Genomic DNA, 114,007 nt, shown 5'->3' on the forward strand with positions numbered 1-114,007 from the left:
TTTAAAACCAAAACACGCAATCCCATATACGATGGACTGTGACTGGTTTTCAGAGGTGTGCTCTCCCTTTCTGCCGCGCAGGGCCCCGCCGCCGCCCCATGTTCCCGTCGTGGCCGGGCCGCCGCCCGCCATGACCGTGGGCCCGACCCCTCTCGTAGGAGGGGGGTCGGGCCCACGCGTCGTTGCGCGCGGGTTCCGCGCCCGTGGCCGACGTGGCGGCAGATGGCCAACAGAATCGTTGACAATTTTGTTGACTCGGATTTAAGTTCGACATGCACTCACTCAGGGGCAACGATGCCGAATCGAGCTGGTCCGACCGGTGAGCAGGCCGGGCAGCGCCCGCAGGCGGTCGAGGTGGCTGTCCGCTCCCACCCGGCGGGCGTGATCGAGGCGGTGCGCGGGTGACGCACGGGACCTGATCGACGCACCGCGCGCACGGCGCGTCACGCCGGTGGCTCGAAGCCCTGTGTCCAGCAAGGAGGGTTCAGCCATGACAACCGACACGGCACGGATCGTGGAGCGGCCGGTATGAGCGGCGTCATCGTCACCGGCCCGCCGAAGGCGGACGCCCGGGACATCGAGGCACTCGCCGGATACGGCGTCGCCACCGTGAGCGAGGCGATGGGGCGCACCGGGCTGACCGGAACCGCTCTGCGCCCCATCCAGCAGGGCGTCCGGATCACGGGCAGCGCGGTCACCGTGCTCAGCTGGCCGGGCGACAACCTCATGATCCACGCGGCGGTGGAGCAGTGCGGCGAGGGCGACGTCCTGGTCGTCGCCACCACGTCGCCGTCCACCGACGGCATGTTCGGCGAACTGTTCGCCACCGCCCTCAGCAGTCGCGGAGTGCGCGGGCTCGTGATCGACGCGGGCATCCGTGACACCCAGGAGCTGCGGGACATGGGCTTCGCCGCGTGGGCGAAGGCCGTGTCCGCCCAGGGAACCGTGAAGGCGACCGGCGGCTCGGTCAACGTCCCTGTCGTCGTCGGAGGCCAGGTGATCCGCCCGGGCGACGTCATCGTCGCCGACGACGACGGTGTGGTGGTCGTGCCCCGCGAGCGGGCCCGTGCGACAGCCGAGGCGTCCGAGGCTCGGGAGGCCAAGGAAGCAGACGCACGGGCGGCCTTCCTGGACGGCCAACTCGGCCTGGACCGCTACGGACTGCGTGAGAAGCTCGACGCCCTGGGCGTGCGGTACACCTCGTACGAGGACCACGCCCGGGAGGCGGAGGCGTGACCGAGGAACCGGCTGAGGTGCGCTGCCTCCTGATGCGGGGCGGCACGTCCAAGGGGGCCTACTTCCTGGCGGACGACCTGCCGCGTGATCCGGCGGCGCGCGACGAACTGCTGCTGCGGATCATGGGCAGCCCCGATCCGCGCCAGATCGACGGCCTGGGCGGGGGGCACCCGCTCACCAGCAAGGTCGCGGTCGTCTCCGTACCGGACGGCCCGGACGCGGACGTCGACTACCTGTTCCTCCAGGTCGCCGTCGACACCGCGGAGGTGTCCGACCGTCAGAACTGCGGCAACCTGCTCGCCGGGATCGGCCCCTTCGCCGTGGAACGGGGCCTTGTCGCCGCGGCGGACGGGCAGACGTCCGTACGTATCCGGATGCTCAACACCGGCGGGGTGGCCACGGCCACCTTCCCCACTCCTGGCGGGCGCGTCGACTACACCGGGGCGGCGCGGATATCCGGGGTGCCCGGGACCGCCGCTCCGGTAGTGATCGAATTCGCGCGGGGCACCAGCCCCCTGCTGCCGACCGGCCGGGCCCGTCAGATCATCGCCGGCACGACGGTGACCTGCGTCGACAACGGGATGCCGACCGTACTCGTCCCGGCAGAGGCCCTGGACATCACGGGTCACGAAACCCCGCAGGAGCTGGAGGGGAACGCGGTCCTGCGTGACCGCGTCGAGCGGATCCGCCTCGAAGCCGGACCCCTCATGGGCCTCGGCGACGTCCACGGCACGACCGTGCCCAAGATGGCTCTGCTGGCCCCGCCCGCCCACGGCGGCGCGGTGACCACCCGGACCTTCATCCCACACCGCTGCCACACCTCCATCGGTGTCCTCGGCGCCGCCGGTGTCGCCGCCGGGCTGCGTGTCGCCGGAAGCGTCGCCGAGGGCATCGCCCTGCTGCCCCCGAGCGGTGACCGGCTGCGCATCGAGCACCCCACCGGGTTCCTCGACATCGAGACCGTGGTCGGCACCGGCACGGACGGAACCCCCGTCGCCGAACGCACCGCGGTGGTGCGAACCGCACGGAAGCTCTTCGACGGCACGGTATTTCCCCGGCCCGCGCAGCCGGTTCCGCCACTCGACGGGCCGTGACGGGCATCGGCCCTCATATCGAACGCGACGAACTATTCGATGGCGTCGTCATGAGACGGGGGCCTTGCCTCGTCCGCCCATTGCTCCTCCTGCTCAATCCGGCGCATATCGAGCAATTCTCGTGACGGAAGAGCTGCGAGGGGATATGCGAGGGCGGAGACAATGCGGGTCGAATGCGGGTCGAATTCAATAGGGGCCAGAAATAATCGCAGCTGGGGCCCGCACCCCGAGGGATGCGGGCCCCAGCTGCGAAGAGCGCGTCGGGGTCAGGACGGAACGATGTTCTCGGCCGTCGGACCCTTCTGGCCCGCCGCGATGTCGAAGGTGACCTTCTGACCTTCGAGCAGCTCGCGGAAGCCCTCGGCAGCGATGTTCGAGAAGTGGGCGAACACGTCGTCACCGCCGCCGTCCTGCTCGATGAAGCCGAAACCCTTGGCCGCGTTGAACCACTTCACAGTGCCGGATGCCATGTCAGATCTCCCTTGGGCAGTGCGCCGGCACCCGCGACGCGCGGACACCGGGTCGCCGCGGCGATGCCCCGCCCGGAGAGTGACCGGAAATACAGAACGCTTCCTGCGGATCGAATACCGGCGGAGGCGTTCACGTTTTGGGTAGCACGACTGCAACGAAAAACGACAGTAGCATGCGGCCGCTAGCGCTGTACTCCCGGGAATTTCGCTGCACCCGTAAAACCGGAAACACTCCCCGCACGGTGCGCCAAACCCTCAGTCGGCGGTCACAGATATTGCGCGGCCCGGAGTGCAGCGTTCCGACGGAAACGAGCGGTGCTCTTTTCAGGTGGCGGGTGGCGCGTTTTCCGGGGCGGTGGCTCGGCGGTATTCGGCGTTGATGCGCTGAGCTTCTTCGAGTTGGTCCTCGAGGATGATGATGCGGCAGGCGGCCTCGATGGGGGTGCCCTGGTCCACGAGCTCACGGGCGCGCGCGGCGATGCGCAGCTGGTAGCGGGAGTAGCGGCGGTGCCCACCCTGGGAGCGGAGCGGGGTGATCAGGCGGGCCTCACCGATGGCACGGAGGAAACCCTGGGTGGTACCGAGCATCTCGGCGGCCCGGCCCATGGTGTAGGCGGGGTAGTCGTCGTCATCGAGACGGCCGAACGAGTCGTCTGCTGTCATTGCACCTCTCTGCGAACTGCGTGGAGGGGCCCTGGTGCCAATTGGCACCAGGGCCCCGAAGGAACTGCTACACCATCTGCCGGCCTCGTTACTGCGCCGGCCCTCTGTTTCCGCCGACCCGACCGAGCTGCTGTCGGGGGTGCGGGGATCGCGGTTGCTTGACCGGAGACCACCTCACTATCGATGTCCTGCGGTACCCGGGCTCAAAGCTCCGCCCGGGCGATCCTGATGGCGCCTCGCCCCTCCGTTCTTCCCTCTGGACATGCACTTACCTGGCGGGTACTGCGTACTGCTGGTGATGAACCAACCGGTGGCCTGTCACAGCGCCACACTTCGACAGCCAGCCCCGTCGCCCGTCCTGCGTCTGCTCTGGCTTGGAACCCCACTGCCGAACTTCCCGATGCGCGCGTCCGCAGCCGACGCCTTCATCGAGGTGCTGCTCCTGTGTGAACTGCGGTACTGCTCACGGCGGCCCCTGATCACTGCGGGCCACCCGGTCCGGTCGTCAGTCCCGTCGCCGTCCTACGACGACCCTGGCTTCGAAACTCCACCACCGCACCGTCCTGCGCACTGCAACTGCGGTACCACTGACCGGCAGTTCATCTCTGCCGGGCCTTGCTCGATCTCGGCTACAAGAGAAACCTTAGCCACACGACGGAGCAATGTCTACCTCGATCAGCATAGATTTTTGGAAACCAGCCGAGGAGATAGTTGGTCCCGCTCGCTGAACATGTGCGCGATGCCCCCACATCCGTCCTGATGATCCGCGCGGGCCGGTGCCGGCCGTCACGCCGGCGACCCGGGACAGGCCGGCTTCGGCAGTAGGGGGGCGGACATGCAGAAAGGGCCTGATCCTCAGAGAGGATCAGGCCCTTGACCTGGTCTTACAGCTGTCGGGGTGGCGGGATTTGAACCCACGACCTCTTCGTCCCGAACGAAGCGCGCTGCCAAGCTGCGCTACACCCCGATGCCCACCGGTTGTCCCGGCGACATCGATTACTTTAGCTCACCGGCGCCCGGAGGCGAAATCCGGTTTCGCCCCGGCAGGAGCCTCAGTCGCGAGGAGTCAGTGTCAGCAGCGTCGCCTCGGGCGGGCAGGCGAAGCGGACCGGGGTGTAGCGGTTCGTGCCGCAGCCGGCCGACACGTGGAGGTAGGCGCGCCGGTCGCCCACCGTGTGGCCGGAGAGGCCCTTCACCCGGTCCGTGTCCAGGTCGCAGTTGGTGACGAGGGCGCCGTAGAAGGGGATGCAGAGCTGGCCGCCGTGGGTGTGGCCGGCCAGGATGAGGGGGTAGCCGTCGGCCGTGAAGGCGTCCAGGGTGCGCAGGTAAGGGGCGTGGACGACGCCGATCGAGAGGTCCGCGCCCGTCTCGGGGCCGCCGGCGACCTCTGCGTAACGGTCCCGCTTGATGTGGGGGTCGTCGAGGCCGGTGAAGGCGATGTCGAGGCCGTCGGCCTTGATCCGGCCCCGGGTGTTGGAGAGGTTCAGCCAGCCGGCCTCGTCGAACGCGTCCCGCATCGGCTCCCACGGGTTGTGGACGACGTTGACCGCCGGTGCGTTTCCGTTGAGCCCGTGCTTGCCCTGGGTCTTCTCCAGGAGGTAGCGGACCGGGTTGCGGAGCTTCGGGCCGTAGTAGTCGTTGGAACCGAAGACGTAGACGCCGGGGAACTCCATCAGCGGGCCGAGCGCGTCGAGGAGCTCGGGCACGGCCTCCGGGTCGGAGAGGTTGTCGCCGGTGTTGACGACGAAGTCGGGGCGCAGGCCCGCCAGCGACTGCAGCCAGGCGCGCTTCTTGCGCTGGCCGCTGACCATGTGGATGTCCGAGACCTGGAGTACGCGCAACGGGCGTGCTCCGTGCGGGAGTACGGGAATGTTGATCCGGCGGAGGCGGAACGAGCGTGCCTCGAATCCGGCCGCGTACACGAGGCCGGCGGCGCCGACCGCTGCGCCGACTGCCGTGACTTTCAGGGGTACTCCGTAGCGTGCGCGCATGGGTCCATCGTCGCAGAAATGGTGCGGTGGGACGAAAACGGGAGGGCGGCAGGTGCCCCGTACCTGTCACAATCGCCGCATGACCACGCTCAAGTCCAAGCTCAAGGAAGACCTCACCACGGCCATGAAGGCGCGTGACGAGCTCACCTCGTCCACCCTCCGGCTCACCCTGACCGCGATCACCAAGGAAGAGGTCAGCGGCAAGACGTCGCGAGAGCTCTCCGACGACGAGGTGCAGAAGGTGATCGCCAAGGAGGCGAAGAAGCGCCGCGAGGCGGCCGAGGCCTTCGCACAGGGCGGCCGGACGGAGCAGGCCGAGCGGGAGAAGGCCGAGGGAGAACTGCTCGACGCGTACCTGCCCAAGCAGCTCACCGACGACGAGCTGAACGCGATCGTCGCGCAGGCCGTCGGGGAGGCGAAGGCCTCAGGAGCCGAGGGGCCGCGTGCCATGGGCGCCGTCATGAAGATCGTCAACCCGAAGGTGGTAGGTCTCGCCGAGGGCGGCCGGGTCGCCGCCACGGTGAAGAAGCTGCTCGCGGGCTGAGAGACCGGTACGGAGAAGGAGGGGCGCCCCCGCCTGGGGCGCCCCTCCTTCTGCGTGTGTCACGACGATTCTCCGTGTGTCACGACGACGTCATGTGAGCCGGACGGTCAGGGGCCGTTGCCACCGCGCCCGCGGCCGTCGTTCCCGCCGATGATGCCGGGCGGCAGGGTGATCCCGCCGATCGGATCGGCGCCGGGGTTGCCGTTGTCGTTCCCGCCACCCGGGTTCCCGCCACCCGTGTTCTCGTCGCGGTCCTCGTCGCGGCCCCCGTCCTCCTTCTCCTTTTCCTTCTCCTTGGCGCGCGGCACCGGGACGGGGTTGAAGGACGGGGTCTCCGACGCGTCCAGCGCACCGGTCATCGCGGTCTTCCAGATGGGGCCGGGCAGACAGCCACCGCAGACCTTGTCGTAGTACTGGCCACCGATGGTGATGTCGTACATCTTGGTGGTCTTCTCGCCGATGTCGTCGCCCACCCAGACCGCGGTGGAGAGGTTCGGGGTGTAGCCGACGAACCAGGCGTCGAGACGGTCGTTCGTCGTACCGGTCTTGCCCGCGTTGTCACGGTCGGAGAGACCGGCCAGTTGGCCGGTGCCGTCCTCGACCACGCCCTTGAGCATCTGACTGATGGTGTCGGCCGTCTTCTCGCTCATCGCGCGGGAGCACTCGCTCTTCGGCACGCTGAGCTTCTTGCCGTTGGCGTCGGTGATGGACTCGATGGCGACGGGGGAGCAGTACGTGCCGCGGTTGGCGAACGTGGCGTAGACGGAGGCCATGGACAGCGGGGTGCTCACCTCACTGCCGAGGGTGATCGCGGGAGTCTCCACGATCTCCTTGCCGTCGCCCCGTTCGTAGCCGGTCTTCTTCGCCATCTCGATCGTCTCGCAGAGCCCGGTCTTCTGCTCCAGCTTGGCGAAGTAGGTGTTGATGGACATGCCGAGTGCCTTCGTCATGTCCCAGCTGCCCTTCTCGGACTCCAGCTCGTTCTGCAGGTCCCAGTTGCTGCTGCCGGTCGGGGCCCCCGCGCAGTTACGGAAGGAGTTCAGCGGCAGCGAGATCTTCCAGTCGGTGGCGTAGCTCTCCGCCGGACTGATGCCCTTCTCCAGGGCCGCTGCGGCGGTGATCGGCTTGAAGGTCGAGCCGACCTGGAAGCCGTAGGTGCTGCCGCCCATCTTGTTGCTGACGCCGAGGTTGAGGACCGTCTCGTTCTTGTTCTGGTCCAGTCCGTACGGCCGGGACTGGCCCATCGAGAGGATCTTGCCGCTGCCGGGCTCGACCTGCACCACCGAGGCGGCGACCTTGTCGTCCTTGTAGACCTTCGAGGTCGCGGCGTCGTCGGCGGCCTGCTGCGCACGCGGGGACAGCGTGGTCCTGACGGTCAGACCACCGAGGTTCCAGAGCTTGGCACGCTCCTCGTCGGTCTTTCCGAAGGCCGGGTCGGTCAGGATGGTCTTGCGCACGTAGTCGCAGAAGAAGCCGGCTCCGCTGACGGCGGTGATGCAACCGTTCTTCGGCCTGCTGACCTTCAGCTCCAGAGGGGCATCGATCGCCTTGGCGGCCTCGCTCTTCGAGATGCTCCCGACGGCGGCCATGCGTTGCAGCACGATGTTGCGGCGCTTGGTCGCCTCCTCCGAGTCGTTGACCGGGTCGTAGCGGGTCGGCGACTGGACGAGGCCGGCCAGCATCGCCGCCTCCCCCACCTCCAGGTCCTTGGCGTGCTTGGAGAAGTAGCGCTGGGAGGCCGCCTCGACGCCGTAGGCCTGCTGCCCGAAGAACGTGATGTTGAGGTAGTTCTCCAGGATCTTCTTCTTGCCGAGCTCTTCCTCGACCTGGATCGCGTACTTCAGCTCCCGGACCTTGCGGCCCAAGGTCTGCTGGGTGGCCTCGGCGACCTTGTCCGGGTCGTCGCCCGCCTCCTCGACGAAGACGTTCTTCACGTACTGCTGAGTGAGCGTGGAGGCGCCCTGCGCGGCGCCGCCCTCCTGCACGTTGCGGTTCATCGCGCGCAGGATGCCCTTGAGGTCCACCGCGCCGTGCTCGTAGAAACGCGAGTCCTCGATCGCGATGATCGCGTCCTGCATGTACGGCGAGATGTCCTTGAGCGGGACGACGGTGCGGTCACGCGAGTACACCGTGGCGATCGCGCCGCCCTCGCTGTCCAGGATCGTGGTCCGCTGGCTCAGCGGTGGAGTCTTGAGGTTGGAAGGGATCTCGTCGAATCCCTCGACCGTCCCCTTGGCCGCGAGCCCGAGTGCGCCGGCGGCCGGCAGGGCGATGCCTGCCAGTACGGCTCCGGAGAGCGCGGCGACACCGAGGAACTTGGCGGCCTGCTGGGTCGTCGTCAGACCCCCGCCTGAGCGCTTCTTTGGCATGGGGGCAGCCTACGTTCTCATTCGCCGGACACGCGTATAGGCATTGGCCTAAGCTGCTCTCAACTGTCACAGCAGTCCGATTTTGCATCAACCCCCCTGCACGGTGCTCAACGGAATTCGGCCATCTGTCGAAGCGCCCCCGAATTCGCCTCGTATGTCGCTGAATGTCCGTTGAGGTTGGGGTTTTCTGTCCCGATTCTTTCGGGAAGGTCGCGCATGTCCTCCCATCACTCCTCTGGGTGATCTGCCGCGTACGCATAGTCCGTTCGGGCCATCCAAGATTGGGCCCGAAGGGGGTGTTGTGCTGTCGCCACCTTCCGTAACGTCCTCAACTGGCAGCGGTGAATATGCCGCTGTCGCCGTGGGGGAGCCTCGATTCGGGAGAGGACGGCGCCGGGATGGGCTGGGTAACCGACTGGAGTGCGCAGGCAGCCTGCCGCACTACCGATCCGGATGAACTGTTCGTACAAGGGGCAGCGCAGAACAGGGCCAAGGCGGTGTGCACCGGATGCCCGGTGCGGACCGAGTGCCTGGCCGATGCGCTGGACAATCGCGTCGAGTTCGGCGTGTGGGGCGGGATGACGGAGCGGGAACGCCGCGCGCTCCTGCGCCGGCGGCCCACCGTCACGTCGTGGCGCCGCCTGTTGGAGACCGCACGCAGTGAGTACGAGCGGTCCACAGGCATGCTGCCTGCCGCGGTGGGTCTGGACGAAGAACTGCGCGACGGCCTGCACGAGGGTGAACTGCACGAGAGGTTCGCCGCTGTGGGGTAGGTCGCACGGGCGATGTTCCGTGGGGCCCGGCGGTGGCCCTACGCAGCTCCGGCCGGGGCAGAAGCGGAACCGGCCGCGAGGAGTTCCCCGATGGCCCTGAGACCTGAGAGGTCATGCACGTCACCGGGCAGCGCGGCCACTTCGGCCACCGGGACCTCGGGGTGGAGCGTGGTGAAGCGGTCGCGTGTGAGCTGTTCGCGCGCGACGACCTGCATCCGCTCGGCGTGCAGCCGCAACAGGCCTGCGGTCAACTGCTCGACGGACACCACGGTGGACGCCTCGGCAGAGGCCTGGGCCGGTCCGGCATCCGTAGCGGGTGTGTCGTGCCCGGCCGCTTCCGCGTGCGCGGGTGGTCCGGACGGGTCAGGCGACTTCCGGCCACGACTGAGTGACTTGTGCTCAGGTGTGTGTGATGTGCGGTCGTGCTCGGGCGGCTCCTGCTGTGGTGGTTCGTGCGGAGAGGGCTCGTTGCTGCGCTCGGGGGAGAGCGGTGGCTCCGGGGATTCGGGAGAGGTGGCGTCCATCGGGTCCGCCGGGTCACCAAGGCCAGCCTTCCCTCCCGCCTGATCCACAATGCCGACGCCGTCAAGATTTTCTGCGGCCGTGAGCGCCCGTTCCGCGGAGAGCCGTGCGGCCTCGCTGCCGTGCACCCGGTTGAGAACCAGACCGGCCAGCGGCATCTCCTCCGCGGCTAGGCGTTCCACGAAGTACGCGGCCTCGCGCAGCGCGTCCCGCTCCGGCGTCGCCACCACGAGGAACGCCGTGCCGGGCGCCTGAAGCAGTTTGTACGTCGCATCGGCCCGGGTACGGAATCCGCCGAACATGGAGTCCATCGCCGCGACGAAGGTCTGTACGTCGCGCAGGAACTGACCGCCCAGCAGCTTGCCGAGCGTCCCCGTCATCATCGACATCCCGACGTTGAGGAATTTCATCCCGGCCCGCCCGCCGATCTTGGCGGGGGCGATCAACAACCGGATGAACTTCCCGTCCAGGAAGGATCCGAGTCGTTTCGGCGCGTCCAGGAAGTCCAGCGCGGAACGGGACGGCGGGGTGTCGACGATGATCAGGTCCCACTCGTCGCGTGCCCTCAGCTGCCCGAGCTTCTCCATCGCCATGTATTCCTGCGTGCCCGCGAAGCCGGCCGACAGCGACTGGTAGAAGGGGTTGTCCAGGATCGCGCGGGCCCGCTCGGCATCCGTGTGCGCCTCGACCGTCTCGTCGAAGGTGCGCTTCATGTCGAGCATCATGGCGTGCAGTTCGCCCTCGCCCTCGATGTCCTCGACCCGGCGCGGGACGTTGTCCAGCTGGTCGATGCCCATGGACTGGGCGAGCCGGCGGGCCGGGTCGATGGTGAGGACGACGACCTTGCGCCCGCGCTCGGCCGCCCGGACACCGAGGGCCGCAGCGGTCGTGGTCTTGCCCACGCCGCCCGAGCCGCAGCACACGACGATACGGATCCCCGGGTCGTCCAGGAGCGCGTCGGTCTCCAGCCCCGGTGCGCTGTCCGTGTCCGGTGTCATGACCCCACCCCTCGTCCGGAGCCGCGCCGTCCGTCCCGGGGTGTCTGCCCCGCCGCGTCCGCGGTCTCGTCACCGATGCCCTGCTTACGGAACTCCTCCGCCAGCTCGTGCAGCGCGGAGAGGCTGACTCCCTCGCCCATCAGCGGGAGCTCGGCCGTCGGCAGGCCCAGCCCGGCCAGCACCGCGCGCTGCTCACGCTCCAGGCCGACGCGCTGGGCGTGCTCGGCCGCCTGCTCGACCAACGGCCGGACGAGTCCGGTGGAACCCGTCACCCCGGCCCGGGTGAGCGTCTTCGCGATCTCCTTGCGGCGGCCGCCCGACACCGTGCGCAGCGCGTCCTCGTCCAGCAGATGGGGGCGCACCATGTTCACCACGACCCTGCCCACGGGCAGTTCGGCGGCCCGGAGCTCGGCGATGCCGTCCGCGGTCTCCTGGACCGGCATCTCCTCCAGGAGCGTCACCAGATGGACCGCGGTCTCGGTGGACTTCAGGACCCGCATCACGGCCTGTGCCTGATTGTGTATCGGGCCGATCCGTGCCAGCCCCGCCACCTCGTCGTTCACATTGAGGAAGCGGGTGATGCGGCCGGTGGGGGGCGCGTCCATGATCACGTAGTCGTAGACGAACCTGCCCTGCTTGTCCTTGCGGCGCACGGCCTCGCAGGCCTTGCCGGTCAGCAGGACGTCCCGGACCCCCGGGGCGATGGTGGTGGCGAAGTCGATCGCGCCGAGCTTCTTCAGCGCCCGTCCGGCACTGCCCAGCTTGTAGAACATCTGGAGGTAGTCCAGGAGCGCGCGCTCGGCGTCGATGGCCAGTGCGTGCACCTCCCCGCCGCCCGGGGCCACGGCGATCCTGCGCTCCTCGTAGGGGAGGGCATCGGACTCGAAGAGCTGTGCGATGCCCTGCCTGCCCTCGACCTCGACGAGGAGGGTGCGCCTGCCCTCGGTCGCGAGGGCGAGCGCGAGTGCGGCGGCGACCGTGGTCTTACCGGTCCCGCCCTTGCCGCTGACGACCTGGAACCTGCTCACGTCTTCGAGCCTAACCAGTCGGCAGGCAGGCTACGCACGAGGCCGCGTGTGCCAGGCATTACAGTCGGCTCATGACCAAGTGGGAATACGCGACCGTGCCCCTTCTCGTGCACGCGACCAAGCAGATTCTGGACACCTGGGGCGAGGACGGCTGGGAGCTGGTCCAGGTCGTTCCCGGCCCGAACAACCCCGAGCAGCTCGTGGCCTACCTGAAGCGGGAGAAGCCGTAGTGGCGGGCGCCGTCGAGGCGAAGCTCGCCGAACTCGGCCTGACACTCCCGGACGTAGTACCGCCGCTGGCCTCCTACCAGCCGGCCGTGCGGTCCGGGGTGTACGTCTACACCTCCGGCCAGCTCCCCATGGTGGACGGCAAGCTCGCGGTGACCGGGAAGGTCGGCGCCGAGGTGACGCCGGACGAGGCAAAGGAGCTGGCGAAGACCTGTGCCCTGAACGCCCTGGCGGCGGTGAAGTCGGTCGCCGGTGACCTGGACCGGATCGCGCGGGTCGTCAAGGTCACGGGCTTCGTCGCCTCGGCCGCCGACTTCACCGGGCAGCCGGGAGTCGTCAACGGCGCGAGCGAGCTGCTGGGCGCGGTCCTCGGCGACAAGGGCGTGCACGCCCGCAGCGCCGTGGGCGTCGCGGTGCTGCCGCTGGACGCACCGGTGGAGGTCGAGGTCCAGGTCGAGCTCGTCGACGCCTGATCCGGAAACCCCTCGATCCCGTCCGGTCCCGCGACCGGGCGGGATCACGTGTATGGAGGCAGACGTACGAGGCCGGTGTAAGGGGCAGACATCGATGTCCGGTACCCCTCGAACATCGGCGCGGTTCCGGATAGCCTCCGGCCATGTCCAACGGTCAGTGGTACCCACCGGAATGGCCTGCCCGGATCAGGGCCCTCGCCAGCGGCGAGCTGACGGCCGTGGCTCCCAGGCGTGCGGCCACGGTGATGCTGCTCCGGGACGACACGTCGGTGCCGGGCGGCCCGTCGGTCCACATGCTGCGCCGCCGCACCTCCATGGCCTTCGCCGGCGGCGCGTACGCCTATCCGGGTGGCGGGGTCGATCCGCGCGACGACGACCACCTCGTGCGCTGGGCAGGACCGTCCCTGGACGCATGGGCCGACCGGCTGGGCGTCGACACGGCCGCGGAGGCGCAGGCAGTCGTCTGCGCCGCGGTCCGTGAGACGTACGAGGAAGCGGGCGTCCTGCTGGCCGGGCAGACCGCCGGCACCGTCGTCAGCGACACCACCGGCGCCGACTGGGAGGCCGATCGTGAGGCCCTGGTGGCCCGTGAACTGTCCTTCGCCGCGTTCCTGGACCGCCGGGGCCTGGTGCTGCGCTCCGACCTGCTGGCCGCGTGGGCGCGCTGGATCACCCCGGCCTTCGAACCGCGTCGCTACGACACGTGGTTCTTCGTGGCGGCGCTCCCGGAGGGCCAGCGCACCCGGAACGCCTCCACCGAGGCCGACCGGACGGTGTGGATCCGGCCGGGCGACGCCGCGGAAGGCTACGACAGGGGTGAACTCCTGATGATGCCGCCCACCGTGGCCACCCTGCGGGCGCTGAGGCCCTACAGGACGGCTGCGGAGGCCCTGGAGGCGGCGGACTCCCAGGACCTCGCTCCCGTGCTGGCAGAGGCCCGCATGAAGGGCGACGAGTTGGTGCTGAGCTGGCCGGGGCACGAGGAATTCACCAGGCACGTACCTGCGGCCGGTGGACCGGTGCCCTCCACGGACCACGGAACGACTCGGGAGACCACGACGGGCGAGCAGCGGACGGCCACGGACGGAGCGCCTCATGAGTGACGCGGCAGCGCTGCCCGGGCAGCCCCGCGGCGGGGTGCTGTCCGGGCCCGCCACCACCCGCACGGTCAACGTACTGGCCCCCAACGCCTCGGCGATGACCCTGGACGGCACGAACACCTGGATCGTCGCGGAACCGGACTCCGACCTCGCGGTCGTGATCGACCCGGGGCCGCTCGACGACGTACATCTGCGGGCCGTCGTCGACACCGTGGAGAGGGCGGGCAGGCGAGTGGGCCTCACCTTGCTCACCCACGGGCACCCCGACCACGCGGAGGGCGCCGCCAGGTTCGCCGGGCTCACGCGGACGAAGGTGCGGGCCCTGGACGTGGCGCTGCGGCTCGGCGACGAGGGGCTGACCGCGGGGGACGTGATCACCACCGGCGGGCTCGAACTCCGGGTCGTCCCCACCCCGGGACACACCTCGGACTCGCTCTCCTTCCACCTGCCCGCCGACCGGGCCGTACTGACGGGCGACACGATCCTGGGGCGTGGCACGACGCTGGTCGCGCATCCGGACGGGCGGCTCGGCGACTACCTGGACACCCTGCGGCGGCTGCGTTCGCTGACGGTCGACGACGGGGTGCACACGGTGCTTCCTGGGCACGGACCGGTGCTGGAGGACGCGCAGGGGGCCGTCGAGTTCTACCTCGCCCACCGCGCCCACCGCCTCGCCCAGGTCGAGACGGCGGTGGAGGCCGGGCACCGGACGGCAGCCGAGGTCGTCGCCGCGGTGTACGCGGACGTGGACCGTTCGCTGTGGCCCGCGGCGGAGCTTTCGGTCGGGGCCCAGCTGGAGTACCTGACCGAGCGCGGCCTGATCTGAGCCGGACGCGCCCGGGCAGGCACGCGAAGGGCCCCACCGCGCGGTGGGGCCCTTTCGGCGAGCGTGTCGGCGGTGTCGGCGGGCCTCAGCGGGAGCGCTTGGCCAGCCGCTCCACGTCCAGCAGGATCACGGCACGTGCTTCGAGCCGCAGCCAGCCGCGGCCCGCGAAGTCCGCGAGTGCCTTGTTGACCGTCTCGCGGGAGGCGCCGACCAGCTGTGCCAGCTCCTCCTGCGTCAGGTCGTGCACGACGTGGATGCCCTCCTCGGACTGCACACCGAAGCGGCGCGACAGGTCCAGGAGCGCACGGGCGACGCGTCCCGGTACGTCGGAGAAGACCAGGTCCGACATCTGGTCGTTGGTCTTGCGCAGGCGGCGGGCGACGGCGCGCAGCAGGGCCGTGGCGACCTCGGGCCGGGCGTTCAGCCAGGGCTGGAGGTCTCCGTGCCCGAGGCCGAGGAGCTTGACCTCGGTGAGCGCGGTCGCGGTCGCCGTGCGCGGGCCCGGGTCGAAGAGCGACAGCTCCCCGATCAGCTCGCCGGGGCCGAGGACGGCCAGCATGTTCTCCCGCCCGTCGGGGGAGGTGCGGTGGAGCTTCACCTTGCCCTCGGTGACCACGTACAGGCGGTCGCCCGGGTCGCCCTCGTGGAACAGCGCGTCGCCGCGTGCGAGGGTCACTTCACTCATCGAGGCGCGGAGCTCCGCGGCCTGCTCGTCATCGAGCGCCGCGAAAAGCGGGGCGCGCCGCAGAACGTCGTCCACGAGTTCTCTCCTTGTCGGCCTGTTCAGGGAAGCGTGGTTTCCATGATGCCGGACGGTAAAACAGTGCGATCGATCACAAACCAGTTTGACGTACGGGCGTGCCGGACCCTACGGCAGGGGGCCGATCGGGCGTGGATGCGCGGTGACCGGGGTGGATGTCAGCCCCTGGCTCTAGGCTGGCCGAGTGTCCGGAACGCCGGTGGGAGTGCAGGTCGAGAGGGCTGATGGGGTGTCGGGAGACAGGGATTCCGCTGTGGGCGAACAGCCCGTACGAAGTAAGAAAAAGGCCGCAAAGCCCCCCGTGGGAGGGGTTCCGGGCGGGGCCGCGAAGCCGGAGTCGCGTCTGGCGATGGTCCGCCGCGCCCGCCGGATCAACCGCGAGCTCGCCGAGGTCTATCCGTACGCCCATCCCGAGCTGGACTTCCGTAATCCCTTCGAGCTCCTGGTGGCCACGGTTCTCTCCGCCCAGACCACCGACCTGAGGGTCAACCAGACCACCCCGGCGCTCTTCGCCGCCTATCCGACGCCCGAGGACATGGCCGCCGCCGTTCCCGAGAAGCTGGAGGAGATCATCCGGCCGACCGGCTTCTTCCGGGCCAAGGCGCGGTCCCTCATGGGCCTGTCGGCCGCCCTGAGGGACGACTTCGGCGGGGAGGTCCCCGGCCGGCTGGCGGATCTGGTGAAGCTGCCCGGCGTCGGCCGCAAGACGGCCAACGTCGTCCTCGGCAACGCGTTCGGTGTTCCCGGAATCACGGTGGACACCCACTTCGGCCGCCTGGTCCGCCGCTGGAAATGGACCGAGCAGGAGGATCCGGAGAAGGTCGAGGCGGAGATCGCCGCGATCTTCCCGAAGAGCGAGTGGACGATGCTCTCGCACCGGGTGGTCTTCCACGGCCGCCGTATCTGCCATTCCCGCAAGCCGGCCTGCGGCGCGTGCCCGATCGCCGCGCTCTGCCCCTCCTACGGCGAGGGGGAGACGGATCCCGAGAAGGCGAAGAAGCTCCTCAAGTACGAGATGGGCGGCTACCCGGGCCAGCGCCTCAGCCCGCCTCCGGACTATCCGGGCAGCCCCGCCCCGCCGCTGGGAGCCGGGTGAGCGGCCGTCCTGCGGGCGGCGGGCCGGCGCTTCCGTGGGCTGCGGGCGGCCGGGCCCGTGCGGAACGAAATGGCCGACGACACGCGTTGGAACGACGGGGGTGCCGATGACGCACGCACAGAGCACAAGGGCCGCAGCCGAAGCGGCCACCACCGGGACGGGAGCGCCCCACGACAGCGCGACCACCGTCTCCACCACCGGGCTGCCCGACTGGCTCCAGCCCGTGGCCCGGGCGGCGCGGACCGTGCGAGCTCAGCAGCTGAGCCGGTTCCTGCCTCCGGAAAGTGGTGCCGGGCGCCAGTCCGCCGTGCTGGTTCTCTTCGGTGAGGGCGAGCGCGGTCCGGAGCTTCTCCTCATGGAGCGCTCCGGCACCCTGCGCTCCCACGCCGGCCAGCCCTCCTTCCCCGGAGGCTCGCTCGATCCCGAGGACGGTGACCACGCGACCACCGGGCCCCTCAGGGCCGCGTTGCGGGAGGCCGAGGAGGAGACGGGACTCGATCCGGGCGGCGTCCAGATCTTCGGTGTGCTGCCGCGGCTCTACATCCCGGTGAGCCACTTCGTCGTCACGCCCGTGCTCGGCTGGTGGAGGACACCCAGCCCGGTGGGCGTCGTCGATCCGGCCGAGACGGCCCGGGTGTTCACCGCCCCCGTGGCGGATCTCACGGATCCGGCCAACCGTGTGACCGCGGTTCATCCGAGCGGCCACACAGGCCCGGCATTCCTGGTGGAATCCGCACTGGTGTGGGGATTCACAGCCGGCGTGATCGACAGGATTGTGCACTACGCAGGGTGGGAACGCCCCTGGGACAGGACCAAGCAGGTGCCGCTCGACTGGCGCGCATGACAGGCTGACTCCCGTGCTGCGCTGTTCCGGGTCTGGCCCGGACCCCGTCGAACCGGACGGGCCAGGTGACGAATCTGCGAGGCTATAGACGGTGAACGTGCTGGACATCCTGCTGCTCGTCGGCGCCGTGTGGTTCGCCGTCATCGGCTACCGCCAGGGTTTCGTCGTCGGCATCCTGTCCGTGATCGGCTTCCTGGGCGGCGGCCTCATCGCCGTCTACCTCCTGCCGGTCATCTGGGACCAGGCGACCGACGGATCGGAAGTCTCCTCGACAGCCGCCATCGTCGCGGTCGTGATCGTGATCGTGTGCGCCTCCGTGGGCCAGGCGTTCACCACTCACCTCGGCAGCAGACTCCGCCGGTACATCACGTGGTCGCCGGCGCGCGCTCTGGACGCCACGGGCGGTTCCCTGGTCAACGTGGTGGCCATGCTCCTGGTGGCCTGGCTGATCGGCTCCGCGCTGGCAGGTACGTCCCTGCCGACCCTGGGCAAGGAGGTCCGTAGCTCCTCGGTCCTGCTGGGGGTCTCACGGGTGATGCCCGATCAGGCATCCAACTGGTTCGCGGACTTCTCCTCCGTCCTCGCGCAGAACGGCTTCCCGCAGGTCTTCAGCCCCTTCGCCAACGAGCCCATCACCGATGTCGAACCCCCGGATCCGGCACTGGCCGGAAGCCCCGTCGCCGCACGTGCCAAGAAGTCCATCGTCAAGGTCGTCGGCATGGCCCCGGGCTGCGGCAAGGTCCTCGAAGGAACCGGCTTCGTCTTCTCCGACGGCCGTGTGATGACCAACGCCCACGTGGTCGGCGGCGTCGACGAGCCGACCGTCCAGATCGGCGGCGAGGGCCGGCTGTACGACGCCAAGGTCGTCCTCTACGACTGGCGGCGGGACATCGCCGTCCTGGACGTACCCGACCTGGAGGCCGAGCCGCTGCGCTTCACCGACACGGCCAAGGACGCGGAGAGCGGTGACAGCGCCATCGTGGCCGGCTTCCCGGAGAACGGCGCCTACGACGTACGCTCCGCCCGCATCCGGGGCCGTATCGACGCCAACGGCCCGGACATCTACCACCGGGGCACCGTGCGGCGCGATGTGTACTCGCTCTTCGCGACCGTCCGGCAGGGTAACTCCGGCGGTCCGCTCCTCACTCCGGACGGCAAGGTGTACGGAGTGGTGTTCGCCAAGTCGCTCGACGACCCGGAGACGGGTTACGCGCTGACGGCCGACGAGATCCGCGAGGACATCGAGCTCGGCAGGTCCACGGACCAGCAGGTCGACAGCCAGGGCTGCGCGCTCTGAGGTCGTGGGCCCGGCTAGGGCCGGGCGGGTCCTGAGCCCGGCTAGGGCCGGGCGGTCGGTACGGCGTGCTGTGCGACGGCCCCCGCGTCATCCACGGGGGTGGCGCAGCCGCGCCGAGACCCAGCGGGCCCGGCGGTGGAGAATGCGCGGGATGCCCAGCCGGAGATCATGGAAATCGCTCACATCGTGCACCCGGCTCGGGGAGCCGCCCCCCTCATGAATGCTCGGACCGGCAGGAGCGGTCGAGCGGCGGTTGCGTGCTGCGTCGTTGGAGTCGCGCGTCCAGCCCATACCCCGACGTCTGCCCGTGACCCAAGGTCGGTAATCGTGCGCGAGTCAGCCAATTGGCTTATGCGCCAGGCAATTGGCTGTTCGTCGGACACCTGTGCGCGGCGGCTACCGGTCGGGCTCAGGGTCCTTGAGCCAGTTGATGAGTTCGGTCGAGAAGCCGATCGGATCCTCCTCGTGGGGGAAGTGCCCCAGACCGTCGAAAAGTCGCCACCGGTAGGGCGCCTCGACATACTCGCCGGAACCCGCTGAACTCCTCGTCCGGATGGCCGGGTCGAGTGAGCCGTGGAGGTGCAGGGTCGGTACACGTACCGGCCGTTTCATCCGCCGGTTGAACTGGACGCCGTCCGGACGGGCGAGGGAGCGCACCATCCAGCGGTACGGCTCGATCGAGCAGTGTGCCGTCGAGGGGATACACATCGCGCGCCGGTAGACGTCCATGGTCCGGTCGTCGGGGAAGTCGGAGGTGCGCGGCCCCGACCAGTCACGGATCATCCGGGCGACCAACGCCGCGTCGTCCGCCACGAGCTGACGCTCCGGGACCCACGGGCGCTGGAAGCCCCAGATGTGCGACCCGGCCCGGGACTGTGCGGGATCCGAGAGCATCGAGGAACGCCAACGACGCGGATGCGGCATCGAGGAGACCACGAGTCGCCGGACGAGCTTCGGCCGCATCACCGCTGCCGTCCAGGCGAGATAGCCGCCCATGTCGTGTCCCACGAGGGCCGCGTCCGGCTCACCGAGCGAGCGGATCACACCGGTGACGTCCAGTGCCAGGTTCGCGGGGTCGTAACCCCGGGGCGTACGGTCGCTCCCGCCGACCCCGCGGAGGTCCATCGCGACCGCGCGGTACCCGGCGTCGGCCAGGGCCGTCAGCTGATGGCGCCAGGTCCACCAGAACTGCGGGAAACCGTGCAGCAGCAGCACCAGCGGCCCGTCGCCGAGCTCGGCGATATGGAAGCGCGCGCCGTTGGCCGCCACATCACGGTGGGTCCATGGCCCGTCGAGGCGTACAGGGCTGCCGGAACCGGCAGCCGCTCCCATGGGTTCCACCGGGGCGGACGCAATGAAATCGGGGTCGGTCATGTGGACGAGCGTGTCACAGAGACCGCCTTGTCCTGGACCGGACGGTTCTCGATCGCCTTGTCCGCGAGTGTGCTGCCCTGCGCCTGCTCGATCGCACGCGCGCCGACGGCGGGGCGCGGGTGCGGCTTGACGCCCTGCAGGACCGCCGCGGTCTGCTTGGCCGAGGCGATGGACTTCTCCGGCGGCTTGACCTTCTTGAACTTCGCGAGTCCGAAGAGGGCGAGCAGGATCCCCAGCAGGATGAAGGCACCGCCGACGATCAGGAACGACCAGGCGAGTCCGAGCCCCAGATTGTGGATCCCGTAGGCGGCGGCGAAGCTCAGCACGGGGATCGCGAACAGGATCAGCACGCCTGTGACGATGAAGGCCACGCTGCCGATCACGCCGCGCTTGACGTCCTGACGCACCTCGGCCTTGGCCAGGGCGATTTCGTCGTGCACCAACGCGGACATCTCGGCGGTCGCCGAAGCGAACAGCTGTCCGAGACTACGGTCGGTGCTGCCCGCGTAGTTGCCGGGGTCGCTCATCCCTGACTCCCTTTCCTCTTCCGTACATCCGATGTCAGATCATGCCGGACTGTCCGGCTTGCTGCTCGTTGCCCCCGCCTGTTCGGCAAGGCGACGGTGCTCGGCAGCCTTCTTCTCGTGGAGCGCGGCCATCCGAAGATGGAACTCCGGGTCGCCCTCTTCGTAGACGTCCGGTATCCCGGATTCGTCGGCGTCGAGTTCCTCGGCTTCGTACAGCGCCCTGTATCTGCGTACCCGCAGTCTGAGCAGTACACCGGAGAGTACGGCCGCAATCAGGGAACCGACGAGGACCGCGGCCTTGACTTCGTTGATCATGGCCTCGTCGCCGGTGAAGGCGAGCTCCCCGATGAGCAGCGAAACGGTGAAACCGATGCCTGCCAGCGTGGCCACCGCGAAGACATCTGCCCAGGCGAGGTCCTTGTTCAGCTCGGCCTTGGTGAAGCGGGTGACGAGCCAGGTACCGCCGAAGATACCGACGGTCTTACCGAGGACGAGACCGAGCACCACGCCGAGCGTTTCGGGCCGGGTGAAGACGTCGGCCAGGGCATCGCCCTTGAGGGTGACGCCGGCCGAGAAGAGAGCGAACAGAGGAACCGCGACGCCGGCCGACAGCGGACGTACCAGGTGCTCGATGTGCTCGCCGGGGGAGTGCTCTTCGCCCTCACGCCTGGTGCAGCGGAGCATGAGGCCCATGGCGACACCGGCGATGGTGGCGTGGACGCCGCTGTTGTACATCAGCCCCCAGATGACAAGGGCGAGGGGAAGGTAGATGTACCAACCCCGTACTTCTGTGCGCAGCAGCACGTAGAACACGGCCAGCCCGGCGAAGGCGCCTCCGAGCGCCAGGAAGTCGATGTTCTCGGTGAAGAAGACCGCGATGATGAGGATGGCGAAGAGGTCGTCGACGACGGCGAGCGTCAGCAGGAAGGCGCGTAGCGCCGAGGGCAGCGACGTGCCGATGACCGCGAGGACGGCGAGTGCGAACGCGATGTCGGTGGCGGTGGGGACCGCCCAGCCGGCAGCGGACCCGCCGCCGAGCACGACGGTCAGCATGTAGACGATGGCGGGGACGGCCATGCCGCAGAGCGCCGCGGCGACGGGCAGGGCTGCGGCCCTTGGGTCACGGAGCTCCCCGGCGACGAGTTCACGCTTGAGTTCGACGCCTGCGACGAAGAAGAAGACAGCGAGCAGTCCGTCGGCTGCCCAGTGGGCCACCGAGAGATCCAGCCCCAGGGCGCCGGGGCCGAAGTGGAAGTGGCTCACGGCCGCATAACTCGAGCCGAAGGTGTTCGCCCATATCAGCGCGGCTACGGCCGCGACCAGCAGGATGATGCCACCGACCGTCTCGGTACGGAGGGCTTCGGCGACGTAATTCCGCTCGGGCAGGGACAGCCGGCCGAAGAGGGTGCTGCGTCGGTCGGACGGGGGTGCGGGCGTGGCCACGGGGGGAGACCTCCGGGTCGGTTCACGACAGTGGTGGCATGGCGGATTCACATGCCGACCAGACTTCCCGGCGCCCCTGTGGAGATGTCATATGTGGTTGTCGACGACGGCTGCTCGCGCCTGCGGCGACCTGCTGTCGTGCTGCTTCTCGCGTGCTGCTTCTCGTGTGTGCCGTTGACGTGACAGCCACTCTACCTGGGGGTATCGGAACGCTATCCGGATCCGGCCCGCGGCGCTCGTGGGCATGCCTGTGGCCTTCAGCGCCCGCACGGCAGGAGGAGTCTTCCTCTCCGGACGCCAGGAGAGGCACCCGGTGGTGTGCCGGATGCCCCTTCGAGGCTGTGTCGTGACGGTGGCCGGACCTGGTCCGTCCTCGTCAGCCCTGGTCCGTCCTAGTCCTCGGAGGACGCGGCGGGGAGCTGCGTCTGGATGAGGGCCATGACCGAGGAATCGGTCAGCGTCGTGACGTCGCCCAGCTCGCGGTTCTCGGCGACGTCACGGAGCAGACGGCGCATGATCTTCCCGGAGCGGGTCTTGGGCAGCTCTGCCACGGGGAGAACCCGCTTGGGCTTGGCGATCGGCCCGAGCGTGGTGCCGACGTGGTTGCGCAGCTCGGCGACCAGCTCCTCGGAGGCGGTGGCCGTGCCGCGGAGGATCACGAAGGCGACGATCGCCTGGCCGGTCGTCTCGTCGTTGGCGCCGACCACGGCGGCCTCGGCGACCGAGGGGTGCGACACGAGGGCCGACTCGACCTCGGTGGTCGAGATGTTGTGCCCGGACACGAGCATGACGTCGTCGACCCGGCCGAGCAGCCAGATGTCGCCGTCCTCGTCCTTCTTGGCACCGTCGCCTGCGAAGTACTTGCCTTCGAAACGCGACCAGTAGGTGTCGATGAAACGCTGGTCGTCTCCCCAGATGGTGCGGAGCATCGACGGCCACGGCTCGGTGAGGACGAGATAGCCACCCCCGCCGTTCGGCACCTCGTGGGCCTCGTCGTCGACGACGGTGGCGGAGATGCCGGGCAGCGCCCGTTGGGCCGAACCGGGCTTGGCCGCCGTGACCCCGGGAAGCGGCGAGATCATCATGGCGCCGGTCTCGGTCTGCCACCAGGTGTCGACGACCGGGCAGTTGTCGGCACCGATGTGCTTGCGGTACCACATCCAAGCCTCGGGGTTGATCGGCTCACCGACCGAACCGAGGACGCGCAGCGACGACAGATCGAACTTGGCGGGGATGTCGTCCCCCCACTTCATGAACGTACGGATCGCCGTCGGCGCGGTGTAGAGGATCGTGACCCCGTACTTCTGGACGATCTCCCAGAAGCGTCCCTGGTGGGGCGTGTCGGGCGTGCCTTCGTACATGACCTGGGTCGCGCCGTTGGCCAGCGGGCCGTAGACGATGTACGAGTGCCCGGTGACCCAGCCGATGTCGGCGGTGCACCAGTACACGTCCGTCTCGGGCTTGAGGTCGAAGACCGCGTGGTGGGTGTACGCCGTCTGGGTCAGGTATCCCCCGGACGTGTGCAGGATGCCCTTCGGCTTACCCGTGGTGCCCGAGGTGTAGAGAATGAAGAGCGGCTGCTCCGCGTCGAACGCCTCGGGCGTGTGCTCGGCCGACTGCCGACCGGTGATCTCGTGCCACCAGACGTCCCGGCCTTCGGACCACGCGGTGTCCTGACCGGTGCGGCGGACCACCAGGACGTGTTCGACGCTGTCGATGCGGGAGACGGCATCGTCCACGGCGGGCTTGAGTGCCGAGGGCTTGCCGCGACGGTAGCCGCCGTCGGCGGTGATGACGACCTTGGCGTCGGCGTCCTGGATGCGGGCGGCGATGGCATCCGCGGAGAAGCCGCCGAAGACCACCGAATGCGCTGCGCCGATGCGGGCGCAGGCCAGCATCGCCACGGCTGCCTCGGGGATCATCGGCAGGTAGACGGCGACCCGGTCGCCCTTGCCGACGCCGAGCTCGGTGAGTGCGTTGGCCGCGCGGGAGACCTCGTCCTTCAACTCCGCGTAGGTGATCGCGCGGCTGTCGCCGGGCTCACCCTCGAAGTGGATCGCCACCCGGTCGCCGTTGCCCGCTTCGACGTGGCGGTCCACACAGTTGTACGCGACGTTGAGCTTGCCGTCCGCGAACCACTTCGCGAAGGGTGGGTTGCTCCAGTCGAGCGTCTCGGTCGGCTGCGTGGCCCAGGTCAGGCGGCGGGCCTGCTCGGCCCAGAAGCCCAGCCTGTCCGCCTCGGCCTGCTCGTACGCCTCCGCTGTCACGTTGGCGTTCGCAGCCAGATCGGCAGGCGGTGTGAACCGCCGCTCCTCCTTGAGCAGATTGGCCAGGCTTTCGTTACTCACGACATCTCCCATTCCCAGGGTGTCCGTTGTGTCCCGGGGGACAGCTCATCAGGCTGCGGGCCAGGTGACAAGTGTCTACCGGAAATTGGTTTAGACCTGTGTCTCGTGTTGGGAGTCACACGTCCCGCTCTCGCAAGCAGCGTTGCCGGATACGAAAGCGGGACCACAAGGTCTCACGGACCGGGTGTGCGAGTGGTTCAGGCGTCGACCGTGGCGCCCGGGGTGGTGTGCAGGGCTTCAGCGCTGGGCTCCGCCCCCCATGCGCCGCCAGGGGCGACACGGACGAAGACCTCGTCGGGCCCGGTCCCGGAACTGGCGCCCTCGGTCAGCAGATAGGCCTGTGCCTCGCCGACATGGAAGTACATGCCGTGCAGTTGCAGGGTGCCTTCCGCCAGGCGCCGGGCCACCGACTCGTGCGCGCGCAGGTGCTCCAACTGCTGGACCACATTGGTCAGACAGAGCTGCTCGACCGCATCGGTGGGCAGTCGGCCGGCGATGCGCGCCCAGGAATGGTGACGGGACCGCATGCGCTCCAGACTCGGCAGCCCGTGCCGCAGCCAACGCCACAGAGGCGTCCGGGGCGTCTCCGATCCGGCCCCCAACAAGGCCTGCATGGCGCCGCACCCGGAGTGGCCGCAGATGGTGATGGACTCGACCTCGAGCACGTCCACCGCGTACTCGATGGCGGCAGCCACGGAGTCGTCGTTGCCCGTGGGGCCCTCGGAGACCCCGGAGCCGGACGGCGGCACCAGATTGCCGACATTCCGAACGGTGAAGAGGTCGCCCGGGCCGCTGGCAGTGATCATGCTGGTGACAAGGCGGGAGTCGGCGCAGGTGAGGAACAGCTGCGACGGCCGTTGCCCCTCGGCTGCCAGCCGGGCCAGCTCTTCGCGTACCAGCGGAGCGGTGGTGCGCTGGAACGAGCTGAGGCCGCTGAGGAGCCGATGGGTGCCGTGCCGTTGGCCCGCGGTCCCCTTCGGGACAGTGGAAGGGGCAGCCGCCGAGATGGTGTCCGAGGCAGGGGCGGGGGCAGGGGCGGTGAATGCGGCGTCCTGAGAGCGGTCGTGGCAATGATGATTACGCCACGGGGTCCACGGACGGCAGCAGGAGTGGGCAGCCGACGCGGGTTCGGCGATCCGGCCGCCGGAGCGCCCGGTGAACTCGATTCGGCCACCCAGTGCGGTCTGCGCCGCGTACCAGTCCTGGAGTGTTTCGTACGCCGCGTGGTCCATGAAGAAGCCGTCCAGCTCGACCACGGCGTCCACTCCTTGCGGAAGCCTTCCGAGCAAGCGGCTGAGCCGGGGAACGGCGAGGAAGGTCAGCTGGCCGCGAGCGGTTACCAGATATCGGCCATCCTGTTCCGTCACGGTGATCCTCGTGCGGGCCAACCGGTGCAGGGCGACGCCCACGGCCACGACGATGCCGATCGCCACACCTTCGAGCACTCCGGCCAGAAGCACGCCACTGATCGTTGCGCCGTACACCAGGAACTCCCGGTGTTTGTGGACCTTGCGGATGTGGGCAAAGCTGACCATCTGGATGCCGACCACCATGACCAGGGCGGCGAGTGCGGCCAGAGGGATCAACTCGAGAGCTGTGACCAGCAGAGCGGCTGCCAGTAGCACCCAGACGCCGTGCAGCACGGTGGAGGCGCGGCTCGTTGCGCCCGCCCGCACATTGGCCGAACTGCGGACGGCGCCGCCGGACACGGGAAGGCCGCCGGCGAGTCCTGACACCGCATTGGCGACACCTTGAGCACGCAACTCCCGGTCGAGGTCGGACCGTTTGACGTACACGGGCGGTGCCGCCCCGTCTCCAGGAGATCCTGCTGACCGCTCTGCGGCCAGCTTGTCCACGGACACCGCCGCCAGAAGGGATTCGAGGCTGGCCACCAGCATCACGGTGAACACGGCCGTTGCCAGTGCCGCGACCGGGCCCTGGGGCAGTTCGGGCAGCGCGTGCGAGCGCCATGACGGAAGGTTCACCCGGGCGATCCCGGGGGTTGCCGCAGAGGCCACAGCCGTGGCGATGACCACGGCGGCGAGTGCGGCAGGGATTTTGCGCAGCGATGACCCGATCCGTCCGGGCAGGCGTGGCCACGCGACGAGAAGGAGGATCGTCAGGCCCCCGATGAGTGGGGCGGCCGGCTCGAACCCGGCCAAGTGGGCAGGAAGCGAGAGGGCGTTGTCGAGGGCTGAACTCCGGGGTGTCCCGCCCAGCACGATATGCAGTTGGGCGAGAGCGATGGCCACACCGATACCCGCGAGCGTGCCATGCACGATGGCCGGGCTGACGGCGAGGGCACTGCGGGCGGCTCTCAGCGAACCGAGCAGAATCTGCAGGAGCCCCGCCCCGACGGTGATCGCGCACGTGGTGCGCCAGCCGTAGATCTGGATCAACTCGGCTGTGACCACCGTCAGTCCGGCGGACGGGCCGCTGACCTGGAGGGGTGTGCCGCCCAGGAGTCCGGCGACGATGCCGCCGATCGCGGCCGAGACCAGGCCGGCGGCGAGTGGGGCGTCCATGGCGACGGCGAGGCCGAGCGACATGGGAACGGCGATCAGGAAGACAGTGATCGATGCGGACACATCCGCACCCGAGACACGGAAACGTCCGCGGCGGGGCGGTGACGGCGGGCTGTGTGGACGCTTGAATCCCCAGGCGCGGGAAGCACGCGAACTGCGGGATGTGTGGTCTTTACGAGTAGGGGCGCAGGCAGACATATTCCCGTCTCCTCCGGGGCAGCGCGGTCGCGGTAAGTGAGTGACGGCGGCCGTGGATCACGGCGTGCAGCGGTGGGGTGAAGCGGCGGGATTTCTAAACTCTCCGTAAACGAATAGTAATGGAGGGTAAAGAAGGGTGTCCATGCTTTCGAGCAGATAGCTCAGTTGATCACTCTTTCAAGTGAATAAGCATCTTTTCATCCGGCTTGTCGTACTGGTTCCGGCAGAGCTGCGTGTGAGGTTGGCCGCGCCGTTTCGGCACTTCAACGCATGAATTCTGCAAGGAAGAGGGTGGACGGATGATGGCCGTCACGAAGCGGATCGCACTGGGGGCCGTGGCCACGACTCTGGTCGCCGGCCTGGCTGCCTGCTCGGGAACCCCCGGCCCTGCGCCCGGGGGGAAGAAGTCGGCCCCCGCCACGGGAGAGAACTCACCGGCGGCTGCGCCGAAGGGGGCGGTCCAGCTCATCGGGGACGGTTCCACCGCGTTCACAGGAGCCCAGCCGGAACTCCCTGCGGTCAAGCGACTCAAGCCCGGACAGAAGCCCCCGCAGTTCGTGGTGTTCTCGTGGGACGGCGCGGGCGAGGACAGCCAGAAGCTGTTCTCGCACTTCCGTGCGGTCGCGAAGAAGTACGACGCCAGGATGACGTACTTCCTCAGCGGCGTGTACCTCCTGCCCGAGGCGAAGAAGGAGCTCTACGCCCCCCCTCAGCATTCGGCGGGCCGCTCCGACATCGGGTTCAACGACGCCGAGGGAATTCGCCGGACACTGACGGAACTACGTGCCGCGTGGCTGGAGGGCAACGAGATCGGCACCCACTTCAACGGACACTTCTGTGGGCCGGACGGGGGAGTCGGGACCTGGTCGGTCGAGGAGTGGAAGAGCGAGATCGGTCAGGCGAAGGCGTTCGTGAAGAACTGGAAGACCAACGCCCCGGCCCTCAAAGGTGAAGCGCCCCTCCCCTTCGACTACGACAAGGAGCTGATCGGCGCTCGGACCCCATGCCTGGAGGGTCAGAAGAACATGGTCGCAGCCGCGCGGACCATGGGATTCCGCTATGACTCCAGCGGGGTCGGCAATCAGGTCTGGCCCGCGAAGAAGGACGGGATCTGGGATCTTCCCCTGCAACTGGTCCCCGTGCCGGGCCGCGCGTTCGAGACGCTCTCGATGGATTACAACTTCATGTTCAACCAGTCCGGTACGACGACACAGGGTGACCCGGACAAGCACGAGTACTGGGGCAACCAGATGCGGGACGGTCTGCTCCAGGCGTTCGACCGCGCCTACAACGGGAACCGTGCTCCGCTGATCATCGGGAACCACTTCGAGTCCTGGAACGGTGGTACCTACATGCGCGCGGTCGAGGAGACGATCAAGACGGTCTGCACCCAGCAGGATGTGCAGTGCGTTTCCTTCCGGCAGCTCGCCGACTGGCTGGACGTTCAGGACCCGGCAACACTCGCCAAGCTCGGGACCCTGAAGGTGGGGCAGAAGCCCCGACCCGGCTGGGCCGCCTTCCTCGCGGGGAAGGTCCCGGGCAAGCCTGCCGGCAGTCCCGTGCCTGCCAGACCGGCGGATCAGCCGGCAGGCAAGGGAGCCGACGGGAGCAGGAGCTAGGAGTCGGTCCAGGCGCCGCTCCGTCCGGTTCAGGCAGGCTGGGTGGCGTCGGTCTCCGCGCGGTGCTCATGCAGGATGAAGGCGGGGTCCACCTGGGCAGCCAGGTCGGCCCCCGTCTTCTCGTTGCCCCAGCTCTCCGCGTTCTTCAGGTGGAAGTGCACCATCTGCCGCGTGTAGCGCTCCCAGTCACGTAGCTCGTACGAATCCTCCGCGGCGTTCTGCAGCGCCTGCAGTGCCATCCGGTTGTCCGCCTCGAGCAGCTCGAACGCGGCCGGCCGGCCCTTCTCCATGGTCCGGACCCAGTCGGACAGACCTACGCCGACCAGCAGGTCGTCGCCGACCTCGGCACGCAGGAAGTCGAGGTCGTCCTCGCCCCGCACCTTGTTGCCCACCACCTTCAGGGCGATGCCGAAATCTCCGGCGTACTCCTTGTACTGGCGGTAGACCGAAACACCCTTCCGGGTCGGCTCGGCCACCAGGAAGGTCATGTCGAACCGCGTGAACATTCCCGACGCGAACGAATCCGACCCCGCCGTCATGTCGACCACCACGTACTCGTCCGGACCGTCGACCAGGTGGTTCAGGCAGAGCTCGACCGCGCCGACCTTGGAGTGGTAGCAGGCGACGCCGAGGTCGGACTCGGTGAACGGACCCGTGGCCATCAGCCGGATCTCACCGTCGTCGAGACGGACCGTGCGAGCACAGGCGTCGTACACCGGATTGTCCTCGCGGACGCGCAGAAGCCGGGACCCCTCCCCGGGGGGCGTCGTTTTGATCATGGTTGCGGTGGAGGTGATGCGGGGGTTGCTCCCGCGGAGGTAGTTCTTGATGAGAGGCAGTTGGGCGCCCATGGCGGGCAGGGCGGCGGCCTCGTCCTCGTCCAGGCCGAGGGCGGTCCCGAGGTGTTGGTTGATGTCGGCGTCCACCGCGACGACATGGGCTTCATTGGCAGCGAGATGGCGGATGAAGAGCGAAGACAGCGTGGTCTTGCCGCTGCCGCCCTTCCCTACGAAAGCGATCTTCATGTTCACCTAGGGTAGCGGTGTCGTCGCCCACTGCTGTCGAGCTTCGTGAAGAAGACCACTCCCGGCCTGTATTCGCATCGGGGGCGCGTAGCCTCGCTACTTATGAGTACGACTTCCTCGGACCCGCTTGCCGCCCTAGGGGAACTGCCAGGGGTCGCCGACGCGGTGGACTCCGTGCGCAAAGCGGTGGACCGGGTCTACGGGCACCGGGTGATGCGGCGCCGCAGTAACGAGGTCACCGCGGAAGCGGCCCTGCGCGGAGCTCGCGGTTCCGCGGCGCTCTCGGGTGCCGACTGGAATCTCGAAGAGGTTCGCCGACGCACGGACTTCAGTGCTGAGAGCGAGGCCCGCGTCATCGGTGCGGCCTTGAGGCTGACGGCGGAGGCGGGCCAGTTGCTCTCCATCTGGAGGCAGTCACCGCTCCGTGTTCTGGCACGGCTGCATCTGGTGGCGGCGGGCGGCGCTGCTCACGAGGACGCGGTCGGCAGGCCCAGGCTGGCGGGCGAGCCGGTCGACGAGCCGTTGATCGATGCGCCGGTCCCGGGCGCCGATGAGGTGGCGGGGAGGCTCGAAGGGCTCTCGCGACTGATCATTGCCGGAGGTTCGGCACCCGCGCTGGTCACGGCCTCGGTGGTGCACGGTGAGTTGCTTGCGTTGCGCCCCTTCGGTACGCACAACGGCCTGGTCGCCCGAACCGCGGAGCGGATCGTGCTGATCGGCAGCGGGCTCGACCCCAAGTCGATCTGTCCTGCCGAAGTCGGCCATGCGGAGCAGGGGCGCGCGGCCTATGTGGCGGCCTTCGAGGGGTACCTGTCGGGAAGGCCCGAAGGTATGGCTGCCTGGATCGCCCACTGCGGGCGCTCGGTGGGACTCGGTGTCAGGGAATCCACGGCTGTGTGCGAGGCGCTGCAGCGCGGGGCCGCCTAGCTGTGTCGGCTTGTCGGGGCCGGAGGTCGATGACGCGGCCGGCCGGTTGTCGCGGAGATGCGCCGTGCTCGTCGGGCGACCACCAAGACAGGGGTGCGGCGGCATCGATTCCGATACCGCCGCTGACACGTCCGCCCAGTTACCAAGCGTCCTCGATATGTGCCCATCAGGTCGGGTTCTTTGCCCGTTGCCTGGTGCGGCTGGCCCGTAATCGACGGGTCGACGTCGCGTGGGTGCTCGGCTTTCGTGCTTCGGTCCGTGGGGCCTTCTGTGCGTGAAAAGGTCATCCTCTCGGATGTCCCTGGTCTCGCGGGCCGTTGAGTCCTTTGTACTCCTGGACGCGGGGGAGTGGAAGGCCTGACCGCACTTCTTTACTTTTCTTTTCAAATATGGTCGGGTCGGACATTTCGGTGGGCATGCCACCGGAGGGTCGGTGCCGCACGCGCGGCGTCATGTCTGCCGACGGTCGCCGATCGGGTGCTGTCAGGCGGAGGGTGAGGGTGAGGCGGCGCGGCGGCGGTTGACGTACCAGACCAGCCCAGCTGTTACGGCGGCTGCGCCCAGCGCGGCTGCGGCCACGAGTGCCGGTCGTGGCGGAAGTGAGAACGCGGGGAGACGCTGCTTGAGCCGGACGGGGCGATCGAAGACGAGAATCGGCCATTCCCGGAGGATGGCCTCGCGCCGCAGTGCCCGGTCAGGGTTGACGGCGTGCGGGTAGCCGACGGACTCCAGCATCGGCACGTCGGTCGCGGAGTCGCTGTACGCGTAACAGCGTGAGAGGTCGTAGCCCTCCGACTCGGCGAGGGCTTTGATTGCCTCGGCTTTGGTCGGCCCGTAGGCGTAGTACTCGATCTCGCCGGTGAAGCAGCCGTCATCCCCCACGACCATACGAGTCGCTACGACCCGGTCGGCACCGAGCAGCTCCCCGATCGGTTCGACGACTTCAGCGCCTGAGGTCGAGACGATGACCACGTCGCGTCCGGCGGTGTGGTGCTCCTCGATGAGAGTGGCGGCCTCGTCGTAGATGATCGGGTCGATGAGATCGTGCAGGGTTTCGGCCACGAGGTCCTTGACCTGCTGGACGTTCCACCCCTTGCAGAGGGCCGAGAGGTATTCCCGCATCCGCTCCATCTGGTCGTGATCGGCGCCCCCGGCAAGGAACACGAACTGTGTGTACGCGGTGCGCAGTACCGCTCGGCGGTTGATCAGCCCGCCCTGGTAGAAGGACTTGCTGAAGGTCAGTGTCGATGACTTCGCAATGACCGTCTTGTCCAGGTCAAAGAAGGCTGCTGTGCGCGGTGAGAAGCAGTTTTCCACAAACGTGAGCATAGGGGCCCGCCATTCGGCGTAAAATCCGGCGGGTGGGTTTGCCTGAGAAGGTGCTCGGGTACACCATGGAAGTCACGGATCGTTCGCGACCGTGCTAACCCGGTCCGGCTCCTCCCCCCCCTGAGTCGGCCCTGGGGACGACCCCCGCTCTCCCCCCCGGCGGGGGTCGTCGCATGTCCGGACACATTTGAAGTCGGTGATTCGCGGGCTTCGCCCCCTTCTGCTGCCGCCGTTCCCCCTCCTCGCGGGGCTTCACTCGATCATGCATCGTCACTGTGTGTAGGGGAAGGGCTGCGCTCCGAAAGTCCCCTGTACGAGCTACCGGGATATTCACAGCGTTGGGGTTGTCCACAGTTTTTGAGCAAGATCCACATCTTTTTCCGGGTCGTTGCATGTTGATTCCGCCCGCGAAGTCCGCGGGTTCCGGAATCGCGCATCTCTGAAGTGTGGGGAGACCGTCGCGAAACCGTACGAAGGGACGACGAGGGGGCGAAGATCGTGGCTGGATCTTTCGTGGACGGGGGTCCGTCCGGTACCGACCGGCGGCGCGGCGGACCTCTGATCGTGACCGAGGACGCGGGTCTGCTGGACGATCTGCTCCGGCTCTGCGCGGCGGCGGGGGTGGTGCCCGAGGTCCGTCACGGACCTCCGGGAGAGAGGAGCGCGTGGGAGCGGGCTCCGATGGTTCTGGTGGGCGACGACGCGGCGCGTGGGTGCCGAGGAGTGACCCGCAGACCAGGTGTCATGCTCGTCGGACGGGACCAGGACGACCCCGACGTATGGCGTCGCGCGGTCGAGATCGGGGCCGAATACGTGCTGAGACTCCCCGATTCCGAAGGCTGGCTGGTCGACCAGATCGCCAATGCTGTGGAGGGTGTGGGCCGATCCGCGCTGACCGTGGGAGTGATGGGGGGACGCGGCGGCTCCGGCGCATCCACGCTGGCCTGCGCGCTTGCTGTGACAGCGGCGAGGTCGGGCCGCCGGACCATGCTCATCGACGGCGATCCTCTGGGCGGCGGGATCGACGTGCTGCTCGGTGGTGAGGAATGCGAGGGCTTGCGGTGGCCGGATTTCGCCCGTTCGAAGGGGAGGTTGGGCGGAGGTGCGCTGGAGGAGTCCCTGCCCGCGTTGCACGGCCTTCGTGTGCTCAGCTGGAGTCGCGACGATGCGGTGATCGTTCCGCCGCAGGCCATGCGGTCGGTGCTCGCAGCGGCGCGCCGGCTCGGTGGAGTGGTTGTCGTTGATCTGCCGCGGCGGGTCGACGAAGGCGTGGCCGAGGCGCTGGCGCAGCTGGATGTCGGGCTGTTGGTCGTGCCCGGGGAGCTGCGAGCGGTCGCGGCAGCGCAGCGAGTGGCGTCCGTGGCCGGCATGGTCCTGGAGGACCTTCGGGTCGTTGCCCGGGGCCCTTACACGGCAGGTCTCGACGAACAGTGGGTGGCGCAGGCGCTGGGCTTGCCGCTCGTCGGTGATCTGCCCGCGGAGCCCGGGCTGGCTTCGGCCCAGGACTGCGGGGTGCCTCCGGGCGGGAACAGCCGCGGCGCCCTGGCCCGCTTCTGCACGGCCTTCTGGGATCTGGCTGATGTGCCGAGCCGCGTCGAGGGCGTGCCGGGGCGGTCCCACGAGGGAGAGGCGTCATGACCGAGACCCTGCTCGACGCCGTACGCCAGCGACTCGCCCGCAGCGGTGCGGCGCCCACTCCAGCAGGGGTGGCCGCCGCCCTGAGGGAGCAGGGCCGTTTGCTCGGTGACGCGGAAGTGCTCGGTGCGGCCGAGGAGCTGAGGGGCGAACTCGTCGGTACAGGAGTCCTGGAGAGGCTGCTGGCCGACCCGGCGGTGACCGATGTGCTGGTGTCCGCTCCCGACAGGGTGTGGGTGGACCGAGGCGGTGGTCTCGAGCTGACCGGGGTCGTCTTCCCGGATGCGGCGGCCGTCCGGCGGCTGGCTCAGAGGCTCGCAGCAGTGGCGGGGCGACGGCTGGACGACGCCCGGCCGTGGGTGGACGCCCGGCTGCCGGACGGCACGCGCATGCATGCGGTGCTGCCGCCGGTGTCGGTCGGATCGACCTGCCTCTCGCTGCGGGTGGTGCGGCCGAGGGCCTTCGCACTCGCGGAGCTCGTGGCGGCGGGGACGGTGCCGCCCGGAGGCGACCGGCTGTTGAGAGCGTTGGTGGAGGCCAGGGTCTCGTATCTGATCAGCGGGGGAACGGGTGCGGGGAAGACGACTCTCCTGTCGAGTCTGCTGGGAGCGGTCGGTGAGGGGGAGCGCATCGTGCTGGCCGAGGACTCGGCTGAACTACGCCCTGATCACCCGCATGTGGTGCGTCTGGAATCACGCCCGGCCAATCAGGAAGGCGCGGGACGGGTGACTCTTCGGGACCTGGTACGCCAGGCGTTGCGTATGCGCCCTGACCGGCTGGTGGTGGGAGAGGTCCGCGGCGCCGAGGTGACAGAACTCCTGGCGGCTCTCAACACCGGCCACGAAGGCGGGTGCGGCACTGTGCACGCCAATGCGGCCGAGCATGTTCCGGCGCGTCTGGAGGCTCTCGGAACAGCCGCGGGTCTCGATCGGGCCGCTCTGCACAGCCAGTTGGCAGCCGCACTGTCCGTGGTCGTCCACCTCGTACGAGATCGAGGAGGACAGCGGCGTCTGGCCGAGGTGCATGTGCTCGAGCGGGATTCCGCAGGGCTGGTAGTGACTGTGCCCGCGCTGCGCTGGGGCGCCGCGGGGTTCGAGCCGCAGCGGGGCTGGGGGCGGCTCGAGGCGCTGATCGGGGAGGTGTCATGACGGCGCCCGGCTCTGACGCCCTGATGCATGTGCCCGCGTGGGTGATGGCGGGCTGCGCCGGCGTGGCAGGTGGTGTGGCCCTGGCGCGGGACCCGGGGGCACGTCGGGCCCGGTTGTCGCCGGCCCGACGGCGTGAGGTGAGGTGGGGGCCGGCCGCACGGGCCACGGCCCGCACGTTTCTCGAAGGGCGACGGGAATGGCTGTGTGCCCCTGTGGCGGCCCTTCTCGCCGTACTGGGGGAATCAGTACTTCCTCTGCTCGCGGGCGCCGTGGCGGTGCCTCTCGTGAGGCGCTGGCTGGGCCGGCGAGCTCGGCGGAGCGAGTGTGAGAAGGCAGCTCAAGCGGTGACGGGGCTGTGCGGGGCAGTGGTCGGCGAGCTACGGGCCGGGCGTGAACCCGGACAGGCTCTGCTCGCCGCCGCCCGGAACACCGGTGCCCTGGGTGCCGCGGAGTCCGCGGTCCTGGCCGCCGCGCGGTTCGGTGGCGATGTGCCGGGTGCGCTGCGGCAGGCTTCGGAAGGGCCCGGCCTCGACGGGCTCGCCGGTATGGCCGCGTGTTGGCGGGTCGCGGTGAACGGCGGTGCCGGTCTCGCGGCAGGACTGGCCCGTCTGGAGTGCGCGCTGCGGGGCGAGAGACGACGACGGGAGGAACTGCGGGCACAGCTGACGGGCGCGTGGTCGACCGTGGTGGTCCTGGCCTTGCTGCCGGTGGTGGGTCTTGCGCTGGGAGCGGCACTCGGGGCGGATCCGTTGCGAGTTCTGCTGCACAGTCCGGGCGGACTCGCCTGCCTGGTGACGGGCTGCCTGCTGGAGTCCGCGGGGCTGTTCTGGGCATCGCGGATCGTGCGTGCGGTGGAGGCGGCGTGAGCGGTGCGCTCGGTGCGGGAGGACCACTGTGGGCGGACTCGGCGGCGCTCGGTGCGCTCGGGGTGGCGCTGGGCACAGCCGCTTATCTCACCCTCGTGCTGTCCGGTCGGCGCGACGAGCGGGCCGTACGCAGACGGGGCCGGCTGCTGACCGGGTCCTGCGCGAGCCGGCCACAGCCGAAATGGATGGACGGGCGGGTGCCGGACAGCAGTCGTGCACGACGGTGGGCGATGTTTCTGGCCGTCTGGGCGGCCGGCTGGAGCCTTCTCGGTGGACCCGTCGGATGTGGGGTCGGTCTCGCGTCTGCCTACGGGCTGCGGCGGTGGCAGCTGCAGCACTCGGCGGGAGACCGTGGCGCCGTCGGCACGGAGGCCGAGGCTGCTCTGATCGCCCGACAGCTGCCCATGGCAGCCGACCTGCTGGCGTCCTGTCTCTCGGCTGGCGCCGGACCGCGTGACGCGGCCGAAGCGGTCGGGGAGTCCATCGGCGGCCCGGTCGGCGAGCGGCTGGCCCGTACCGCGGCCGAGATCTCGCTCGGTGGCGAACCGTCCCAGGCCTGGGGCCGGTTCGGGGAGATACCGGGAGCCGCGCCCCTGGCCCGCTGTCTGGAGCGGGCCGCGACGACGGGGGCACCTGCGGCGGAGCCGGTTTCCAGGCTGGCCGATGAGATGCGTGCCGAACGGACGAGCGCGGCGGTGGCACGTGCCCAGCGAGCGGGTGTGCTGATCACCGCACCGGTGGGGCTCTGTTTCCTGCCCGCCTTCCTGACGGTGGGTGTGGCACCGGTGGTGATCGGGCTGGCGGTCGGCCTGGTGTCCGTCGGCTGAGCGGGGAACCGCACTCTTCCGGATCACGGTTCCGAGAAACAGACCAGGACGAGGGGCCGGCGTGCTCCCGCCCGGAGTCCGGGCCGCGCCGTGTCCTGAGCACTGATCCGCGTCGTGGGTCGAAGCACTGAATCGAAATGCCGAACAGAACAACATGAGTTCGAACGTGGGGGTCGAGATGGGCAGGAAAGTCATGCAGCAGTTCCTGAGTGCGCTGCTTCGTGCGAGGGAGTGCAGGTTCGGCAGGGGCGCCCGGCGCCGCGCGTCGGACCGGGGGATCGCGTCGGACCGGGGGATGACGACGTCCGAGTACGCAGTCGGGACCATCGCCGCCTGCGCCTTCGCGGCGGTGCTCTACAAGGTGGTCACCAGCGGGGCTGTTCAGTCTGCGATGCAGTCGCTGATCAAGGGCGCCCTCGATGCGAGTTTCTGAGACGCCGCGGAGGGGCCGCGGCCGCGACCGGTGCGGAGGCCTCGGCGGCGACAGGGGAGCGGTGACGGCGGAGGCGGCCATGGTCATTCCCGTGCTGGTCGCTTTCGTCCTCGCCCTCGTCTGGGCGCTCGTGGCCGCGTCGGACCAGATCCGCTGCGTGGACGCGGCACGAGCCGGGGCGCGGGCCGCTGCCCGGTCCGAGCCGGAGGCGGCCGTACGGTCCGCGGCGCGGGAAGCGGCGCCGGGCAGAGCTCGGGTCGCCGTGGAGCGGGCCGGGGAATTGTGGCGGGTCCGGGTGGAGGCACCGACACCCGGACCCGGGTCGCTGGGCCTGACGCTGAGTGCCGAGGCGGTCGCGCTGGCCGAGGACACGGTGGGGACAGAGCTTTGAGGACGATGAGAGATGGCCCCAAGGCCGGGGACCGAGGGCTGGCCACCGTCTGGATGGCGTTCTCGGCGGCCACTCTCTGCGCGATGTTCGCGATGCTGCTCGCCCTCGGGCAGGCCGTCTCCGCCCGTCATCAGGCCGGCGGCGCGGCGGATCTGGCGGCGCTTGCCGCAGCCGACCGGGCGTTGCGGGGCGCTGAGGCGGCGTGCGATGCGGCACGTCGGGTCGCAGCGGCCCAAGGAGCGGAGGTCGTGCGTTGCGGGGTCCAGGGTGAGATCGCCGACGTGACAGCCCGCGCGCGTTTCGGCCCGTACGCGCCCGAGGTCAGGTCGCGAGCGGGGCCTCCGCAGGCCCCGCCGCGTCCGGCGGCGCGGTCCTGAGCAGCTCTGTCAGGAGGCGTACGGCGCCCCGCTTGTGCAGTGGTTCGTTGCCGTTGCCGCATTTGGGGGACTGGATGCAGGAGGGGCAGCCCGCCTCGCACTCGCAGGACGCGATGGCCTGTCGGGTCGCCGTGAGCCATGCGTGGGCCGTGTGGAAGGCGCGCTCCGCGAAGCCCGCGCCACCCGGGTGGCCGTCGTAGACGAACACCGTGGGAAGGAGCGTGTCGGGGTGCAGCGGTACGGAGACACCGCCGATGTCCCAGCGGTCGCAGGTGGCGAAGAGCGGAAGCATCCCGATGGAGGCGTGCTCGGCGGCGTGGAGGGCGCCTCCCAGGATCTCCGGGCTGATCCGGGCCCCGTCGAGCTGGTCCTCGGTGACCGTCCACCACACGGCGCGGGTGCGCAGGGTACGGGGCGGCAGGTCGAGCTTGGTCTCGCCCAGGACCTCTCCGGTGATCAGCCTCCGGCGCAGGAAGGAGACGACCTGGTTCGTGACCTCGACCGAGCCGAAGCAGAGTCGGCCGTCACCCCATGGAATCTCGGTGTCGGTCTCCAGTACGGAGATCGCGGTCGTGTCGCGGGCGTTGGTCGAGTAGGGCGGGACGGCTTCCTCCACCAAGGCCACCGAATCCTCCAGATCCAGTCTCCGGACGAGGTATGTGCGGCCCTGGTGAAGGTGTACCGCGCCCTCGTGCACGGCGGTGTGCGCTGCCGATTCGTCGACCGTTCCCAGAAGCCGGCCTGTGCCTTCCTCGACGATCTGGACCGGGCGGCCACCACCGCCGCGGATGTCCGTGAGATCGGCGGCCCGTTCGCGGCGGGTCCAGTGCCAGCCCGTGGCCCGCTTGCGCAGCAGCTTCGAGGCTTCGAGCTGTGGCAGCAGGTCGGGCACCGCAGGGCCGAAGAGGGCGATGTCGTCGTCCGTGAGGGGGAGTTCCGCTGCCGCCGCGCACAGGTGGGGAGCGAGGACGTATGGGTTGTCCGGGTCCAGGACGGTCGACTCCACGGGCTGCTGGAAGAGCGCCTCGGGGTGATGGACGAGGAATGTGTCCAGTGGGTCGTCCCTGGCCACGAGGATGGCGAGGGCGCCTTGCCCGGAGCGTCCCGCGCGGCCGGCCTGCTGCCAGAGAGAGGCACGGGTGCCCGGATAACCGGCGATGATGACGGCGTCGAGGCCCGAGACGTCGATGCCGAGCTCGAGCGCGGTCGTGGCGGCCAGTCCGAGCAGGTCTCCGGAGTGCAGCGCTCGTTCCAGGGCCCGCCGTTCCTCGGGCAGATAGCCGCCGCGGTAGGCGGCGACGCGCCCGGGCAGTGAGCGGTCCACCTCGGCCAGCCGTTCCTTGGCGATGAGGGAGATCAGTTCGGCCCCCCGCCGGGAGCGGACGAAGGCGACCGAGCGTACGCCCTGAATGGTCAGATCGGTCAGGAGGTCGGCGGTCTCGGCCGTCGCCGTACGGCGTACCGGAGCCCCTTTCTCGCCGTGCAGTTCCGTCAGTGGAGGTTCCCAGAGGGCGAAGACCATCTCACCTCGGGGCGAGGCGTCGTCGGCGACCTCTCTGACGGTCAGACCTGTGAGGCGGCCCGCCGCGACCGAGGGCTGTGCCGAAGTGGCGGAGGCGAGGAGGAAGACCGGAGCGGATCCGTAACGGGTGCAGAGCCGGCGCAGGCGGCGCAGCACCTGGGCCACATGGGAGCCGAAGACGCCCCGGTAGGTGTGGCACTCGTCGATGACGACGAAGCGAAGGGACCGGAGGAAGGAGGCCCAGCGGGGGTGGGACGGGAGGATACCCCGATGCAGCATGTCCGGATTCGTCAGGACGTAGTTGGCGTACTGGCGCACCCATTCGCGTTCCTCGACCGGCGTGTCACCGTCGTAGACCGCCGGCCGGATCGCGGAGCCGAGGGGTGCCGCGAGTTCCTTCACCGCGCGGCGTTGGTCGGCGGCCAGGGCCTTGGTGGGAGCCAGGTACAGGGCGGTGGTACCGCGGCCGTTCGGGGCGTGGGAGCCGTCGAGAAGGGTGCTCAGCACCGGAGCGAGGTAGGCGAGTGACTTGCCGGACGCCGTCCCCGTGGCGATCACGACGGACTCGCCGTCCAGGGCGTGCTCGGCGGCGGTGGCCTGATGGGTCCACGGATGGTCGATTCCGGCCCGGCCGATCGCCGAGATCACTTCTGGCCGGATGCGATCCGGCCAGATGGCATGGGTTCCCACGCGCGGGGGCAAGTGCTCCGTATGAGTGATGCGCGCTGCCCGGCCCGCCGCTGCGGCGAGCCGGTCGAGAACCACCGTGGGAGAGGGGCGCGAGCCCGCGTTCTCGGGTGGTCGACTGGGGCGGTGATTCTTGGCCATCGGCACCGAGTGTGTCACTGGCATGACGGACAATGGTCCCAAGGCGTCGTGCATGGCTGCTGGTAAGTGATTGAATGCCATCGCGGCTGGCGATCCGTCCCCTGGCCTCCGTCGGGGAGACCGAGGGGCGACCGCTCGATAGCAAGGTGCTGGAGGATCCGTGGACCTGTCCCTGTCGACTCGCAATGTGTCCGGCCCTGGTGGCGACCGTACGGTCGTCGAGGTCGGTGGCGAGATTGATGTGTATACCGCGCCCAAGCTGCGCGAGCAGTTGGTCGAGTTGGTGAATGACGGCAGCTACCACCTGGTTGTCGACATGGAAGGCGTCGACTTCCTCGACTCCACCGGCCTCGGCGTGCTCGTGGGCGGCTTGAAGCGTGTCCGGGCCCATGAGGGCTCGCTGCGCCTGGTGTGCAACCAGGAGCGCATTCTCAAGATCTTCCGGATCACAGGTCTGACCAAGGTGTTTCCCATTCACACCACGGTCGACGAGGCTGTCGCGGCCACCGACTGAGGCGTCGGTGCCTGCCGGCAGCTCCAAGGTCGGCAGGCACGCAGTGACAGACCGGCGGGCGGCAGCAGTCAGGCCGCCACGAGCAGGTGGTCGACCTCATGGTCGGCTGCCGGCTTCGTCGGTTCCCGGAGGGGAATGAGAACAGGGGTACCGGGCGTCACGCCCGGGCCCCTGAGACGCACGCCCATACGTTCGAGGGGGATGGCATGCCAACCGTTGAACTCCGCTTCAGCGCTCAGCCCGAACACGTCAGGACGGCCCGCTTGGTGGCAGCCGCCGTGGCGCGACGGGCCGGCGTCGACGAGGCGGTGCTCGACGAGGTCAGACTCGCAGTCGGTGAGGCGTGCAGCCGCGCGGTGGGGCTGCATCGGAACCATCACATCACCACCCCGGTCACAGTCATTCTGACCGAGGAGGAGAAGGCATTCTCCATCGAGGTGGGCGACGGGCTCACGGCTTCGGGACGTGAGGCCTCGGCGCAGGGGACACTCGGCGGCGGTCCGGACGACCCGGAGACCGATGCCGACGGCGAGGACGAGATGGGCCTCGCGGTCATCAGCGGCCTGGTCGACGACGTGGAGGTCCGCACGGGTGCGGACGGTGGAGTGATCCGCATGACCTGGCCGACGGCTCCGGTCGTCGTGCTTCCCTGACCCACCACCGACCCACCCCCCGCCGGACAGTCAGCCGGACGGCCGAACAGTTTGGCAGCCAGGCTGCAAAACGGACGGGACCGGCCGGACGGACCGGAAAATCATGACAGCTGTTCGGGGCCTCCCTGCCCCGCACGGGCCCCTGCTGAGCAGGGGCCTTTTCTGTTTTCTCGGTCACGATCTTCGATCATTGTGCACGCGTCATGCTTCTGTCCCATTACTGCATTCGGGTCCGAACAGGCTCGAGATCTTTTGTCATTGGGTGGACGAAAGTCGATTTCATTGACCACCCACTGTTTTGATCGGGTTCTTCTCCCTACAATCCGTCCACGTCTTGAGCGCTCAGCTTCAAGGAGGACGTATGGCGGAGTTCTTCAACACCCCAAACCCCCCACTGGCAGAACTGACGCACGGTGCCGCACCTTCCGGCCGGTCCACCTCACTCGCAGCCGCAGTACTCACCGATGGCAATCGGCTGATCGTCGTCGTCGTCGCGGTCGTAGCCGTTGCCGCCCTGGTCGTGGCCCAGCTGCTGGTACGCCAGGTGCTGGCGGCCGGTACAGGCACTGAACGCATGAAAGAGATCGCGGCCGCCGTCCAGGAAGGCGCGAACGCGTATCTGGCCCGGCAACTGCGAACCGTCGGCATCTTCGCCGTCGTCGTGTTCTTCCTGCTTCTGCTGCTTCCTGCCGACAACTGGTCGCAGCGCGCGGGGCGCTCTCTGTTCTTCCTGGTGGGTGCGCTTTTCTCGGCCGCCACCGGATACATCGGTATGCGGCTGGCCGTCCGCAGCAATGTGCGTGTGGCGGCTGCGGCGCGTGAGGCCACCCCCGTCGCGGGAGAGCCGGAAAAGGATCTCACCACCGTTTCGCACAAAGCGATGAAGATCGCTTTTCGTACAGGTGGCGTGGTCGGCATGATCACGGTGGGCCTCGGCCTGCTCGGGGCCTCCTGTGTGGTGCTCGTCTACGCCGCCGACGCGCCCAAGGTGCTGGAGGGATTCGGCCTCGGTGCCGCGTTGATCGCCATGTTCATGCGGGTGGGGGGCGGCATCTTCACCAAGGCCGCCGACGTGGGTGCCGACCTCGTGGGCAAGGTGGAGCAAGGCATCCCCGAGGACGACCCGCGCAACGCCGCCACCATCGCCGACAACGTCGGCGACAACGTCGGCGACTGCGCGGGCATGGCCGCAGACCTGTTCGAGTCATACGCCGTGACGCTCGTGGCCGCACTCATCCTGGGCATGGCCGCATTCGGAGACTCGGGGCTCGCCTTTCCACTGATCGTGCCGGCGATCGGCGTGGTCACGGCGATGATCGGGATCTTCGCCGTCGCCCCGAGGCGCGCCGACCGCAGCGGAATGAGCGCCATCAACCGCGGATTCTTCGTATCCGCGGTGATCTCGCTCGTCCTCGTGGCGGTGGCCGCCTTCCTCTATCTGCCGTCCTCGTACGCCGAGCTCGACGGGGTCACGGACGAAGCCATCACCGCGCACGGTGGCGACCCGCGGGTCTTCGCGCTGGTCGCCGTAGCCATCGGCATCGTGCTCGCCGCCCTGATCCAGCAGCTCACCGGCTACTTCACCGAGACCGGTCGGCGCCCGGTCCGGGACATCGGGAAGTCCTCGCTGACCGGCCCCGCGACCGTCGTGCTCGCGGGCATCTCCATCGGGCTGGAGTCGGCCGTCTACACCGCGCTGCTGATCGGTCTCGGTGTCTACGGAGCCTTCCTGCTCGGCGGTACATCGATCATGCTGGCGCTCTTCGCGGTGGCCCTGGCAGGGACCGGACTGCTCACCACCGTGGGCGTCATCGTCGCGATGGACACCTTCGGTCCGGTCTCCGACAACGCCCAGGGCATCGCCGAGATGTCCGGGGACGTCACGGGTGCCGGAGCCCAGGTCCTCACGGACCTGGACGCCGTCGGCAACACCACCAAGGCCATCACCAAGGGCATCGCGATCGCCACGGCGGTTCTGGCCGCGGCGGCGCTGTTCGGCTCGTACCGGGATGCCATCGCCTCGGCGGTCGCCGACGTGGGGGCCGGGGCCGGAGAGCTCGGGCTGAGCCTGGACATCTCGCAGCCGAACAACCTGGTCGGCCTGATCCTCGGAGCCGCGGTCGTCTTCCTCTTCTCCGGTCTGGCCATCAGCGCCGTCTCCCGTTCGGCCGGGGCCGTGGTCCACGAGGTGCGGCGGCAGTTCCGGGAACACCCAGGAATCATGGACTACACGGAGAAGCCGGAGTACGGACGCGTCGTCGACATCTGTACCAAGGACGCGCTGCGTGAGCTCGCCACGCCCGGGCTGCTCGCGGTTTTGGCGCCGATCGCGGTCGGGTTCACCCTGGGGGTCGGGGCCCTCGGTTCCTATCTCGCCGGAGCCATCGCCACCGGCACCCTGATGGCCGTCTTCCTCGCCAACTCCGGTGGAGCGTGGGACAACGCCAAGAAACTCGTCGAGGACGGCCACCACGGCGGCAAAGGCAGTGACGCCCATGCCGCGACGGTCATCGGCGACACGGTCGGCGATCCCTTCAAGGACACGGCGGGCCCGGCCATCAACCCCCTCCTCAAGGTGATGAATCTGGTGGCGCTGCTCATCGCCCCCGCGGTGGTGCAGTTCAGCTACGGGGAGGACGCGAGCGCGGGGGTGCGGGCCTTGGTGGCCGGCATCGCCGTCGTGGTCATCGTCGGTGCCGTCTACGCGTCCAAGCGGCGGGGGATCGCCGTGGGCGACAGCGAAAGCCCGGGCGGTGGCCCGGGCGCCGGTGGCGGTGACGACGGAGGGAACGGCCCCGCGAAGTCCGCCGGTCCTGCCGCGGTGTCATGAGGCACACGATCGCGGGCCCGACGTTCCGATAGGTGACATCGAGTCAGTACGGCGGCGGACGGCGCCCCCTGGTGTGCCGTCCGCCGTGTCGGTGTCCTGCGGGAGGGGCTCTGAGGGCGAGACAGGTCCGCACGGATGTCCGAGTGGGTAGGTGAGTTGTATCTCCCTCATTTCCCTTGGTGCAAATGGCTGCAAAAGCATATATATCGGATGCCCGGCGCCTGATTGTCGGCCACTCGACGTGTAAGTTCCGGGGCCGAGAGCCTTGGAAGGGACCCAATCCGGTGAACAAGAAGCTTGCAGCCGCACTGTCCGGCGGTGCGGTACTCGTACTGACGCTGTCGGGCTGCAGCGACGACAGCGACGACAAGGTGAACGACTGGGCGAAGAAGGTCTGCGACCAGGTTCAGCCGCAGTTGCAGAAGATCGCGAACGCCAATGCCGCGATCCAGCAGCAGACGGGCGATGAGAGCAAGCCCGCCGATGTCCAGAAGACCGACTCGGCCGCCTTCCAGCAGATCTCGCAGGCGTACAAGGCGCTGGGCACGGCTGTGCAGTCGGCGGGGGCGCCGCCCGTGGAGGGCGGAGAGGCCACGCACAAGGAGGCGGTGAAGGAGCTCAACGCCTCCTCGACGGCCTACGTGAACCTGAAGACGAAGGTCGACGCGCTGGATCCGAAGGACCAGGCGAAGTTCGCCGACGGTCTCACCGGCATCGCCGACGAGCTGACGAAGATCAGCACCAACGGTGACCAGGCACTGAGGAAGCTTCAGTCCGGCGAGGTCGGTTCCGCCATGGCGAAGCAGAAGGGCTGCCAGAAGCCGAAGGCCTCGGCTCCTCCCGCCTCCGCTCCGTCCGCACCGACGTCGAAGTCCGCGTCGCCCTCGGCCTCGGCGACCGAGAAGTCGTAGTGGCCGGGGAGCGGTAGCGATCGAGCCCCCGCAGCTGCCCGGCCGACCCTTGCGGGGGCCGGGCGGCTGCCGTTGTCGGTGTGAGCGGACACAATGGGCGGGTGAGTACGACCAGCCTCCCCGCATCCGACCGTGCCCCCCGGCTCCGCGAAGCCCTGATCGCCGCCGCGTTCACCGCCGATGGCCTCCTCGAACGGCTCGGCGCGTCCGCGTACGCCGCGCTCGCCCGCAGCGAAACGGTCCCGGCGCTCCGGGCCACCCGCGGGGATTCGCCGCTCGACACGCTGGTGCGGATGTTCCTTCTGCAGCGCCCCGTTCCGGTCGCCGCGGCGGCCGCCGCCCTCCCGCTGGAGGTGTGCGTGGAGGACGGCTGGGCGGTTCACGAGGGCGACATGGTCGCAGCGACCGTCGACGTGCGGCCCTACGGCGGACCCGAGGGGGAGGACTGGTTCATCGTCTCCGACCTGGGGTGCGCGGTCGGAGGAGCCGGCGGCATCGGCTCGCACGAGGAAGGCGTCGTCCTGGGCGTCGGCGGGGCCTCCACCACGCTCGCCGGAATCACCGTGCGCAAGCCCGTGGCCTCCGCCCTCGATCTCGGTACGGGATCCGGTGTCCAGGCCCTGCACGCTGCCCAGCACGCCACCCGGGTCACGGCCACGGACGTCAACCCGCGCGCGCTGGAATTCACCCGCCTGACCCTCGCCCTGTCCGGAGCGGCCCCCGCCGATCTGCGGGAGGGCTCCCTCTTCGAACCGGTCGGTTCCGAGACGTATGACCTGATCGTGTCCAACCCGCCCTTCGTCATCTCGCCCGGTGCCCGGCTGACGTACCGCGACGGCGGCATGGGCGGTGACGACCTGTGCCGGACACTGGTGCGGCAGGCAGGGGACCGGCTCAACGAGGGCGGTTACGCGCAGTTCCTCGCCAACTGGCAGCACGTGGAGGGCGAGGAGTGGCAGGACCGGGTGCGCTCCTGGGTGCCCGACGGCTGTGACGCCTGGATCGTGCAGCGCGAGGTGCAGGACATCACGCAGTACGCCGAGCTGTGGCTGCGGGACAGCGGCGACCACCGTACCGACCCCGCCCTGTACACCGAGCGGTACGAGGCCTGGCTGGACGAGTTCGAGGCCCGTGACACCAAGGCCGTCGGCTTCGGCTGGATCACGCTCCGGAAGTCCGCCGCGGCGGCCGCCGGGAATCCCTCGCTCGTGGCGGAGGAGTGGCCGCACTCGGTGGAGCAGCCCCTCGGATCCGCCGTCGAGGCCCACTTCGCACGGCAGGACTATCTGCGGGAGCACGACGACGCGGCGTTGCTCGCCGCGCACTTCACCCTCGCCGAGGAGGTCGTACAGGAGCAGGTCGGGATGCCGGGCGCGGAGGATCCCGAGCACGTGGTGCTGCGTCAGCACCGTGGGATGCGCCGTGCCACCAAGGTCGATGCCGTCGGGGCCGGTTTCGCCGGCGTGTGCGACGGTTCGCTGCCCGCGGGCAGGATCCTGGACGCCATCGCCCAGCTGATGGCCGAGGACCCGGTGCTGCTGCGCGACCGCACCCCGCAGGCGATCCGACTGCTGGTGGAGGAAGGCTTCCTGGAGCCCGTGCGCTGACGGGGCGGCGGGACGACGGGGCGGCGTGGCATCGGGCGCCACCCGTAGACCTGCGCGCTCGCCTCCCCGATCCGCCGCCGTGTTCCGTTACCGCTTACGGAAGCCCTCGGCCCCTGCGCTCAACACCCTTCCGTCCAGCGCCTCCACGCCTGCTCGTACGCCGCTCCGGCCCGGCCGGTGAGGTTCCGTTCATGACCGTTCCCCGAACGGCTGGACGGTGTTCATTCCTGGTTGGTCCGGAGGACCCTCCGGCGTGGCAGCCTCCCCACTGGCGAGCCGCCCGCACAGTGTGGGAGCCACGGAACGTGGTGGTGTGCGAGCGCCGGCCGGCGGCTGAACGAAGAGCGTGAGGGGTACGGACATGGAAAGCGTCACCGCGGTCTTCGCCGGTGCGGCCTTCGCGCTGTTCGGTACCGCCCTTCTCATCTGGACGGGGGCGCGCACCATCCAGCGTGCGCCGGTGGCGCACGGTGTGAGCCCCGTAGCCTCCACCGCTCTCGCCACGCTCTTCGGCGTACTCTTCCTCGTCCTCGGCGTGTGGTGCTTCACCCGCGTCTGATCCCCTTCCGCGGCAGCCGGGCAGGCATCCCGCACGGCACCCCGACAGGACCCCGAAACCCGCAGGCGACAGCCGTGCGAGGAGTGGACCGGGCAGTCCGGGCGGCAGGAATGGCGGAAGTCGGGTTACCGTTCGAGTGGCCGTTGCGGGCTTTTGCCGTTTGACACGGGGGCGGGTTGTACCGTCACACTCCGCAGCGACAGCACCGCGAGCAGCGTCAGAGCGCTGCCCGGATGCCCACGAGTGCCGACCGGAGAGAAGAGCGAAGTTGTCCCCGACCAGCGAGAGCGCAGGCCGCCGACTCGTCATTGTCGAGTCGCCTGCCAAGGCGAAGACGATCAAGGGCTATCTCGGCCCCGGATACGTCGTCGAGGCGAGCGTCGGGCACATCCGCGACCTGCCGAACGGCGCCGCCGAGGTGCCGGACGAGTACACCGGTGAGGTACGCCGCCTCGGCGTGGACGTCGAAAACGACTTCCAGCCGATCTATGTCGTCAACGCCGACAAGAAAGCCCAGGTCAGGAAGCTCAAGCAGCTCCTTGCCGAATCCGACGAACTCTTCCTCGCCACCGATGAGGACCGCGAGGGCGAAGCCATCGCGTGGCACCTGCAGGAAGTCCTCAAGCCCAAGGTCCCGGTCCACCGGATGGTCTTCCACGAGATCACCAAGGACGCGATCCGGGCCGCCGTCGCCAATCCGCGCGAGCTCAACCAGCGCATGGTCGACGCCCAGGAGACCCGCCGCATCCTCGACCGCCTGTACGGCTACGAGGTCTCACCGGTCCTGTGGAAGAAGGTCATGCCGCGGCTCTCCGCGGGCCGCGTCCAGTCCGTCGCCACCCGGCTCGTCGTCGAGCGGGAGCGCGAGCGCATCGCCTTCCGTTCCGCCGAGTACTGGGACCTGACCGGTACCTTCGCCACCGGCCGCACCGGTGACGCCTCCGACCCCTCGACGCTCACCGCCCGCCTCAGCGCGGTCGACGGGCGCCGCATCGCCCAGGGCCGCGACTTCGGTCCGGACGGGCAGCTGAAGTCCGGCTCCGGCCAGACGCTGCACCTGGACGAGGCGAACGCCCGTGCCCTGGCGGCGGCGCTCGCCGACTCCACGTTCGCGGTCCGCTCGGTCGAGTCGAAGCCGTACCGCCGCTCGCCGTACGCGCCCTTCCGCACGACGACCCTCCAGCAGGAGGCGAGCCGCAAGCTGGGCTTCGGGGCCAAGGCGACGATGCAGGTGGCACAGAAGCTGTACGAGAACGGCTTCATCACCTATATGCGTACGGACTCCACGACGCTCTCGGACACCGCGATCTCCGCGGCCCGGGCGCAGGTCACGCAGCTGTACGGGGCGAACTACCTGCCCGACAAGCCCCGCACGTACGCAGGGAAGGTCAAGAACGCGCAGGAGGCGCACGAGGCGATCCGCCCCTCCGGCGATCGCTTCCGCACCCCGGCCGAGACGGGCCTCACCGGCGACCAGTTCCGGCTCTACGAGCTGATCTGGAAGCGGACCGTCGCCTCCCAGATGAAGGACGCCGTCGGTAATTCCGTCACCGTCAAGATCGGTGGCCGGGCGAGCGACGGCCAGGACGCCGAGTTCTCCGCGTCCGGCAAGACGATCACCTTCCACGGCTTCATGAAGGCGTACGTCGAAGGCGCGGACGACCCGAACGCCGAGCTGGACGACCGCGAGCGCCGTCTGCCGCAGGTCGCCGAGGGCGACGCGCTGACCGCCGACGAGGTCACGGTCGACGGGCACGCCACCAAGCCGCCGGCCCGTTACACCGAGGCCTCGCTGGTCAAGGAGCTCGAGGAGCGGGAGATCGGCCGCCCCTCGACGTACGCCTCGATCATCGGGACCATCCTGGACCGTGGCTACGTGTTCAAGAAGGGCACGGCCCTGGTGCCGTCGTTCCTCTCGTTCGCCGTGGTCAACCTGCTGGAGAAGCACTTCGGTAGGCTCGTCGACTACGACTTCACCGCCCGCATGGAGGACGACCTCGACCGCATCGCGCGGGGCGAGGCCCAGTCCGTGCCGTGGCTGCGGCACTTCTACTTCGGCACCGGAGGCGACACGACCGGTGCGAGCGCCGCGTCCTCCGCGGGCAACGGCGACGGGGACCACCTCGGCGGGCTGAAGGAGCTCGTGACCGACCTGGGCGCGATCGACGCCCGTGAGATCTCCTCGTTCCCCGTCGGCAACGACATCAAGCTGCGCGTCGGCCGCTACGGCCCGTACATCGAGCGCGGCGAGAAGGACTCCGAGGGCCACCAGCGCGCGGACGTGCCGGAGGACCTGGCGCCCGACGAGCTGTCCGTGGAGTACGCGGAGGAACTGCTGGCCAAGCCGAGCGGCGATTTCGAACTCGGCGCCGACCCGGTCAGCGGTCACCAGATCATCGCCAAGGACGGGCGCTACGGCCCGTACGTCACCGAGGTGCTGCCCGAGGGCACGCCGAAGACCGGCAAGAACGCGGTGAAGCCGCGGACGGCCAGCCTCTTCAAGTCGATGTCGCTCGATACGGTGACGCTGGCCGACGCGCTCAAGCTGATGTCGCTGCCGCGAGTCGTCGGTGAGGACGCCGAGGGCGTCGAGATCACCGCGCAGAACGGCCGTTACGGGCCCTATCTCAAGAAGGGCACGGACTCGCGTTCCCTGACGTCCGAGGACCAGCTCTTCGACATCACGCTCGACGAGGCCCTGGCGATCTACGCACAGCCGAAGCAGCGCGGGCGGGCCGCCGCCAAGCCGCCGCTGAAGGAACTGGGCACGGACCCGGTGAGCGGGGCTCCGGTGGTCGTGAAGGACGGCCGCTTCGGCGCGTACGTCACCGACGGCGAGACGAACGCGACGCTGAGGACCGACGACAGCGTCGAGGACATCACGCCGGAGCGTGGCTACGAGCTGCTCGCGGAGAAGCGGGCCAAGGGGCCGGCGAAGAAGAAGACGGCGAAGAAGGCTCCGGCCAAGAAGGCGCCGGCGAAGAAGGCCACGACGGCCGCGAAGAAGACGACGACGGCCAAGAAGGCCACGGCGGCCAAGAAGACGACGGCCGCGAAGAAGACGACCGCGGCCAAGAAGGCGCCCGCGAAGAGGACGGCCGCCACGGCCAGGGGGACGGCCCCGTCCGAGGAGAGCTGACCCTCGGATTCCGGTGCCTCGGCACCGGGAGCCGGCCGTCGGCCGTACGCGAACACCGGAAGGGCTGGGACGTCCCCAGCCCTTCCTGCGTTCGTGTGACAGACGGCCTGGGTCCCTATGGGGCATATGTTCGGACGCGGCCCCCGGGCACCGTCCCGCTCCCGATAGGCTGGGCGGATGACGCGAGCCGAGCAGCCACCGGTCGTGAGCCCCACCTCCGACACACTTGCCGCAGACTCACGCGAGCGCGCCGTACGAGCCCTGTTGCGCATTCCTCCGCTCAGGCGGTTGTGGAGCGCACAGGTCGTCGGCAGCATCGGCGATTCACTCGCCCTTCTCGTGCTTGTGCTGCTGTCGCTGCAAGCGGCGGTCCTCGAGGGCTCCTTCGGGGCCGGATACCGCGGGGCGGCCTTCGCCGTCGCCGCCGTGTTCGGTGCCCGGATTCTTTCCACCGTGCTCTTCGGAGCCGTACTCCTGGGACCTCTGACGGCGCTCACGGCGCCCGGCGGTCCCGTCGACCGCCGCTGGCTGATGATCGGCGCGGACGGGCTGCGGCTCGCCCTGCTGGTCGTCGCACCCCTGTGGATCGACTGGATGCCGGACAAGGCACTCATGATGATCCTGATCACCGTCTTCGTCGCCGGGGTCGGCGAACGGCTGTGGACGGTGGCCAAGGAGAGCGCGGCGCCCGCTCTGCTTCCCTCCCCGCCTCCGGAGGGCGCCGCCGTGCGCCCGCTGCCGGATCGCCTCGACGCCCTGCGCCGACTCTCCCTGCGGACGAACTTCCTGGCGGTCCCCGCGGCCGCCGTCGTGCTGGTGATCGCCGCGCTGATCGGTGAACTGCTCGGTACCGGCTTCGACTGGTTCTCCTTCCATCAGGCCGCTCTCGGCTCCTACGTCGCGGCCGGCCTCTTCGCCGCCTCCGTCTCCACCCTGTACTTCCTCGCGATCCCGGCCACCCAGACGCCCCGACCGCGCTCGCCCCTGGAGGGGCTGCGCCGGCCGGTCACCGGAACCGGCTCGGACAAGGGCCGCACCGGAAGCGTCCCGCTGGTCGTCGCCGCGTGTGCGGCGGTCGCCGGGGCCGTCGCCGCCGCTGCCGCCGTCTCGGTGCTGCACGCCGCCGACCTCGGTGGCGGGCCCGCCACCTTCGCTCTGCTGGTCCTGGTCCTGACCGGTGGCACCGCGCTCGGCATCCGTACCGCGCGCAAGGTGCTGCCCGCCCTGTCGCGACGCCGGCTGCTGGCCCTGGCGGTCGCGGTCACGGGTGTGGCGCTCCTCGCGCTGGGCCTGGTGCCCGACACCGCCACCGGGCTGCTGATCGCGCTGCTCGCCGGCTACGCGGCGGGCGTCGCCGCGAACGTCGGGCATGCCGTCATCGACCAGGAGACGGAGGCGTTCCGGCAGGCCAGGGCCACCGAGCACCTCCAGGCCGTGGTCCGGGTGCTGGTCGCGCTCGGAGCGGTGGGCGGCCCGCTGCTCGCCGCCGCCATCGGCCGGCACCGCCTGGGGTCCGGTGACTTCGTCTTCGCGCACGGCGGTGCGGCCTTCGCGCTGATGCTCATCGGCGCGCTGCTGCTGCCCGTCGCGGTGATCGTCCTCGCCAGGACCGACGACCGTGCCGGTGTGCCTCTCCGCCGCGACCTGCGTGAGGCGCTGCGCGGCGGCGATCCCGCCGTCGCACCGGCGGCGAACGGTTTCTTCCTCGTGCTGGAGGGTGGCGACGGAGCCGGTAAGTCGACTCAGGTCGAGGCGCTCGCGGACTGGATCCGTGCCAAGGGCCACGAGGTGGTCGTGACCCGCGAGCCGGGGGCCACCCCGGTCGGCAAGCGGCTGCGTTCGATCCTGCTGGACGTCTCGTCGGCAGGTCTGTCCAACCGGGCCGAGGCCCTGCTGTACGCCGCCGACCGGGCCGAGCACGTCGACTCGGTCGTCCGCCCGGCACTGGAGCGCGGTGCGATCGTCATCTCGGACCGCTACATCGACTCGTCCGTCGCCTACCAGGGCGCGGGCCGTGACCTCGCCCCGACCGAGATCGCCCGGATCTCGCGCTGGGCGACGAGCGGGCTCGTACCCCACCTGACGGTGCTTCTGGACGTGGACCCGGAGACGGCGCGGGAACGCTTCACCGAGGCGCCCGACCGGCTGGAGTCCGAGCCGGCCGAATTCCACAACCGGGTCCGGTCCGGCTTCCTCACCCTCGCCGCGGCCGATCCGACTCGCTACCTGGTGGTGGACGCCGGGCAGGAACCGGAAGCGATCACCACCGTCGTACGCCACCGGCTCGACCACCTCCTGCCGCTCTCCGACGCCGAGATCAAGGCCCAGGAGGACGCCCGCAAGGCAGCCGAGGAGGAGGCCAGGCGCAAGGCCGAGGAAGAGGCGGCCCGGAAGGCCGAGGAGGAGCGGCTGGAGCGGGAGCGGCAGGCTCAGCTCGCCAAGCTCCGTGCCGAGGAGGAGGAGCGCAGGCGCCGCGAGGAGGAAGAGGCGCGGCAGCGCGAGGCCGAGCGCCAGGCGGAGGAGGCCCGGCAGCGTGCCGAGGAAGCCCGCCGCCGCGCGGAGGAGGAGCGAGCCCGTCTCGAGGCCGAGGATCGGGTGCGCGAGGCCGAGCAGGCGCGGCTGCGCCGCCAGGCCCAGGAGGAGGCGCGGCTTCGCAAGGAGGCGGAGGAGCAACGTCTGGAGAAGCAGCGCAGGGCGGAGGAGGCGCTGGTACGGGCCGAGGAGGCCCGCAGTCGTGCCGAGGCCGCCGCCCGGGCCGAGGAGGCCGCTGCCGCGCAGCGTTCCGAGGAGTCCGGCCGTTCCGGTCCCGGATCCACCGGGCACTCGGTTCCGGACAACGAGCTCACCGTCCCGACCCCCGTCGTGAATCCGAACGAGATCACGCAGCCCGTGCCGGTCGCCAGGCCGGACCGGCCGGCACGCGACGCGGACGAGACGACCGTCCTGCCCCCCGTGCGCGACGCGGACGAGACGGCCGTACTGCCGCCGGTGCGGGACGAGAACCCGTCGGACCGGGTTCCGCCGGGCGTCTTCCGCGACGAGCCGCGCGCTTCCCGCCCCGAGGGCGAGAACGAGCGCACGCGTGAACTGCCCCTGGTCAGCGACGACCCGCAGGCGGGACCGGCGGCGCAGGACGCCCCCCGCCGTCGGCAGCGGCCGCGTCCCGACTGGGCGGAGGAGACGCCGCTCGACGATCTGCCGTCCCTGGCCGACGAACTGCTCGGCGACCCCGACGACGACCAGGGCGGATCCGGACGGGGCGGGCGCCGCCCACGTCGCTGACGACGGGCGGGCGGTGGGCCCGGGGACGGAACGCCGGGATTGTCGGACCCTTCCCGCACAATAGGGAAGCGCCATGATTCCGGCGCCCCCGCACCACACCACCGGAAGGGCGGTGACCATGACCGTATGGGACGACCTGGTCGGACAGGACCGGGTGCAGGAGCAGCTCGGTGCCGCCGCCCGGGACGCGGATGTGCTGGTCACCGCCATCTCCGCGGGCGAGCCGGTGCCCCCCGGCTCGAAGATGACCCATGCCTGGCTGTTCACGGGCCCGCCCGGTTCCGGCCGCTCCACCGCCGCCCGCGCCTTCGCCGCCGCGCTCCAGTGCACCAGCCCCGACCGGGCCCTGGGCGGGGCGCCCGGATGCGGCTTCTGCGACGGCTGCCACACGGCGCTGATCGGCACTCACGCCGACGTCGAGGTGATCCGCACGGATCTGCTCTCCATCGGTGTGAAGGAGACGCGTGAGCTGGTCCGCCGTGCCCAGCTCTCTCCCGCCGTGGGCCGCTGGCAGGTCATCGTCATGGAGGACGCGGACCGCCTCACCGAGGGTGCGGGGAACGTCCTGCTGAAGGCCGTGGAGGAGCCCGCGCCCCGCACGGTGTGGCTGCTCTGCGCGCCCTCCCTGGAGGACGTGCTGCCCACGATCCGCTCCCGCTGTCGCCATCTGACGCTGCGTACGCCTCCGGTGGACGCCGTGGCCGATGTGCTGATCAGGCGTGACGGCATCGACCCCGAGCGGGCCGCGTCCGCCGCCCGTGCCACCCAGGGGCATATCGGCAGGGCGCGCCGCCTGGCCACGGACGAGCGGGCACGTGCCCGCCGTGCCGCCGTGCTCAAGCTCCCGCTCCGCGTCCACGACGTCGGCGGCTGCCTCAAGGCGGCCCAGGAGCTGATCGACACGGCCACGGACGACGCCAAGCAGGTCGCCGAGGAGGTCGACGTCAAGGAGACGGACGACATGAAGGCGGCGCTCGGCGGCGTGGCCGGAGGCCGGATGCCGCGCGGGACAGCGGGTGCGATGAAGGAGCTGGAGGACAGGCAGAAGCGCCGCAGAACGCGTACGCAGCGGGACAGCCTCGACCTGGCCCTGAGCGAACTCACGGGGTTCTACCGCGATGTGCTGGCCCTCCAGCTCGGTTCGCGGATCGCCCTCGCCAACACCGATGTACGGGACGCGCTCGACCGGATCGCCGAGTCATCCACCCCCGAGCGCACCCTGCGCAGGATCGAGGCGGTGATCGCCTGCCGCCGTGCCCTCGACCGTAACGTCGCACCCCTGCTCGCCGTGGAGGCGATGGCGGTGGCGCTCCGAGCGGGCTGATGCCCGGCGTCGGCGCAGCGTGCGGTGCTCCGCAAGGGTGGCGAATTCACCCGTATGAGTAGGGAATCGGTTGGGTCGTCCCCCTGCGGCTACGCTCCGGGGATGGACACCAGGCGCCTGCTCCGTACGTTTGCCACCGCGCTCGGCACTGCCGGCCTCCTCGCCTCCGGCTGCAGCAGCGGTGGTTCGGCGCCGAGTGCGTCGGCGGCGGGTTCGGCCGTCGCCGAGGAACTCCAGCCGTACTACGGGCAGAAGCTGCGCTGGCGGGACTGCGGTGTGGAGGGTTTTCAGTGCACCACGATGAAGGCCCCGCTGGACTACGCGGCGCCTGACGAGGGGGACGTCAAGCTGGCCGTCTCCCGTAAGAAGGCCACCGGACCGGGCAAGCGGATCGGCTCGCTCCTGGTGAATCCCGGAGGCCCCGGAGGCTCGGCCGTCGGCTATCTCCAGGGGTACGCGGCCATCGGGTACCCCGCGCCCGTCCGCGCCAGGTACGACATGGTGGCCATCGATCCGCGCGGGGTGGCCCGCAGCGAGCCGGTCGAGTGCCTCACCGGCAAGGAGATGGACGCCTATACGGAGGTGGACCAGACCCCGGACGACCGAAGCGAGATCTCCACGCTGAAGAAGTCCTACGAGAAGTTCGCCGCCGGCTGCGAGAAGCGCTCCGGCAAGATCCTCCCGCATGTCTCCACGGTCGAGACGGCGCGCGACATGGACATCCTGCGCTCCCTGCTCGGCGACGAGCGACTGCACTACGTCGGCGCCTCGTACGGCACGTTCCTCGGCGCGACCTACGCCGAGCTGTTCCCCACCCGGGTGGGACGTCTCGTCCTGGACGGGGCGATGGACCCCTCGCTCCCGGCGACCGACATCAACCGCGACCAGACCGCGGGCTTCGAGGCGGCGTTCCAGTCCTTCGCCGCGGACTGCGTGAAGCAGTCCGACTGCCCGCTCGGCACCACGTCGACCTCGGCAGCTGCGACGGCGCTGAAGAAGCTCTTCACCGACCTGGACTCCACACCCGCGGCGACCGGCGAGTCCCGGAAGCTGACCGAGTCGCTGGCGACCACGGGAGTGATCGCCGCCATGTACGACGAGGCGGCCTGGCCCCAGCTCCGTGAAGCGGTGGCCGGCGCGCAGCGCGGTGACGGCTCCGGTCTGCTCGCTCTGGCCGACAGCTACTACGAGCGCGAGCCGAGCGGTGAGTACGCCAATCTGATGTTCGCCAACGCGGCTGTGAACTGCCTCGATCTGCCTCCCGCCTTCACCGGTCCCTCGGCGGTGGAGAAGGCGCTCCCGGAGTTCGAGGAGGCTTCGCCGGTCTTCGGCAAGGGCTTCGCCTGGGCCGCACTGAACTGCGGCTCCTGGCCCGTGAACCCCACCGGCACCCCGCACCGCACCGAGGCGGAGGGTGCCGCGCCGATCGTCGTGGTCGGCACCACCCGAGACCCGGCCACCCCCTACAAGTGGGCCGAGTCCCTCGCGGAGCAGCTCTCCTCCGGGACTCTGCTCACCTACGAGGGTGACGGGCACACGGCGTACGGCCGTGGCAGCGACTGCGTCGACACGGCGATCAACACCTATCTCCTGGACGGAACGCCGCCCAGGAACGGCAAGAAGTGCAGCTGACCTGCGCGTACGACGGCGAGGGCGGGCGGTACGGAGCACCCCTGGAAACTGTGTAGACTTGGCGTCGCTGCTGACCGCACCATGGTGCGACAGAGCGTGCCGCCTTAGCTCAGTTGGCCAGAGCAACGCACTCGTAATGCGTAGGTCTCGGGTTCGAATCCCGAAGGCGGCTCAGAAGAACCCCAGGTCAGGCTCCTGACCTGGGGTTTTTGTATTCGTGAGTCTTGAAAGCCGGGCTAATCGCACACCTGTGACCTACGCATTGCATGCCTAGGTCACAGGTGGAGCTGCCCTGGCCCTACGCGTGTGGCGATCCTCTGACCTGGCCTTTTCGTGCCTGGGAATAGTGAGTCGGGGGCGTGCAGTGGGGCGCGGTGGACAATCGGTGGACAGGCGTGCCTGATGCCCCGTCAGGGGATTCTGCTGTCGTCCTGGTGAAGGTGGTGTGAGACCTTCTCCGATGTTGGACGATCGGCAGAATCGAGACTGTTGAGTCCTCACAAACCTGTAGGGATCCGCTTCGGAGGCAGTGAGACAGGGTCGCTGGTTTGACAGCCCCTCACGAACCGGCGTGATCAGGATGCCGAGCGGTGTGGCGTTCCTCAGCGTCGTGTATCGGCTGGGGGCACGGTGAAGGTGGCGGGGCCTGGCGTCGGCTTCGCGGCGTTGATCTGTGTGTAGGTGTCGATCCATGGGGCTCGGTCGCCGTCGGTGGCGGTGTCTTCGGCCGGGTGGTCCAGGGGCAGATGGAGGCGGGCGTTGCTGATCTGGATCTTTTGCTTGGAGGGGGTGTCGAGCCAGTCGCCGGTTCGTACCGAGCCGATTTCCACGGCGAGGCGGTGGCCGGCTCGCAGGGTCCAGTCGGTCGACTTCAGGCTGATGTTCAGGTGGTCCTGGTCCAGGCGGGAGACTCGCTCGTCGAATGCGACGGCGTTTCCGTCGGGGCCTACGTCGTGCAGCTTGACCATGACGTTGCCTTCACCCCTGGCCGTCAGGGTGATCCTGGGTGTGCCGGTGACTCGGGTGGCTGCCTTGAGAGGTTCGGACCAGATGAAGAAGCTTCCGGCATTACGACCGGTTTCCTCTTCCGGTGGTGTGGGCTGTGAGCCTGCTCCGCTGTCCAGGTACGAGCCGTTGCCGAGTCGGAGGTTCGCGGAGCGGTTCGCTGTGGGCCAGGACTTCTCGGCGCGCCAGTTGCCGAGGTTGTCCTGGACGGCGTAGTTCGGGTATGTGACCTTGGGATCTATGTCCTTGAGGTGTTCGTCGAAGAAGGACATTGTCTCCTTGAACCAGGTCGCGCGGCCCATCGCGAACTTCCCTTCCTGCGTGCGGTCGTTGCCGCGTACGTGGTCCCAGGGGCCGATCCAGGCGCGCTGCGGGCCGCGGTGGTTGTGGAGGAACTCCTCCATTCCCACGGGGAGGGTGTTGGTTTCGGTGGTGCCCTGGGTGAACAGGAGCGGGGTGTCGGTGTCCTTCGCCTTCGTGGCTGGGCTGCGGTCTTTCCAGTACGGGTCTTCCGGGTCGCCGATGGTGGGGCCGAAGGAGTTGAGTGCCAGGCACTCGGGGTGCTTCGTCTCGTACGCGGCGTTGGTCCGGTATCGCTTGTCCTCGTCCGGCAACTGGGCCAGGCTGGCGATGCGGTTGTAGCTGGTGGGTAGTTGCACGCTGTTCGGGCGGGGTACACCGTTGGAGTGCAGGTGCTCATACAGGTCCCAGATGGGCTCCTGGGCGACGACTGCTTTCAGCGCGTCGTTCTTCGCGTTGTTGCCGAGGAGGCCGGTGTAGGCGTCGAAGGACTTGCCGTACATTCCCACCGCTCCGGTGGACCAGGGCTGTTTCGAGCTCCAGTCGATCGCGGCCTTGACGTCGGCCTGGTCCCCGGGGCCGCCGAGGTCGAGGCATCCAGTGGAGCCGCCGAAGCCGCGGGTGTCCACCATGACAAAGGCGTACCCCTTGTCGAGCAGGGCGGTGCCTTCCAGCAGGTCCTGGAAGCGCCCCGAGGGGCCGGCGTGCTCTTCCTTCACCTCCATCTGCCCGGAGTGGCCGAAGTACGCGCCGGCCGACATGACGACGGGCACCTTCGTGCCCTCGGGAAGGTTTTCGGGAAGCAGCACATCAGCATGCAGCTCGGTCCCGGAGCCGTCCGAGGAGGGGAAGTAGTGCTGGGTCCAGCGCGCCCCCTCCGGCACCCGTTCATTCTCCTCATGGGTCACCGAACGGGTGGCCGTGGCAACAACTGTTTTCTCTGCTCGGTTGCCGTCGGTCACCCGGCCCGGCGTGGCGACGGCTGCCCCCGTGAGGGCGCCGGTCACGGCGCAGGCCGTGATCAGTGCTGCGGCGGTTGCGGCTGATCGTTTCCTCATGAAGTACTCCTGGCTTCTGGTGCGGGCAGACGCGGAAGGGCGGCACTCACACGCGTAGGTCACCCCTGCAAGGAATCGGCCGACCACCATCCTGTCACTTAGTGACAATGTCACTAAGTGACGAGTGTGGCAAGTGGGTCCCGCCATCCTGGCTCGCCGCGTGGCCGCGTGGCCACGCGGCGAGGGGCTCGGTCGACTTCGGGTCCGCGGCAGTGTGCTGTGAAGTCGTTCGGGCGCACTTCCCGGGGTGCGGTCGTCGCACCTGACCGGTTTCGCGGCGAGATCCACCTGTCGGTCCACTCGGGCTGCGAATCGGGGCCGGGCAATGCTGGAGCTGTGCCGCGAGAGACTGGCGAAAAACGTCACTTAGTGCCAATGTGGCGCTAGGTGAAAATTATGGGAACGGGTGGTGAAGAGATGGCCGAGGAAGAGGCCACGGCCAGGCGCGGCCGCGGTGGGATGAGCGAGCAGCGTCGTCGTCGTGTACGTCTGGAGATCTCGCGGGAGGCTGCACGTCTGTTCTGGGCGCAGGGCGTCGACGGGACGAGCGGTGACCAGATCGCTGAGGCGGTGGGCTTGTCGACCCGCACCATCTGGCGCCATTTTCGCAGCAAGGAGAGCTGTGCAGAGCCGATCATCGCGCAGAGCGTGGAGTGGGAACTGGCCACTCTGCGCAGTTGGCCGCTGCACCGCTCGCTGGAGGAGCACTTTGCCACGGAGGCGAAGCGGCTGGTCAGCGAGATCGACACGCAGGAGCAGGCCGATGCCGGGCTGGGCGTGAAGATGATGCGACTGGGTGATACCGAGCCGGCCCTGCGTACGGCCTGGCTGATGGCATGCGATCAAGTCGAACACGAACTGGCCGCAGTCATCGCGACCCGGCTCGGACGTGAGCACGACGACCTGCAGGTACGTCTGCACGCCGCGGCTGCTTCTGCCGCCCTACGAGTCCTCAACGAGTACGTGGGAGCAGGCCTTCTGGACGGCACTGATCCCCGGAAGCTCGGTGACGAGAATTTCGCCTTCATCGCCGATGCCGTCCGCACGGCCACCGGTGGCGCCGTGGGTGACCCGGTCCACGTCGCCGAGGTACCCGCCGAGTCGGCGCCCGAAGGTGTCGCCGTGCAGCGTACTGAGGGCGGGGTGGAGGTCTGCGAACTCACCCAGAAGGAGCTGTAGAGCGTGGACGGCGTCGAGCCCCCCTCGCCGAGGGCGCCGGGCCGGAGGGAGGGGAGTTGGGCAAGGAGTCGTCCGTGTGGTCCGTCGATCTCGAGGGGGGGCGAGGTGTACCGGACCCACGTCAGCAGCCTCCGACGCACCCCGCCCCTCCTGGCTGGCCGATCCTTGCAACTGCCCACCCACAGGTGTGGAGGGCTGAGGGCGAACGGGGGGCATGAGCCGTGTGCTCCTGGGTGGCGAGCGGACGCGGCCCGGCCTCTTGGTGATGCCACGTCAGCCTCGAACGGATACCGACAGGCTGCGTGATCGTTCATGCTCCGGAGGTGCAGCCCCGAGCCTGTTCATAACCCAGTTCCAGCAGGGCGGCACGCAGCTTTACCGCTGCTCCGGTCAGCGCCGACGGGTCTTCCTCCTGCTTGGCCTTGCTGAAATCGAAGTCGGTCATGTCCCAGACCGGCGCGACGTGTATATGCAGATGCGGTACCTCGAAGCCCGCAACGACGAGCCCGGCGCGCGGAGCGTTCCAGGCCCGCTGCACCCCCTGCCCCACGGCTTGGGCCACCTCGAAGCAACGCGTCAGGAGGGGCCCGTCGATGTCCGTCCACCGATCGACCTCACGTCGCGGCACCACAAGGGTGTGGCCAGGCCGCAACGGAGCTATGGAGAGGAAAGCGACGATTTCCGGATCTTGCCAGACGAAGAGTCCGGGCAACTCCCCAGTGATGATGCGAGAGAACACAGTAGTCATACGTGCAATATTCCTCAGGAGCGTCAGGGTGTGGGCAGCGGGGCACGGATCAGGCAACGACGGCCGGGGGCCCTTGGCCGTCCTTGCCTGACACGACCGCTCGACCAGCGCCACTGGCCTGACTCCATGGAACCGGACGCTCGACGAAGCGAACGCCGGAGTGTGGAAGAACGATGCTCGGCAAGGGCAGTACCTGTGACGTCGAACGCGCCGGCTCGTTCGCCGACTGGATGAAAAAGCCTGCGACGGTCGGTTGCTCGACGAAGCTCATCCGTTCAAGAGCATGGCAGATTCGTGCAGTGCGCAGCGCCCGTACTGCGAACCGGGCAGGCGGGACCACGACGTGCTCAAGTCCGCTGAGTAGCTCCTCCGTCCGGAACCGTGGCGGCGACCTCGAGGGGTCGGTCCGATGGACGAGCGCCACGCGGGCGGCCCGATCCACAGCAAGCGCGGGTCGTCGTCGGCTGCGGCGTACCGACGCTTCGTCGCAGTCACTCGGCCTGGGTTCTCCGTTCAGCCGGGCATCTGCCGACGACGTCGCAGGTGGGCTGCTGGCGGCGCGCGCCAGCTTGCGCTGTCTGTCTCCCCTGGTTGCTGCCCCTCATCGCCGTCCGTAGCGCGCGCACGACCCCTCGGGCGGAACCGCGCGAGCGCCGCCATCGAGGCCTCGCGCCCTCTCCAGGCGGGCGGCGGCGAGCAGCCGTGCGCACCCGGCGGCCAACCCTGATGACGAGCGACTCACTGTGCGAGATCTCGCGATGTTGTGACGTGAGCCACATCAGACAGGGTGGCAACGTCTGGCGTTCAATGGCAATGTGTCACTTAGTGACGCCAACGCAAACTGCTGACGCTTAAATTGACCCAGAGGTGTGGATCGCTATGCAGGACACGAGTTCCCGGGAGGCGGCTGTCGCGCGGGAGGCAGGTCGGGGGAAAAAGACGGTGCTCGAACAGGCGGGCGGAACCAAGGGTGTCGTCTACTCGGCGCTGCCCGCTTTGGTGTTCGTCGTCGCCAACGGCGTCGGCGGACTCAAGGTCGGCGTCCTGGCCGCTCTCCTGGTCGCCGGCGGCATCGCGGCGCAGCGGCTGGTGCGCAGGGAGTCGATCCAGCCGGCGCTGGGCGGCGTGTTGGGCGTAGCCGTCGCAGCTGGCGTCTCCTGGTATACGGGGTCCGCCAAGGACTTCTTCCTCATCGGCATCTGGGCGAGCCTGGCCGGCGCCGTCGCCTTTGTTGTCTCTGTGGTGGTGCGCTGGCCTCTGGCGGGGCTGATCTGGAACGCGACGACCGGTAAGGGTGTTGTCTGGCGTGCGGACGGGCGTTCGCGGTTCTATTACGACATCGCCACCCTGGTGCTGGCTGCCATCTTCGGTGCTCGATTCGCCGTTCAGCAGTACCTCTACCAGGCCGACGAGGTCGGCTCGCTGGGTTTCGCCAAGATCGCCATGGGCTACCCGCTCCTCGCCCTCGGAGTCCTGGTCGTCGCCTGGGCCGCCCGGGCTTCCGACAAGCGGCTGAAGGTGGCGGGACTGCTGCCTGCCAAGCGCACCTGACTCGGCACTTCCGATCTCCATCCGCTCCGGACGGGCTGCGCGCAGCCCGTCCGGAGGCGTGTGTACTCGCATCGGTCACGGCGACGTCCGATTCGGCGGACGCGCTTTCTATGGGCCGGTGCTTCATGCCGTCGCTGCGATCATGTGCGGCCACGCACTGCATGCGCCCGCACGGCCTGGCTGAGGGGCTGCGGTCAGGGGGGAAGGCGAATTGGTCGAGTGTTTACCGGCCGCCTTGACCCGCCTGCCGGCGGCATCAGGGTGCGGGTGCACCCGCGGCCGCCTCGGCGCCTTACAGGAGGTCGACCATGAGGAAATCAGCGGCGGCCCGATTGCCCGGGTGGGTGCGCTGGCCGGACCGATGGCAGGGGCCCTCGGTGGCGATGAGACGGAGGTCATGCGGGAGTGGGAACCTTGCCAGGAACTGCTCGCGCCTGGGGTGTGTGAAGGCTGCGACAGTCGGCTTCTTGGCCTGGAATGCGGCCGGGCTGACCGGATTCGCGGCCCTGTTCGGCGCACAGCATGCTTGGCTGCCGGTCGTCGCATGGTCGGCCGTCGCCCTCTTTGCCCCGTCCGACCCGGACGGGCTCGCCGGCTGGCCCCTGGCCCCGCCCGACGCTGCGCCCGCCAGTTGCCCCGCTGTATTGATGGCCGTCGGCATGCATCACCGCCCATGCGCTGGTCGGCCCTCGGAGATGACCTGTCGCCGCCCGTGTGGCACCCGGGCGAACTCGGCCCGATCTCTGGGTGCCGGCTGCCACCGTCCACCGGATCCTGGCCCGGGACGACCTGAACCTCCGGCCCGACCGGCCCGCCGGAGAGTCGATACGGCATCCATGCCGTGCAGGCTCACCGTCTCCCGGTATCTGGCCGACTGTCCGCAGCGACAGTTGACACAACCTGTCACTTAGTGACACTGTCACTAAGTGACAGTTGTGGCTGCGGGAAGGCGGCGACTCAAGGTTGCGTACCCGCTCAGGTTCCTTGCCACCGCCGGGGTTCTGCCGTTGCTGTCCGGCGTAACAACGGGAAGGACTGATATGGCATTGCCGACGATCATCAGCGTTGAGGAGTTCTTCGCGCCTCCAAGGCGTTCGAGGGCCTCTATCTCGCCGGATGGCACAAAGATTGCTTATCTGGCTCCTTGGGAGAACCGTCTGAACCTGTGGGTCGGGAGTGTCGAAGCGCCGGAGGAGGCGCGGCGGGTCACCTCTGAGGACCGCAACCTGCTGAGCTATCACTGGACGGATGATCCGCGGTGGCTGCTCTATACCCGGGATCAGGGCGGCGACGAGAACAGTCACCTGTACCGAGTCGATCTCGACGTCCCGGACGCAGCGGCTGTCGACCTGACGCCGTTTCCCGGTGCGCGCATCACAGATCTGAAGCTTCCTACCTCTCGGCCGGGGAAGGCGGTGTTCTCCTCCAACAGCCGGAATCCCGCTGTGTTCGACCTCTTCGAGTTGGATATCGCCACCGGTGACCTGCGGATGCTCGCGGAGAACACCGCGGGCGCGGCCGTCACTCTCTTCTACGGCGGCAGTGCGGGCCCCCTCACCAGCGAGGTCAGCGAACGAGGCGACCTACGGCTCTCACGGTGGGACGAGTCCACGCAGACCTCGTGCCACCTGGCGTGGTTCGAGGGTGGGGACTATCCGCTGGGCGTCTATCCGTTGGAGGTCACTCCTGACGGAAGTGGTGTGCTCCATGGCTCGTACCAGGACTCGGACAGGCTTCGTGTGGTCCGGCTGGACACGGTGACTGGTGAAGAGACTGTGGTTGACTCTCACCCGCGCTACGACCTGGACACTCGGGCCCGCGTGTTTCCCTCGCTGCCCTCCCCTCTGATCTTCAGTCGGCGTACCGGTGAACTCATCGGGGTTCGATATCTCGGGGAACGACAGGTGATCAAGGCGCTGGACCCGCACTTCGCCGAGGTCTTGGAAAACCTGGAGAAACTGTCCGCCGGCGACCTGGCCGACATCTCGTCAGACGAGACCGGGCAGCGGTGGGTCGTCAGCTTCACCCACGACCGCGATCCTGGGGCCGCGTACTACTACGACCATTCCTCAGGCGAGAGCCGGCTCCTGTTCCGTCCCCGTGGTCACCTGGATCCCGAGCAACTGGCGTCTATGACACCGGTGACGATCACCTCTCGGGACGGTCTTGCGCTTCCCTCGCACCTGACGCTGCCGCTCGGGGTGGAGCCGCACCGACTGCCGCTGGCTCTGCTCGTGCACGGCGGCCCCTGGGACCGGGACAGCTGGGGTTTCAACCCTCTGGTCCAGCTGTTGGCCAATCGGGGCTACGCGGTCCTGCAGGTGAACTTCCGCAGCTCCACGGGGTACGGCAAATCGTTCATGAAGGCCGGTATCGGGGAGCTGGCCGGCAAGATGCACGATGACCTGATCGACGGGGTCGACTGGGCCGTTGCCCAGGGATACGCGGACCCGGACCGGGTGGCCATCCTCGGCGGCTCCTACGGAGGCTACGCAGCGCTGGTGGGCGCCGCTTTCACCCCCGACGTCTTCGCCGCCGCCGTGGACATCTTCGGGGTCTCCGACCTTGCGAACTTCCTGCGCAATCAGCCGGAGTTCGTCCGGCCGGCCCTTGCCGCCAACTGGTTCCGCTGGGTCGGCGACCCTGCGGATCCGCACCAGGAAGCCGACATGCTGACCCGCTCACCGATCAGCCGGGTGGACCAGATCCGCACACCGCTGCTCATCGCCCAGGGCGCCAACGACGCGAGAGTGGCGCAGGCGGAATCCGACAACATGGTCCATGCCCTCCGGGCGCGTGGAGCCCTCGTCGAGTACATCCTCATGGGGGACGAGGGGCACTCCATCGAGAACCCGGAGAACTTGACCGCCGTCTACCGCGCGGTGGAGCGGTTCCTGGGCGAACACCTCGGACCCGGCAGGGACGGATAGCCACTGCGGCCCACTTCCACCGGGCCCCGGGTCAGGAACGGGAAACAGGGGCTCCGACGGCGCTGGCCAGCGTGCGGACCGCGTGGTCTACGGCGGCCCCGGTGGAAGGCTGTTCGGAGTCGTGGACGAAGGCGGTGGCTCCGCGCTGGCTGCCGACGTAGTCGATGAGACCGTGCGTGAGTTGTGTGCGCAGCGCCATCTCGTAGCCGTGCCGCTCGTATGCGCCGGCGTCGGCGCCTGCTATCGGTAGCAGGTGCGTCGTGAGTCGCTGGAGCTTGGGCAGTACTCCTCCTGTGGCGGCGTACTCGAAGGCCCAGCCGTTGACGAAGACCCGGTCGATCCACCCTTTCAGGAGGGCTGGTACGGACCACCAGTACACAGGGAAAACGAGAACGAGGTCGGTCGCCCAATCCAGGCGCTGCTGCTCGCGAACCACGTCGGGTGGGTGGCCGCCGCCCTCCTGGTAGGCGCGACGGTCCGCCGAGGTGAACCGGGGGTCGAAGCCCTCCTGGTGCAGGTCTGCGGCCTCGACGGCGCCGGGGCGCAGGGCTGTGCTGAGACGTTCCGCGATGTAGTGGGTGAGGGAGCCGGGGTCGGGGTGCGCGGTGACAAGAAGGGTGCGAGAGGTCTCGTCTGTGCTCATGGCGGTACGTCCTTAGGTGTGGGCCGGGTTTCGGAGGTCTTCGCGGGTGTGGGTGTGCGGGGATGCGGTCCGTGAGCGGCCGGGGTGTGGTCGGCGCCTCACTGCGGGGCATTCCAGACGCCGGCAGCGGCCGCGCGGACGACGTACTCCTCGAGGGGTCGCGGCGCGCGTTCCAGCACGGTGGTGAGGTCGCCGGTCGTCTCGGAGACCGAGCCGCCCGCCATCAACGCGAACATTTCGGCGACCTCGTCGGCCTCGTGCCGGCTTACGCCTTGCCCGACGAGCTCCGCCACGTACGCGTCACAGGTGATCTGCCGGTAGGTGAGCGTCCGTCCGGATGCCCGCGCGATCAGCTCGACGGCCTCGGCGAACCTGACGGGGCGGGGCCCGCTCAGCTCGTAGACCTGCCGCACGTGCCGGTCACGCTCGGTCAGTGCCGCGACTGCAGCGTCCGCAATGTCCTCCACGTCGACGAAGGGCTCGGGAACGTCCCCGGCCGGCAGCGCCAGTTCGCCGGCGAGCAGCGGTGCGTGGAATACGTCCTCGCCGAAGTTCTGGGCGAAGTTGGACGCTCGCAGCACGGTCCACTCCAGAGGCGCACCGCGGACGGCCTCCTCGGCGGAGACCATGTTGCGCCCGAACATGGAGCCGCCCCAGCCGTCCGCACCGCGGCCGGAGAGGAGCACCAGCCGTCGCACCCCGGCGGCCGCTGCCCGCGCCGCGAATGCGTGCACCGGGCCCGGCACCGGCGGGGGCACCACGTAGGCCGCGTAGATGCCGTGCAGGACGGCGTCCCAGCCAGCCGGCTGGGACCAGTCGAAGTGGACCTGGCTGGACCGGGAGGCCGCGCGCACCGGGATGCCGCGAAGTCGCAGCCGGGCTGCGACACGGCGCCCCGTCCGGCCGGTCGCGCCAACCACAAGACAAGTGTGTGTGTTCATGGCTCCACTCAACACGGGCCGCCCGGACGTTCCCATGGGTGAAGAGCCGCCTTGCCTTTGTAATCGTCTACTCTGGTGGGGTGGACATCACCAGCGAGCTGTTTCGAGGCGTGAGAGCGCACGGCTCACTGTTCGGTAGTTCGACGCTGTCCCCACCTTGGTCCCTGCACTTCGTGGACGGGCCCCCACTGACTCTGTGCACCGTTCTCACAGGCACCGGCTGGATCGTTTTGGACGGCCATCCGCCCGAACGGCTCGGCCCCCACGACACGGTCGTGGTGCGCGGCCCCGCGACCTTCACCTTCGTCGACGACCCGGCAACCACTGCCGAGCCCCTCGTCTGCAGTGAGGAGTGCGCCGCCCCCGAGCAGGGCGGCACCCGCCATCGGCTCGGCTGGCACGAACCCGGCGAGGACGGGGAGGGGCACGGCACAACGACCCTGGTCATCGGCGCCTACCCGATGAGCGGCGAGATTGGCCGCCGGCTGCTGGACAGCTTGCCCGTCGTGCTGCGCGTACCCGCCGGCGGCGACGGCGACCCGGTGCTCGATCATCTCGCCGCCGAGGTCTCCCGCGACGAACCGGGCCAGCAGGTGGTGCTCGACCGGCTCCTGGACTGGATGCTGGTGTGCACGCTGCGCACCTGGCTCGACGAGCCCGGTCGTCGACCCCCGGCCTGGTGGTCCGCGCAGAAGGACCCGGTGGCCGGCAAGGCCCTGCGCCTGCTGCACGCCGAACCGGCCGCGCCCTGGACGGTGGCCGCGCTGGCCCGGCGTGCCGGGGTGTCCCGCTCGACACTGGCCAAGCGGTTCACCGAGCTACTCGGTGAACCGCCGCTGGCCTATCTCACCCACTGGCGCATGACACTCGCCGCGGACCTTCTGGCCGAGCAGCCCTCCGCTACCGTCGCGTCCATTGCCCGCACCGTCGGCTACAGTGACCCGTTCGCGTTCAGCGTGGCCTTCAAACGGACCCGCGGCGTCACGCCCAGCGCCTACCGCCGGGCCACCGAAGCACGCTGACGCGCGCACGTGCCGGACGCCGGACTCGCGCAAGAAGCCCGCGACCGGCGGGCTGGGTGTTCATGCCTCCGCACCGCAGGTTGACTATGACCGTCAGGGCGCACCAGCTCCCCCGAGCAGTGAGCCTCTCCGCTCGACACCCTTGCCCAGCATCGCGTTCGAGAGTCGCACGGGAGCGCTGGTACGGCCCTGCATGGGAACGGACTCACGGTGAGAGGGGCCGCCGGCCTTGTCCGAGGCGCCGGAGTCGTCCGTGGTCACATCCCGCCGGCGATCCGCATTACCGTGCCGGTCGCGTAGGAGGCGTCGTCCGAGAGCAGCCAGGCGACCGCTCCGGCGATCTCCTCAGGCTGGCCGGCGCGGCCCATAGGGGCAAGTGCCGCGACCTTGGCGGGCCGCTGCGGGTCGGCGTGGAAATCGGTCCAGATCGCTCCCGGAGCGACGCAGTTGACCCGGATGCCGTCGGCCGTCACCTCCTTGGACAGCCCGACCGTCATGGCGTCCACGGCGGCCTTGGCCGCGGCGTAGTGAACGTAGGTGCCGGGGGCTGCCGAGGGTCGCAGCCGCGGAGGAGATGTTCACGATCGCCCCGCCCGCCGTCATCTCGCCGATGGCCCGGCGGGCACACAGCAGGTATCCGAGAACATTGACTTCCAGGGCCTGCCGCATCCCCATCCCCATCCCCTCAGGATCGGCTTCGGCCAGCGGCCCCACCGGCCCGCTCACGCCGGCGTTGTTCACCAGCCCGGTGACCGGCCCCAGGCGCTCGGCGGCGATATCGAACATATGGTCCACGTCTGCCGCGTCGGCGGTGTCGACCGCGACTGCCACAGCCGCCCGCCCCAGCGCACGCACCCTTTCGGCCACGCCCTCGGCAGCCTCGGCATCCGACCGGTACCCCACGGCCACATCGTGCCCCTCGGCCGCCAGTCGCAGGCAGATCGCCGCGCCGATGCCCCGACTGCCGCCGGTGACCACAGTCACTCGCTGACCTATTTTTCCGTTTTTTCCACCCTTTTTTGCCCTCCGAATAGAGACCGATAAATGATCGATCAAATAGTCACCCTACTCACGCGTCTCCTGTGCCGATCCGTGCCCCGGACCGGAGGCCCCGACGTTCGTGCACCCGCATGACGGGTGTGGAACCACCGGCCCGAGCCTCGATGTGAGGAGGATTCCCGCGGCCGCCCTACGCGTCGCACTCCTCCGCGCGGAGCGGGTTTGCATCCTTTGGATGCACTGCCTTGATGCAACCATCGGGCCGTAGAGCCCGTCGGGCGAGGAAACCTAGCGTTCCCGTCATGACAGAGAACAGAGCCAGCCTCCCCCGAACCCCGGTCCCCGACCGCCTCCCGGCACGGCTCCGAGCGATGGCGCGAGCGCGTCCGCTGACTTACTTCTTCCTCCTCGCGAACGGGCTGAGCTGGGTGGCATGGGTGCCGTACATCCTGTCGCAGAACGGCCTCGGCATCTGGGACTACCGGTTTCCCGCGATTCTCGGGACCACTCAAGTGCTGGGGGTCCTCCCGGGCGCCTACCTGGGGCCGATCGGTGCCGCGTTCGCGATGACGGCGCTGGTGGACGGCCGGACTGGTCTGCGAGCCTGGACGCGCCGGTTGTGGCGGTGGCGGGTCGGCGGGCGCTGGTACGCGATCACGTTGCTCAGCGTCCCTGCCGGGATGCTCCTGACCGGCTTGGCGTTCTCCGGCGGGCAGGTCGCCGCCCCTTCGGCCGCAGCGCTCACCGCCTTCGTGCCGATGCTGCTGTTCCAGATGATCACGACCGGTCTGGCCGAGGAACCCGGGTGGCGCGACTTCGCCCTTCCCCGCCTGCAGAGCCGGTTCTCGCCGCTGCGCGCCGCCTTCGTCCTGGGCCCGCTGTGGGGTGTGTGGCACTTCCCGCTGTTCCTCACCGAGTGGGGCGGCTACCCCGAGGCGTCCTGGACGCGGCCTCTGGCCTTCTTCACGTTCTGCGTCGCGTTCAACATCGTGATGTCGTGGGTGTTCAACCGCACCGGGCAGAGTCTGCCGCTGTCCATGCTCATGCATGTCGGCGTCAACACCTTCGCGTCCGTCATGTGGTCCGAGATGTTTCCCGGCCTGGACGGGGAGCTCGCCCTCGTCGCGATGGGGACCGGTGCCTCTGTTGCCGCGGCGGTGATCGTGATCACCACCCGCGGCCGTCTCGGCCACGGCCCGGCCGTCCCGCCGGACCACGGGGATGCGTCGCCGCTCGCCCGCCGCGCGGGGTATGACCGGGACCTCACTATGATCGAGCCGTGACGACCGCGCGGCGCCCCAGCATGACCCGCTCCGCAGCGACCGCTGTCACCACCGCGCTGAGCGCGCTGGCCCTCCTGTGGATCATCGCGCTGCTGGCGCGTGATGACCCGTCACTCACCGGAGCTCCACTCGGCATGGCCGCCTGGTGGGGGACGGCCGTGACGCTCGTCCTGCAATCGGTGGCCCTGCTGTGGGGCCGCCATCAGGTGACCGCCACGTTGGGCTGCGTGGCCGGACTCTGCCTGGTCCTGGCGGCCGTGTTTCCCAGCGGACTGTTCACTGTTACCGCGCTGCCGGTTCTGGTCGGCGCGTTCTTGGCCGGGCTGACCGGGGCCTGGCGGGATGTGTGCCGGTGGGCCCTGGCCTCGGGCGTACTGGTGTCGACCGCCCACTTCGTCAACGGCAGCGCCGACGGGCGCACCGGCGGGTGGGGCCTGGTGATGCAGGCGCTGCTTCAGGCGGCCCTGGTGGTCGGCCTGCCACTGCTGCCGGCTTCCGTGATCGCCGCGCAACGCGCGACGAGGGCCGCGCAGCAGGAAACGCTGGCGGCGGTCACCCGTGAGCGCGATGCCAAGATCGGTGAGGCGATCGCTCTGGAACGGGCGGCGATGGCGCGGGAGCTGCACGACATCGCCGCCCACCATTTGTCCGGCATCTCGCTGATGGCCTCGGTCGTCGCTCGGCAGACCGCCTCGGCACCGGGCGAAGCCCACTCCGGAGCGTTGGAGATCCGCAAGCAGAGCAACGCGATCCTGGATGACCTGCGTCGTCTGGTGGGATTGCTCCGCGACGTCGGTCACCAAGACGAGGGCGTCAAAACCCTCGCCACTCTTCCCCACCTGATCGCGACGGCCCGTCTCACCGGAGCCCAGGTCGACTTCGATCTGCGCAGCGATGAACGACGGAAGCCGGGCGCAGGGGTCAGCCTGCTGGGTCAGCTGGCCGCCTATCGCATCGTGCAGGAATCGCTCACGAACGCCTCACGCCATGCGCCCGGCGCCCCCTGTGTCGTCACCGTGGACGACCGTGACCCGCGCACGCTGCGAATCACCGTCCGCAACGCACCGCCCGGCCCACAGGCCCGTCCCGCTTCACGCGGTACTGGCTACGGCATCATCGGCATGAGAGAGCGCTCCGCCCTCATCGGCGGATCTTTCGGCGCTGGCCCGACCGACGACGACGGGTGGGAGACCCGTATAAGCATCCCCCGCGAAAGCGGGCACCACCTCCCGGAGCAGTTCACGTGATCCGAGTCCTTCTTGCCGACGACCAGCCTCTCGTCCGCGCCGGCCTGAGCGCACTGCTGAACGCGGAGAAGGACGTCGAGGTCGTCGGTGTCGCCGCGGACGGGGCGGAAGCCCTCGACCTGGCCACCGAACTGGTTCCGGACGTCGCGTGCCTGGACATCCGGATGCCGAAGATGGACGGCATCGACGTCGCGGCCCGCATCTGCGGCCCCGACGCGTCTCCAGCCGTCCCGGTGCTGATCCTCACCACCTTCGACATCGATGACTACGTCTTCCGGGCGCTGGAAGCGGGGGTCGCCGGGTTCTTGCTCAAGGATTCCGACCCCGAGGAGATTCTGCGAGCGATCCACCATATCGCCGCGGGACACGGCACTCTCGACCGCACTCTGACCCGCCGTATCGTCGCCGAGTATGTGGAACGACGGCGCCTGCGACCTGTGACAGCGACGCGGGGGATCGACGTCCTCACCGCCCGCGAGCGAGACATCCTGCTGTTACTGGCGCAGGGTATGTCGAACGAGCAGATCGCCGGAGCACTCGTCGTCGAGGTCACCACCGTCAAGTCGCATCTCGCCCGTATGCTGCCCAAACTCGGTGTGCAGTCCCGCCTGCAAGCAGCCGTGTGGGCCTACCAGAACCGCGTCGTGACCGTGGACGATGCTCCACGCTGAACACTCCTCAGGACTGCTCACGCCGAAGGAACCCCCTTGGCGCAGTGAACCTGGGAGTGTCCGAGTGCCGAGGCCCTGGCCGGGGTGAGCCGTGGCCGTGACGGGCCGTCTTGCCGACGTCCATCCCGCGGAAGACGCCCACGCCATCGCTGTCGAACATCGCACCCCTCCCGGGTGGTTGCTCCTGCCGGCCTCGGCAATGGCACCGTGCTCGCGCATTCACGTTATGCAGACCTGTCGCCCGCGAACTGCCCGGCATCACGCCGGACCAGACGGTGGCCGGTCGGGGCCGGGTTGGCCGGGAGCTGATCGTGAATGCCTCCGTATGGCGCCGCTCTTCCGCACCACCGTGCGTGGAGGCGTGCGCGAACAGCAACAGCAGGTCGGCGTACGGGCCGCGTTCACATCCAGCAGGACACCTGCCGGGATCGTTCGGTACGTGCGCGGCGGCGCAGGCCGGCCGGCTCACCGCCCCGGCGCAGCAACTCCCTTATGGTTTGCCGCGGATCGACCGGGCCGCGCCGGGCGTACTGCCTGTGTGCGGTGCGCCGGGCTCGCCTCGAAGCGAGATATACGGCATCACTCCGGACTCGGTCGGCTGAGCTGCCCCGAGTTTCGTAGAGTCCGGTGATCTTGTTTCAGGCGGATTGGGGGACTCGTTCCTGGCGCTGCCAGAAGCCGCGCTCGTACTCGGCGGGTGGCACGTAGTCGAGCGCGGAGTGCAGGCGTTCTTCGTTGTACCAGGTGATCCACTGGAAGATCGCCCGTTCGACCTGGGCGGGGTCCTTCCAGGGGCCCTGCATCTCGATCAGCTCGGCCTTGAAAGTGCCGTTCTGTGCCTCGGCCATGGCATTGTCGTACGAGTCCGCGACGGAACCGACCGACGCGGAGGCGCCGATGTCCGCGAGTCGGTCGGTGTAGCGAATCGACACATGTTGCGAGCCCCTGTCGCTGTGGTGAATGAGGCCGGAGTCCTTCTTGATGCGTCGGCGCCAGAGCGCCATCTCCAGGGCGTCCAGAGGCAGTTCGGTCCGCATGTGGTCGGCGATCTGCCAGCCGACGATCATCCGTGAGTACACGTCCAGGACGAACGCCACATATGCCCAGCCCGACCACGTGCGGACATATGTCACGTCCGCCACCCACAGCTGATCGGGCCGCGCCGCGGTGAAGTTGCGGTCCACCAGGTCCGGCGGTCGGGGCGCCGACGGCTCCGGGATCGTGGTGCGGCGCCGCCGGCCACGGATCACGCCCTCCAGTCCGTGTTCGGCCATGAGCCGCTCGACGGTGCAGCGGGCCACCTCAACACCCTTGCGCCGCAGGGCGCGGGTGATCCGACGGGTCCCATACGTGCCGGCGGACTCGGCGTGGACCTGCTCGATCACCGGCACGAGCTGTTCGTCGCGGAGCCGACGGGCCGACTTCGGCCGCTTCTTGCGGGCGAAGTACGTCGACGGCGACAGGCCCAGCACCCGGCAGACGGGATCGGCCCCGAGACCGTTGTCACGCAGGTGGTCGATCACCTGCTCGGCCTCGTCCGGGGACGGTCGATCTCCTGGGCAAAAAACACCGAGGCGGCCTTGAGGATCTCGTTGGCCCGCCGCAACTCCGCTACTTCTTTGCGGAGCTGTTTGAGCTCGTCGTGCTCGGCTGTGGTCAGCCGGTCGTTGCGTTCGCCATAGTCGGCCTCTGCCTGGCGGACCCAGCCGCGCAGGGCCTCCTTGTGAATGCCGAGGTCCTTCGCGAGATGCGCGATCGGGCGGCCGGTGGCGCGGACCTCGCGGACCGCCCGCTCACGAAGTTCATCGGGGTACTTACGGGGTGCTGGCATGGTGCTGGTGGATCTCCTTCGCCAGGACCGTAACCCTGGCATCAGGGACTCCACAAATCTCAGTACAGCTCACGCTGCTGACTTCGGGGTCCATAACTGTCCTTGGTGGAGTTGCGGTTGATGTCTGACGTCTCCGGCTTCGCGCTCACGCCGGGGCAGCGGGACAAGGCCCGGAGCAGCGAACAGCCCGACCAGATCCATCGGGGGGCCTGGTCGGGCTGCTCAAGGGAGTGATGTCACTCCGCCCAGGGAAGCGGGATCTTCTTGTCGCTGCCCGGCATCATGGCCTTACCTCCGACAACCATGGTGACCAACGCCTCAGCAGGGCCGCCGACGGCCTTGAGCTGCCGTACCGCGCCGGCGGAAAGAACGAGTGCCTGGCCGGCCTTGACCTGTTCGGTCTTGCCGTCCACCTCGACCTCGAACTCACCCGACAAGGGCATCCACACCTGCTCACGGTCGATGATGTGCACCGGGGTGGATGTATCCGCGCCGAGTTCCACCCGCCAAGTGCTGACCTCGGCACTACCTTGGCTCGGGCCTGCCAGGCCGAACATCGCGCCGGCGGGCGTGGTGGTCGTCCGCTGTTCGCTCTCGCTGACCACGTACATGGATCCTCCTGTGTAAAGCTTCTTTACTTGCAGCGAGTAAAGCTACTTTACAGGCGTGTGTCAAGATGAACCGATGGAGACCAACGACCCTCTTGAGCGCACCGAGCTCACCTTCCTGCTCGGAATGGCCTTCCAACTGGTCCTCTCCGAGTTCGTGAGCCGCCTGGACTCCGCCGGCTACGCCGAACTCCGCCCCATGCACGGTCTGGTTTTTCAGGTGCTCCGCGGCTCCGGCGCAACGAGCAGTGAACTCGCCGAGCAACTCGGGGTCACCAAGCAAGCCGCTGGCCAGATCCTCGACGACCTGGAGAAGCGGGGATACGTCGAGCGCCAACCGCACCCCGCCGGTGGCCGACGCAAGCTCGTCGTGCTGACGGCGAAAGCGCTGGAGCACCTGGTCGTAGCGGGAAGGATCCTGCACGAACTGGAAGCACAACTGACCAAGCAACTCCATGAGGTCGGTCTGCAGGTTCCACGAACTGAGCTCGCGGCCATCACCCGAACCCTGGCAGGAGACTCGATCCCTCCATGGCGTCCCATTTGGTAATACGCCGCAGGGCGGCGTCACATACCCTGAAACGCGAAGGGTTGCAGGTCGGAGCGGACCTGGATATCGGCCCAGCCGCGTTCGTCCTTGATCTGTACGTAGCATTGCTCGATCTACGGCGGCAGCCCGAGCAGCCGGACGATCTCGGGGAGGTCGGTGGGCGGGTGTTGGCAATGGGTCGCCGACATTTCTGGCTTGTGCAGGCGTCGCTCGGCAGGAAAGCTCAGGAACTCGGGGGCAAAGGCGCTTTTGTCGAGGTCGGACAAGCGCCTATATGTGCCCGTCTGGTCTCGTCAGAGGCTGCGCTTGCGGCCGCGCAGTGCCCTCGGTGACCCTTTCGGCTTCCCCGCCGGTGGACAGCCGGTGGACAGACGCCTTTGGGCGGGGCATCACGGGGTGGCACAGGTCAGCCTGCTGCACATGCTCTGATCAGCATAAACGTCACCGGACAGCATGACGAGGCAGTACGCAACACGATCACTCTTGGTCTCGTAATGCGTAGGTCTCGGGTTCGAATCCCGAAGGCGGCTCGGAATTGCCCCAGGACTCACTCGCCGTGACCTGGGGCTTTTTCATTTCATTACCTGCATCCTGTCGATGCGCCACCTCAGCGGCTCCGCCAGGCATCCCCTGGTCTGCGGTGACATCGACATCGCCGCGATACCCGCAATGCGGGCACGGGTGGACGCCGTGACACAGACCCCCGGTGCCCGGGTGATCGTGGACGTTGGGTCCACCACCTTCATCTACGCCTCCCCCCTGGCCCTTGTCTGCCGCGCTCACCGCCGAGCTCTCGAACAGGACGGGCACATGGGAACGGTCTGCGAGAACCGTATTCTCCGGGCCGCAGCCCTTCCACACGCTCCTGCGGCCCGCCAGAACCCTGGAGGGAGCCTTGGCCACCGCTCTGCGGGAAAGGGCACCCGGCCCTGCCCTCATCCGGACACGGCACCGAAAAATGGCTGGTCACCCGCACCCGGGAGCGCCACCAGGCCCGCAGACCTGGGTGCTGTAGCGGGTCGAGAGTGTGACGGCTTCCTCCCGGGCGGGCGGGCGGGCGGTCCGGTGCGTGACGCTATGGCCCGTCCCCTGTCGGCCGGGTCGCAGGGGCGGTGAGCGCGGTTTCGTTGACGGCATCCAGGTGGGAGGTCGGCTCGTCCAGCAGGAGAAGGCTGGGCCGGGCCAGGAGGGCGCGGGCCAGTGCGACCCTTTGGCGTTCGCCTCCGGAGAGGGTGCCGCCTCGTTCGCCGAGCATTCCTGCCAGGCCGCCGGGCAGGCGTTTGGCGACGTCGGTGAGCTGGGCGAGTTCGACTACGCGCTGGATTTCGGCCTCGGAGGCGTCGGGTTGGGCGTAGGTGATGTTGGTGCGCAGCGTGCCGTGGACGACGTGGGCGTTCTGGTCGACGATCGCGATGCGTGACCGGCACTCCTCACGGCTCAGCTCGGTGGCAGGCCGGCCGTCGAAGAGCAGGAGACCGCCATCTGGTTCGTAGAATCTGGCCACCAGGGCGAAGACGGTGCTTTTGCCCGCGCCCGGTCGGCCGACCAGAGCTGTCTGGCTCCTGTGGGGGGCGGTGAAGGAGATGCCGCGCAACACAGGCCGGCCCGGATCGTAGCCGAAGGTGAGGTCCTGCAGGGCGAGTGCGGGCTTGTCCTGTGGAGCGGCCGGCCGGGCGAGTACCCGTGTACGCGGGCGTACGGCCGGCATGCGAGTTCCTGCGGGTTCAGCGTGTAGGGACAGTGCTTGCCCGATGCGCTGGTAGGCCCCCATGCCTCGCTGGATGAGACCGATCGCGCGGAAGACCGAGGACAGCGGCAGGGCCAGATACGAGGCATAGAGCAGGAAGGCGACCAGGTCGCCGAGGGAGTCGGCGTCCGTGCTCACCCGCAGACCGCCGATGACGAGGACGATCAGGAAGGAGCCCTGGACGGCCAGCTCTACGGCCGGGCTCATCAGGGAGGCGAGTTTCGCAGTCCGTACACCGGCGCCGTACGCCGATTCGACGCATTCGCCGATGCGGGCGGCTTCACGGTCCTCCGCGCGGTGTACCCGGACCATCGGCAGGGCGCCGAGCGCGCGTTCCAGGTCGGCTGCGATGGCGCCGATGGAGGTCTGCATGCGCTCGGAGGCGGCCCGGATGCCCTTCAGCAGCGATCCAGCAGGTCGTCGATGCTGAGCAGTTCGTCGTAGACCAGTGGGGAGGCGTCGGCGTCCCACACCACGTGATCGACGTCCGGCATGGAGCGGACTGCTTGTTGGGCCCAGTACAGGTCGGTGTCGGCGGGATCGCGTCCCGGCCAGGTGCTCGCCACCACGTGGGCCGGTGAACGGTCGGCCAGGAAGCAGATGGAGGTGGAGTCCAGGCCGCAGGTTTGCACGCCCGGCTTCCTGGCCGGCTGTGAACCGGAGACCGGTCCGCAGCCGCCCTGCCCAGGGCCTGTCGGAAGCCCGGAACGAGGCAGCGGGTGCATGTCATAGCTACCCGCATCACCAGGCGCGGTGGCAAGGGCGCCGAAGGAAGACGGATAATCCGAGAAATGCAAAGCCGGTCGGATGCCCAGGCAGCGGGCGGAGTTCCCGGGAAGGCAGAAAAACGTTTCCACCTGCGCGTCCCAATCCACAAAGGTCTCTCTTCCGGGAGGGTGACCCGATGGGAAATGGCCGGATCCAACCGGGCGGTCAGGGACGGCGAGGTCCCACGCGACCGCCTGGTGCGGCGGATCGTCGAGACGGCGGCCCGGAGGGTCAACTTCCAGCACCTCGCGGTCGACCCCCCGGTGGCCGGCCGGGCCGGATTTCTACCTGGTCTGCTTCAACCGCGCCGCACAGGGCACTTGAGTGAGCGCAGGTGACCGGGCGGAGAACACATCCGGCCGGACAGACGGGAAACAGCACATGTCACCGGACGCTTACCGGTCCTCACGTCCGTACGCCTGACGGCCTGTGCCCGGGGTGGCTACGGCGCCCACCTCGGCGCGCCCGCCGAGCCCGCCCGCAGCTCGACCGGTGCGTGGTGGAGCGGTGGACGGCATGATGCGAACAGAGCGGGAGGATCCAGGTACTCATGGCCGGTGGGACGACGAGCGAACGGACGGGTGCGAAGCGGCTCGCCGCGGCGGCCCAGTGGTGGCGGCGCGCTCTCTCCTACGACGGGGACGAGCGCGACACCCTGCTGGTGATCGGTAAGAGCACCCTCGCCGCCGCCCTGGCCTGGCTGATCGCCTACGACCTCATCGACGCACGCTCGCCGGCCTTCGCCCCGTTCTCGGCGGTTCTGATCATGCAGGTGACCGTCTACCGCTCGGTCGTGCAGTCCCTGCGCTACGTCGGCGCGGTCGTCGCGGGGGTCCTGGTGCAGGCCGCCCTCGGATTCCTCGCGGGGCCCGACCTGCTGACCTTCGTGCTCGTCGCCCTCATCGCGCTCGCGATCGGACGCTGGCGCGTGCTGGGTGTCCAGGGGCCGCAGGTGGCCACCGCCGCGTTCTTCGCCTTCTCGACGTACACCTCGGCGTCCGCGGACTCCCAGCGGTTCTTCCGGCTGGGGGAGATCGTGCTGCTCGTGCTCGTCGGCTGTGCGATCGGCACGGCCGTCAACGTGCTCGTGGCCCCGCCGCTGCGCTACCGCAGCGCCGAATACGGCATCCGGAGCCTGGCCCGCACCCTCCATGACCTGCTCGCCGACATGCATCCCGTGCTGGCCGAAGGGGTACCCGACCAGGACACCACCGGAGGATGGCGGGTCCGCGCGGCGCGCACCGAAGGGCTGATCGGGCAGGCCAGGTCGGGGCTGGCGGAAGCCAAGGAGAGTCTCCAGCTCAACCCCTGGCGTCTGTCGCGCCGTTATCGGAGCCACCCCGGCTTCCAGGGCTACGAGTCGGTGCTCGGTGCATTGGAGCGCACGCTCTACCAGGTGGCCGCGCTCACCCGCGGTCTCGACCGGTCCCGCGAGGAGGACGAGGCCCGTCGGCCGTTCCTGCGGCGTTACGCGGCGTTCCTGGAGTCCGTCGGCGCGGTCGCCGAGGTGCTGACGACGCTGGACGAGACCACGCTGCTCCCGCAGGCGAAACGGCTGGAGAGACTCACCGACGAAGCGGAGGCTCGCCGGGACGAGGTGGTCGAGGAGACTCGTAGGCTGTCCGTGTCCCTCGCCGACCCCTCGGCCCCGTACGGCATCCTCGTCACCGAGGCGACGCGCCTCCTGGAGGAGTTCCGGTACACCTGCCAGGTCCTCCTCGACGTGGCGCGGGACGTGGAGCGGAGTCCCTGAACGCGGCGGAGCGGTGACGGTTGCCAGGAGCGGCGGAGGCGCGTCAGCCCGTCAGCGAGGCGACCAGCTCCGCCGCCTCGTTCAGCGGCGCGGTCTCGTCCGCGGTGAGCCGGGGGTCCGCCGCGCGCAGGGCGGTGGCGCGGGCGAGGGCGTCGGCCGGCACGCCGCCGTCGTCCGCGAATCCGGAGAGCAGTGCCGCCAGCAGGCCCCGCACCCGGGCGCCGGCGGTGGGCGACGGGGCGAGGGCCACCTGAGCCAGGATCAGTGACGTCATGGCCCGGTCCAGCGCGGGCGGCCCCTCGCCGGCCGTCAGCCAGTCGATCACCCGGGGGCCCTCGGGTGCCAGGATCACGTTCTCCGGGTGCAGGTCCAGATGCAGGATCCGGTCCTCGGGGTCCTGGGAGAGCCGTGGGGGGATCGCGTGCAGTTCCCGCAGGAGCAGCGCCAGCAGATCCGCCCCCTCGCCCTCGGTGACCGTGCCCGCCAGCAGCGCCTCGGCCAGTGTCGGGCCGGTCAGCCGTTGTATCACCAGGTCCGTGGGAAGCGCGCCGTCGGCCGGTGGACCGATGCGTGGGACCGGGAAGCCCGAGGCCGAGAGGTACGACATCACCGCCAGCTCACCGGTGGTGTCGATGTCGTGGCGGTAGCGGCGCAGGACCCAGGGGCCGTCGAGTGCGTACACGTCGGCGGTGCGGCCCGAGCCCAGGAGTGCGCCTATATGCATGGGGGAAAACCTACCCGCGCCGGTTCCACTCAGGGAGTCACCAGCGCATGTGAACATCCTCGGCCCAGCCCAGCAGGTGTTCCACGGCGATCTCGTCGCCGTCGTCGGTACGGATCCGGCCGTCGTAGTGCCCGAAGCACTGGTCGGTGCGGTTGGCGATCAGCCCGGCGTCCGTGCGCACGGCCCGGTTGTGGAACGGGGTGAACGTCAGGTCCACCTGGCCGGACGAGGGCGTACGGAGCGTCCAGGGGGCCATCGGGTCGGTGACGGACCACCGCCAGTCCAGCTCCTCGCCGATCTTGGTGAGCCGGCCGTCCACGCAGAGGCCGTTCTCGGTGGAGCCGGTGCCCTCGGTCCAGCGTCCGCCGAACTGGAGGCCGACCGTGTGCCCGTCCGTGCGGCCCGACGCGGCGCCCCAGTTCCAGTCGGCCGTATGCGGCCAGCGCCCGCGGCCGTGGTCCAGGACAGCCCAGGTCTCGCTGTCCTCCCCGCCGAACGTCAGGATCTCGCCGCCGATGCGTAGCCGGCCGGAGGCGGGGAGTGCGGTGTGCTTGGAGGTGTACTGGAAGCGCTGTCCGCTCCACGGCACGACCACGGAGAGCGACTCGTGTGCTTCCGGTCGGGAGACCAGGATGCCGACCTCCAGCGGCAGCCGCTCCGGAGTCAGACAGCGGGCCCGCAGCCTCGTTCCGGCGTTCTCGTCACGGATCTCGATGCGTACCTTGCCCCCGGCCGGGCGGGCGGGTCCGACGACCACGTCCTCGGAGCCCGGCGCCCCTGCGACGGTGTCGGGGAGGCGGACGCCCAGGCCGGCGGGGACGATCGAGGAGCACTCGAACTCGCGTCCGCCGGGGCCGAACTCCAGCACGTAGACGGTGTTCAGAGCCAGGAAGTCGAGGTCGCTCACGGTCAGGGCCACCAGGTGGGTAGGTGTGGTCACGCACCAGTACTCCCACCGCTTCGTCCTGCCCCAGCCTCGCAGATTGGCCCGGTGCAGCGGCTTCCTGGACCAGCCGACCGCTGCCGGGTTCAGGCTCCCGTCGGGCAGACAGAGGTCGACGGGCTCGGTGATCTCGTGCTCGTGCGTCGCCATGGCCGGAGCCTATAGCCGCGCGCCCGAGGGCTACTTGGCGTCCGAGTAGCGCTCGACGACCGCCGTGCTGAACGGGAACCGCACCGGGGTCTCCCCGAACGCGACCCGGCCGGCCAGCTCTCCGGCCTCGCGGATCGCCTCCACCACCGCGGGTGCCTCCTCGGCAGGGCAGTGCACGATCACCTCGTCGTGCTGGAAGAACACCAACTCGGCCCGCAGGCCCCCTGTGGTGAGCGTCCGGCGCAGCGCCGCCAGGAGCAGCAGTGCCCAGTCCGCGGCGCTGCCCTGGACCACGAAGTTGCGGGTGAAGCGGCCCCGCGCCCGGGCGTTCGACGAGGCGTAGCCCGGCGTGTAGCCGTAACCGCCGGGGCTCTCCCCGGCCGGGGACTCCTCGCTCTCCTGGGGGATGCCCGCCTCGCCGTCCTCGCCCGCTCCGGCGGCCGGCGGGCTCGTGCGGCCCAGCCAGGTGCGGACGAGACGGCCCTCCTCGCCGGCCTTCGCCGCGTCGTCGACGTAGGCGACGGCGTGCGGGAACCGCCGCCGCAGGGCTGCCAGGTTCTTCAGGCCGTCGCCCGAGGTCTGCCCGTAGATCGCGCCCAGCAGTGCCAGCTTGGCGTGCTCACGGTCGCCGTGGAACGCCCGGTCGGACAGCGCCTTGTAGAGATCGCCCTCGTGCCCGGCCACCTCCATCAGGCCCCGGTCGCGGGAGATCGCGGCCAGCACACGGGGTTCCATCTGGTCGGCGTCGGCCACGACCAGCCGCCAGCCCTCGTCGGCGACGACCGCCTGGCGTATCACCTTGGGGATCTGCAGCGCCCCGCCGCCGTTGGTCGTCCAGCGTCCGCTGACCGTGCCTCCCGGCTGGTACTCGGGGCGGAAGCGGCCTTCGCGCACCCAGTCCTGGAGCCAGCTCCAGCCGTGTGCCGTCCAGACGCGGTACAGCTTCTTGTAGCGGATCAGCGGCTCGACCGCCGGGTGGTCGAGCTCCTCCAACTCCCACCGCCGGGTCGACTTCACCTTGATTCCCGCCTGCGCGAACGCCTTCAGGACATCGGCCGGCAGATCGGGCCGGACCCGTCTGCCGAACGCCGCAGACACCTGCTCCGCCGCCTCGGCCAGTCTGCGGGGCTCGCCGCCGCCCGCGTAGCGCTCGCCGAGCAGGTCGTCCAGCACGTCGCGGTGCACGTCGGCGCGCCAGGGGAGCCCGGATCTGTTCATCTCGGCGGCGACCAGCATGCCCGCGGACTCGGCGGCCGTGAGCAGTCGCATCCTTTCGGGGTGCTCCGTGGCCTCGTGGCGGCGCAGCTGTTCCGCGTAGACCTGGAGCAGTGCCTCGAACGGCAGGTCGGTGCCGGAGAGCGGCTCGAAGAGGGAGGACTGGGAGCCGGGTTCGGCCGAGCGCGGAGGCGGGTCGGGTGGCACGGGCGCACGGCGCAGCCGGGCCCAGGCCGCCGCGGCTGAGCGCGGCTCCCCGAGCCGCCCTTCGTGGCCGAGCAGCAGCAGCTCGGCGCATTCGATGTCGTAGCACCGCTCGACCCGCACGCCCGCCGCGAGCAGCCGGGGATAGATCGCGGCGGTCGAACGCCAGACCCAGCGGACCACCTCGGGGCGGGCGCGGACGGACTCGACGAGGTCGGGCTCGGACAGGACGGGACCGGCGGGCAGGCCGTCGCCCGTCAGCGGCACGAGGAGTGCGCCGCTGCCTTCCGCGATGGCCAGAGCCCAACGTTCGGTCATGGGCCGAGTCTTCCACCCGGGACTGACAGCGGGCCGCGCTCGCCGGGCGGGCGTGTCCGGCCGGCGCGAGGATCGGAGTGCGGTGCGCGTGGCGCGTACCGGGACCGAGGCAGGCGGCGGAGGAGACGGTGATGGAAGCGATCGTGTACGAGGAGTTCGGCGGACCCGAGGTCCTGCGCCCGGCCGAGGTCGAGGACGTCCACCCGGGCCCCGGGCAGATCCGGGTGGAGGTCAGGGCCGCCGGGGTCAATCCGGTCGATCACAAGATCCGCAACGGCTGGATGGAGGCGGCGTTCCCCACCCCGCTGCCCGCCACACCCGGCAGCGAGTTCGCCGGGGTCGTGGCCGGGACCGGCGAGGGGGTCACGGAGTTCGCCTCCGGTGACGAGGTCCTCGGCCGGAGCTCGACCGGAGCGTACGCGGCGTACGTCCTGGCCGACGTGGGAGCGGTGGCGCCCAAGCCGGAGGGGCTGGGCTGGGCGGAGGCCGCCGCGCTGCCCGTCGCGACCCTGACCGCCGCTCGGGTGCTCGACGAGCTCGCGGTGGCCGCGGGCGAGACCCTGCTGGTGCACGGGGCGTCCGGCGCCGTCGGGTCCGCCGCCGTCCAGCTGGCCGCGGCCAGGGGCGCCACCGTCGTCGGAACCTCCTCACCGGCCAACCACGACTATCTGCGTGTGCTCGGCGCGGTCCCGGTGGCGTACGGGGACGGACAGGTGGACCGCGTGAGGGAGGCCGCACCGCAGGGCGTGGACGCGGTGTTCGACGCGGCGGGCAAGGGCGCGCTGGCGGATTCGGTGGAGCTGCGCGGCGGCACCTCCGACCGCATCGTCACCATCGCCGACCCGGACGCCGCCCGGTACGGGGTGGCCTTCTCGGCGGGCGGTGGGAGCCACCCGGACGAGGGCAGGCGGCTCGCGGAGTACGCGGAGGCGGCGGCGGTGGGCGGCCTGCGCATTCGTGTCGAACGTACCTTCGCCCTGCGTGACGCTGCGCGGGCCCAGGAGCTGAGCGAGGCCGGCCACGTGCGCGGCAAGCTCGTCCTGCTCCCCGGGGAGCGCTGAACGCCAGGTCGTTACCCTGGCCTGATGGAATCGGTGATCGACCGGGCGTGCGCCGCGGCCCTGTACGCGGACGACGACGCGGGCCTGGACACCGGCGCGTCCCTCCTCGCCGCGGACCCGTCCGCCGACGAGGAGCTGCACCTCCGGGGCGAGGAGTTCGTCCGGCGGGCCTGGACACGGGGCTGGCAGCCCGCCGATGTCGTACGGACCGTCCGGCGTGAGCTGGACGACACCGGTGCCTCGCTCGCCGCGGCGCTGATCACGACGGAGACGGCACGGTACGGGCAGCTGCCGGCGCGCTGGGCGGACCAGCTCGACGCCCTGCCCGCCGCGGCGGCGCGCAACAGGCCGGACCGCTTCACGTACGCCTCGGCGCTCCTGGAGCTGTACCGGCTGCTGCTGCGACTCCCGGTCATCGAGCCGGTCGGGCCGCCCCCCGGCACCGTCGCCGACGCCCCGTCCCGGCCGCCGGCCCCGGGCGAACCCCGCATGCTCACCAGGATCCGGGCGCTGCTGGCCAAGGCCGAGGCGACGGGATTCCCCGAGGAGGCCGAGGCGCTCACCACCAAGGCGCAGGAGCTGATGGCCCGGCACAGCATCGACGAGGCGCTCCTCGCCGCCCGTACACACAGTGCCGACGAGCCCGGGGCGGTCCGGATCGGGGTCGACGCCCCCTACGAGAGCGCGAAGGCCGTCCTGCTCGACTCCGTCGCCTCGGCGAACCGCTGCCGTGCCGTGTGGAACAGCGATCTCGGCTTCACCACGGTCGTGGGTTTCGAGCCGGACCTGGAGGCGGTGGAGCTCCTGTTCACCTCCCTGCTGGTGCAGGGCACCACCGCGATGACGAAGGCCGAGGCCGGACAACGGGCCGGCGGGCGTAAGCGGACCAAGACCTTCCGGCAGTCCTTCCTGATGGCGTACGCCCAGCGGCTCGGCAGCCGTCTCGCGGCGGACACCGCGCGGATCACCGCCGAGGCGGGTTCGGAGTCCGGCCCCGGAGGCAGCGGCGACACCGGGGCGCTGCTGCCGGTCCTGGCGGCCAGGGACGTCGCCGTCACCGGCACCGCCGACCGGATGTTCCCGAAGACCACCACGACCCGGCTGCGCGGGGCGACGGACGCGGAGGGCTGGACCCACGGCACGGCTGCGGCGAACCGGGCCAGAATGGGCGGAAGCGGGCCCGAAATCCGCCGTTAGGTCGGCTGGGCGTCATAAGTCGGGCTTGTCGGTGAATCCGGTTACGCTCGGTCCATGAGCTGGCTCCGGGCGCTGAAGGAGACCGCCCGCTCGGGGCTGACGATCGAGCGGCGGCGCCTCGAACCGCTCATCGCGATCCGCGGCGCCGCGGGTCTCGCCCTCGTCGTGGGGGTGAGCCTGGCGCTCTTCGGGCCGGTGATCGCCGCCGGCTCCGCGTTCGGCGCGTTCCAGGCGGCCATCGCGACCTTCCAGCGCAGCTGGCGCCCCCGGCCCGTGCTCGCCCTGGTCTCCGGGGCCAGCCTGGCCGTGTCGACCTTCGTCGGCTACGTCACCGTGTCCCACACCCTGCTGTTCCTGGCCCTGCTCATCCTCTGGACGTTCACCGCGGGGATGGCCTGGGCGGCCGGCCCGACGGGCGGGATCATCGCGGGCTCCAACGTGGCGATCATGCTGGTCACGATCACCCTGCCCACCTCCGTCGCCGACGCCGCCGCCCACGCCGCGATGATGGCGTTCGGCGGGCTCGTGCAGGCCGCGCTGATCGTGCTGTTCCCGGTCCGCCGATGGGGTGCCCAGCGCGACGCGCTCGCCGACGCCCTGGCGGGCGAGGCCGACTACGCCCGCCGGCTGCGGCACGACCCGGTCGCACCCTTCGACCCCGTACCGCTGATGACCGCGCGCAACGCCGCCGCCGTCACCCCCCGCCAGGCCCGCCGCCGCCCCGCCGACCTGCACGGTGCGCGCGGGGTCGCCGAGCGGCTGCGGCCGGTGCTCGCCTCGTTGGCCGATCCCGCGCTGGGAGTCCCGGCCGAGGGCCCCGAGCGCTACTGGGCGCGGGAGATCCTCGGCGCCGCCGGCTCCCTGCTGGACTCGGCGGCCCGGGCGGTGCGCCAGGGGGACCCCGTGAGGCTGGACGAGACGGCGCTGTCCGTGCTGAAGTCCCCCGACACCGAGGTCATCCTCACCGGCCCGCCCCGCCGAGCCGCCGAACGGCTCGCCTCGCTGCTCGCCGATGTCATCGAGATCGCCGAGGGAACGGGCACGGACGACCGGACGCCCGGCGAACCGCTCGTCCCGCACCGCCGCAGACCCACACTGCTGAAGCTGGTCCCCGTCGTCCACGGCTCCATGCGCCGTGAACTGCGCCGGGGGTCGACGATCCTGCGGCACGCGGTCCGGGTGTCGGCGGTGGCCGCGGCGGGTTACCTCCTGGGGGCGGTGCTGCCGTTCGGCCACGGCTACTGGGCGCCGATGACCGCGGTGATGGTGATGCGCCCGGAGTTCACCCAGACGTACTCGCGGTCCGTGGCCCGCTTCCTGGGCACCGTGCTCGGCGTCGCCGTGGCCACCGGCATCGTGCAGACCGCCCACCCGAACGCGGAGCTCTCCGCCGTGCTCGCCGTCGTCAGCGCCGCGCTGATGTACCTGCTGATGCGCACCGGATACGCGGTCGGTCAGGTCTGCGTGTCCGCCTACGTCGTCTTCCTGCTCGGCATGGCGGGCGACGACTGGTCGCAGACCGTTCCCGAACGGGTGGTGCTGACCCTCATCGGCGGGATCCTCGCGATGGTGGCGTACGCCGTCTACCCGGCCTGGGAGACCCCGCGGCTGCGCGACCGGCTGGCCAACTGGGTCGTCACCGACGGGCGTTACGCGGCCACGGTCCTCGACAGATACGCCGACCCCGCGTCCAGGAGCCTGGAGGACGTGCGCGCCGCTCTGCTCACCACACGGGAGGCCCGCGTCGCCTGGCAGGAGGCGCTGGAGACGGCCCAGCACGAGCCCGTGCGCCACCGGGGCATCTCCCGGACCTCCGCGGCGGACGCCCACGCCGCGCTCGCCCAGTTCGGCCGGGTCGCGATGCTCATGGAGGCCCACCTGCCCGCCGCGTCCGCCACCCCCCTGCCCGAGGCCGCCGGGCTGGCCGATGCCCTGCGCCGTGCCACCGAGGAGGGCGCCAAGGCGGTGCGCGAACGCCGGGTCCCGGACTGGCGGCCGGTGAAGGAGGCGCTGGCGCGCCGGGACGCCGCCCCCGGACCCCCGCCCGACCCCTTCGTCCGCAACGGGGCCACGCTGCTGCTCCACGCCCTGGAGGACTTCTCGCGGGCCCTGGAGATCAGCAGCGGGCGGGCGTAGGGCGGGGCCTGGTGTCAGAGGGCGGGGACCTCGGGCGGTCCCGTCGGCAGCGTGGAGGCATCGGTCCTGGCCAGGGAGTCTTCGGCCCCGGCGTTCCAGGCGATGACCAGGGTGTCGCCGTCGTTGGACTCGACGGTTCCCGTGGTGCGGTCGGTGTTCCCGTCCAGGCACTTCAGCGCGAGCGTCGCCCTGCCCGTCCCCTTCACCTCCCCCTGACAGATGTGCTGGCCCGCGGCGAGGGCCACCTTGCCCGACGTGACCGAGAGGACGACGGGTACGTCGCCGGACGTGCCCGTCCAGGTGCCTTCGAGCGCCTTCGCGGCCGCGCCCCCGGACTCGCCGCCCTCGCCTCCGGCTGCGGGCGGGGTGCTCCGCGCGGTCTCCGGTCCGGCGCCCCCGGCCTTCTCCGCGGCAGGTTCGTCACCGCCGCAGGCGGTCAGCGCGAGCGAGGCGAAGAGAGTGGCTGCGACAAGAGCAGAGGAGCGCGGAAGCCTGTCCATATGAAGTTCCCCCTAGTGGATTCACGGCCGGAAGACCGCGCCAAGCTACCAGGGGTGAACGGAACAACTCGGGGTAGTGGGAGCCACATTGGTGTTCCGTTCGTCTGTTCCTCATAGAGGGGGAGGAAGGGTGAACGGATGGGTGGTTGGATCGGCGTAAACCTGTAATCGCGTGCGCACCCGGCGTGCACGTGCATCTGCTCATGCATTGGCATATGAACACAGCTATGATCCGAGCTAGTTGACATTTGCACCTTGCAACTCGGGGAGCGTCCTGTGCACCACGTGTACAACGGCATGGCGGCCACAGAGCTTCGCGGGGTCGTCTGGCAGAAGAGCAGACACAGCAACTCCCAGGGTTCATGCGTGGAGTTCGCGAAACTGCCCGGCGGGAATGTGGCGATGAGGAACTCGCGCCACCCCGACGGGCCCGCGCTGGTCTATACGCCGGCGGAGATCGAGGCACTGCTGCTGGGCGTCAAGGACGGGGAGTTCGACCACCTGGCCGCAGGCGGCTGAGGGCGCGGCGGCCCCGCGCCCTACCGCAGGCGGTCAGGGAAGGTGTCGACGGCGACGGGGCGCTCCGGCGCCGCGTGCTCCGTAAGCCGGAACAGCGCCCAGACCACCTTGCCGAGGCCCCCGTCGGGCGGCGTGGAACCGGCCGGTACGGGGGAGGGGTGCCAGCCCCAGCTGTCGCTGAACGACTCCACGAGGAAGAGACCCCGGCCGGACTCCGCCGAATCCGGCGCCTGACCCGCGACGGGCCCCTTCTCGCTGGGGTCGCGCACCGCGCACACCAGGCGTGAGGTCCATCGCATCAGGTGCAGCCGTACGCAGCGGTCCTGGAGCTCCCGCGCGGCGTCGGCCGGGAGGGCGTGCCGCAGCGCGTTGGTGACCAGCTCGGACACGACCAGGGCGACATCGTCGAAGCGTTCGTCCAGGTCCCAGGAGTTCAGCGTCGTACGGGTGAATCGACGTGCCCCGCCCACCGCTTCGTACCGGGCCGGCAGGGTGCAGTAGGCCGAACCGGCGATCGCCGAGAGGTCGATGGGGGGAAGCCCCTGCCGTAACGGCTCGAGCATCGTCGATCCATTCGTCCCCATACGAGGCACTCCCGGGATTCGCGGCTGTAGCGGCACTGCTTCTGGCGGGCACTGCGGGTACAGCGGCACAACACGAACGAGCACGCAGGTGCGCGAGGACCATGGTTCCCAATGCGCAGGGCAGATGCAAGGGCAGATGCACGTGCACGCGCGCGATGCGCCCGATAACGTGCCGGTTCGGACTCATTTCTTCCGCTTCACAGTTCTGAAGCTTTCCGAAAGTCTTTCCGTCTCTGTAATCGAATGAGTACGGGCTGAAGCGTTTTGATGGCAGAATCCGCCTCCGGGGTTCGGGGGAACCCCGGAGTACGGGAAGCGACGGGGAGGGTTGGGAAGCCAGTGTCGGCAGGCGAGTCGAGTGGTTCTGTGGTGCGGCGCATCCTGCTGGGCTCACAGCTCAGGCGTCTGCGTGAGTCGCGCGGCATTACCCGTGAGGCGGCCGGCTACTCCATCCGCGCCTCCGAATCGAAGATCAGCCGCATGGAGTTGGGACGGGTGAGCTTCAAGGCCAGGGACGTCGAGGACCTGCTCACGCTGTACGGAGTCACGGACGAGGCGGAGCGCGATTCGCTCCTGGGCCTGGCGCGTGAGGCCAATGTGGCGGGCTGGTGGCACAGTTACGGAGACGTGCTACCCGGCTGGTTCCAGACGTATATCGGTCTGGAGGGAGCGGCCTCGCTCATCCGGATCTACGAAGTCCAGTTCGTCCACGGCCTGTTGCAGACCGAGGCGTACGCCCATGCCGTCGTCGTGCGAGGCATGCCCGGTGCGCCGGCGGCCGAGATCGACCGCAGGGTCGCCCTGCGTCTGGCGCGTCAGAAGGCGCTCGTCTCCGAGAGCGCGCCCCGCTTCCACGCCGTGCTCGACGAGGCGGCCCTGCGCCGTCCGTACGGCGGGCGCGAGGTGATGCGTGCCCAATTGCGGCATCTGATCGATATGTCGGAGCAGCCGAACATCACGCTTCAGGTCATGCCCTTCAGTTTCGGCGGTCATGCCGGCGAGAGCGGGGCATTCACGATGCTGCGCTTCCCGGAATCCGATCTGTCGGACATCGTCTATCTGGAGCAGCTGACAAGTGCGCTCTATCTGGACAAGGCGGAGGAAGTCGCCCAGTACGAAAAGGCCATGGACCGGCTCCACAAGGACAGTCCGGGGCCCGAGGAGAGCCGGGATCTTCTCCGGGGACTCCTTCAAATGACGTGATTCGCCAGTACGATGACCAACCAACAGGAGTCTGCGCCTGCAGTAAGGGATTGCATGTCCTTCCCCAGTGAACTGGCCCGCCAGTACATCGACGGCGAGTGGCTGACCGGCAACGGTGCGTGGGACATCATCGATATCAATCCCTACAACGGCGAAAAGCTCTGTTCCGTGACCGTGGCCACCGCGGCGGAAGTCGACCTCGCCTACAGGGCTGCCGAACGCGCGCAGCGGGAATGGGCGACGGTCAGCCCTTATGCGCGTCGGACCGTTCTGGAGAACGCTGTGCGGCTCGTCGGGGAACGCAGCGGCGAAATCATCGAGCTGATCATCGATGAACTCGGCGGCACCCGGGCGAAGGCGGAATACGAGGTGCGCGCCGCGCAGGAGTTCCTGCGTGAAGCGGCCGGGCAGGCGATCCGCCCGGTGGCGCGGCTGCTGCCCTCCGTCGCCGAGGGCAAGGAGAACCGGGTGTACCGGATGCCCGTCGGGGTCGTGGGCGTGATCAGCGCCTTCAACTTCCCCTTCCTGGTGACGGTGAAGACCGTCGCGCCCGCGCTCGCGCTGGGCAACGCCGTCGTGGTGAAACCCCATCAGAACGCCCCGGTCGCCGGTGGTGGGCTGGTGGCCCGGATCTTCGAGGACGCGGGCCTGCCCGCCGGGCTTCTCAACGTCCTGATCACCGACAGTGCCGAGATCGGCGACTCCTTCATCCAGCACCCCGTGCCCAAGGTGATCTCCTTCACCGGGTCGGACCGGGTCGGCCGCCATGTCGCGGCCGTCGCCGCCGGGCAGCTCAAGAAGACGATCCTCGAACTGAGCGGCAACAGCGCCCTGGTCGTGCTGGAGGACGCCGACCTCGGCCACGCGGTCCGGGCGGCCGTCTACAGCCGCTTCCTGTTCCAGGGGCAGGTCAGCATGGCCGCCAACCGCATCCTGGTGGACCGGTCGGTGGAGAGGGAGTTCACCGAGCGGTTCACGGCAGCGGTGTCCGCGCTCCCGGCGGGCGACCCGCGCGACCCTGACACCCGGATAGGCCCGGTCATCAGCGCGTTCCAGGCAGAGGCGCTCACCGCGCTGGTCGACGGGGCGATCGAGTCCGGCGCCACCGCGCTCGTGCGGGGCCGCACGCGCGGCAACCTCGTGGAGCCGACCGTGCTGACCGGGCTGCCCGAGGGGTCACCGCTCCTGGAGCAGGAGATCTTCGGCCCCGTCGCGTTGCTCGTGCCGTTCGACGGGGAGGACGACGCCGTGCGCCTGGTCAACGACAGTCCTTACGGGCTGAGCGGCGCCGTCCACACGGCGGACGGTGAGCGGGGCGTGCGCTTCGCCCGGCGCATCAGGGGCGGCATGTTCCACGTCAACGGCGCCACCGTGCAGGACGATCCGGCGGTCGCGTTCGGAGGCGAGAAGAGGTCCGGCATGGGGCGGCTGAACGGCGAGGCCGCCGTCGAGGCGTTCACCACGCGGAAGTGGATCTCGGTGCAGCACGGGCGAACGGTCTTCCCCTTCTGACTCCCACTCCGGCTCCCTTCCGGTCTGCGGCCGCTGTTCCGTCCTCGCCGGGGGAGGCGGGCTACCCTGGTCGAAGTCGCGCACATGGGGTGGTTGGAATGTCGGCGATCCGTCTCCTGGTCCTCGGTGCCGTGCGTCAGCACGGCCGGGCGCACGGCTATCAGGTGCGCAACGACCTGGAGTACTGGGGCGCGCACGAGTGGTCCAACGCCAAGCCCGGATCGATCTACCACGCGCTCAAGCAGATGGCGAAGCAGGGACTGCTGATCGCCCATGATGTCGCCCCGTCCACGGCCGGCGGCCCGCCCCGCACCGAGTACGAGATCACCGGTGCCGGCACCCGGGAGTTCTTCACCCTGCTGCGGGCCTCGCTGACCTCGTACGACCAGAGCATGGACGTGCTCTCGGCCGGCGTCGGCTTCATCGTCGACCTGGAGCGGGCCGAGGTGCTGGGACTCCTGCGGCAACGCGTCGCCTCCATCGAGGGCTGGCGCGCCGCGGTCACGGAGCGCTGGACGCCGGAGGACGGTCCCGAGTCGATCGGCCACATCGGCGAGATCATGAACATGTGGGTGCATACGGCGGACGCGGGTGCCGAGTGGACCCGAGGCCTGATCGAGCGCATCGAGGCGGGGGCGTACACCTTCGCGGGTGAGGGCGCCCCCTTCGTCGGAGTGCTCGCCGAAGGGCAGGAGAATCCGCACGCCACCGGGATCCCCGACCCCGAGGATTCCCCCTGATCACAGGGGACGGAGCGCGCGCTCGCAGTCCTCTCCCCGGGGTTCGGCCGCCGGCGCGTCAGTGGTGGAAGGCGGTCCGTGCTCCCGGATCCCGGTCCAGCGGGTGCTGCTGGGCGCGGAGTTCGGGCAGGAGCCCGCGCAGGTCGTCCAGCAGCAGCTCCGCGAGGTCCGAGGAGAAGCCGTTACGGCAGACGACGCGCAGCACCGAGAGGTCCTGCCGGTTGGCGGGAAAGGTGTAGGCGGGCACCAGCCAGCCGCGCTCCCGCAGCCGCCTCGACACGTCGAAGATGTCGTACGCCCGCACCTCGGGCGTCGTCGTCACCGCGAACACCGGGAGTTCGTCACCCCTGGTCAGCAGTCGGAAGTCGCCCAGGGTCCCGAAACCCGTGGCGAGCCGGCGCGCGATGTCCCGGGACGCCTGTTGCACGGCCCGGTAGCCCTCCCGGCCCAGCCGCAGGAACGTGTAGTACTGCGCCACCACCTGCGCGCCGGGGCGGGAGAAGTTCAGCGCGAAGGTCGGCATGTCGCCGCCGAGGTAGTTGACCCGGAAGACCAGCTCGTCCGGAAGCTCGGCCGGTGAACGCCACAGGGCCCAGCCCACACCCGGGTAGACCAGGCCGTACTTGTGTCCGGAGGTGTTGATCGAGGACACCCGGGGCAGCCGGAAGTCCCACACCAGGTCCGGGTCGAGGAACGGCGCCACCATCGCCCCGGACGCCCCGTCCACATGGACCGGGATGTCGAGCCCGGTGCGCTCCTGGAGGTCGTCCAGCGCCGCGCAGAGGTCGGCGATCGGCTCGTAGGAACCGTCGAAGGTGGAACCGAGGATGCCGACCACACCGATGGTGTTCTCGTCGCACAGCTCGGCCGCCGCCTGCGGGTCGAGATGGAAGCGTGCGCCCTCCATCGGGACCTGGCGGGGCTCCACCTCCCAGTACGTGCAGAATTTCTCCCAGCAGACCTGCACGTTGACGCCCATGACCAGATTGGGCCGGGCGGTCGCCGGATAGCGGTCGGAGTTCCTGGCCGACCAGCGGCGCTTCAGTGCCATCCCCGCCAGCATGCAGGCCTCGCTGGAGCCCGTGGTCGAGCAGCCCACCGTGGACGTCGGGTCGGGGGCGTTCCAGAGGTCGGCGAGCATCGCGACGCAGCGCCGTTCCAGCTCGGCGGTGCGCGGGTACTCGTCCTTGTCGATCATGTTCTTGTCCCGGCACTCGCTCATCAGCACACCGGCCTGGGGTTCCATCCAGGTGGTGACGAAGGTGGCGAGGTTGAGCCGGGAGTTCCCGTCGAGCATCAGCTCGTCGTGGACGAGGCGGTAGGCGGTCGAGGGCGGCAGAGGGCCGTCCGGGAGCTGGTGCGTCGGCGGTGCCGCGACCATGGGCGCGGTCGGATCGGCCTCCCCGAAGAACGGGTTGAGGGCCAGCCTCCGGTGCTCGTCGGACGGAGCGGCCCTGCCGTGCGAACCCTGGTGGAGCGGCATCGTCGGTCGTCCCCTCAGTTCCCGGCCGCGAGTCCGGCCTTGATGGCCCGGGTGAACTTCACGACACGCTCGGCCTGGACGCGTGCGGCGGTCAGGGTCTGTTCGGCGACCGGGATGTCGCCCTGCCCCGAGACGTGGGAGGTGCCGTACGGATTGCCGTCGACGAACTTCGAGGGGTCCGTGTAGCCGGGCGGGACGAGGATGCCGCCGAAGTGGTAGATCGTGTTGTACAGAGCCAGCAGGGTGGACTCCTGGCCGCCGTGTGCGGTGCTGCTGGCGGTGAAGCCGCTGTAGACCTTGTCGGCGAGCTGCCCCGCCTGCCAGAGGCCGCCCAGGGTGTCGAGGAACTGTTTGAGCTGGGCGGTGACGTTGCCGTACCGGGTGGGCGTACCGAAGATCACCGCGTCCGCCCAGACCATGTCGTCCGGTGAGACCTCGGGGATGTCGGCGGTCGCCTTCGCGTGCTCGGCCCACGCCGGATTGGAGTTGACGGCTGCCTGCGGGGCGAGCTCGGCGGCCTTGCGCAGACGGACCTGCGCGCCCGCGTTCTCGGCGTCCTTCGCCAGGGCCTTGGCGATCGTGGAGACGGTGCCGGTGGAGGAGTAGTAGATGACGGCGACGTTGACGGACGTGGTCATGCGGAGACCTCCGGGACAGGAGCGGCGAGAAGAGGAGAGCACCTCCTGCGGAAAGCTTTGCCCTGGTTCGTCCGGTGTGCATCCTTGCTTACGCCAGTGGAACCCAGCGGTCCGTCGCAGCGTTGATAGCTTGGGGCGGCCACGCAGCCGCGCACACCGACCAACCTGGAGCCCGGACCCTTGAATACGCTTGCGCTCGGCCCGAGCTGGCTGGACCCGGATTATCTGCTCAACACCTTCGGGCTCCCCGGCCTCCTGCTCATCGTGTTCGCCGAGTCGGGACTGCTCATCGGCTTCTTCCTGCCCGGTGACTCCCTGCTGTTCACCACCGGCCTTCTGGTGACCACGGGCGATCTGAAGTACCCGCTGTGGCTGGTCTGCGTCCTGGTCGCCCTGGCGGCGATCATCGGCGACCAGGTCGGCTATCTCTTCGGCCGCAAGGTGGGGCCGGCCCTCTTCAAGCGCCCGGACTCCCGCCTCTTCAAGCAGGAGAACGTCGAGAAGGCTCACGAGTTCTTCGAGAAGTACGGCCCGAAGTCGCTGGTGCTGGCCCGCTTCGTGCCCGTCGTCCGGACGTTCACGCCGATCATCGCCGGTGTGAGCCGGATGGACTACCGCTCGTTCATCACGTTCAACATCATCGGCGGCATCCTCTGGGGTGTCGGGGTGACGGTGCTCGGCGCGGCCCTCGGCAAGATCGATTTCGTGCACGAGAACATCGAGATGATCCTCATCCTGATCGTGCTGGTCTCCGTGCTGCCGATCGTGATCGAGTTCCTGCGGGCCCGCAGCAAGTCGAAGAAGGAAGGCGCCGCGCAGCAGAGGAACGGCCAGGATCCCTCGGACGGCGGCCCCGGAGCGGTCGACGCCGGCCAGGACCCCGCCTCCCAGCGGTACGCCGGTGACCAGGCGGCCCCGTACGACGCCGGTCGTTTCGACGGCCCGTACGGCACCGGCCAGGGAGCTCAGCACGACGACGGCCGGCCGGGTCAGTACGGCAACGGCCCGTACGGCAACGGCCAGCAGGCGCAGCCGGGGCAGTACGGGAGCGACCAGGGCGGTCAGCAGAGCGGCGCCCAGTACGGTGCCGCGTACGGAAACCAGTACGGCGGCGCCCCGTACGGCGGTGCCCAGGGCGGCCCCCAGTACGGCAGCCCCCAGGGTGGCGCCCAGTACGGCACTGCCCAGTACGGCAACGGACAGGGCGGCGGCCAGTACGGCGAGAGCCAGGGGCAGTACGGCGGCGGTCAGGGTCAGTACGGCGCGGGCCAGGGCGGTCAGTACGGCGGCGGTCAGGGCGGTCAGTACCCCGGCGGTCAGGGGCAGCACGGCGCGGACCAGGGTCAGTACGGCGCGGGCCAGGGCGGTCAGTACCCCGGCGGCCAGGGCGGCGCTCCGTACGGCAACGGCCAGGCGGATCAGTACGGCGCCGTGGACCAGGGCGTCCCGTACGGCAACGGCGGCCAGGGCGCGCAGTACGGCAACGGTCAGGCCGCCCCGTACAACGGCGCGCACGACGGCCGGTACGGCGGCACCGCCCAGCCCGGCCCGTACGCCGACGGCCAGGAGGACGACCCGGGTCAGCACGGCTGGCAGAACAGGCGCTGACCCGCTCCCGCACGCACCGACGGAGCCCCGGCCCCCTCCGGCATTCGCCGAGGGGGCCGGGGCTCCGTTCACGTGCCGGAGGCCGTCAGAAGCCGCGGGTCCGCTTGGCCGCCCGGCGGGACGCGCCCTCGACCGCGCCCGGTACCCGCATGAAGAGCCGGGAGATCTCGCTCCCCAGATTGACCCCGATGGCGATGGCCAGGGCCGTGGCGACCGCCGTGGACAGCGAGGTGAGCCCGGTGTCGACCTCGTTCTGCGCGACACCCAGCAGACCGAAGTACGTCGCCGAACCGGGCAGCAGCGGACCGATCGCTGCCGTGATGTAGGGCAGCGACGAGCTGTAGTGGTAGCGCGAGAACAGCTGGCCGAAGAGCCCCACCAGACCGGCCGCGACCGCCGTCGCCGCCACGGGTGAGATGCCGCCCTCGCGGGCCATCGCCCCGTAGATGACCCAGGCCACACCACCGTTGAGGGTGACCGCGAGCACGGTGGAACGTTCCTGCTGGAGCAGGATCGCGAAGGCCAGGGTGAGGGTCATCGAGACCAGGATCTGGAGCACCGGCCGGTCGTTGGGCACGAAGCGCGCCTCCGGATTGAGCTCGGCGCCGAGCTGGACCCCCAGATAGAGCATCAGCAGCACACCGGCCACGATGCCGATGAAGAAGTACATGACCTCCAGGAGCCGGGCCCCTGCGGTGATGTAGTAGCCGGTCAGCCCGTCCTGCACCCCGGCGACGAGGGCCCGCCCCGGCAGCAGCGCGAACAGTCCACCGGTGATCACCGCGGATGGCCGCACGTCCGTCGAATGGGTCAGGGTCAGCGCGATGCCCATCGCGGCCGGGGGCATGGCGGCGGCCGTGAACTGGTAGAACTCCGGCAGCCCGCGTCCGGCGCAGAGCCAGGCCAGCCGGTCGCCGAGCATGGCGCCCGCCGCAGCCACGATGAAGACGAGCACACCACCGCCGACCAGCACCGACGCCGAGCCGGCGAGCAGACCGGCGGCGGCCGTCAGCACCCAGCCGGGGTACGGGTGCCGGTTACGGCGGATCTCGGCCAGGCGCCGGTAGGCCTCCTCCAGCGAGACCTCGACGTGCTCCGCCGTGGTGATGTCGTCGATCAGCCGGAACACGGCCGCCAGCCGGGTGTAGTCGGTGCCCCGGCGGCGTACGGTGCGGCTCGCCGTCACGGGGTCGTCGACCAGCGACGGCTGGTACGAGATGGACAACAGGGTGAAGGTGACCGTCGGCTCGGAGCGGTCGAGCCCGTACGAACGCGTCACCGCGAACATGGCGGCCTCGACGTCCTCGGCGCCCTCGCCGCCCGCGAGGAGCAGCTCCCCGATACGCAGCGTCAGGTCGAGCACGCGCGGTACGGCGGGGCCCGATTCGTCGGTCCGCTGCACGCTCTCGGGCGCCGGACGCTCCGTCACCGGCATGCGCAGCATCGTGCGCATCCGGTCCTGCCAGGGGGCTTCCTTGGTCAGCCGGACCATCGGGATGCCGTGCGCGGGAGTGAACGCGGGTGGATGCTGCTGGGCGTTGTACCCGCTCGGCGGGACGAAGGCGGAGGCGATCGCGTCGGACCCCGGACCGGGAGCGGAAGCGGAACCGGCGCCGGAGCCCGTCGGCGCCGACGGGTCGGTGTGCAGACCGGCCGGAAGGGCGAATTCCGACGTCGGATGGTCGTCCTCGGACGGAGCCGCCGGCTGCTCCACACCGGCGGGCGGGACGAAGGCGCTGCGTGCCTCGTCGGACTGGGGCTTCTGGTCCTCGGGACCGCCCTGTTCCGCCACCACTCGACCTCGTTCCTCCGCGACCGCTCGTTACGGGAGCGCTTCTGCCCAGTATGGACACGGACATGAGCCGCCACACGCAACGGGCGGCGCACCCTGAACGTGCGCCGCCCGTTGTCCGTACGGTCAGCGGGGCCGCTCGGCCCCATGCGCCGCGATCCGCGCTGTCCCGCACGTAAGCGGAAGCAGGCGGAAGCCGGAGGGTTGTGACGTCAGTGCTTGCCGCCCTGCGCCTCGAGACGCTTGTACGAGGCCTCGATCTCGGCCTCGGCCTCGGTGCGGCCGACCCAGTCGGCGCCCTCGACGGACTTGCCGGGCTCCAGGTCCTTGTAGACCTCGAAGAAGTGCTGGATCTCCAGGCGGTCGAACTCCGACACGTGGTGGATGTCGCGCAGGTGCTCCACCCGGGGGTCGGACGCCGGGACGCACAGCAGCTTGTCGTCGCCGCCGGCCTCGTCCGTCATACGGAACATGCCGATGGCGCGGCACTTGATGAGGCAGCCGGGGAACGTCGGCTCCTCCAGGATGACCAGCGCGTCCAGCGGGTCGCCGTCCTCGCCGAGGGTGTTCTCGACGAAACCGTAGTCCGCCGGGTAGCTGGTCGAGGTGAAGAGTCGACGGTCCAGACGGATCCGACCGGTCTCGTGGTCCACCTCGTACTTGTTCCGCGAACCCTTCGGGATCTCGATAACGACGTCGAACTCCACGGGTGGCTCCTCCATGATCAACACATACGACTGGTGGTTAAGTGTCCCTCACGCAGATGAGTGCTCGCGAAAGGGGCTGGTCAACGGTGGCCGAGCCGGTGGAGAGACCGACGGACGAGCCGTTGAACCGGTGGGGCAGGTGGAAAGCCCCGAAATATCTGAAGCGCGGGAACGGACGGGACGACCTGCGGCTCGTCGCAGGCTCCGCGGTGCTCGGCCTGGTGGTCGCCGCCGGTGCCGTCCTGGCCGCCGGTCCCTGGGACACCGGTCAGCGTAAGGCCGAGCGGGACCGGGTGGCCGTCCAGCAGCGCGCAGGTGGCGCACATCACGACGGATCCGCGCCCGAAGGCCCGCAGTCCGCCCCTCGCGCCCCCGCCGTCCTGAGCGCCCTCGGCGCCACGGCCGGCCGCACGGCCCCGGCGGGCACGAGCACACTGGAGGCGGCACTCGAACCCCTGCTGGACGCGCCCGCCCTCGGCGGCGTACGCACCGCCGTGGTCGTCGACGCGGCCACCGGCAAGCAGGTGTACGCACGGGGCGCGTCGACCCCCATGACGCCCGCGTCCACGGTGAAGATCGCCACGGCCGCCGCCGCGCTCTCCGCGCTCGGCCCGGACCACCGCATCGCGACGACGGTCACGCTGTCCCCGGACTCCGGGACGCTCACCCTCGTCGGCGGCGGCGACCCCACCCTGGACAAGGCGGCCCTGCGCGCCCTGGCCGCCACCGCGGCGCGTTCCCTGCGCGACGGCGGAAAGGCGGCGGTGCGGCTGGTGTACGACACCTCGCGCTACTCCGGTCCGGCACTTCACCCCATCGGCCCCAACGAGAACATCGCGCCCGTCAGCGCGCTCATGGTCGACGAGGGCCGCCTCGACAAGAGCGACCGGGGGCCGGCGCCCCGCACCGGCGACCCCGCCGGGGACGCCGCGCGCACCTTCGCGGATCTCCTCGACGAGGCGGGTGTCGTCACCCGGTCCGCTCCCACCTCCGGGCGGGCCCCGGCCGGAGCCCGGACGGTGGCGACCCACCTGTCGAAGCCGCTCTCCGCCTTGGTGGAACGGGCCCTCACGAACAGCGACAACGACATCGCCGAGGCCCTGGCCCGGCAGACCGCGCTGAAGGCCGGGGAGCCGGCCTCCTTCGCCGGGAGCCGCCGGGCCGTGACCGCCCGGCTGAAGGCGCTCGGCCTGCCCCTGACCGGCGCCCGCCTCGCGGACGGCAGCGGTCTCGACCGCGCGGACAAGGTGACGGCAGGTCTCCTGGCCCAGCTGCTCGCGCTCGCCGCGGGACCGGACCACCCCGAGCTCCGTCCCGTGCTCACCGGCCTTCCCGTCGCGGGATTCAGCGGCACGCTCGGTCACCGTTACACCGCGACGTCCCCGGCGACCGGCCTGATCAGGGCCAAGACGGGCACCCTCACCGGGGTGAACAGTCTCGCCGGAACCGCGGTCGACGCGCGGGGCCGGCTGCTGGCCTTCGCCTTCCTGGCCACGGGCACCACATCCCCGGCCGAGGCGGAGGCGTCGCTCGACACCCTGGCCACCACCCTCGTCGCAGACGCCCACTGAGCGGCTGACACCCCACCAAGGAGCGGCCACCTCACGTACGGTTGACGCATGACGAGCATCGGTGGTGCCGAGATGGTCGACTGGAATCTCGCGGTCGCGACCGCGACCCGCTTCGTGCGGCCGGGGCCCGAGATCAGCCGCGAGGAGGCCCGCGCCGTCGTCGCGGAGCTCCGCAGGCATGCCAAGGCCTCGGAGGAGCACGTCCGTTCGTTCACCCGGATGATCCCGGACGGGCACGAACCCGAGGACACCCCGGTCCTGATCGTCGACCGGGCCGGCTGGATCAGGGCCAATGTCGCGGGCTTCCGTGAACTGCTGAGCCCGCTGCTCGGGAAGATGCAGGACCGCCGGGGCGGCGGCCCGGGCAACGCCGTGCTCGGCGCGGTCGGCGGCAAGGTGACCGGCGTCGAACTGGGCATGCTCCTGTCGTTCCTGTCCTCCCGGGTCCTCGGGCAGTACGAGACCTTCGCCCCGGCCGGCCGAGAGCTCCCCGCGTCCTCCCAGGGGGGCGGCAGGCTCCTCCTGGTCGCACCCAACATCGTCCACGTCGAACGCGAACTCGAGGTCGACCCGCACGACTTCAGGCTCTGGGTGGCCCTCCACGAGGAGACGCACCGCACCCAGTTCACCGGCGTGCCCTGGCTCCGTGACCACCTGCGGGGCGAGATCCAGTCGTTCCTCGACGAGACCGACGTCGACCCGATGACCGTGCTGGAACGCCTCCGCGAGGCCGCACAGGCGTTCTCCGGAGGCAGCCGCCCCGAGGGCGAACAGGGCGAGGAGGGTGACAACGGCGGGCGCAGCCTCGTCGAGATCGTCCAGACGCCCTCCCAGCGCGAGATCCTGGGCCGCCTCACCGCCGTGATGTCCCTGCTCGAAGGGCACGCGGACTTCGTGATGGACGGAGTGGGCCCCGATGTGGTGGGGTCCGTCGCCGAGATCCGGGAGAAGTTCCAGCAGCGCAGGGCGCGCGGCGCGAGCCGGCTGGACCTGGCGCTGCGCAAGCTCCTGGGGCTCGACGCCAAGCTGCGGCAGTACCGCGACGGTGAGAAGTTCGTCCGGGCCGTGGTGGACGAGGTCGGTATGGACGGCTTCAACCGGGTGTGGACCTCGCCCAACACCCTGCCCACCAAGGCCGAGATCGCCGCGCCGGCGGACTGGGTGGCGCGGGTGCACCGTAAATCGGATTCGTGATCCTGGCCGGTCCGAGGGCAGAGGATTGCCTCTCCAATCACCCATCCGAGGGACCATAGGGGCATGGGAAGGCGTGCAATGCTCGATGAACAGCTTGGCTCTGTCACCATCGACGCACTCTGAGTGACGGGACTCCGTCCTGCGCGCTCCGAGGCACCCCCCAGAACTCCACCCGAAGGGCACCGGACATGGGTCCCCATCCTGCGGTCGCGGCGATACGCCTGGCGGTCCGCCGCGTACTCCACGACGTCGTCGCCGAACACAACCGTCACACCGAACAGGCCGGCCGCGCCGAATTCGCCGAAGCCGGGACGGGGGGGCGGCGTGCCGCGCTTCCCGAACGGCCCGACACCCCGCTGGTGCTCGTCGCGTGCTCCGGGGGCGCCGACTCGATGGCTCTCGCCTCCGCCCTCGCCTTCGAGTCGCGCAAGCTGCCGGTCCGTGCCGGTGGCATCACCGTCGACCACAACCTCCAGCCCGGCTCCGGACTCCGCGCCGACGAGGTCGTCTCCCGGCTCGCCGCGATGCGGCTGGACCCGGTCGAGGCCGTCGCCGTGCGGGTGGGCCGTGACGGCGGGCCCGAGGCCGCCGCCCGTGATGCCCGTTACGCCGCCCTGGACGCCGCCGCGGAACGCCACGGCGCCGCCGCCGTCCTCCTCGGCCACACCCGTGACGACCAGGCCGAGACCGTCCTGCTGGGCCTCGCCCGCGGTTCGGGCATCCGCTCGCTCTCCGGGATGGCCGCCGCCTCGGGCCCGGCGGGCCGCTACCGCCGCCCCTTCCTCCAGCTCGACCGGCAGACCGCCCGCAAGGCCTGCCTCGTGCAGTCGATCCCCGTCTGGGACGACCCCCACAACATCGACCCGGCGTACACCCGCTCCCGCCTGCGCCACGAGGGTCTGCCCGCCCTGGAGAAGGCGCTGGGCAAGGGCGTCGTGGAAGCCCTCGCCCGTACGGCGCAGCTCTCCCGTGACGATGCCGACGCCCTCGACACCTGGGCCGCCGAGGCCGCCCGGTCGGTCCGAGACGACGCCGGACGGCTGGAGTGCGTCAAGCTCTCCGTCCTGCCGCCGGCCGTACGCCGCCGGGTGCTGCGCCGGGCCGTCATCGACGCCGGATCCCCCGCGGGTTCGCTCTTCGCCCGCCACGTCGAGGAAGTCGACCGGCTCATCACCGGCTGGCACGGCCAGGGCGCCATCAACCTGCCCGGCCGCGTCGAGGTGCGACGTCAGGGTGGCAGACTGGTGATTCGGCAGAGCTGAAGCGCAAGCGGCTGAAGTGCAGGCGAAACGCCGGTCCGGCCCGGGGAACACTTCCGGGTCCGGCAGGGCAGAGAAAGAGACGCGGGTGAACGAGAAGGACATGGGCACCGACCTTCAGTCGGTGCTCCTCACCAAGGAAGAGATCGACGCGAAGCTCGTCGAGCTGGCAGCGAAGATCGACGCGGAGTACGCGGGCAAGGACCTGCTCATCGTCGGCGTGCTCAAGGGCGCGGTGATGGTCATGGCGGACCTGGCGCGCGCGCTGTCCACCCCCGTCACCATGGACTGGATGGCCGTCTCGTCGTACGGCGCAGGCACCCAGTCCTCGGGCGTCGTCCGGATCCTCAAGGACCTCGACACCGACATCAAGGGCAAGCACGTCCTGATCGTCGAGGACATCATCGACTCCGGGCTCACGCTGTCCTGGCTGCTGACCAACCTCGGTTCCCGCGAGCCCGCGAGCCTGGAGGTCTGCACGCTTCTCCGCAAGCCGGACGCCGCGAAGGTCGCGATCGACGTGAAGTGGGTCGGCTTCGACATCCCCAACGAGTTCGTCGTCGGATACGGACTGGACTACGCGGAGAAGTACCGCAACCTTCCCTTCGTCGGTACGCTCGCTCCCCACGTCTACGGAGGCTGACGGGACCGCCACGGCGGTACCCGGCCCAACCGGGCCGGACTCCCGGGAACCCTCGTGGCGTTCGGGCCGTTGGAGCCTTCGAAGACGGGTTTGTCGGACCTCCCCTGCGGTCACGGGTGACAATGCTGGGGTACCGTCCGAAGAACAGTCTTTTCTCACAGCAGCATTTACCTACGGGCAGGAGGGACGGGGCGACTTCGCTCCGTATGGATGGACGTGAAGCGATACTTCCGTGGGCCGGTCATGTGGATCGTGCTGGCCGTCCTCGCCGTGGTCGTGTTGATGCAGGTCGTCGGCTCGTCCGGCGGCTACAAGACGGTGGACACCGGCAAGGTGATCCAGGCGATCAGCAAGAACCAGGTGGAGCAGGCCAAGCTGACCACCGGTGACGAACAGATCCTGAAGATCGAGCTGAAGGACAAGCAGAAGCTCGAAGGCGAGTCCGGCAGTAAGTTCCAGGCGAGCTACATCGGCAACCAGGGTGTCGAGCTCGCCGACACGCTGCAGCAGAAGTTCGAGAGCGGTGACATCGAGAAGGGTTACACCGTCTCGCCGTCGAAGCAGTCCCCGTTCGTCTCGATCCTTCTCTCGCTGCTGCCCTTCGTCCTGATCGTGGTCGTGTTCCTGTTTCTGATGAATCAGATGCAGGGCGGCGGCTCCAAGGTCATGCAGTTCGGCAAGTCCAAGGCCAAGCTGATCACCAAGGACACGCCGAAGACGACGTTCTCCGATGTGGCGGGCTCGGACGAAGCCGTCGAGGAACTGTACGAGATCAAGGAATTCCTCCAGGAGCCGGCGAAGTTCCAGGCCGTCGGCGCCAAGATCCCCAAGGGCGTCCTGCTGTACGGGCCGCCCGGTACGGGTAAGACGCTGCTCGCCCGCGCCGTCGCCGGCGAAGCGGGCGTCCCGTTCTACTCGATCTCCGGTTCCGACTTCGTCGAGATGTTCGTCGGTGTCGGTGCCTCCCGTGTCCGTGACCTCTTCGAGCAGGCCAAGGCGAACGCTCCGGCGATCGTCTTCGTCGACGAGATCGACGCCGTCGGACGGCACCGCGGTGCTGGCATGGGCGGCGGTCACGACGAGCGCGAGCAGACGCTCAACCAGCTGCTCGTCGAGATGGACGGCTTCGACGTGAAGGGCGGCGTCATCCTGATCGCCGCCACGAACCGGCCCGACATCCTGGACCCGGCGCTGCTGCGTCCGGGACGCTTCGACCGGCAGATCGCGGTCGACCGGCCGGACATGCAGGGCCGTCTGGAAATCCTCAAGGTGCACCAGAAGGGCAAGCCGGTCGCGGAGGACGTCGACCTCAACGCGGTCGCCCGTCGTACGCCCGGCTTCACCGGTGCCGACCTGTCGAACGTGCTGAACGAAGCGGCGCTCCTCACGGCGCGCAGCAACAAGAAGCTGATCGACAACCACATGCTCGACGAGGCCATCGACCGCGTCGTGGCGGGCCCGCAGAAGCGGACCCGGATCATGTCCGAGAAGGAAAAGAAGATCACCGCGTACCACGAGGGCGGACACGCCCTGGTCGCGGCGGCCTCACCCCAGTCGGACCCGGTCCACAAGATCACGATTCTCTCCCGCGGCCGCGCCCTCGGTTACACGATGGTGCTCCCGGAAGAGGACAAGTACTCCACGACGCGCAACGAGATGCTCGACCAGCTGGCGTACATGCTGGGCGGGCGCGCGGCCGAGGAGCTGGTCTTCCACGACCCGACGACCGGCGCTGCGAACGACATCGAGAAGGCCACCGCAACGGCCCGCGCGATGGTCACGCAGTACGGCATGACCGAGCGACTCGGTGCGATCAAGTTCGGTGGAGACAACACCGAGCCGTTCGTGGGCCGGGAGATGGGCCACCAGCGCGATTACTCGGAAGAGGTCGCGGCGCTCGTCGACGAAGAGGTCAAGAAGCTCATCGAGACCGCGCACAACGACGCGTGGGAAATCCTCGTCGAGAATCGCGACATCCTCGATGCCCTGGTCCTTGAGCTCCTCGAGAAGGAGACGCTCAACAAGGAGCAGATCGCCGAGATCTTCGCCCCGATCGTGAAGCGCCCGGCTCGCCCGGCGTGGACCGGTTCCGCCCGGCGTACCCCGTCGACGCGTCCGCCCGTGCTCTCTCCCAAGGAGCTGGCCCTGACCAACGGCGCTGCCAATGGTTCGGCCACCCCGGAGATCGCTCCGACGGACATCACGAAGAACACCGGCACCTCCACGGAGGCCCTCCCCGAGGACCGCCCCGAGAGTTAGCCCCTGCCCGACCCGGTGTGTCCCCTGTCACGGGGTCTCCACCAGGCCCGGAATGGATGCCGCGCCCCCCAGGTTCTAGCCTGTGGGGGCGCGGCTTTTTCGTATGCCTGCGCCATGCCTGCCGCATTGTGTGAGGTCCGGGCGGGCCTGCGCGTGTGACTGCACAGAGGAACGAGGCACAGATGACCGACCCGGTGACGCTGGTGGGCCAGGGATCGATCGGCGTATTCGACGAGAAGCGGGCCGAGGCCGCAGTACGGGAGCTTCTCATCGCGGTCGGTGAGGACCCGGACCGCGAGGGTCTGCTGGACACCCCGGCCCGTGTGGCACGTGCGTACAAGGAGATATTCGCCGGACTCCACCAGGAGCCCGAGGACGTCCTGACGACCACGTTCGACCTCGGTCACGACGAGATGGTGCTGGTCAAGGACATCGAGGTGTTCAGCACCTGCGAGCACCACCTGGTGCCCTTCCACGGTGTCGCGCACGTCGGCTACATCCCGGCGACGAGCGGCAAGATCACAGGGCTGTCGAAGCTGGCCCGGCTGGTCGACGTCTACGCCCGGCGACCGCAGGTCCAGGAGCGGCTCACCACGCAGGTCGCCGACTCCCTGATGGCGATCCTGGAGCCACGCGGGGCCATCGTCGTCGTCGAGTGCGAGCACATGTGCATGTCGATGCGGGGCATCCGCAAGCCCGGGGCCAAGACGATCACGTCCGCGGTGCGCGGGCAGCTGCGTGATCCGGCCACGCGTGCGGAGGCGATGAGCCTCATCATGGCGCGCTGAGGAGGAGCGGGGGACGAGGCGGTCCGAGGGGAGAATCCGGCCCGGGTTCGCGCGGGGCGCTGTGCGTCGGCCCTCAGGCGGCCTGGGCCGTGTTCCTCTCGTCGTCCCCGTCGTCCGGGAGCCTGCAGACCCGCTCCAGGAAGAATGCGGCGGCGATGACCGCGATACCCGCCAGGACGGCGAAGCCGGCGTAGACGGCCTGATCCCGTCGGGGCGGGACGTCGAGGAACCCGAGCAGGAAGACGCCCGTGCCGCCGTACATCCCCGCGACCAGGGCGGTGACGAGCGCGCTCGCCTGCCCGAAGAGCACGGCGCGCGCCGCCATCAACGGCTCCACGCCCTTCGCCCCCGGACGCCGCTCCCGCTGGGCACGCAGCCGGGCCCGGATCGACAGGGCGGCGGCCAGCAGGACGACGGCGATCACAGCGAGCACGACGGGGGCGGCGAGCGGCACGCTCGGCAGCGTCCCCAGGGAGTCCCAGAGGCGGGCCGCGCCCCAGGACAGCACGCCGGCTCCGGCGAAGAGGCCGGCCAGGATCCCGAGCCGTAGTTGCTTCACCGAGAGTGCCGCCCTTCGTCGCCGTTGCCCGTGTCGTTCGCCCGAGGGCGGTCGTCCTTGAGCCTAACGACTACTCGGGCAGACGGAGTTCCAGGTCGGGCCGGGGGAGCACTCCGTCACGGCCGACACCTTCCAGCAGACCGGCCACCGGGCCCGCACCGGGCAGCTGGGCCTCCGGTTCCACGTCGTGCCAGGGGGCGAGGACGAAGGCGCGCTCGCGGGCGCGCGGGTGCGGGAGGGTCAGCAGGGGGTCGTCGGAGACCACGTCGGCGTACGACACGATGTCGACGTCGATGGTGCGCGGTCCCCAGCGCTCGTCGCGGACCCGGTCGAAGGCCTCCTCGATGGCTTGGCCGCGCTCCAGCAGCGACGAGGGGGGCAGCGTCGTCCTGACGACGATCACCGCGTTGAAGTACGAGGGCTGGGATCCGGGGGCGACGCCCCAGGGCTCCGTCTCGTAGACCGGGGAGACCGCCTTCACCCGGAGGCCCGGGGTGTCCTCCAGGGCGTCGATGGCGCCCTGGAGCGTCTCCAGCCGGTTGCCGAGGTTGGAGCCGAGGGAGATCACGGCCCGCTTGGGGTTGGAGAGGGTGACGTCCGCCGCGTCGACCTGCTCGACCACGGCGGCGGGAACCGGCTGTACGGTCGGGTCGCTCTGCCCCTCGGTGGAAAATGCAGTCATGCTCGGCTCCGGATGATGGTGATGGTCACGTCGTCGAAGGGGACGGTGATCGGGGCATCCGGCTTGTGGACGACGACCTCGACCTCCTCGACCCCTTCGTGCTTGAGGCACTGCTGCGCGATGCGTTCCGCGAGGGTCTCGATCAGATCGACCGGCTCACCCCTGACGACATCGACGACCTCTTCCGCGACCACGCCGTAGTGAACGGTCTTCGACAGGTCGTCGGCGGCTGCCGCGGGGCGGGTGTCGAGGCCGAGCACCAGGTCCACGATGAAGGTCTGCCCCTCTTCCCGTTCCTTGGGGAAGACACCGTGGTGCCCACGGGCCTTGAGGCCGCGCAGCGCGACACGATCCACGCGAATCACTCCTGCTGTTCGTCGTCTCCGGTGGCACCCGGCCGCGTGCGGGCGGTGGGGTGCCGTCTTTCGAATCTACCCGCGTGCACCGACAGCGACCGCCCGTGGGGGCACAGGCCGGCCCGGCTAGGGGGGTTGGTCACCGCGTATACCCGGTGACCAGGGGGTCCAATCCCGCCGGCCCGCTCCGCTCGCTCAGGCGGTCGGCTCTTCGTCCTCCTCCTCGCCGGTATCGGCCAGTACGGGTGAGCCGTGGTGGGACCAGAGCTTCCAGCCATCGGGTGTGCGCCGGAACACATTCGTGGCGACGACGAGCTGCCCGACGAGGGGGCCCAGTGCGTCGCCGTCCTCGGCGGGACCACCGCTGAGGATGTTCTCGGTGCAGGTCACCAAGGCGGTGTCGCCGGTCATGGACACACCGACATCGGTCAGGAAGAACTGGATGTACTCGGTGTTCGCCATGATCAGCGCGTAGCTCCGCAGCACCTCGCCGCGACCGGTCAGCACCGGCCAGCCCGGGTGGACGCAGGAGACGGTGAGATCCTCCCCGGGCAGCCACAGGCCGGAGAGAGCGTCGAAATCACCGCGTTCCATCGCCTCGTAGAAGGCGGTGTTGGCCTGCTCGACCGCCGCGATGTCGGCGGCGGCCTCCTCGTGCTCCTCGCGCCGGCCGCTCACGCGGCTCCCTCGACGGCGCGGGCTACCCGCACCGCGTCCGCCGTGGGCCGTACCGCGTGCACCCGGACCGCCCAGGCGCCCGCGTCGGCCGAGAGGGCGGAGATCGCGGCTGTGGCGGCGTCCCGCTCGCGGGCGGGCGGCGGGGTGGCGCCCTCCCCCGCCAGGACACGGCCGAGGAAGCGCTTGCGGGAGGCGGCGACGAGCAGCGGCCTGCCCAGATCCCGCAGCCGGCCGAGGTGCGCGATCAGCGCGAGGTCCTGGGCGGCGTTCTTGGCGAAGCCGAGTCCCGGGTCGATCACCAGCTTCTCCGGGGCGACTCCGCCGTCGATCACGGCCTCCATGCGTTCGCGCAGCTCCGCGACGACCTCGGCGACGACGTCCTCGTACACCGCGCGGCTGTTCATCGACTCGCTGAAACCGCGCCAGTGCATGACGACGAACGGCACTCCGGCGTCCGCGACGACCGGGATCATGCCCGGGTCCGCGAGGCCGCCGCTCACATCGTTGACCAGGGCCGCACCGGCGGCGACGGACCGCTCGGCGACACGGGCCCGCATGGTGTCCACGGAGATGGTCACGCCCTCGGAGGCCAGTCCCCGCACCACGGGGATCACCCGCCGGAGCTCCTCGGCCTCGTCGACCCGGCTCGCGCCCGGGCGGGTCGACTCACCCCCGACATCGATCAGATCCGCCCCTTCGGCCACCAGATCGAGGCCGTGCTTGATCGCCGCAGTGGTGTCGAACCAGCGGCCGCCGTCGGAGAAGGAGTCGGGCGTCACATTGACGACTCCCATGACCGCACAGCGGTCCCACTCCGGCAGACCCCGGACCGTGCCCCGCCCTCGCAACGTACTCATGCGACCAGCCTAGGCGGTGTCGGTGAGCGGGGCGGTCGGGCGCGTACACACCGGCCCCGATCGTGGTGCGGGCCCGTTCAGGGGGCACCGGCGCCCGCCACGGTCTCCACAGCGACCTCGGCGCGCGGCAGATCCTGGGCGTCCGCGTCGATGGAGCGGCGCAGGGCTTCGTGGAGGCGGGCCGGCGTGAGGACGCCGAGGAAGCGGCCGGCGCCCTCCTCGTCGAGGACGGCGATCCAGCCGGCGTCGTGCTGCAGCATCGTGGCGAAGGCCTGCTTGAGCGGCGCGCCGAGCGGCAGCCATGCCTCCATGCGGCGGGCGTGCTCGCGGACCGTGCCCCCGGCCCCCGCCGCCCAGCCGCCCGCCGGGATCCACCCGTGCAGATTGTCCTGTCCGTCGAGGACGACCGCCCAGCGTGCGCCGTCGGCCCGCAGCCGCTCGGTCGCCCGCGCCAGCGGGTCGTCGAGGTGGACGACCGGCGGCTGGTCCAGGTCGCTCTCCTCGACGGTGGTGACCGAGAGCCGCTTCAGGCCGCGGTCCGCCCCGACGAAATCCGCGACGTACGGCGTGGCAGGGGCGCCGAGCACCGTGGCCGGGGTGTCGAACTGCTCGATGCGGCCCTGTCCGTACACGGCGATCCGGTCGCCGAGCCGGACGGCCTCCTCGATGTCATGGGTGACGAACAGCACGGTCTTACGGACCTGGGCCTGCAGTTTCAGGAATTCGTTCTGCAGCCTTTCCCGGACGACCGGATCGACGGCGCCGAAAGGTTCGTCCATCAGCAGCACCGGCGGATCGGCGGCCAGGGCCCGTGCCACACCGACCCGTTGGCGCTGGCCGCCGGAAAGCTGCTCGGGATAGCGGCCGCCGTGAACGGAAGGGTCAAGTCCGACGAGTTCGAGCAGTTCGGCGGCGCGCTTCCTGCCCTTTTCCCGCCCCCAGCCGAGGAGATGGGGAACGGTCGCCGTGTTCTCCAGGACCGTTTTGTGTGGGAAGAGACCCACCTGTTGGATGACATAGCCGATACGGCGGCGGAGCCGGACCGGGTCGATGGTGGATATGTCGTCCCCGTCGAGGAATATCCGGCCGTCGGTCGGTTCGGTCAGACGGTTGACCATTTTCATGGTGGTCGTCTTGCCGCAGCCGGAAGGCCCGACGAGCGTGACCAGTTCACCCTCGGCGACCTCGAAGGAAAGATCGTCGACGGCGGTGGTGCCGTCCGCGTACCGCTTGGTGACGTGCTCGAAACGGATCATGATTCCCCATTGTGACGCGGGTTCTGTGAAGGCCATGTTGCCGGAATACGTCGGCCTCGGCGATTGTCAGTGGTCGAGGATAGGGTCACTCAGGACGGGCCCCGCGGTGGCATCGCGACGGTGAACGGGAGGTGGGGGGCGGATGGCCGAACAGAACTGCCTGGTGGCGAACGACTGGATCTGCGGAGAGTATCTGCGTTCCCGCAGCCATGAGTTGACCGAGGCGACCGTCCAGCACATCTGGATCACGGTGGTATCCGTGCTGATAGGGCTCGCGGTGGCATTTCCGCTCGCGCTGCTCGCACGCCGGGGCCGGCATTTCGCCGGCCCGGTGCTGGGCCTGACCACCGTGCTCTACACCGTGCCGTCACTGGCGATGTTCTCGCTGCTGCTGCCGCTCTTCGGGCTGTCCGCGGCACTCGTGGTGACGGGCCTGGTGCTCTATTCGCTGACCATTCTCGTACGCAACATCCTGGCCGGTCTGGAAGCGGTTCCGCAGGAGGCCAGGGATGCCGCCAAGGGCATGGGGTACGGGCCCGTCAGGCTCCTCTGGGAGGTCGAGCTCCCCCTCGCGCTGCCCGCGCTGATGGCCGGGCTCCGGATCGCCACGGTGTCGACGGTCGCCCTGACCACGGTCGGCTCGCTCGTCGGCAAGGGCGGCCTCGGCAATCTCATCGAGGACGCGCTGCCCAGCTTCTTCAAGGCGCAGGTGCTCACCGCCTCCGTGCTCTGCGTGCTGCTCGCGGTGGCAGCGGACCTGCTGCTGCTCGGTGTGCAGCGCCTGCTCACGCCCTGGACCCGGATACGGACGCCCGCCGGGGCATCCGCCGGGGCGGGCATCGAGAAGACGGAGGCGGTCTGACCCATGGGAGTCATCGGGGAGGCGTGGACCTGGCTCACCACCGGCGCCAACTGGTCGGGGGACGGCGGGGCGGCGCAGCGGCTGGCCGAGCATCTGTACGTCAGCGGGATCGCCCTCGCGGTGGCCTGCGTCATAGCCCTGCCGGTCGCGCTCTACCTCGGCCACGTGGGCAAGGGCGGCGGGCTCGCCGTCAACATCTCCAACGTGGGCCGGGCGGTCCCGGTCTTCGCGGTGCTGGCGCTCTTCATGATGACGCCCCTGCGTAACTCCGGCTATCTGCCGACGGTCATCGCGCTGGTGCTGTTCGCCGTGCCCCCTCTGCTGACCAACGCGTACGTCGGCATGACGGAGGTGGACCGGTCGGTGCTGGAGGCCGCGCGGGGCATGGGAATGTCAGGCCCGCAGCTCTTCGCGCGGGTCGAGTTGCCCCTCGCCTACCCGATGATCATGAGCGGCCTCCGGTCCGCCGCCGTGCAGGTGGTCGCCACCGCCTCGATCGCGGCGATGGTCGGCCTCGGAGGCCTGGGCAGGATCATCACCGCAGGATTCAACACCTATGACACCGCGCAGGTCTTCGCGGGCGCCGTACTGGTCGCCCTCCTGGCCCTGGTGGTGGAGGGCGTTCTCGTGGCGCTGGACCGCTTGCTGTCGCCCCTGCGACGGCGCCGGACCGTATGAGCGCGCGGACCTCCCGGACTGTGCACACCCTTTTTCGCGGACGGAGAACAGCATGGGCAGGACCTCGCGCATAGCGGGTGCGGTCATCGGAGCGGTCGCGCTGGCAGGGGCGCTCGCCGCCTGCGGCGGCGACAGCCTGGAGAAGGAGAAGAGCGGTTCCGGCACGGAGGCAGGCGCCGGTTCCGGGAAGGGCTCGCTCGTCGTGGGCGCCGCCGGCTTCACCGAGTCCAAGGTGCTCGCCGAGCTGTACGCCCAGGTCCTGGGCGGCGCCGGATACGACACCTCGGTCACCACGGTGAAGAACCGCGAACTGTACGAACCCTCGTTGGAGAAGGGCGAGATCGACGTCGTCCCGGAATACGCGGCGACGCTCGCGGAATTCCTCAACGCCAAGGTCAACGGAGCGAAGGAGGCGGAGGCGAAGCCGGTCGCCTCGGGTGATGTGGCGGCCACCGTCGCCGCCTTGGAGAAGCTCGCCACCCCCCTCGGGCTGAAGGTCCTCCCGGCGGGCAAGGCCGTCGACCAGAACGCCTTCGCCGTTTCCAAGGAATTCGCCGAGAAGAACAACCTCCGTACGCTTTCCGATCTCGGCAGTTCCAAGATCAAAGTGAAGATCGCCGCGGGTGACGAGTGCGAGGTACGCCCGTTCTGCGCACCCGGACTGAAGAACACGTACGGCATCGACGTCACCGGGATCGATCCCAAGGGGGTCGGCACACCGCAGTCCAAGCAGGCGGTCAAGGACGGCAAGGACCAACTGGTCCTCACGACCACCACGGACGCGGTGCTCGACTCCTACGGTCTGGTGTTCCTGGAGGACGACAAGAAGCTGCAGAACGCGGACAACGTCCTTCCGGTTCTCAATGCCGAGGACGCTGCCGCGCCGGAGATCGCCGAGGCGCTCGGGAAGCTCACCGACGTACTCACCACGGAGGACCTCGCGGAACTGAACCGCAAGGTTGACGCGGAGCGTGCCAAGCCCGCCGATGCGGCCGGGGACTATCTCCGGTCGAAGGGGCTGATCAAGAAGTAAAAAGGCGTACACGAAGGCCACTTGGGAGGTCGGTCCGGTCCGGACGGCCGGTCATCAGGTAACCGGCGGGGAACAGATTGCCGGGTGACCTCCCAAGTGACTCGCACGCACGGTAAATTTCGAGCCATGCCACGAGGACGCCACCGCCATTCGCCGCCCCTCCACAGAATCCTGCCTCCCGTCGTGGTGGCCGGAGTTCCGGTCCTCTGCGCCGCGGGCGCCTGGTTCCTCGCGGAGCCCCTGCCGCTGCGCGCCCTGGTGGCGGTGACGGCGGCCGCCGCCGTCACCGGTGCCTGTCTGATGCGTGGCTGGGACCGGGCCGCGGGGCTGCGCGTCGCGGAGCTGACCCGAGCCAGGGCCGGCGACGAGTGGAAGGCGGAGGAGCGCATAGCCGAACTCGAGGCGGACCTCGAGGAATCACGGGAAATGCGTACCCGGCTGGAGACCAGACTGCGCCGCAAGCGCGTGGAGCTCGCCGGGCTCCGGGGCGAACACGCCGCGCTGCTGCGGCGGTACGCCAACGCCGAGACGGAGCGGGCGAGCGCACTGGAGGGCCGCAGGCAGCTCGCCATCGAGGCGTCCGGGCCGCGTGAACTGCTTCCGGCGCGGTCCACGCCGACGCCGGGCTCCTATCTGCGCGCCGCCCAGGCGTTGCGGGACCTGCCCCGGAACGCCGCGCTCCAGGAGGCCCGCCGTACGGCCGAGTCGGCCCGGCAGCGTGACCTCGCCGAGCGGTCCGCGGACCGGGACCCGGAGGGCGACGGCCCCACGGGGAAGCACGCGGCGGTCGCCGGAACGGGGGACCTCCAGCACCGCCGTCCACAGGCCGACCGTCCCGCGCCGAAGCTGTCGCCCGTACGTCCGCCCCGTGCCGTGCCCGCGGCGTCCGCCGTCGTTCCTTACGACGCGGCGCGCCGTCACCTCGTGCCGCAGGGAAGCTTCGACTTCTTCGGTACGCAGAAGGCGGACGCCGCGATCGAGTCCGTGCAGAACGAGGACCTCGCGGACGTGGTGGGCGAGGAGGCACTCGCGGCGCACCGTACGAGCGCGGCCGGGAACCGTGCCGTCGGGAAGGTCATCGACCTGACGGCGCACGACGAGACCGAGCAGATGGACGTCGTCGAGCTCCGCAGCGCGATCTCCTCGTAGCCCTCGCGGGG

Annotated in this window: 97 protein-coding genes, 2 tRNA genes and 2 pseudogenes; 59 read left to right on the plus strand and 42 right to left on the minus strand. The window is 69.6% G+C overall.

Annotated features, from left to right (window positions below; genetic code table 11):
- Positions 1 to 528: 528 nt before the first annotated feature.
- Both ABT001_RS21065 and ABT001_RS21070 read left to right on the plus strand, forming a co-directional pair.
- On the plus strand, positions 529 to 1,236 hold the full coding sequence (locus tag ABT001_RS21065) for a 4-carboxy-4-hydroxy-2-oxoadipate aldolase/oxaloacetate decarboxylase (RefSeq protein ID WP_351279634.1): 708 nt from the start codon (positions 529 to 531) through the stop codon (positions 1,234 to 1,236).
- The gene (locus tag ABT001_RS21070) at positions 1,233 to 2,330 is read left to right on the plus strand and encodes a 4-oxalomesaconate tautomerase (RefSeq protein ID WP_351279636.1); all 1,098 of its coding nucleotides are present in this window, start codon (positions 1,233 to 1,235) and stop codon (positions 2,328 to 2,330) included. Before ABT001_RS21065 ends, ABT001_RS21070 begins: the two co-directional genes overlap by 4 nt.
- Before the next feature lie 266 nt (positions 2,331 to 2,596).
- Here the strand turns inward: ABT001_RS21070 and ABT001_RS21075 are convergent, their stop codons facing one another.
- From ABT001_RS21075 to ABT001_RS21090, 4 genes are all read right to left on the minus strand, one after another.
- Entirely contained in the window at positions 2,597 to 2,800 is a 204-nt protein-coding gene (locus ABT001_RS21075) for a cold-shock protein (protein WP_351279638.1), read from the minus strand.
- A 324-nt stretch (positions 2,801 to 3,124) separates the two neighbouring features.
- On the minus strand, positions 3,125 to 3,463 hold the full coding sequence (locus ABT001_RS21080) for a MerR family transcriptional regulator (RefSeq protein WP_351279641.1): 339 nt from the start codon (positions 3,461 to 3,463) through the stop codon (positions 3,125 to 3,127).
- Between the two features lie 893 nt (positions 3,464 to 4,356).
- Positions 4,357 to 4,430 (minus strand) — tRNA-Pro (locus tag ABT001_RS21085).
- Positions 4,431 to 4,515: 85 nt separating this feature from the next.
- On the minus strand, positions 4,516 to 5,454 hold the full coding sequence (locus ABT001_RS21090; RefSeq protein ID WP_351279643.1) for a metallophosphoesterase: 939 nt from the start codon (positions 5,452 to 5,454) through the stop codon (positions 4,516 to 4,518).
- 79 nt (positions 5,455 to 5,533) lie between these two features.
- Here ABT001_RS21090 and ABT001_RS21095 point away from each other — a divergent pair, with 79 nt between their 5' ends.
- On the plus strand, positions 5,534 to 5,998 hold the full coding sequence (locus ABT001_RS21095) for a GatB/YqeY domain-containing protein (RefSeq protein ID WP_351279646.1): 465 nt from the start codon (positions 5,534 to 5,536) through the stop codon (positions 5,996 to 5,998).
- Positions 5,999 to 6,105: 107 nt separating this feature from the next.
- Here the strand turns inward: ABT001_RS21095 and ABT001_RS21100 are convergent, their stop codons facing one another.
- Positions 6,106 to 8,367 carry a transglycosylase domain-containing protein gene (locus ABT001_RS21100; RefSeq protein WP_351279649.1) on the minus strand — a complete coding sequence of 754 codons (2,262 nt, stop codon included), beginning with the start codon at positions 8,365 to 8,367 and terminating at the stop codon, positions 6,106 to 6,108.
- Between the two features lie 398 nt (positions 8,368 to 8,765).
- Here ABT001_RS21100 and ABT001_RS21105 point away from each other — a divergent pair, with 398 nt between their 5' ends.
- On the plus strand, positions 8,766 to 9,140 hold the full coding sequence (locus ABT001_RS21105) for a WhiB family transcriptional regulator (RefSeq protein ID WP_351279651.1): 375 nt from the start codon (positions 8,766 to 8,768) through the stop codon (positions 9,138 to 9,140).
- Between the two features lie 38 nt (positions 9,141 to 9,178).
- On the opposite strand, the gene bagB is transcribed toward ABT001_RS21105, so the two are convergent.
- Together bagB and bagA are read right to left on the minus strand one after the other, a co-directional pair.
- Positions 9,179 to 10,660, minus strand: a complete 1,482-nt coding sequence (gene bagB / locus ABT001_RS21110; protein WP_351279653.1) for an ATPase BagB — start codon at positions 10,658 to 10,660, stop codon at positions 9,179 to 9,181.
- Positions 10,657 to 11,688 carry an ATPase BagA gene (gene bagA, locus ABT001_RS21115; protein WP_351279655.1) on the minus strand — a complete coding sequence of 344 codons (1,032 nt, stop codon included), beginning with the start codon at positions 11,686 to 11,688 and terminating at the stop codon, positions 10,657 to 10,659. Before bagA ends, bagB begins: the two co-directional genes overlap by 4 nt.
- Positions 11,689 to 11,759: 71 nt before the next feature.
- Here bagA and sp36 point away from each other — a divergent pair, with 71 nt between their 5' ends.
- The 4 genes from sp36 (at position 11,760) to ABT001_RS21135 (ending at position 14,314) form a co-directional block, all read left to right on the plus strand.
- Positions 11,760 to 11,918, plus strand: a complete 159-nt coding sequence (gene sp36, locus ABT001_RS21120) for a Sp36 family protein (protein WP_019992579.1) — start codon at positions 11,760 to 11,762, stop codon at positions 11,916 to 11,918.
- Positions 11,918 to 12,388 carry a RidA family protein gene (locus tag ABT001_RS21125; protein WP_351279657.1) on the plus strand — a complete coding sequence of 157 codons (471 nt, stop codon included), beginning with the start codon at positions 11,918 to 11,920 and terminating at the stop codon, positions 12,386 to 12,388. The genes sp36 and ABT001_RS21125 overlap by 1 nt, the downstream gene beginning before the upstream one ends.
- 143 nt (positions 12,389 to 12,531) lie before the next feature.
- A complete protein-coding gene (locus tag ABT001_RS21130; protein ID WP_351279660.1) occupies positions 12,532 to 13,491 on the plus strand; it encodes an NUDIX hydrolase in 960 nt (319 codons plus the stop codon).
- Complete coding sequence (locus ABT001_RS21135; protein WP_351279662.1) at positions 13,484 to 14,314, plus strand: MBL fold metallo-hydrolase; 831 nt, start codon at positions 13,484 to 13,486, stop codon at positions 14,312 to 14,314. The genes ABT001_RS21130 and ABT001_RS21135 overlap by 8 nt, the downstream gene beginning before the upstream one ends.
- Before the next feature lie 85 nt (positions 14,315 to 14,399).
- Here the strand turns inward: ABT001_RS21135 and ABT001_RS21140 are convergent, their stop codons facing one another.
- Positions 14,400 to 15,074, minus strand: coding sequence for a Crp/Fnr family transcriptional regulator (locus ABT001_RS21140; protein ID WP_014046869.1), 675 nt, complete (start codon positions 15,072 to 15,074; stop codon positions 14,400 to 14,402).
- 349 nt (positions 15,075 to 15,423) lie between these two features.
- Here ABT001_RS21140 and nth point away from each other — a divergent pair, with 349 nt between their 5' ends.
- The 3 genes from nth to ABT001_RS21155 all read left to right on the plus strand — a co-directional run bounded on the left by nth (position 15,424) and on the right by ABT001_RS21155 (position 18,311).
- On the plus strand, positions 15,424 to 16,170 hold the full coding sequence (gene nth, locus ABT001_RS21145) for an endonuclease III (RefSeq protein WP_351279871.1): 747 nt from the start codon (positions 15,424 to 15,426) through the stop codon (positions 16,168 to 16,170).
- Between the two features lie 106 nt (positions 16,171 to 16,276).
- Positions 16,277 to 17,014: an NUDIX hydrolase gene (locus ABT001_RS21150; protein WP_351279664.1), complete on the plus strand. Its 738-nt coding sequence runs from the start codon at positions 16,277 to 16,279 to the stop codon at positions 17,012 to 17,014.
- Between the two features lie 91 nt (positions 17,015 to 17,105).
- Positions 17,106 to 18,311, plus strand: coding sequence for a MarP family serine protease (locus ABT001_RS21155; protein WP_351279666.1), 1,206 nt, complete (start codon positions 17,106 to 17,108; stop codon positions 18,309 to 18,311).
- Positions 18,312 to 18,398: 87 nt separating this feature from the next.
- Here ABT001_RS21155 and ABT001_RS21160 read toward each other — a convergent pair whose 3' ends face one another.
- From ABT001_RS21160 to ABT001_RS21185, 6 genes are all read right to left on the minus strand, one after another.
- Complete coding sequence (locus tag ABT001_RS21160) at positions 18,399 to 18,602, minus strand: hypothetical protein (protein WP_351279668.1); 204 nt, start codon at positions 18,600 to 18,602, stop codon at positions 18,399 to 18,401.
- Between the two features lie 105 nt (positions 18,603 to 18,707).
- Positions 18,708 to 19,685, minus strand: a complete 978-nt coding sequence (locus ABT001_RS21165) for an alpha/beta fold hydrolase (RefSeq protein ID WP_351279670.1) — start codon at positions 19,683 to 19,685, stop codon at positions 18,708 to 18,710.
- Complete coding sequence (locus ABT001_RS21170; protein ID WP_351279673.1) at positions 19,682 to 20,212, minus strand: phage holin family protein; 531 nt, start codon at positions 20,210 to 20,212, stop codon at positions 19,682 to 19,684. Before ABT001_RS21170 ends, ABT001_RS21165 begins: the two co-directional genes overlap by 4 nt.
- A 39-nt stretch (positions 20,213 to 20,251) precedes the next feature.
- On the minus strand, positions 20,252 to 21,655 hold the full coding sequence (gene nhaA, locus ABT001_RS21175; protein ID WP_351279675.1) for a Na+/H+ antiporter NhaA: 1,404 nt from the start codon (positions 21,653 to 21,655) through the stop codon (positions 20,252 to 20,254).
- Positions 21,656 to 22,047: 392 nt separating this feature from the next.
- On the minus strand, positions 22,048 to 24,015 hold the full coding sequence (gene acs, locus ABT001_RS21180) for an acetate--CoA ligase (protein WP_351279677.1): 1,968 nt from the start codon (positions 24,013 to 24,015) through the stop codon (positions 22,048 to 22,050).
- Positions 24,016 to 24,200: 185 nt separating this feature from the next.
- Positions 24,201 to 26,726, minus strand: coding sequence for a SulP family inorganic anion transporter (locus ABT001_RS21185; RefSeq protein WP_351279680.1), 2,526 nt, complete (start codon positions 26,724 to 26,726; stop codon positions 24,201 to 24,203).
- Between the two features lie 299 nt (positions 26,727 to 27,025).
- Between ABT001_RS21185 and ABT001_RS21190 the strand changes: the two genes are divergently transcribed.
- Positions 27,026 to 28,345, plus strand: coding sequence for a polysaccharide deacetylase family protein (locus ABT001_RS21190; protein WP_351279683.1), 1,320 nt, complete (start codon positions 27,026 to 27,028; stop codon positions 28,343 to 28,345).
- 29 nt (positions 28,346 to 28,374) lie between these two features.
- Here the strand turns inward: ABT001_RS21190 and ABT001_RS21195 are convergent, their stop codons facing one another.
- Entirely contained in the window at positions 28,375 to 29,370 is a 996-nt protein-coding gene (locus ABT001_RS21195; protein WP_351279686.1) for an ATP-binding protein, read from the minus strand.
- Between the two features lie 102 nt (positions 29,371 to 29,472).
- Here ABT001_RS21195 and ABT001_RS21200 point away from each other — a divergent pair, with 102 nt between their 5' ends.
- Positions 29,473 to 30,297, plus strand: a complete 825-nt coding sequence (locus ABT001_RS21200; RefSeq protein WP_351279689.1) for a Fic family protein — start codon at positions 29,473 to 29,475, stop codon at positions 30,295 to 30,297.
- 483 nt (positions 30,298 to 30,780) lie between these two features.
- Here ABT001_RS21200 and ABT001_RS21205 read toward each other — a convergent pair whose 3' ends face one another.
- Complete coding sequence (locus ABT001_RS21205) at positions 30,781 to 31,626, minus strand: HAD family hydrolase (RefSeq protein ID WP_351279691.1); 846 nt, start codon at positions 31,624 to 31,626, stop codon at positions 30,781 to 30,783.
- Between the two features lie 498 nt (positions 31,627 to 32,124).
- Between ABT001_RS21205 and ssd the strand changes: the two genes are divergently transcribed.
- The 7 genes from ssd (at position 32,125) to ABT001_RS21240 (ending at position 37,303) form a co-directional block, all read left to right on the plus strand.
- Positions 32,125 to 33,264 carry a septum site-determining protein Ssd gene (gene ssd / locus ABT001_RS21210; RefSeq protein ID WP_502967495.1) on the plus strand — a complete coding sequence of 380 codons (1,140 nt, stop codon included), beginning with the start codon at positions 32,125 to 32,127 and terminating at the stop codon, positions 33,262 to 33,264.
- Positions 33,261 to 34,409, plus strand: coding sequence for a TadA family conjugal transfer-associated ATPase (locus tag ABT001_RS21215; protein WP_351279694.1), 1,149 nt, complete (start codon positions 33,261 to 33,263; stop codon positions 34,407 to 34,409). The genes ssd and ABT001_RS21215 overlap by 4 nt, the downstream gene beginning before the upstream one ends.
- Positions 34,406 to 35,275, plus strand: a complete 870-nt coding sequence (locus ABT001_RS21220; protein WP_351279697.1) for a type II secretion system F family protein — start codon at positions 34,406 to 34,408, stop codon at positions 35,273 to 35,275. The genes ABT001_RS21215 and ABT001_RS21220 overlap by 4 nt, the downstream gene beginning before the upstream one ends.
- Positions 35,272 to 36,102, plus strand: coding sequence for a type II secretion system F family protein (locus ABT001_RS21225; RefSeq protein ID WP_502967496.1), 831 nt, complete (start codon positions 35,272 to 35,274; stop codon positions 36,100 to 36,102). Before ABT001_RS21220 ends, ABT001_RS21225 begins: the two co-directional genes overlap by 4 nt.
- Before the next feature lie 193 nt (positions 36,103 to 36,295).
- Positions 36,296 to 36,535: a DUF4244 domain-containing protein gene (locus ABT001_RS21230; RefSeq protein WP_502967498.1), complete on the plus strand. Its 240-nt coding sequence runs from the start codon at positions 36,296 to 36,298 to the stop codon at positions 36,533 to 36,535.
- Positions 36,522 to 36,926: a TadE family type IV pilus minor pilin gene (locus ABT001_RS21235; protein ID WP_351279700.1), complete on the plus strand. Its 405-nt coding sequence runs from the start codon at positions 36,522 to 36,524 to the stop codon at positions 36,924 to 36,926. Before ABT001_RS21230 ends, ABT001_RS21235 begins: the two co-directional genes overlap by 14 nt.
- A gap of 5 nt (positions 36,927 to 36,931) precedes the next feature.
- A complete protein-coding gene (locus ABT001_RS21240) occupies positions 36,932 to 37,303 on the plus strand; it encodes an Rv3654c family TadE-like protein (protein WP_351279702.1) in 372 nt (123 codons plus the stop codon).
- Here ABT001_RS21240 and ABT001_RS21245 read toward each other — a convergent pair.
- Complete coding sequence (locus tag ABT001_RS21245) at positions 37,248 to 39,734, minus strand: DEAD/DEAH box helicase (protein WP_351279705.1); 2,487 nt, start codon at positions 39,732 to 39,734, stop codon at positions 37,248 to 37,250. The two genes, ABT001_RS21240 and ABT001_RS21245, sit on opposite strands and share 56 nt — an antisense overlap.
- A 79-nt stretch (positions 39,735 to 39,813) precedes the next feature.
- On the opposite strand from ABT001_RS21245, the gene ABT001_RS21250 reads away from it, so the two are divergent.
- The 11 genes from ABT001_RS21250 (at position 39,814) to ABT001_RS21300 (ending at position 56,276) form a co-directional block, all read left to right on the plus strand.
- Positions 39,814 to 40,167, plus strand: a complete 354-nt coding sequence (locus ABT001_RS21250; RefSeq protein WP_003967428.1) for an STAS domain-containing protein — start codon at positions 39,814 to 39,816, stop codon at positions 40,165 to 40,167.
- Positions 40,168 to 40,373: 206 nt separating this feature from the next.
- The gene (locus ABT001_RS21255) at positions 40,374 to 40,820 is read left to right on the plus strand and encodes an ATP-binding protein (RefSeq protein ID WP_351279708.1); all 447 of its coding nucleotides are present in this window, start codon (positions 40,374 to 40,376) and stop codon (positions 40,818 to 40,820) included.
- A 361-nt stretch (positions 40,821 to 41,181) separates the two neighbouring features.
- A complete protein-coding gene (locus ABT001_RS21260; protein ID WP_351279711.1) occupies positions 41,182 to 43,650 on the plus strand; it encodes a sodium-translocating pyrophosphatase in 2,469 nt (822 codons plus the stop codon).
- A 284-nt stretch (positions 43,651 to 43,934) separates the two neighbouring features.
- The gene (locus tag ABT001_RS21265; protein ID WP_351279712.1) at positions 43,935 to 44,561 is read left to right on the plus strand and encodes a small secreted protein; all 627 of its coding nucleotides are present in this window, start codon (positions 43,935 to 43,937) and stop codon (positions 44,559 to 44,561) included.
- A 101-nt stretch (positions 44,562 to 44,662) separates the two neighbouring features.
- Positions 44,663 to 46,168, plus strand: coding sequence for a DUF7059 domain-containing protein (locus ABT001_RS21270; protein ID WP_351279714.1), 1,506 nt, complete (start codon positions 44,663 to 44,665; stop codon positions 46,166 to 46,168).
- A gap of 361 nt (positions 46,169 to 46,529) precedes the next feature.
- Positions 46,530 to 46,727, plus strand: coding sequence for a hypothetical protein (locus ABT001_RS21275; protein ID WP_351279717.1), 198 nt, complete (start codon positions 46,530 to 46,532; stop codon positions 46,725 to 46,727).
- A gap of 268 nt (positions 46,728 to 46,995) precedes the next feature.
- Positions 46,996 to 49,866 (plus strand): type I DNA topoisomerase, encoded by a 2,871-nt coding sequence (gene topA / locus ABT001_RS21280; protein ID WP_351279719.1) that lies wholly within the window; start codon positions 46,996 to 46,998, stop codon positions 49,864 to 49,866.
- A gap of 177 nt (positions 49,867 to 50,043) precedes the next feature.
- Positions 50,044 to 53,148, plus strand: coding sequence for a dTMP kinase (gene tmk, locus ABT001_RS21285; protein WP_351279722.1), 3,105 nt, complete (start codon positions 50,044 to 50,046; stop codon positions 53,146 to 53,148).
- A gap of 118 nt (positions 53,149 to 53,266) precedes the next feature.
- Positions 53,267 to 54,472 carry a DNA polymerase III subunit delta' gene (locus ABT001_RS21290; protein WP_351279724.1) on the plus strand — a complete coding sequence of 402 codons (1,206 nt, stop codon included), beginning with the start codon at positions 53,267 to 53,269 and terminating at the stop codon, positions 54,470 to 54,472.
- A 102-nt stretch (positions 54,473 to 54,574) separates the two neighbouring features.
- The gene (locus ABT001_RS21295; RefSeq protein WP_351279727.1) at positions 54,575 to 56,104 is read left to right on the plus strand and encodes an alpha/beta hydrolase; all 1,530 of its coding nucleotides are present in this window, start codon (positions 54,575 to 54,577) and stop codon (positions 56,102 to 56,104) included.
- Positions 56,105 to 56,202: 98 nt separating this feature from the next.
- Positions 56,203 to 56,276, plus strand: a tRNA-Thr gene (locus tag ABT001_RS21300).
- A 430-nt stretch (positions 56,277 to 56,706) separates the two neighbouring features.
- Here ABT001_RS21300 and ABT001_RS21305 read toward each other — a convergent pair.
- Complete coding sequence (locus tag ABT001_RS21305) at positions 56,707 to 58,467, minus strand: CocE/NonD family hydrolase (protein ID WP_030088356.1); 1,761 nt, start codon at positions 58,465 to 58,467, stop codon at positions 56,707 to 56,709.
- Positions 58,468 to 58,884: 417 nt separating this feature from the next.
- On the opposite strand from ABT001_RS21305, the gene ABT001_RS21310 reads away from it, so the two are divergent.
- On the plus strand, positions 58,885 to 59,646 hold the full coding sequence (locus ABT001_RS21310; RefSeq protein ID WP_049978650.1) for a TetR/AcrR family transcriptional regulator: 762 nt from the start codon (positions 58,885 to 58,887) through the stop codon (positions 59,644 to 59,646).
- A 310-nt stretch (positions 59,647 to 59,956) separates the two neighbouring features.
- Here the strand turns inward: ABT001_RS21310 and ABT001_RS21315 are convergent, their stop codons facing one another.
- Positions 59,957 to 60,394 carry an HIT family protein gene (locus tag ABT001_RS21315; RefSeq protein ID WP_003949692.1) on the minus strand — a complete coding sequence of 146 codons (438 nt, stop codon included), beginning with the start codon at positions 60,392 to 60,394 and terminating at the stop codon, positions 59,957 to 59,959.
- Between the two features lie 879 nt (positions 60,395 to 61,273).
- On the opposite strand from ABT001_RS21315, the gene ABT001_RS21320 reads away from it, so the two are divergent.
- Together ABT001_RS21320 and ABT001_RS21325 are read left to right on the plus strand one after the other, a co-directional pair.
- On the plus strand, positions 61,274 to 61,945 hold the full coding sequence (locus ABT001_RS21320) for a DUF3159 domain-containing protein (protein WP_351279730.1): 672 nt from the start codon (positions 61,274 to 61,276) through the stop codon (positions 61,943 to 61,945).
- A gap of 1,040 nt (positions 61,946 to 62,985) precedes the next feature.
- Positions 62,986 to 64,875 carry a S9 family peptidase gene (locus ABT001_RS21325; RefSeq protein ID WP_003949694.1) on the plus strand — a complete coding sequence of 630 codons (1,890 nt, stop codon included), beginning with the start codon at positions 62,986 to 62,988 and terminating at the stop codon, positions 64,873 to 64,875.
- A gap of 31 nt (positions 64,876 to 64,906) precedes the next feature.
- Here ABT001_RS21325 and ABT001_RS21330 read toward each other — a convergent pair whose 3' ends face one another.
- On the minus strand, positions 64,907 to 65,518 hold the full coding sequence (locus ABT001_RS21330; protein ID WP_003949695.1) for an NAD(P)H-dependent oxidoreductase: 612 nt from the start codon (positions 65,516 to 65,518) through the stop codon (positions 64,907 to 64,909).
- Between the two features lie 98 nt (positions 65,519 to 65,616).
- The gene (locus ABT001_RS21335; protein ID WP_351279734.1) at positions 65,617 to 66,459 is read right to left on the minus strand and encodes an NmrA family NAD(P)-binding protein; all 843 of its coding nucleotides are present in this window, start codon (positions 66,457 to 66,459) and stop codon (positions 65,617 to 65,619) included.
- Positions 66,460 to 66,539: 80 nt separating this feature from the next.
- On the opposite strand from ABT001_RS21335, the gene ABT001_RS21340 reads away from it, so the two are divergent.
- The gene (locus tag ABT001_RS21340; RefSeq protein ID WP_351279737.1) at positions 66,540 to 67,481 is read left to right on the plus strand and encodes a cupin domain-containing protein; all 942 of its coding nucleotides are present in this window, start codon (positions 66,540 to 66,542) and stop codon (positions 67,479 to 67,481) included.
- Positions 67,482 to 67,738: 257 nt separating this feature from the next.
- On the opposite strand, the pseudogene ABT001_RS21345 reads toward ABT001_RS21340, so the two are convergent.
- Positions 67,739 to 68,477: pseudogene (locus ABT001_RS21345) on the minus strand (SDR family oxidoreductase).
- A 305-nt stretch (positions 68,478 to 68,782) separates the two neighbouring features.
- Here ABT001_RS21345 and ABT001_RS21350 point away from each other — a divergent pair.
- From ABT001_RS21350 to ABT001_RS21360, 3 genes are read left to right on the plus strand one after another with little or no spacing between them, the layout of a single operon-like run.
- Complete coding sequence (locus tag ABT001_RS21350; RefSeq protein ID WP_037629820.1) at positions 68,783 to 69,763, plus strand: CPBP family intramembrane glutamic endopeptidase; 981 nt, start codon at positions 68,783 to 68,785, stop codon at positions 69,761 to 69,763.
- Positions 69,760 to 71,010: a sensor histidine kinase gene (locus tag ABT001_RS21355; protein ID WP_226660265.1), complete on the plus strand. Its 1,251-nt coding sequence runs from the start codon at positions 69,760 to 69,762 to the stop codon at positions 71,008 to 71,010. Before ABT001_RS21350 ends, ABT001_RS21355 begins: the two co-directional genes overlap by 4 nt.
- Positions 71,007 to 71,681: a response regulator gene (locus ABT001_RS21360; RefSeq protein ID WP_003949701.1), complete on the plus strand. Its 675-nt coding sequence runs from the start codon at positions 71,007 to 71,009 to the stop codon at positions 71,679 to 71,681. The genes ABT001_RS21355 and ABT001_RS21360 overlap by 4 nt, the downstream gene beginning before the upstream one ends.
- 638 nt (positions 71,682 to 72,319) lie before the next feature.
- On the opposite strand, the gene ABT001_RS21365 is transcribed toward ABT001_RS21360, so the two are convergent.
- Together ABT001_RS21365 and ABT001_RS21370 are read right to left on the minus strand one after the other, a co-directional pair.
- Positions 72,320 to 73,512, minus strand: a protein-coding gene (locus ABT001_RS21365) for an IS3 family transposase (protein WP_370443953.1) whose coding sequence is annotated in 2 segments (ribosomal slippage) — positions 72,320 to 73,248 and positions 73,248 to 73,512 — 1,194 coding nt in all. Because the reading frame shifts where the segments join, the coding sequence is not laid out codon by codon here.
- A gap of 236 nt (positions 73,513 to 73,748) precedes the next feature.
- Complete coding sequence (locus tag ABT001_RS21370; RefSeq protein ID WP_003949704.1) at positions 73,749 to 74,123, minus strand: cupin domain-containing protein; 375 nt, start codon at positions 74,121 to 74,123, stop codon at positions 73,749 to 73,751.
- Between the two features lie 73 nt (positions 74,124 to 74,196).
- On the opposite strand from ABT001_RS21370, the gene ABT001_RS21375 reads away from it, so the two are divergent.
- Entirely contained in the window at positions 74,197 to 74,670 is a 474-nt protein-coding gene (locus ABT001_RS21375; protein WP_003949705.1) for a MarR family winged helix-turn-helix transcriptional regulator, read from the plus strand.
- 113 nt (positions 74,671 to 74,783) lie between these two features.
- Here the strand turns inward: ABT001_RS21375 and ABT001_RS21380 are convergent, their stop codons facing one another.
- The 3 genes and pseudogenes from ABT001_RS21380 to ABT001_RS21390 all read right to left on the minus strand — a co-directional run bounded on the left by ABT001_RS21380 (position 74,784) and on the right by ABT001_RS21390 (position 77,049).
- On the minus strand, positions 74,784 to 74,936 hold the full coding sequence (locus ABT001_RS21380) for a hypothetical protein (RefSeq protein WP_162473210.1): 153 nt from the start codon (positions 74,934 to 74,936) through the stop codon (positions 74,784 to 74,786).
- An 845-nt stretch (positions 74,937 to 75,781) separates the two neighbouring features.
- Positions 75,782 to 76,825: pseudogene (locus ABT001_RS21385) on the minus strand (ABC transporter ATP-binding protein); the annotation flags it as partial.
- Positions 76,816 to 77,049 (minus strand): hypothetical protein, encoded by a 234-nt coding sequence (locus ABT001_RS21390; protein ID WP_502967497.1) that lies wholly within the window; start codon positions 77,047 to 77,049, stop codon positions 76,816 to 76,818. The gene ABT001_RS21390 and the pseudogene ABT001_RS21385, both read right to left, overlap by 10 nt.
- 264 nt (positions 77,050 to 77,313) lie before the next feature.
- On the opposite strand from ABT001_RS21390, the gene ABT001_RS21395 reads away from it, so the two are divergent.
- Positions 77,314 to 77,523, plus strand: a complete 210-nt coding sequence (locus ABT001_RS21395; RefSeq protein ID WP_351279744.1) for a hypothetical protein — start codon at positions 77,314 to 77,316, stop codon at positions 77,521 to 77,523.
- 212 nt (positions 77,524 to 77,735) lie between these two features.
- Positions 77,736 to 78,938, plus strand: coding sequence for an aromatic acid exporter family protein (locus tag ABT001_RS21400; protein ID WP_351279747.1), 1,203 nt, complete (start codon positions 77,736 to 77,738; stop codon positions 78,936 to 78,938).
- A 43-nt stretch (positions 78,939 to 78,981) separates the two neighbouring features.
- Here the strand turns inward: ABT001_RS21400 and ABT001_RS21405 are convergent, their stop codons facing one another.
- The 3 genes from ABT001_RS21405 to ABT001_RS21415 are packed head-to-tail and all read right to left on the minus strand — an operon-like array spanning position 78,982 to position 82,492.
- Positions 78,982 to 79,662, minus strand: coding sequence for a phosphotransferase (locus ABT001_RS21405; RefSeq protein WP_351279750.1), 681 nt, complete (start codon positions 79,660 to 79,662; stop codon positions 78,982 to 78,984).
- Between the two features lie 37 nt (positions 79,663 to 79,699).
- Positions 79,700 to 80,755, minus strand: a complete 1,056-nt coding sequence (locus ABT001_RS21410; RefSeq protein WP_351279753.1) for a DUF2804 domain-containing protein — start codon at positions 80,753 to 80,755, stop codon at positions 79,700 to 79,702.
- A 30-nt stretch (positions 80,756 to 80,785) separates the two neighbouring features.
- Entirely contained in the window at positions 80,786 to 82,492 is a 1,707-nt protein-coding gene (locus ABT001_RS21415; RefSeq protein ID WP_351279755.1) for a bifunctional 3'-5' exonuclease/DNA polymerase, read from the minus strand.
- Positions 82,493 to 82,623: 131 nt separating this feature from the next.
- On the opposite strand from ABT001_RS21415, the gene ABT001_RS21420 reads away from it, so the two are divergent.
- From ABT001_RS21420 to ABT001_RS21430, 3 genes are read left to right on the plus strand one after another with little or no spacing between them, the layout of a single operon-like run.
- The gene (locus ABT001_RS21420) at positions 82,624 to 83,553 is read left to right on the plus strand and encodes an NADP-dependent oxidoreductase (RefSeq protein ID WP_351279758.1); all 930 of its coding nucleotides are present in this window, start codon (positions 82,624 to 82,626) and stop codon (positions 83,551 to 83,553) included.
- Between the two features lie 24 nt (positions 83,554 to 83,577).
- On the plus strand, positions 83,578 to 84,750 hold the full coding sequence (locus tag ABT001_RS21425) for a DUF2786 domain-containing protein (protein WP_351279761.1): 1,173 nt from the start codon (positions 83,578 to 83,580) through the stop codon (positions 84,748 to 84,750).
- A gap of 54 nt (positions 84,751 to 84,804) precedes the next feature.
- Positions 84,805 to 86,886, plus strand: a complete 2,082-nt coding sequence (locus tag ABT001_RS21430; RefSeq protein WP_351279763.1) for an FUSC family protein — start codon at positions 84,805 to 84,807, stop codon at positions 86,884 to 86,886.
- 14 nt (positions 86,887 to 86,900) lie between these two features.
- Here ABT001_RS21430 and ABT001_RS21435 read toward each other — a convergent pair whose 3' ends face one another.
- Positions 86,901 to 87,386: a hypothetical protein gene (locus ABT001_RS21435; RefSeq protein WP_351279765.1), complete on the minus strand. Its 486-nt coding sequence runs from the start codon at positions 87,384 to 87,386 to the stop codon at positions 86,901 to 86,903.
- A gap of 276 nt (positions 87,387 to 87,662) precedes the next feature.
- Here ABT001_RS21435 and ABT001_RS21440 point away from each other — a divergent pair, with 276 nt between their 5' ends.
- Entirely contained in the window at positions 87,663 to 87,905 is a 243-nt protein-coding gene (locus tag ABT001_RS21440) for a DUF397 domain-containing protein (protein WP_033296523.1), read from the plus strand.
- 20 nt (positions 87,906 to 87,925) lie between these two features.
- Here the strand turns inward: ABT001_RS21440 and ABT001_RS21445 are convergent, their stop codons facing one another.
- Positions 87,926 to 88,468 (minus strand): ATP-binding protein, encoded by a 543-nt coding sequence (locus ABT001_RS21445; RefSeq protein WP_351279768.1) that lies wholly within the window; start codon positions 88,466 to 88,468, stop codon positions 87,926 to 87,928.
- Between the two features lie 360 nt (positions 88,469 to 88,828).
- Here ABT001_RS21445 and ABT001_RS21450 point away from each other — a divergent pair, with 360 nt between their 5' ends.
- From ABT001_RS21450 to ABT001_RS21460, 3 genes are all read left to right on the plus strand, one after another.
- Complete coding sequence (locus ABT001_RS21450) at positions 88,829 to 89,692, plus strand: Sco1979 family transcriptional regulator (protein WP_351279771.1); 864 nt, start codon at positions 88,829 to 88,831, stop codon at positions 89,690 to 89,692.
- Between the two features lie 54 nt (positions 89,693 to 89,746).
- Positions 89,747 to 91,204 (plus strand): aldehyde dehydrogenase family protein, encoded by a 1,458-nt coding sequence (locus tag ABT001_RS21455; protein WP_351279773.1) that lies wholly within the window; start codon positions 89,747 to 89,749, stop codon positions 91,202 to 91,204.
- A gap of 98 nt (positions 91,205 to 91,302) precedes the next feature.
- Positions 91,303 to 91,944, plus strand: coding sequence for a PadR family transcriptional regulator (locus ABT001_RS21460; protein WP_351279776.1), 642 nt, complete (start codon positions 91,303 to 91,305; stop codon positions 91,942 to 91,944).
- 58 nt (positions 91,945 to 92,002) lie between these two features.
- Here ABT001_RS21460 and gad read toward each other — a convergent pair whose 3' ends face one another.
- Positions 92,003 to 93,427, minus strand: a complete 1,425-nt coding sequence (gene gad / locus ABT001_RS21465; protein WP_351279779.1) for a glutamate decarboxylase — start codon at positions 93,425 to 93,427, stop codon at positions 92,003 to 92,005.
- 14 nt (positions 93,428 to 93,441) lie between these two features.
- Entirely contained in the window at positions 93,442 to 94,065 is a 624-nt protein-coding gene (wrbA, locus tag ABT001_RS21470) for an NAD(P)H:quinone oxidoreductase type IV (protein ID WP_351279782.1), read from the minus strand.
- Positions 94,066 to 94,245: 180 nt separating this feature from the next.
- Here wrbA and ABT001_RS21475 point away from each other — a divergent pair, with 180 nt between their 5' ends.
- On the plus strand, positions 94,246 to 95,673 hold the full coding sequence (locus ABT001_RS21475; protein WP_351279785.1) for a DedA family protein: 1,428 nt from the start codon (positions 94,246 to 94,248) through the stop codon (positions 95,671 to 95,673).
- Between the two features lie 85 nt (positions 95,674 to 95,758).
- Here ABT001_RS21475 and ABT001_RS21480 read toward each other — a convergent pair whose 3' ends face one another.
- Entirely contained in the window at positions 95,759 to 97,468 is a 1,710-nt protein-coding gene (locus ABT001_RS21480; protein WP_351279788.1) for a threonine/serine exporter family protein, read from the minus strand.
- A 209-nt stretch (positions 97,469 to 97,677) separates the two neighbouring features.
- Positions 97,678 to 98,172, minus strand: a complete 495-nt coding sequence (locus tag ABT001_RS21485; RefSeq protein ID WP_104786950.1) for an inorganic diphosphatase — start codon at positions 98,170 to 98,172, stop codon at positions 97,678 to 97,680.
- An 86-nt stretch (positions 98,173 to 98,258) separates the two neighbouring features.
- Between ABT001_RS21485 and dacB the strand changes: the two genes are divergently transcribed.
- The 6 genes from dacB (at position 98,259) to folE (ending at position 105,886) form a co-directional block, all read left to right on the plus strand.
- Complete coding sequence (dacB, locus tag ABT001_RS21490) at positions 98,259 to 99,743, plus strand: D-alanyl-D-alanine carboxypeptidase/D-alanyl-D-alanine endopeptidase (RefSeq protein ID WP_351279881.1); 1,485 nt, start codon at positions 98,259 to 98,261, stop codon at positions 99,741 to 99,743.
- A gap of 48 nt (positions 99,744 to 99,791) precedes the next feature.
- A complete protein-coding gene (locus ABT001_RS21495) occupies positions 99,792 to 100,937 on the plus strand; it encodes an Rv3626c family coenzyme F420 biosynthesis-associated protein (protein ID WP_351279791.1) in 1,146 nt (381 codons plus the stop codon).
- Between the two features lie 188 nt (positions 100,938 to 101,125).
- Positions 101,126 to 102,199 (plus strand): tRNA lysidine(34) synthetase TilS, encoded by a 1,074-nt coding sequence (tilS, locus tag ABT001_RS21500; protein WP_351279794.1) that lies wholly within the window; start codon positions 101,126 to 101,128, stop codon positions 102,197 to 102,199.
- A gap of 100 nt (positions 102,200 to 102,299) precedes the next feature.
- A complete protein-coding gene (gene hpt / locus ABT001_RS21505) occupies positions 102,300 to 102,839 on the plus strand; it encodes a hypoxanthine phosphoribosyltransferase (RefSeq protein WP_014155504.1) in 540 nt (179 codons plus the stop codon).
- A 210-nt stretch (positions 102,840 to 103,049) separates the two neighbouring features.
- Positions 103,050 to 105,098: an ATP-dependent zinc metalloprotease FtsH gene (gene ftsH, locus ABT001_RS21510; RefSeq protein ID WP_351279797.1), complete on the plus strand. Its 2,049-nt coding sequence runs from the start codon at positions 103,050 to 103,052 to the stop codon at positions 105,096 to 105,098.
- A gap of 182 nt (positions 105,099 to 105,280) precedes the next feature.
- A complete protein-coding gene (gene folE, locus ABT001_RS21515; RefSeq protein WP_351279799.1) occupies positions 105,281 to 105,886 on the plus strand; it encodes a GTP cyclohydrolase I FolE in 606 nt (201 codons plus the stop codon).
- A 73-nt stretch (positions 105,887 to 105,959) separates the two neighbouring features.
- Here folE and ABT001_RS21520 read toward each other — a convergent pair whose 3' ends face one another.
- From ABT001_RS21520 to ABT001_RS21545, 6 genes are all read right to left on the minus strand, one after another.
- Complete coding sequence (locus tag ABT001_RS21520) at positions 105,960 to 106,445, minus strand: DUF3180 domain-containing protein (RefSeq protein WP_351279801.1); 486 nt, start codon at positions 106,443 to 106,445, stop codon at positions 105,960 to 105,962.
- 70 nt (positions 106,446 to 106,515) lie between these two features.
- Positions 106,516 to 107,127: a 2-amino-4-hydroxy-6-hydroxymethyldihydropteridine diphosphokinase gene (gene folK, locus ABT001_RS21525; protein ID WP_351279804.1), complete on the minus strand. Its 612-nt coding sequence runs from the start codon at positions 107,125 to 107,127 to the stop codon at positions 106,516 to 106,518.
- Positions 107,124 to 107,483: a dihydroneopterin aldolase gene (gene folB, locus ABT001_RS21530; protein WP_351279807.1), complete on the minus strand. Its 360-nt coding sequence runs from the start codon at positions 107,481 to 107,483 to the stop codon at positions 107,124 to 107,126. Before folB ends, folK begins: the two co-directional genes overlap by 4 nt.
- A 195-nt stretch (positions 107,484 to 107,678) precedes the next feature.
- Complete coding sequence (locus tag ABT001_RS21535; protein WP_351279809.1) at positions 107,679 to 108,161, minus strand: nuclear transport factor 2 family protein; 483 nt, start codon at positions 108,159 to 108,161, stop codon at positions 107,679 to 107,681.
- A complete protein-coding gene (folP, locus tag ABT001_RS21540) occupies positions 108,158 to 109,018 on the minus strand; it encodes a dihydropteroate synthase (RefSeq protein ID WP_351279812.1) in 861 nt (286 codons plus the stop codon). The genes ABT001_RS21535 and folP overlap by 4 nt, the downstream gene beginning before the upstream one ends.
- Positions 109,019 to 109,095: 77 nt before the next feature.
- Complete coding sequence (locus ABT001_RS21545; RefSeq protein ID WP_351279814.1) at positions 109,096 to 110,274, minus strand: ABC transporter ATP-binding protein; 1,179 nt, start codon at positions 110,272 to 110,274, stop codon at positions 109,096 to 109,098.
- 142 nt (positions 110,275 to 110,416) lie between these two features.
- On the opposite strand from ABT001_RS21545, the gene ABT001_RS21550 reads away from it, so the two are divergent.
- From ABT001_RS21550 to ABT001_RS21565, 4 genes are all read left to right on the plus strand, one after another.
- Entirely contained in the window at positions 110,417 to 111,136 is a 720-nt protein-coding gene (locus ABT001_RS21550; RefSeq protein ID WP_351279817.1) for an ABC transporter permease, read from the plus strand.
- A 3-nt stretch (positions 111,137 to 111,139) separates the two neighbouring features.
- Positions 111,140 to 111,814 (plus strand): ABC transporter permease, encoded by a 675-nt coding sequence (locus tag ABT001_RS21555; protein ID WP_351279820.1) that lies wholly within the window; start codon positions 111,140 to 111,142, stop codon positions 111,812 to 111,814.
- Between the two features lie 52 nt (positions 111,815 to 111,866).
- Complete coding sequence (locus ABT001_RS21560; protein WP_351279822.1) at positions 111,867 to 112,847, plus strand: ABC transporter substrate-binding protein; 981 nt, start codon at positions 111,867 to 111,869, stop codon at positions 112,845 to 112,847.
- A gap of 126 nt (positions 112,848 to 112,973) precedes the next feature.
- Positions 112,974 to 113,996, plus strand: a complete 1,023-nt coding sequence (locus ABT001_RS21565; protein ID WP_351279825.1) for a hypothetical protein — start codon at positions 112,974 to 112,976, stop codon at positions 113,994 to 113,996.
- The last annotated feature ends 11 nt before the right edge of the window (positions 113,997 to 114,007 follow it).

Origin of the sequence: Streptomyces sp. NPDC002793 (assembly GCF_040295485.1) — a bacterium.
Classification (GTDB): domain Bacteria; phylum Actinomycetota; class Actinomycetes; order Streptomycetales; family Streptomycetaceae; genus Streptomyces.

Bases quoted from the DNA above. Each gene is read 5' to 3' on its own strand.
- ABT001_RS21430 (WP_351279763.1), top strand. From the start codon at position 84,805: ATGAGCTGGCTCCGGGCGCTGAAGGAGACCGCCCGCTCGGGGCTGACG.
- folK (WP_351279804.1), bottom strand. From the start codon at position 107,127: ATGACTGCATTTTCCACCGAGGGGCAGAGCGACCCGACCGTACAGCCG.
- bagB (WP_351279653.1), bottom strand. From the start codon at position 10,660: ATGACACCGGACACGGACAGCGCACCGGGGCTGGAGACCGACGCGCTC.
- ABT001_RS21350 (WP_037629820.1), top strand. From the start codon at position 68,783: ATGACAGAGAACAGAGCCAGCCTCCCCCGAACCCCGGTCCCCGACCGC.
- ABT001_RS21170 (WP_351279673.1), bottom strand. From the start codon at position 20,212: ATGAGCGACCCCGGCAACTACGCGGGCAGCACCGACCGTAGTCTCGGA.
- ABT001_RS21550 (WP_351279817.1), top strand. From the start codon at position 110,417: ATGGCCGAACAGAACTGCCTGGTGGCGAACGACTGGATCTGCGGAGAG.
- ABT001_RS21240 (WP_351279702.1), top strand. From the start codon at position 36,932: ATGAGAGATGGCCCCAAGGCCGGGGACCGAGGGCTGGCCACCGTCTGG.
- ABT001_RS21400 (WP_351279747.1), top strand. From the start codon at position 77,736: ATGGCCGGTGGGACGACGAGCGAACGGACGGGTGCGAAGCGGCTCGCC.
- ABT001_RS21435 (WP_351279765.1), bottom strand. From the start codon at position 87,386: ATGGACAGGCTTCCGCGCTCCTCTGCTCTTGTCGCAGCCACTCTCTTC.
- ABT001_RS21565 (WP_351279825.1), top strand. From the start codon at position 112,974: ATGCCACGAGGACGCCACCGCCATTCGCCGCCCCTCCACAGAATCCTG.
- ABT001_RS21310 (WP_049978650.1), top strand. From the start codon at position 58,885: ATGGCCGAGGAAGAGGCCACGGCCAGGCGCGGCCGCGGTGGGATGAGC.
- acs (WP_351279677.1), bottom strand. From the start codon at position 24,015: ATGGGAGATGTCGTGAGTAACGAAAGCCTGGCCAATCTGCTCAAGGAG.
- ABT001_RS21275 (WP_351279717.1), top strand. From the start codon at position 46,530: ATGGAAAGCGTCACCGCGGTCTTCGCCGGTGCGGCCTTCGCGCTGTTC.
- gad (WP_351279779.1), bottom strand. From the start codon at position 93,427: ATGCCGCTCCACCAGGGTTCGCACGGCAGGGCCGCTCCGTCCGACGAG.
- ABT001_RS21105 (WP_351279651.1), top strand. From the start codon at position 8,766: ATGGGCTGGGTAACCGACTGGAGTGCGCAGGCAGCCTGCCGCACTACC.
- ABT001_RS21305 (WP_030088356.1), bottom strand. From the start codon at position 58,467: ATGAGGAAACGATCAGCCGCAACCGCCGCAGCACTGATCACGGCCTGC.
- ABT001_RS21260 (WP_351279711.1), top strand. From the start codon at position 41,182: ATGGCGGAGTTCTTCAACACCCCAAACCCCCCACTGGCAGAACTGACG.
- ABT001_RS21075 (WP_351279638.1), bottom strand. From the start codon at position 2,800: ATGGCATCCGGCACTGTGAAGTGGTTCAACGCGGCCAAGGGTTTCGGC.
- ABT001_RS21080 (WP_351279641.1), bottom strand. From the start codon at position 3,463: ATGACAGCAGACGACTCGTTCGGCCGTCTCGATGACGACGACTACCCC.
- ABT001_RS21330 (WP_003949695.1), bottom strand. From the start codon at position 65,518: ATGAGCACAGACGAGACCTCTCGCACCCTTCTTGTCACCGCGCACCCC.
- ABT001_RS21230 (WP_502967498.1), top strand. From the start codon at position 36,296: ATGCAGCAGTTCCTGAGTGCGCTGCTTCGTGCGAGGGAGTGCAGGTTC.
- ABT001_RS21370 (WP_003949704.1), bottom strand. From the start codon at position 74,123: ATGTACGTGGTCAGCGAGAGCGAACAGCGGACGACCACCACGCCCGCC.
- ABT001_RS21425 (WP_351279761.1), top strand. From the start codon at position 83,578: ATGGAATCGGTGATCGACCGGGCGTGCGCCGCGGCCCTGTACGCGGAC.
- ABT001_RS21190 (WP_351279683.1), top strand. From the start codon at position 27,026: ATGATGGCCGTCACGAAGCGGATCGCACTGGGGGCCGTGGCCACGACT.
- ABT001_RS21235 (WP_351279700.1), top strand. From the start codon at position 36,522: ATGCGAGTTTCTGAGACGCCGCGGAGGGGCCGCGGCCGCGACCGGTGC.
- ABT001_RS21315 (WP_003949692.1), bottom strand. From the start codon at position 60,394: ATGACTACTGTGTTCTCTCGCATCATCACTGGGGAGTTGCCCGGACTC.
- ABT001_RS21065 (WP_351279634.1), top strand. From the start codon at position 529: ATGAGCGGCGTCATCGTCACCGGCCCGCCGAAGGCGGACGCCCGGGAC.
- ABT001_RS21335 (WP_351279734.1), bottom strand. From the start codon at position 66,459: ATGAACACACACACTTGTCTTGTGGTTGGCGCGACCGGCCGGACGGGG.
- ABT001_RS21455 (WP_351279773.1), top strand. From the start codon at position 89,747: ATGTCCTTCCCCAGTGAACTGGCCCGCCAGTACATCGACGGCGAGTGG.
- ABT001_RS21420 (WP_351279758.1), top strand. From the start codon at position 82,624: ATGGAAGCGATCGTGTACGAGGAGTTCGGCGGACCCGAGGTCCTGCGC.
- ABT001_RS21195 (WP_351279686.1), bottom strand. From the start codon at position 29,370: ATGAAGATCGCTTTCGTAGGGAAGGGCGGCAGCGGCAAGACCACGCTG.
- folE (WP_351279799.1), top strand. From the start codon at position 105,281: ATGACCGACCCGGTGACGCTGGTGGGCCAGGGATCGATCGGCGTATTC.
- ABT001_RS21135 (WP_351279662.1), top strand. From the start codon at position 13,484: ATGAGTGACGCGGCAGCGCTGCCCGGGCAGCCCCGCGGCGGGGTGCTG.
- ABT001_RS21545 (WP_351279814.1), bottom strand. From the start codon at position 110,274: ATGATCCGTTTCGAGCACGTCACCAAGCGGTACGCGGACGGCACCACC.
- hpt (WP_014155504.1), top strand. From the start codon at position 102,300: ATGGGCACCGACCTTCAGTCGGTGCTCCTCACCAAGGAAGAGATCGAC.
- ABT001_RS21205 (WP_351279691.1), bottom strand. From the start codon at position 31,626: ATGCTCACGTTTGTGGAAAACTGCTTCTCACCGCGCACAGCAGCCTTC.
- ABT001_RS21130 (WP_351279660.1), top strand. From the start codon at position 12,532: ATGTCCAACGGTCAGTGGTACCCACCGGAATGGCCTGCCCGGATCAGG.
- ABT001_RS21495 (WP_351279791.1), top strand. From the start codon at position 99,792: ATGACGAGCATCGGTGGTGCCGAGATGGTCGACTGGAATCTCGCGGTC.
- ABT001_RS21090 (WP_351279643.1), bottom strand. From the start codon at position 5,454: ATGCGCGCACGCTACGGAGTACCCCTGAAAGTCACGGCAGTCGGCGCA.
- nth (WP_351279871.1), top strand. From the start codon at position 15,424: ATGGTCCGCCGCGCCCGCCGGATCAACCGCGAGCTCGCCGAGGTCTAT.
- ABT001_RS21150 (WP_351279664.1), top strand. From the start codon at position 16,277: ATGACGCACGCACAGAGCACAAGGGCCGCAGCCGAAGCGGCCACCACC.
- ABT001_RS21100 (WP_351279649.1), bottom strand. From the start codon at position 8,367: ATGCCAAAGAAGCGCTCAGGCGGGGGTCTGACGACGACCCAGCAGGCC.
- ABT001_RS21555 (WP_351279820.1), top strand. From the start codon at position 111,140: ATGGGAGTCATCGGGGAGGCGTGGACCTGGCTCACCACCGGCGCCAAC.
- sp36 (WP_019992579.1), top strand. From the start codon at position 11,760: ATGACCAAGTGGGAATACGCGACCGTGCCCCTTCTCGTGCACGCGACC.
- wrbA (WP_351279782.1), bottom strand. From the start codon at position 94,065: ATGACCACGTCCGTCAACGTCGCCGTCATCTACTACTCCTCCACCGGC.
- ABT001_RS21560 (WP_351279822.1), top strand. From the start codon at position 111,867: ATGGGCAGGACCTCGCGCATAGCGGGTGCGGTCATCGGAGCGGTCGCG.
- ABT001_RS21215 (WP_351279694.1), top strand. From the start codon at position 33,261: ATGACCGAGACCCTGCTCGACGCCGTACGCCAGCGACTCGCCCGCAGC.
- ABT001_RS21160 (WP_351279668.1), bottom strand. From the start codon at position 18,602: ATGGGCTGGACGCGCGACTCCAACGACGCAGCACGCAACCGCCGCTCG.
- ABT001_RS21165 (WP_351279670.1), bottom strand. From the start codon at position 19,685: ATGACCGACCCCGATTTCATTGCGTCCGCCCCGGTGGAACCCATGGGA.
- ABT001_RS21460 (WP_351279776.1), top strand. From the start codon at position 91,303: ATGTCGGCGATCCGTCTCCTGGTCCTCGGTGCCGTGCGTCAGCACGGC.
- ABT001_RS21415 (WP_351279755.1), bottom strand. From the start codon at position 82,492: ATGACCGAACGTTGGGCTCTGGCCATCGCGGAAGGCAGCGGCGCACTC.
- ABT001_RS21255 (WP_351279708.1), top strand. From the start codon at position 40,374: ATGCCAACCGTTGAACTCCGCTTCAGCGCTCAGCCCGAACACGTCAGG.
- ABT001_RS21245 (WP_351279705.1), bottom strand. From the start codon at position 39,734: ATGGCATTCAATCACTTACCAGCAGCCATGCACGACGCCTTGGGACCA.
- ABT001_RS21410 (WP_351279753.1), bottom strand. From the start codon at position 80,755: ATGGCGACGCACGAGCACGAGATCACCGAGCCCGTCGACCTCTGTCTG.
- tmk (WP_351279722.1), top strand. From the start codon at position 50,044: ATGACGCGAGCCGAGCAGCCACCGGTCGTGAGCCCCACCTCCGACACA.
- ABT001_RS21375 (WP_003949705.1), top strand. From the start codon at position 74,197: ATGGAGACCAACGACCCTCTTGAGCGCACCGAGCTCACCTTCCTGCTC.
- ABT001_RS21200 (WP_351279689.1), top strand. From the start codon at position 29,473: ATGAGTACGACTTCCTCGGACCCGCTTGCCGCCCTAGGGGAACTGCCA.
- ABT001_RS21325 (WP_003949694.1), top strand. From the start codon at position 62,986: ATGGCATTGCCGACGATCATCAGCGTTGAGGAGTTCTTCGCGCCTCCA.
- ABT001_RS21295 (WP_351279727.1), top strand. From the start codon at position 54,575: ATGGACACCAGGCGCCTGCTCCGTACGTTTGCCACCGCGCTCGGCACT.
- ABT001_RS21320 (WP_351279730.1), top strand. From the start codon at position 61,274: ATGCAGGACACGAGTTCCCGGGAGGCGGCTGTCGCGCGGGAGGCAGGT.
- ABT001_RS21405 (WP_351279750.1), bottom strand. From the start codon at position 79,662: ATGCATATAGGCGCACTCCTGGGCTCGGGCCGCACCGCCGACGTGTAC.
- tilS (WP_351279794.1), top strand. From the start codon at position 101,126: ATGGGTCCCCATCCTGCGGTCGCGGCGATACGCCTGGCGGTCCGCCGC.
- ftsH (WP_351279797.1), top strand. From the start codon at position 103,050: ATGGACGTGAAGCGATACTTCCGTGGGCCGGTCATGTGGATCGTGCTG.
- folP (WP_351279812.1), bottom strand. From the start codon at position 109,018: ATGAGTACGTTGCGAGGGCGGGGCACGGTCCGGGGTCTGCCGGAGTGG.
- ABT001_RS21445 (WP_351279768.1), bottom strand. From the start codon at position 88,468: ATGCTCGAGCCGTTACGGCAGGGGCTTCCCCCCATCGACCTCTCGGCG.
- ABT001_RS21095 (WP_351279646.1), top strand. From the start codon at position 5,534: ATGACCACGCTCAAGTCCAAGCTCAAGGAAGACCTCACCACGGCCATG.
- ABT001_RS21290 (WP_351279724.1), top strand. From the start codon at position 53,267: ATGACCGTATGGGACGACCTGGTCGGACAGGACCGGGTGCAGGAGCAG.
- ABT001_RS21185 (WP_351279680.1), bottom strand. From the start codon at position 26,726: ATGTCTGCCTGCGCCCCTACTCGTAAAGACCACACATCCCGCAGTTCG.
- ABT001_RS21220 (WP_351279697.1), top strand. From the start codon at position 34,406: ATGACGGCGCCCGGCTCTGACGCCCTGATGCATGTGCCCGCGTGGGTG.